The organism is Arcanobacterium haemolyticum DSM 20595 (genome assembly GCF_000092365.1).
GTDB classification, from domain to species: domain Bacteria; phylum Actinomycetota; class Actinomycetes; order Actinomycetales; family Actinomycetaceae; genus Arcanobacterium; species Arcanobacterium haemolyticum.
The window spans coordinates 1441786-1554840 of the sequence record NC_014218.1 but is presented as its reverse complement, the minus strand read 5'-3'; the positions used below and the strand labels follow the sequence as shown (position 1 = coordinate 1554840).

Here is a 113055-nt window from a genome sequence, read left to right as displayed (position 1 = left end):
GCAGACGATTATGTGACTAAGCCTTTCGAAAACTCGGTTCTTTTGGCACGCGTGAAAGTCCGCCTGCGCCGCCAAGAAAACGAATCCGAAATTTTGAAGGTTGCGGACTTAAGCATCGATCTCAAAGCACACGAAGTCAAACGCGGGCACGAAACCGTTCACCTCACTCCGCTCGAATTCGATCTGCTTACTGTACTGGCTCGTAAGCCATACCAAGTGTTTTCTCGCGAAGAACTCCTTGAACAAGTATGGGGATACCGCCATTCAGCAGATACTCGCCTGGTTAACGTGCACATTCAGCGCCTGCGCGCCAAAGTGGAACGTGATCCAGAAAACCCGGGCGTCGTGCTCACAGTCCGTGGCGTAGGCTACCGAGCAGGTGCCGTTAAGGAGTGAACCAGGAAGAGAGCCGCCCACGCAAACGGCGCAGCATATTCGATGTTATTGAACGTAAATTCGCTTCCTATCAGCAGCGATGGCGTTCCTCGCTCTCATTACGCACAATAACGTTCATCGCGCTCGCATCACTTGTGGGTATTGCGATCACCGGAACGGCCATCACATACCAAGTGAAGAACGCTGTATTCGATCGGACTGTATCCGTTGATATTGAGCGGTTCGCCACTGACACTCAACTAGCTCAAGAACGCTTCTCGGTTGCGATTGCGCCAACGACGGCGCAATCGCAACGCGTAGCGCTCGAACTCGTATCCTCTCTTTACGATCCTGCACGTGAATTGCTTGGCGGGGTGCTGCTGCGTTCCCCAAACCAAGAGTTTTCCGGCATACCTATTTTGGAACCAGAAACGGCCACGACAACGCGCGTGCGTTCGCTGATTACCCCGGAACTTCGGGAAATCGTGCGAAGTGACGCCGATTTGGGCTGGCAATCTGTATCAATCGCCAACGCACAAAACAAGGAAATCCCGGGCATTATCGTGGGCAAACAGATCCGTATTCCTGGATCTGGAGATTATGAACTGTATGCCGTGTTTTCGTTGGCTAACCAGCAAGATCTTCTGAACGCCACGATTCAGGCGCAATCGTTTGGCATGGTTGGACTGTTGGCGCTGCTTGTTATTGTGGCATGGATGATGGTGCGGTTTATTTTGCGGCCGATTCGGGCTGCCGCGGCGAACGCGCAAAAACTTACCGAAGGTGATTTCGATTCGCGTATGAAAGTCAATGGTGCAGACGAATTAGCCCAGTTGGGGGATTCGTTTAACACGATGGCATCGTCATTGGAAGAACAGTTTACGAGGATGCAACGAATGTCTGCGATTCAAACAGACTTCGTTTCGGCCGTTTCGCACGAACTTCGATCCCCTGTAACCACGATTCGTATGGCGGGCCAGCTTATCTACGACAAGCGTGACGAGCTTCCTCCAGCCCTCAAACGAAGCGCCGAATTACAACACACCCAGTTGCGTAATTTGGATGCGATGCTTTCTGATCTCCTAGAAATTTCTAGGTACGACGCCGGTGGCATGGCTCTTGCTGCCCAAGACGTCGATATTGCTGATATTGCACGTGACGTCATCGATATGGCAGAACCACTCGCACTCGATAACGGTGTGATCGTTCGGCTAGACAAGACTGGTGACACCACAGCACAAGTAGAGCCACGACGAATCGAACGCGTGATCCGCAATCTAGTTGTGAACGCGCTAGAACACGCTGGAGGTAAGCCAGTCCATGTATCTGTGGTAGGCGGGCGTGACGCCGTGGCAGTACGAGTACAAGACAACGGGGTGGGGCTCACTGAAGAACACGCAGCCCACGTGTTCGATCGATTCTGGCGTGCGGACTCATCTCGGGTCCGCAAATCTGGCGGAACTGGGTTGGGCCTGACTATCGCGAAAGAAGATGCTCTCATCCACGGAGGCACGCTTGAAGCAACCGGTGAACTCGGGATCGGTTCCACATTCTTGCTAACCGTGCCACGCAATCCAGGAGAAGACTTCTCACATCCACTCCCGCTCGATGTACCAGAACCATTCACATCGCCAACAGCACATGACGAACCAGACGCACGTGCTACGGAGGCTACAGAATGAAAAACAAAATCACTGTCCTCATAGCCATAATCCTCTTGGTATCCGGATGCGCTCGGATCCCAACCTCCGGCGTCCCATACGCAGTAGATCGACCCAAGCAAACAACTAGCGGAATCGTACTCGACCCCCAAGGGCCGGCCGAAGGCGCAGAACCAGAAGACATCGTGGTGGGCTTCATGCGAGCATCATCCGCCGGCTTCTCCGACGATTTCGTGGTAGCACGCCAATATCTCACTGCCGACGCCTCCACAGCCTGGAACCCTGCCACACAAGTGCGCATCTATCCAGACTCACAAAACCAGCAAGTCAGCCAAACTCGATCCGGTGCATACAGAGTCACCGTAGGAGCAGGCGGCATCCTCGACTCCACAGGACGATTCACCGCCGCCACAGCAGACGCCACCCTATCGAACGAATTTTCCCTTGTTCGTGAAAAATCAGGACAATGGCGCATCGCCGTCGTCCCTGACGGTGTGACAATGCCAGACTCACTGTTCCGAACGCTATTCGTGCGCGTCCCACTCTACTTCCCAACGCAAGACCAAAATGCGCTCGTGACGGACGTGCGTTGGTATCCACGCTCCCAAGTAGCGTCATCGGTTGCGCGCGGAATCGTAGACGGTCCACCTGCGTGGCTCGCCGAATCAGTAAACCCAGTCCTGCCAACGGGAACGCGCCTAACAAACCCCGTTACGGTAGAAGACGGAACCGCGCGCGTGGACCTGAGCAGTGAAGTAGCAGAACTGCCACAACGTGTCCGTAACCTCGTCTACGCACAATTCTCCAAAACACTCAGCGCCATCGCAGGAATCTCACGCGTAGAACTCACCGCAAACGGCGTACCACTTACAGCGCAAACTAACACAGACGTACCCGCATACCCTTACTCGGCCTCATCGCTCATGGTCCTCGTCGACGGGAAACCCGCGGTAGTCAAAGACGACGGAATCCACCCCGTGCCCGGAGCAGAAGCTCTTGTATCACTCGGACTCACCAACATCGCCATCCCATACGGCGAAACCACAACAGAATTCGTGGCACTCGGAAACAACAAACAAACCCTCTATCGTGTCTCCCAAGAAAATGGCGCAAGCCCCCTGGTTAACGGAACAGCCCTTGTACCTCCATCAACCGACCGCAAAGGCTTCGCCTGGGTATCAGAACGCGAACCGAACAAATCCTTCACTGTAGCCAACATAGCCTCCGGCACGGTAACCCGTGTAGACGCCCCATGGCTCGAAGGCGTAAAAGTACGGGCGCTCGCGGTATCCCGCGAAGGCGTACGGCTCGCGGTGATCGTGGAAAACGAAAACGGCGTACAGATCCTCATCGCGGGAATCGTGCGTGACAACGCCGGAATCCCACAATCGTTGAGCGATCCGATCCGAGTGGGGCAGCGGTTCGCCGACGCCCAAGACATCGCCTGGGTATCCGATTCGCGGCTTGTTGCAATCGGAAAAACTCAGTCCTCCACAGTCAATTCTTTATATTCCGTGCCGTTGGGGGAGAACATTTCACTTTTGTCCTCATCGTTGGAAGATATTGTGGACGTGACCGCTGGGCGCAACGACGAATCCATCTTGCTCCACACATCCAAGGATGAAATCTTCGCCTACGACGCCGGTGGATGGCGCCAAGTTATTCAACACGCATCCTCGCCTGCCTATCCAGGGTGATTGCCGTGTGGCCGGGCTTTTTGAGGCGATTGTGGGGCGATGTTGCCGATATCGTTTTCCCACGGTGGTGCTTGGGGTGCGGCGCAGTTGACGAAAGTTTGTGTAGCGCGTGTGCGGCGTTGTGGGAAGGCCCGTGGTGGCGGGCTGGTGGCGACGCGAGGTTTTTGGTGAGCGTGTGCGATGACGAATCTGACTCTGTGGCGTTTCCCGTGTGGGGCAAGGCTTGGTATTCGGGGCGCGTTGCACGTGCGATCGTGGGGTGGAAGAATACTCGAGATCGTCGGGCGGATCAGGCTTTTTCTGGTTTGTTTTCGCGGATTGTGGCGGATCTGGACGCGGTGCGGGCCTTTCCTGCGGCGCGATGGGATCGCGTGGTGGTTGTTCCGTTGGCGTCGTCTCGAGGCCGACGCCGGGATGGCCGGTTTGTTGCCGGGGTGGCGGCGTGCGCTGTGGCCGAGTTGTGGGGTGTGCCTTATGTTGATGGGCTGAAAGCTGTGAATGTTGCGCGTGGTTCGGGGAGCGCTGCGGATAGGGCGCGGAAGTTACGGGGGCAGCGATCTGTGGCGGATTTTTCGGGGCGTGACGTGGTGTTAGTTGATGATGTTTTGACAACTGGGGCTACGTTGGTTGGGGCGCAACGGGCGATTGAAGCGGCTGGTGGCCGGGTGTGTGGTGCGGTGGTTTTAGCGGTTACTGACCATCCTTGACTAGAGGATATGCTGACCGCTGAATGGGGTGAAAAAGATTCCCTTTTGTGATGTGAGGCACTATACTTGAGGTAACAGATTAAAGGAGTGAATCTCACTGAAGCTGTGATTACGCTCGGATGAAAGTAGGTGGTGAGTGTTTCCTGCTCGCGTCTGCGAGCGCAAGTCCCCTCAACGTGGCAACGCTGCCACTCTCACGACCCAAGGAGGTCATCGTGGAATTCGTAGTTAAAGGCCGTAACGCCGAAGTTAGTGACAACTTCCGTGAATTTGTTGAAGAGAAGCTAGCAAAAATTGAACAGTTTGCTCCTCGTGCTCAACGTGTTGAAGTTGAAGTAACACATGAACCAAACCCGGCTCAAGCAGAAATCTCTGAGCGTATTGAAATCACTGTTCGTGACAAGGGCCCGGTTGTTCGTGCTGAAGCGGCTGCATCTGATCGATATGGCGCGGTGGATTTGGCGGCGCAGAAGCTGTTTGAACGGCTACGCCGCAAGAGTGAGAAAATGAAGGACCGGAAGCATCACGCCGTTAAGGATGTACCTGCGGGTGAACTCAATGTTGATGAATTGATGGCGGAAGTAAAGTCTGCCAAGGTGGAAGAACCTGCTGAAGAACCCACACGGCCAACTGCTGTTGGCGAAGCGGTTGAAACGCAAGTAGGGGATTCCCCAGTTGTTGTGCGCCAAAAGCTGTATGAAGCTAAGCCTATGTCCGTTGAACAGGCAGTAGATGAAATGGAACTGGTTGGGCACCCATTCTTCCTCTTCATTGATGAAGAAACGTCGCAGCCATGTGCCGCATACCGCCGGCGTGGATGGACTTACGGTGTGATTCGCTTGGATGCGAAGACATCCGAAAACGGTCCTGGTGACGTGGAGTAATATAACTGGACTCGTAGAGGGTCGAATCCTGGAATTTCCAGGGTTCGGCCCTTCTTTCGTGCCTGTATGACTGGCCGCACTTGCATAGCCCTGCCGCACCTGCAAAAACATAGGGAATCCGGCACGCCCTGCAATATGCGGCGAAGGCGTGCCGTATCCTCAAACAAAATGCAGGAGTTTACATCTTATCGGAGGTAAAGGTGTAGACCTTGTCACCCTGTGCGGATCGACTTCGCTTCCTCGGATATTATGGTGAGTGGTTTCTTTCCCATCGTTAACGGGCTACTTGGTGTAGCTGGAAGAGGTAATTGTGACTCAACGTCCACTTCAGGTTGCGGTTATTGGTGCCGGCCCTGCTGGAATCTATGCATCTGATATTTTGTCCAAGTCAGATGTTGATGTACAGATCGATCTGTACGAAAAATTGCCAGCCCCATACGGCCTTGTGCGTTACGGTGTGGCACCGGATCATCCACGTATTAAAGCGATTATTACCGCCCTTTACAACGTGTTGCAGCGCGGCGATATTCGGCTGGTTGGCAACGTTGAAGTAGGCAAAGACATCACGTTTGACGAACTGCATGAACACTACGATGCGGTTCTCCTAGCAACTGGTGCAGATCGTGATCGTCCATTCGATATTCCGGGCTCCGATCTGCCAGAAGTCTACGGGGCATCTGAATTCGTGTACTGGTATGACGGGCACCCAGACGTACCGCGCACCTGGCCGTTGGAAGCCAAAGAAGTTGCCGTTCTTGGCGTTGGAAACGTGGCACTCGATGTGGCCCGCATCCTTGCAAAGCATCCTGAAGATTTGATGAGTACCGAAATTCCAGAAAACGTGGAAGCGGGCTTGCGCCAATCTCCTATTACAGACGTTCACGTGTTCGGCCGTCGCGGCCCCGCTCAAGTGAAGTTCACCCCGATGGAACTGCGCGAACTCGGCCATGTGCCAGACGTTGACATCGTGGTCTACCCAGACGATTTCGATTACGATGCTGGTTCGGAACAAGCCATGGATGAGTCGAAGATGACACGTCAAGTGGTCGATCAACTCACCAACTACGCTTTCCAAGATGCCGAAGATCTCACCGCATCCCGCCGTATCCACATCCATATGTTGCAGGCCCCAGTTGAAATTCTTGGCGATGAACATGTTGAAGGCATCCGCATGGAACGTATGGAACTCCAAGGAGATCAGTCTGTGAAAGGCACTGGAGAATTCATTGATTACCCAGTCCAGGCGGTCTATCGGGCAGTCGGCTACGCGTCGTCGCCAATTCCTGGCGCGCCGTTCGATGAACGCCGCTGCGTTGTGCCAAACGTGGGCGGCCGTGTGATGGACGGCGAAAACGTCGTTACTGGCATGTACGCAACTGGCTGGATCAAACGAGGCCCGGTTGGGTTGATCGGCTCTACGAAGTCTGACGCCCAAGAAACCATCAACAACCTGGTGGACGATTACAAAGCCGGAAAGCTCCATGCATCCACTGAAAATGTTGGCTGGGATGCGTCCCGTGTGCTCCTGGAAGAACGCGGCGTCCGCTACACCGATTGGGAGGGCTGGCACCACCTGGAGGACTTTGAAAAGTCACTTGGGCAGGCCGCAGGCCGTGAGCGCATCAAAGTTGTTGAGCGCGAAACCATGACAGCCGTATCCCGTGGCGAAGAGCACGACGGAAAGCTCTACTGATACTTAGCTGGCATCTAGCTTCTGCATGGGGCTGATGCTGGCGCGAGCGGGCTGGGCTTGGGGAAAATTCCCAAGCCCAGCCCGCGTACATATAGGTCCGTGTACACATAGGCCCGTGTGCGTATAAGTGGGTGTGCACATAATAAGCAGGCGTGTAGAGAGCATCTACACGCCTGCTATCGCGGCTAGAATTCAGCGGTAGTTCACGAATTGAAGCGCAACTTCAAACTTACCGTTCTTAAGAAGAGCAATAGTTTCTTGAAGATCATCGCGAGATTTGGATGAGACACGAACTTCGTCGCCCTGAATCTGAGCCTTCACGGACTTCGGGGCTTCGTCGCGAATCAACTTAGTAATCTTCTTTGCATTTGCCTGGTCGATACCCTTCTTGAGCGTGCCAACAAGGCGGTATTCCTTGCCGGACGCCTTCGGTTCGCCTTCACCTACGTCAACCTGCTTGAGGGAAAGGCCGCGGCGAATCAGCTTGGATTGCAAAACATCCCAGATTGCGAGCACGCGCTCTGGAGCATTTGCAACCATCGTGATCGATTCTCCGGAGAGCTCGATAGAAGCTCCAACATTTTTGAAATCGTAACGTTGCCCGATCTCTTTTGCCGTTTGATTTACAGCGTTATCTACCTCTTGGTAGTCGTAATCTGATACGACGTCGAATGACGAATCTGCCATGATTTCTCCTCCTCTAAGAGCACGCTACGTCAAAGTGTGACGCGCGTGGCATTGTTTTTCTATGGTTCTAGTTTGACACGGTATGGGGTGGAGCTGGTAATCTCTTTATCCGCACGGGGTTGTAAAAACACCGAGCACGGCAGGTTTGCAGAGCGGCCAAATGCATCTGACTGTAAATCAGACGGGTAACCTTCGGGGGTTCAAATCCCTCACCTGCCACCAGTTGATTACTTCGGTAGTCGGCTTCAAAAATTGAGGTGATGTGAATCATCAAAGTTTTTGGAAAAATAAGTTGGTTTTAAGTGGTCCTCTTGGTAAGCTTTCCAACGTTGCCCCGATAGCTCAGTCGGCAGAGCGTCTCCATGGTAAGGAGAAGGTCAAGGGTTCGATTCCCTTTCGGGGCTCCATTCATTTCAAAAGAAATGGATTTGAGGCGGGGTAGCTCAGTTGGTCAGAGCGCACGACTCATAATCGTGAGGTCGCGGGTTCAAACCCCGCCCCCGCTACAAGTGAAAGTGAAGCACCCGCTTCTAAACAAGCCGAACGTGAGGTAACAACAGTGGCTAGCAAGTCTGCAGACGTTCGCCCCAAGATCACCCTCGCTTGCGAGGTTTGCAAGGAGCGTAACTACATTACGAAGAAGAACCGTCGTAACTCGCCGGATCGCCTGGAACTGAAGAAGTACTGCCCAAGGTGCAACCAGTCCCAAGCACACCGCGAAACCCGATAAGGTTCACGCAAACTGAAAGCCCTTCCTAATGGAAGGGCTTTTGTTTTTTAACCGGCCTGCCACCCCATCCACCAGCGCCCGATTGGCGGCATACAGCACAGCAGTGCTCTATATGGGACTCCTGAGCTCTCTGCCGCTTTTTGGGACGGGGGCCGCCAAAAACGCGCAGCCCCAACCGGTGCCGCCAAACAACGCGCAGCCCCAGCCGGCGTAGAAAGATCCACATCTTCGCCCTTGAACGTTCTGGGTGAGTATAGTGTGTATGAGTTAAGAGAAAGAGGATCCCATGACGTGCTCTATCGGCGAAATGATCGGCCACGGGCCGGTTCCACCTGCAGTTCCTTCATCGCGCGCTTTGGACACCCCGGCGTCCCTCAGTGACATCACCACGTTTGGTATAGGTGGAACATTCGAACGCCTTGTCCAGGCCCATTCGGAAGCTGAGATCGTCGAAGCAGTCCGTGAAGCAGACGAAAACAACGTCCCAGTACTCATGATCGGCGGCGGCTCCAACATTTTGGCCTCCGATGATCACTTTGATGGCATCGTAATTAGGGATATGCGCCACGAAATCACTACCATAATGGATGATGGCTGCGGCGGTGGCCAAATGACGGTCACGGCTGGCACCCCATGGGATGACGTGGTGGTGTATTCGCTCGAACAAGAGTGGATCGGCCTAGAGGCCCTGTCGGGCATCCCAGGATCGGCCGGCGCTGCCCCGGTTCAAAACATTGGCGCCTACGGCCAGGAAGTGGCAGAAACGATCGCCTCTGTCCGTGTCTATGACCGCCAGCGCCGCGAGATCCACACGCTTTTCCTCGCAGATCTTGATTTCGGCTACCGCCACTCGCTCCTCAAATCCTCGATGGCTTCGGGCGCCTGGGGCTCCACACCACGCTGGATCGTGCTGTCGGTGAATTTCCACATGCGCCGGGCAACGCTTGGCACGCCGATTAAGTATGGTCAGTTGGCGTCAACGCTCGGTGTTTCGGTTGGGGATCGTGTGCCAGCGGTGGACGTGCGCCAGGCGGTGCTTGATTTGCGCCGCTCGAAGTCGATGGTGTTGGATAACGCGAACCGGAATACGTATTCGGCGGGGTCGTTCTTTACGAATCCGATTGTGACTGCCGAGCAGGCGAAGAATCTGCCGCCGGAGGCTCCTCAGTTTCCGGTAACGGATCATACGGCGATTAACCAGATTGGGGGAGATGCTCCTGTGGTTGAGGGTTTGGTGAAGTCGTCTGCGGCTTGGCTGATTTCGCATGCTGGTTTTGATAAGGGGCATGGTTTGCCTGGCGTTGCGTCGTTGTCTACGGATCATTCGTTGGCGTTGACGAACCGTGGGGGCGCGCGTGCGTCTGACGTGGTTGCGTTGGCCTGCGAGGTTCGTGATGGGGTTCGGAACGCCTTTGGGGTCACCTTGGTTCCGGAACCGGTGTTTGTGGGTGTGAGCCTCGATTAGGAGCGTCCGAGTAGCCGTTCTACCGCAGTGAGGACGTAGCGGTGGGTTTCGTTGCGGCCGAGTGGGTAGAAGTGCCCTGAGGCTGTGAGGCGTACGTTGTGTGCTCCGGGTAGGTATGATCCGTTGGGCACGTGCGGGTCCACGTGTGGGGTGAGTGAGTAGATTCGGGAGTTGAGCGCGGTTTCTGCGTCGCTTCCGATGTCTGTTCCGCCCGGCGCGAGCCTGCGTACCGCGGATTTTCGTGGGAAGTAGCGTGCGAGCGTGGAGCCTTGCCATGGGGTTGCGATCGTGACCATTCCGATTACGTTTCGTGGCCGGCATTCTGCGATTGTGGCGCGCCCTACGAGCCCGCCTTTCGAGTGTGCGAGGAGGATGACGGGACCATCGATTTTTTCTGCCGCGTCGGCGACGATTCGCGCCAGAACATCCGTGGTTTGCGTGAGCATCGCGAGTTCTTTTACCCGCACGATCGCGTACCCGGCGTTGCTGAGCGTGCGTACGACGGGTTCGAGTTGCGCAGTTCCTTCGTAGATTCCAGGGACGACGACGATCGTGGCCTGGCTTTCTGGTGACTGATGGTATCGATGCCGAACCAGTGACGACCGCACGAACCACGCGTAGTCGTTCAGGCGGTCGTGTAGGCTCATCGTTCGCACTCCTCCAGTAGGGTAACGACGTGGGTGCTCACGTTGCGATCGTCGTTGTAGAGGGTAGAGTGTGCGGCTCCAGGGATTGTGAAAATCTCGGCTTCGGGGACTCGCTGCGCTAAGAAATCAAGCCACACAGGCGGGACCAGATGGTCATGTTCGCCGCGTATGAACACAAATTTCGCGTCAGGAGATACCTCTGCTATGCGTTCTTCAATCGGATAATCCAATACGCGTGGCATAATCTGAGCCATCCACACGGCCGCGGCACGAACATAAGACCACAAGGCAACACGTACCAATGATGGCCGCTCCCATATGGACGATTGTGAGTAACGAGCAACCACCCAGCCAGGCGTACGTTCGTTGATGTTTACCGGAGGGCCGATCAAAGCTGCACGCCGGAAACGCGGTGGATACGACGCCATCATTTCCACAGCGATCTGCGCCCCCATTGAATGCCCAACCAAAATCGGATCCGAAATCCCGTTTAGATCGAGAACAGAACACAACACATCCGCGAAATCGCACAGAGTCATCGCACGCGGTGGCGCCGGAAGATCCCCAAACCCAGGAAGATCCACCATTAGCACTTCGCCATACTTACACAGTTCATCTGCCAACGGCAGAAGATAGGTAGCCGAAAGCCCGATTCCGTGGATCAGCACGAACGTGACTCGATCGTCACCAGGATCATCCGTATCGATTCGATTCAGCCCAGGAGCCGGAGCACCAATCCGGTGAACGCGCACAAACGAATCACCCACCTTCACCAGCGAACGCTGCGGTTCTGGAAACCCAGAATCATCCACCAAATAATTAAAACGATCCGGTTTAAGCCTCATGGTCATCAACATCTTCAGTAGCAAGCCAGGCATCGATCTCATCGTGCCATCTACTCTTGGATTCAGCAGACGCCAACGATGCGCTGATAGCAGAATGAGCAAGCAACGCCAACTCGTAATCGTCGCACCCCAAATCTCGCGCGATCTGATACTGGTCAGTCAAACGCGACAGGAACAACAACGGATCGTCGGCTCCAAGCGCAACTTGTGCACCGGCGTCGAGCAATGTACGCAACGGAACATCATGCTTATGGCCATACACGCCCAACGACACGTTTGACGCGGGGCACACCTCAAACGCAATCCCCGCGTCAACGATACGTGCCAGCAACTCAGGATCCTCAGCGGCACGCACCCCATGCCCCAAACGGGCCGGACGCAAATGAGCCACAACTTCACGCACATGATCCGGACCCAACAATTCGCCACCATGCGGAACTGCAGCCAACCCAGATCGCCGCGCAATATTAAACGCCCCAGACCACTCCGATGTAGTACCGCGCCGCTCATCGTTACTTAACCCAAAACCAACCACGCAACCTGGCCCATCGCCCGCATGCTTCGCAGCCAAACGAGCCAACGTACGCGCCTCAAGCGGATGGCGAATACGCGAAGCGGCCACAACAACGCCCACCTCAATACCAATATTACGCGAAACAGACGCAGCCTCATCCAACACGATCTCCAACGCAGGCGTGATACCCCCAACAAACGGAGCATACGACGTGGGATCAATCTGAATCTCCAAACGGCGCGAACCCTCACGCTTGTCGTCCTCCGCAGCCTCCCGCACAATCCGGCGCATTGCAGGTTCGCTACGCACCACCTTGCGGGCCGCATCATACGCACGTTGGAAACGGAACCAGCCACGCTGATCCGCAGGAACATGCAAAGAAACGTTATCAGTCAAATTCTCAGGCAAGCGAAGGCCCTGCTCACGGGCCATATCGGCAAGCGTAGAAACACGCATCGAACCTGTGAAATGAAGATGGAGATGGGCTTTGGGAAGGACGTTAAGGTCTCGCATAAACCAAGTCTGCCAGTGAAAAGGAGGCCTTTCAACGTGACTTGTGTGAAACTCGGCGGGGTTGGTGGGGATCCGGCTTGAAGTTCCGTCTGCCTTGCACATATAAATGGTTACGTGACCTTTCCCGTCTCCCAAACCGCCCTCCGGCGCGAGCGCGCCGATCACGAACGTACCATTTTGGCTCTGCTTACAGGCTCTGACGCCGCACACATGCTCTCTGTTGCCTTGGCACACCGGGGCGTTGTTCGATCCTGGAACGTGCATGCGATTCATCACCGGCCAGGCGCTGGGGTGTCTGTGGGGTACAGCGTAGTGTTGGATGCGGCGCGCGGGAGCGGCGGCGCCGTGGCGCGGCGCGAAACGTATGTGGTTGCGTCCTCTGGGCGGATCGACGAAGATCGGCTGGCTGAGGTGGACGGCCGCACCGTGACCTGGCGGGACGTGCGCGTGCACGTGTGGGAGCATCCTTTTGATCCGCAACTTCCTGCCTTGGAGCTGGCGTGCGATCCGGTTTTGTTGGGGGAGTGGCTCGGGTTTGATGTTGACGTGGAGCTGGTGGCGTATCGGCCAACCCGGCGGGCCGTTGTAAAGATTTTTGACGATAGCGGGGCTGTGCGGTTCGGCAAAGTCATGCTGCCCGAACATGTGGATGGCGTGGCTACCCGGTTGCGAATGTTGGAGCGGGCTGGGACGCCGGCGCCGCGGATCGAACGGCGGGACGATCGCGGGTGCGTGGTGACCAATGCGCTTGATGGGATACCGCTGAGTAAAGTGTATGCCAGTGTGGTGCCGGGGAATCTGGAGCAGGCGCGGGGCGTGCTTGATTCGTTGGCTGGCGTGCTGGATAGTTTGCCATTGGTGGCGATCGGGCTGCCTGCACGGCCTGCCTGGGTGGAGCGGTGTGAACATTATGCTGAAGCCGCCGCCAGTGTGTTGCCCGAAGAAGCCGACCGGGCGCGCGGATTGGCCGGGCGGATACGGGCCGCGTTGGAGCGCGCCGATCTGGGGCCGATCGTTCCTACACACGGCGATTTTTATGAGGCTAACGTGTTTGTTGACCCGGGAACCGGGCGCGTTTCTGGGGTGCTGGACGTGGATAGTTTAGGGCCAGGGCATCGGGTACATGACTGGGCCTGCTTGCTGGGGCACATGTCTGTGCTGCCAGGGCTGGCGCCGAAAACCTATGAACATGTTGATCTGCTGCTGGCCGATTGGACTGGGTGCGTGGCACGCTGGGTTGATCCGATGGCGCTGGGCGCGTCTGCCGCTGGCGTGGTGCTGTCATTGGTTGCCGGCGCCCGGCGCTCGCGGAAGAAGAACTGGCAGGCTGAGGCACTGTTTCGCTTAGAGGTAGCTGAGAAGTGGCTGAGGTGAAGGTAGCGGATAACTTTCTGCCCAGATCTACCTATATGATAAGTGTGAGAAACCGCATTTTTTAATGAATTTGCTGGTAGCATACTTTCATACGTTATTTCAGGTAAATATCGAAAGACGTATAGAAAACTTGGATTCCAAAGGAGGAATGTTTAAATAAGGATTCGCATGGTTTCCGCGATTGCTTTAACAACTATGTTAGGTCTAATGTCAGGGGGGTGCCCCTATGTTGTGTGTCAAGCTGCCAGGGCGGTGTCGGGGACGTCGTAGAGGGTGCCGTCTCGGAGCATGGCGTACAGGACTGTGAGTCTGCGGTGGGCGAGGGCGATGATGGCTTGGTTGTGTCGTTTGCCTTGGGCTCGTTTGCGGTCGTAGTAGGCGCGGCTGACCGGGTCGGTGCGGATCACGGCGAAAGCTGACAGGAACAGGGCGCGTTTGAGGCGTTTGTTGCCTGAGTGGCTGACTCGTTCAGACTTGATCGATGACCCGGACTGACGGGTGGTCGGTGCCAGGCCAGCGTAGGAGGCCAGGGCTGCTGAGCTGGTGAAGGTCTTCCCTGCAAGTTCAGCGATGATCACGGCAGCGGTCCTGAGACCGATGCCGGGCATGGATCTCAGGACCAGGTAAAGAGGGTGGGTGGCCACGATCTTCTCTACCTCTGAAGCGACGTTGGCGCGTTGAGCGTGCAGGCTCACCAGTTGGCGGGCCAGGTGCGGGATGACTAGGCCCGCGGCTTCGGTGCCGGTGACTATCACCGACTGCTTCGCTAGCGCGGTAAGAATATCCTCGGTCCATGCAGCGTGGCGGCGAGCTCCGTGCTTTTTGAGTTTCGCATCCATTCTGGCTCGCCCGGCTTTGCGTAGAGCCTGCGGGGTTGGCCAGGTAGCGAGCACTTCGAGGATCGCGTCATGTTCCAGGCGTGGTCCGAGAACTCTTTCCAGTTCAGGGTGGATTTGGGTGAACAGCCCGCGGATCCGGTTGGAGACTTGATTGACCTGCCGTGAGAGGTCAAGGTCGAAACCGGTGAGCATCGCCAGTCCTGCCTCGTCCTGGTCGGTCTTGGTGAGCTGGCGCAGGGTGTGGGGAAGGCTGCGGGCTGCGTCAGCGATAATGAACGCATCCTTTTCATCAGTCTTCGCCTCGCCCGGGTATAGGTCAGCGATCCGGCGCATGGTCAGCCCCGGCAGGTAGGCGACCTCGATGCCCATATGTTGGGCGACCGCGATGGCGAGAGCGCCGATTGTTGCCGGCTGATCCACGACCACCAGCACAGAGCCTTTCGCTGACAGATTCGTGTAGATATCAGTGAGTTTTTGTTCGTTGTTGGGCAGGGTCTTATTCCATAACACCTGCCCGGAATCGGTTAGTGCGCAGGCCCAGTGGTCGGTCTTGCCGACGTCCAGTCCTAGAAAAATGTCTGGTCGGTCAGTTCTCATGGCAGTTGTCCTCTCGGTTTGCACCATAAGTCGGCCGAGCCTAGACAGCACGCCTCACATCCACGTTACGACAGGCATCCATCCTTGGTGCCGAGCCCCTAATCAGCGATCACATGCTGGCAACCGACCCTGGTGGCAACACCCCCCGGATCATTGGATAGACAGGGGCAAGACACCATGCCAGGGCGGCTGGCCGACAATCCCAATCAACACCCGCCAATCAGGACCTGTCAACAAGGTAACGGGCAGTGGCGACTCCCCTAGTCCCGGATAGTGATGGTTCCACTGAAACTGTTATTGAAGGGGGACAAGCGCAACCAATATAAGTAACTACCGCATTGATTTCCAGAACCGAGATATTCATGGAAACATTATGAAAACGTGGGTAGGACCGACACAGTATAATTGCGCATGGCGCTGGAGTATGAAACGCGAAATCAATCAACCGTTTTATGTCTCGCGTGGCAAACAGTGCGCACGGCTATTCGTAGGAGGAGCGTTCCGTGGAGAACAATGTCATAACATCTTCTAAGATTCCGATGCGCCAGTCGCAACAATTTTATTTCGGCTTTATCTTGGCTTTGTTCAGTGTTCCGCTGTTTTTCACAGTAATTTTGCCGCTCAGTGCGATTATTGTTTCGCGCAAGGAGCGCCAGGCTAACCCAGAGTCGTTACCATCTGCTGGTGGGCTGTACCTTGGAATATTTACGTTGATCCCTGGACTGATTTTGGCTGGTGTGATTCTTTTCCGATTACTTAGTGCCCTGGTCTATCCAGGCTACTAGTAGCTATTCCATATACACGTTGCCGGGGGGAGAGCATGTGTTCTCCCCCGGCAACTTTTCTTCGTCGAGATGTGTATCTCGTTACGCAAATAGTTCTTGCAGTCTACAGGCACCGGCAACGAGGTCGTCGTCGGCAAGCGCATAGGAGAAGCGTAGGTAACCGGGCGCTCCGAAGGCTTCGCCGGGAACGACGGCTACTTCGGCTTCTTCTAAAATAAGTTCGGCAAGTTCAGCCGAAGTCTGTGCGACTTTGCCGCGGATTTCTTTACCGAGTAGCGCTTCGATGTTGGGGAAGACGTAGAATGCACCGGTAGGCTGGGGGACAACAAAGCCATCAATCTCGCGAAGCATGGCGACCAGCGTCTGCCGACGGCGATCAAAAGCTTCTTTCATTGGAGCGAGTATGCTTTGATCGCCGGTGAGTGCGGCGATGGCGGCACGCTGGGAGACGTTTGAGACGTTGGACGTAACATGGGATTGGAAGTTGGCTGCTTTCTTGATGACGTCGGAGGGGCCATACATCCAACCCACGCGCCATCCAGTCATGGCATAGGACTTGGCAACGCCGTTGACGACGATGGTCTGGTCGGCGAGCTCTGGCACAACCTTTAGTAGGTAGGACATCTCACCTTCATAGACAAGCTTTTCGTAAATTTCATCGGTCACGATCCAGATGCCGTTGGCTAGTGCCCATTCGCCGATTGCGCGGAGTTCTTCCGGTGTGTAGACGGAACCGGTTGGGTTCGATGGCGAGCAGAGCAGGAGCACCTTGGTGCGCTCGGTGAGTGCCGCGTCGAGTTGTTCGGTGGTCACCTTGTAGTCTTGGTCCGGTCCGGCAAAGACGTCGACGACGTGTCCGCCGCACAACCGGATCGCTTCCGGATAGGTGGTCCAGTATGGGGCAGGGAGGATTACCTCGTCGCCATCGGACACGAGCGAGGCAAAAGCCTGGTAGACGGCCTGTTTGCCACCATTGGTGACGATGATGTTTGCTGGATCGATCGTGACTCCCGCATCTTCCTGGACGCGCATGGCGATGGCCTCACGCAGTTCTGGGAGACCAGATGCTGGGGTGTACTTGTGGTTCTTAGGATCTTGAGCGGCTGCAACGGCGGCATCTACAACGTGTTGTGGGGTTGGGAAATTGGGCTCTCCAGCGCCGAAGCCGATAACTGGCTTGCCGGCAGCCTTCAATGCCTTTGCTTTGGCATCGACTGCGAGAGTTGCGGAGGGCTGGAGCGCCCCAAGACGTGCTGAAACGCGAGATCGCGGAGATGTATGTGTCATACGTCCTATGGTGGCACGGAAATGAGTTGATGTCACCTGCGATCTCACAGTGAAAACCGTAAAATGAGATGTCTATGTGTTGTGAATTACATGCAGAATATTGTGCGAATAGAAAATGGGCAGTAAAGTAAGGGGAGTTGTGGAACGTTCGCTAGCATTAGTGTCCTTGTTTAAGGCATAATGTTACAGAGGTTTCCAATATAGGGTAGTGGCGCAATTGGTAGCGCACCGGTCTCCAAAACCGGCGGTTGTGGGTTCGAGTCCCTCCTGCCCTGCTAGAAGGCGGCCCACAAGGGCCGTTTTCCACATTTACCGAGAGGATAAACACGTGAGCCAGGCTTCAGCGTCCAATCATGGTCATAAGCCAGCGGAGTCGCATTCACAAGGCTTCTTCGCGCGTATCATTCAGTTCTTCCGCGAGGTATTCGTGGAACTGAAGAAAGTCCAGCGTCCAACTCGCGCAGAGTTGTGGAAGCTGTTTCTAACAGTCGTATTTTTCGTTGCGGTTGTTATGGCGTTCGTGGCAGTGATCGATCTGATCTTCGCTCAGCTCGTTCTTCTTATCTTCAGTTAACGCCAGATTTTAGGTCGTCTGAAAGCAGGAAATATGTCTGAGGAAAAGCTCGAAAATACAATCGCTCAACCAGTTTTTTCCGACGCCGCTTCACAGCAGGCGCCGGATGTCGTCGTACCTGCTGAAGAAGAAAGCATGGTCGAAGAAGGCGTCATCCTTGAAGATGAGACCACTGAAGACGTTGCCGAAAATGAAGAAGCTGACGCCGACGAAGGCGAATCTACTGAGGAAGTTGCTGAAGAAGCTGAGGCTCTCGTGATTGAAGCTCCGGCTGCTGAAGAAGGCACTCCCACAGAAGAAATGGTTCGTGCAAAGCTCAAGGGCTTGCCGGGCCGTTGGTACGTTCTTCATACCTACGCAGGCTACGAAAAGCGCGTGAAGCACGATCTTGAAACACGTATGCACTCATTGGACATGGAAGATTACATCTTCCAGATCGAAGTTCCAATGGAGGAAGTATTCGAAGTGAAGAAGGGATCCCGTAAGCTCGTTTCACGTGTCCGTATTCCGGGTTATGCACTTATCCGTATGAAGATGACTGACGATTCATGGCGAGTCGTTCAGGACACGAACGGTGTGACTGGTTTCGTTGGAAACGGCCGCACCCCAGTAGCTTTAACCCCTGATGAGGTTGTGCAAATGCTCACTCCGATTGTGGAGAAGGAAGCTGCTGTTGCTGTAGAAACTGCTGGTAAGAAGGTGGGAAATGTTGGTGTGACCCTCGAAGTTGAATACTCCGTTGGGGAAATCGTGACGCTCACCACTGAGCCTTGGATGGGTATGCCAGCTACAATTTCTCAGGTTGATGCAGTTAACCAGAGGTTGACTGTTCTCATGACACTTGTCGGCCAGGAGACCCCGGTCGATTTGTCCTTCGGGCAAGTTAAGAAGATGGACTGATCGAAATTCCGATCAACGTTTCACTGCTCTATCTCCGCAGTTAAACGTGCCCTTTTTAATCCAACGAAGGCGCCCGTCGTCGTTGCCAGGCGGCGGTAACAAGAAAAGAAAAGAAGGATCAAAATGCCACCGAAGAAGAAGGTTGCCGGTCTGATCAAGCTCCAGATTCAAGCTGGAATGGCCACCCCGGCTCCGCCGATCGGCCCAGCACTGGGTCAGCACGGCGTTAACATCGTGGAATTCACCAAGGCATACAATGCTGCAACTGAATCCATGCGCGGAAACATCATCCCAGTTGAGATCACGGTTTACGAAGATCGTTCGTTCACCTTTATCACCAAGACCCCACCTGCTGCAGAACTCATCAAGAAGGCTGCTGGCATTAAGAAGGGTTCGGGTGTGCCGCACACCAACAAAGTCGCTCACCTCACTGCAGATCAGCTGCGCGAGATTGCAAAGACCAAGGAACCAGACCTGAACGCCAACGACATCGAGAACGCTGCTCGCATCATTGCAGGCACCGCTCGTTCGATGGGCGTAACCACCGACGAGATCTGAGGATCTCAACCGCTCATCCCGAGCAAATGATGCCATTCGTGGCATCGTGGTAGAGCCCCGAGCGGGCTCGCTCCCCACAACTGCTGACAAGGAGAAAAGCAGAAATGGCAAAGCGCTCAAAGAATTACCGTAAGGCTGCTGAGCTCATTCAGGCTGGCGAAATCTACACCCCAGCTGAAGCAATCGAGCTTGCACAGAAGACGTCCGTTACCAAGTTCCCATCCACCGTTGAGGTTATGTACCGCCTCGGTGTTGATCCGCGTAAGGCTGATCAGATGGTTCGTGGCACGGTTAACCTCCCACACGGCACTGGTAAGACGGCTCGCGTTATCGTCTTCGCCGTTGGTGACAAGGCTCAGGCAGCTATTGAAGCTGGCGCTGACGAAGTCGGCGGCGACGAGCTCATCGAAAAGGTCGCAGGTGGCTGGACCGACTTCGATGCAGCTGTTGCAACCCCAGATCTCATGGGCAAGGTTGGCCGTTTGGGCCGCGTCCTTGGCCCACGTGGTCTCATGCCAAACCCAAAGACTGGCACCGTGACCATGGATACCGCCAAGGCTGTTAATGACATCAAAGGTGGCCGTATCGAGTTCCGTGTGGACAAGCACGGCAACCTCGCTTTCATCGTTGGTAACACCTCCTTCACCAAGGAACAGCTCCTCGAGAACTTCACTGCTGCACACGAAGAGATCATGCGTCTCAAGCCAGCATCCTCGAAGGGTCGTTACCTCCTCAAGGCTACTGTTTCCACCACGATGGGCCCAGGCATCCGCGTTGATGCTACCAAGTCCACCAAGGAAGCCTGAGATCGGTAGATCTAGGAAAACGCATAACGTCATACGTTAAGCCGTAGGTGCGGAAGTTTGTTGCTTCCGCACCTACGGCTTTTGTGTGGAAAGGGTGCTGGCTGGCGCCAGGCTACTACTAGGCTGGCGCCTGATTGCCGGCAGGTTGTCGCCCACATGCGCTTGATTCACCCGGATGCCACGTGATTTGGTGCCCGATCGGCGGCATACAGCACAGGAGTGTCATACAGAGCACTCCTGTGCTATCTCCCGCGATTATGGCGCAGGGGACAGGACTTGTAGCGTTCTGTCTTCCCTCATTTTCACGGTACTATGTGTGTAGAAACTCAACTGAAAGGGATAAGAACGTGGGGAAATCGCTTGTCATTGGTATTGCTGGTGGTACAGGTAGTGGAAAAACTACGCTCACGCGTGCAATCGAATCACGCTTCGCGCCGAATGCCTCGGTTATCTTTCACGATTCCTACTACAAAGCACACCACGAACTGAGTTTCGATGAACGTTGCAAGCTCAACTACGATCACCCAGAATCATTCGATAATGACCTTCTTGTTGAACACATGCACAAGCTTATTGGTGGCGAATCAATCGAAGCTCCAGTCTACGATTATGCCAACCATAATCGTGCAGAACACACTCAGCATATCGAACCGGCTCCAGTGCTTTTACTGGAAGGTATCTTGCTTTTTGCTGAACCACGTTTGTGTGAACTGTGTGATGTGAAGATTTTCGTGGATACCGATGCCGATGTGCGTATCTTGCGCCGTATTAAACGTGACGTGGTAGAACGCGGCCGGTCACTTGAATCGGTAGAAGCACAGTACCTCGCCACAGTAAAACCGATGCACGAACTCTATGTAGAACCATCTAAACGCCGCGCTGATCTTATCGTGCCTGAAGGAGGCCATAATCTGGTGGCTCTCGATATGCTCGTTCATCGGATTGAAGGCGAACTCAAGCGTATGGTCTAGGGGGAGTTCTTTGTTGGGCGTGTCACTGAACGCGCCCAACTCTTGCGCACGTTGATGAATCAACGTAGTCTACTTAATGCCCAAGACCGCAGGTCGCCCGAAGTTATCGGGACGAAGTTCGCACGGCGAAGCCCGCGTAGGTACGAATAGACAGCAGTTTAATCTGCCCATGTCCTCATGCCTGCGCATGAGGATTTTTAGTATCTAAAGGGTTTCGCGATGTTGAGCATCCGACTGCGGCATTCAATCGGAAGGAGGTCCCATGGCACGGACCGACAAGTCTGCAGCGATCGCAGAGCTCAAGGAGCTATTCTCGGGTTCTTCGGCCGTTCTCGTAACCGAGTACCGTGGACTGACTGTTGCACAGATGAAGACTCTTCGTCGTGCGATGGGTCAGGAAGCGACTTACGTGGTTGCTAAGAACACCCTCGCTCGCATCGCGGCTAAGGAAGCTGGCATCGAAGGTCTCGATGATGCCCTTGCTGGCCCGACTGCACTGGCATTCGTCACCGGTGACATCGCTTCCGCAGCTAAGGCAGTAAAGAACTTCGCAAAGGATAACCCGGCCTTGATCATCAAGTCTGGTGTTCTCGAAGGTAACGTTCTTGCTGCTGAAGATGTTCAGAAGCTCGCCGATCTCGAATCCCGCGAGGTCCTGCTGGCCAAGGCCGCTGGAGCTCTCAAGGCTTCGCTGCACAAGGCTGCATACGTATTCACCGCACCAGCTACCAAGTTGGTACGCACTGTCGACGCACTACGTGCGAAGCAGGAAGAAGCTGCTGCCTGATAGTAGCGGCATAACTCATCAATTAAACTGCCTCAAACGTAGGCAAAGGAAGGTAGGCCAATCATGGCTAAGCTCACCGCTGAAGAGCTCATCGAAGCTTTCAAGGAGCTCACCCTTGTTGAGCTCAACGACTTCGTCAAGAAGTTCGAAGAGGAATTCGACGTCGAAGCAGCTGCCCCAGTTGCTGTTGCTGCGGCTGCTCCAGCTGCAGGCGCTGCTGAAGCTGAAGAAGAGAAGGACGAATTTGACGTCATTCTCGAATCTGCTGGCGACAAGAAGATCGGCGTTATCAAGGAGGTGCGCGCCCTTACCTCCCTCGGTCTGAAGGAAGCTAAGGACCTCGTTGATGGTGCACCAAAGCCAGTTCTCGAAGGCGTTAACAAGGAAACCGCTGAGAAGGCTAAGGAACAGCTCGAAGGTGCTGGCGCAACCGTCACCCTTAAGTGATTCATGCGGTTTGACGCCGCAATCACATCTAAAACTTGTTGGTTAATCACCAGCGGTTGAGACGATCCCCCAAACGTTTTCGTTTGGGGGATCTCTCTATTTTCTCTCCATACTTTCCTTAAACTAGAACAGAAAATAGGGGAGCATGGTACGTCGAACTTGCTAAAGCTGGCAAAGTATGGGAGAGTTTTCGCGTCGATGTTTTCGACGGATGCATGATGATGATCGAGGAACCTGCGTGTAGCACGACAGCCGCTCAGTGATTCGAGGATCTCAGAATGTTTATAGGAGTCGTGACCCCTTCCACACTGGCTAGGGGTAGACTTTCTTGCATCCTAAAGGTAGATTAGAAACTTGCGTGGCTTGCCTTTTGGCTACCATTTTTCCTTGAAAATAGCGCATTTTACCGATAAATCGGGCAAAATGAATGGTTGTTGATAGGCGAATCGCGCATATCCCTTACCAGAACCCAGGGAAGGATCACCTTTGGCTGCGCATAGCACCCCTACGCCCACAGTTGTGAATGGCAAACTAGTTTCTGACCGCGTATCGTTCGCAAAGATTCACGAACCGCTGTCAGTCCCAGACCTCCTCGGCCTACAGACCTCCAGCTACGGCTGGCTCATCGGCTCTGACGAATGGCGCGAAAGCGCTGCAGAAGGCGAAAAGTCTGGCCTTGAAGAAATTTTTGATGAAGTCTCCCCAATCGAGAACACTGCTGGCACGATGGGCCTTGTCCTGTCCCAGCCACACCTCGAAGAAGAAAAGGCTTCCATGGCAGAGTGCAAGGAGAAGGATCTTACCTACTCCGCAGCTCTCTACGTCACCGCAGAGTTCCAAAACTACGAAACCGGTGAAATTAAATCTCAAACCACCTTTATTGGCGACTTCCCGTTGATGACCCCTCAGGGCACCTTTATCATCAACGGTACAGAGCGCGTCGTCGTTTCCCAGCTGGTCCGTTCCCCAGGCGTTTACTTCGAACGCATGGCAGATAAGACCTCCGATAAATACATTTACTCCACCAAAGTCATCCCATCCCGTGGCGCATGGCTGGAGTTTGAAATCGACAAGCGCGATACCGTTGGCGTCCGCGTCGATCGTAAGCGTAAGCAGTCAGCAACTGTCTTCCTCAAGGCTCTGGGTATGTCAGAAGCCGAGATTCGTGAAGAATTCAAGGACTTCCCGATTCTCCTCGACACCTTGGATAAGGATACAGTCAAGACTCAGGAAGATGCGCTACAGGATCTCTACCGCAAGCTACGCCCAGGCGAACCACCAACAGCCGAAGCTGGCCGTGCGCTGATCAACAACTTCTACCACAACCCTAAGCGTTACGATATGGCGAAGGTTGGCCGGTACAAGATTAACAAGAAGCTCGGCACTGAGATCGAAATGGACAAGCGTCAGCTGCAGCTCCAGGATGTCACCGCAACGTTGCGCTACCTCTTGGCTTTGCACGCTAACGAAACCACGATTGCTACCGTTGAAGGCGGCAGGGAAGTCCCAGTCGAAACCGACGATATCGATCACTTCGGTAACCGTCGTATCCGCGCAGTCGGCGAACTTATCCAAAACCAGGTTCGTACTGGTTTGGCTCGCCTCGATCGTATGGTTCGCGAACGTATGACCACCCAGGAAGCGGAAGCGATCACGCCGTCGTCGTTGATCAATATCCGTCCAATCGTGGCAGCGATCAAGGAGTTCTTCGGAACCTCCCAGCTTTCGCAGTTCATGGATCAAAACAACCCGCTCGCAGGTCTAACCCACAAGCGCCGTCTGTCGGCACTTGGCCCAGGTGGTCTTTCCCGTGATCGTGCATCCATGGAAGTGCGAGACGTCCACCCATCCCACTACGGCCGTATGTGTCCAATCGAAACCCCAGAAGGCCCGAACATTGGTCTTATCGGTTCGTTGGCAACCTATGGTCGCGTGAATGCCTACGGCTTCATCGAAACGCCATACCGCAAGGTTGTGGACGGCCGCGTTACCGATCAGATCGATTACCTCGACGCCGCTGACGAAGATCGGTACAACGTTGCGCAGGCTTCGGCGTCGCTGGACGACAACGGCCACTTTGTTGACGACGAAGTCCTCGTCCGCCTCCCAGGCGGCGAACCGGCGCTTGTTCCAGCTGACGAAGTTGGCTACATGGACGTTTCGGCACGCCAGATGGTGTCCGTTGGTACGGCAGCTATTCCGTTCCTCGAACACGACGATGCTAACCGAGCACTCATGGGTGCGAACATGCAGCGCCAGGCTGTGCCACTGATCCGTCCAGTTGCTCCATACGTTGGAACTGGTATCGAATCGCGCGCAGCAGTTGACGCCGGCGAAGTCATTGTTGCCAAGGCTCCAGGTGTTGTTACGGAAGTTTCTGCTGACATCGTTCACGTGGAAGAAGACAACGGCACCCACCGCGTCTACAAGCTCCTCAAGTTCGAACGCTCCAACCCAGGAAACTGCACCAACCAGATTGTGCGCGTTTCTGAAGGCGACCGCGTCGAAAAAGGCTCCCTGATTGCAGACGGTCCTGCAACCGACGGCGGCGAACTCGCTCTCGGCCAGAACCTTCTTGTTGCGTTCATGGCATGGAACGGCTACAACTACGAAGATGCTATTATCCTTTCGCAGCGTTGCCAGTCCGAAGATCTTCTGACGTCGATCCACATCGAAGAACACGAAGTCGATGCCCGCGATACGAAGCTCGGCCCAGAAGAAATCACCCGTGACATTCCAAACGTTGGTGAAGATATGCTCGCTCACCTCGACGATCGCGGCATCATCCGCATCGGTGCTGAGGTTTCTGCAGGCGATATCCTCGTTGGTAAGATCACGCCAAAGGGCGAAACCGAACTGACCTCCGAAGAACGCCTCTTGCGCGCTATCTTCGGTGAAAAGGCCAAGGAAGTTCGCGATACCTCCCTGCGCGTTCCACACGGTGAATCCGGAATCGTTATCGGTGTTAAGGAATTCTCGTCCGAAAACCATGACGAACTGGCAGCCGACGTCCGCCAGACCGTTCGCGTTCACATCGCTCAGCGCCGCAAGATCACCATTGGTGACAAGATGGCAGGCCGCCACGGAAACAAGGGTGTTATCTCCCGTATTCTTCCACTCGAGGACATGCCATTCATGGCGGACGGTACTCCAGTTGACATCGTGCTCAACCCGCTCGGCGTGCCTTCCCGTATGAACTTGGGTCAGGTCTTCGAACTCCACCTCGGTTGGGTTGCCTCCCAGGGCTGGGACGCTACCACTGCTCGTGAAGCTGGTGAAGAATGGGCAGTCCGCCTTCCAGAGAACGCTGTTGTTGGTAAGGCCCAGGGCCGCGTTGCCACGCCGGTATTCGACGGCGTTGAGTCCAACGAACTGCGCGGTTTGCTTGAGAACACCACTGTGAACCGTGACGGCGATCGTCTGATCGGCGCGTCCGGTAAGGCTCAGTTGTTCGACGGCCGCACCGGCGATCCGTTCCCAGAACCAGTTTCCGTGGGCTACATGTACATGCTCAAGCTCCACCACTTGGTTGATGACAAGATCCACGCCCGGTCCACCGGCCCATACTCGATGGTTACTCAGCAGCCATTGGGTGGTAAGGCACAGTTCGGTGGCCAGCGCTTCGGCGAAATGGAAGTGTGGGCTCTCGAAGCCTACGGCGCATCCCACACGCTTCAGGAAATGTTGACTATCAAGTCCGATGATACAGTCGGCCGTGTCAAGGTTTACGAAGCGATCGTTAAGGGTGACAACGTCCCAGAGCCAGGCATTCCTGAGTCCTTCAAGGTTCTCGTTCAAGAAATGCGTTCGCTGTGCTTGAACGTCGAAGCTCTTGATGCTGCCGGCAACCCGATTAACTTGCAAGATTCCGACGACGACGCCTTCCGTGCTCCACAGAGCGCTGGCATCACCACTGGTTTGGAAGATCTCCAGACCGGTTCGGAACTCTAAATTGTCACGCGAGGTGAGCAGCTTTTCGCGCCTGCTGCTCACCTCGCGAAATGCCCAAAAATCGGCGTACTAAATTGAGGAAGTAGGAACCTTGCTCGACGTCAATCTTTTTGATCAGCTCCACATTTCGCTGGCCACGTCGGAAGATGTGCGCAAGTGGAGCCACGGCACCGTCACCAAGCCGGAAACCATTAACTACCGCACATTGAAGCCGGAAAAAGACGGTCTGTTTGGTGAACAGATCTTCGGCCCAACCCGTGACTGGGAATGTGCATGTGGTAAGTACAAGCGCCCACGCTACAAGGGCATCGTTTGTGAACGTTGTGGTGTTGAAGTCACCCGTTCCAAGGTGCGCCGCGAACGTATGGGGCACATTGAACTTGCTGCGCCTGTCACCCACATTTGGTATTTCAAGGGTGTTCCATCACGCCTTGGCTACCTGCTTGATATTGCTCCAAAGGATCTGGAAAAGGTCATCTACTTCGCCGCCTACATGGTGACCGATGTTGATGCAGAGCGCCGCCACAACGATCTCCCAGCCCTCACGGCTGAATACGAGATGGAGCGCGCCAACCTTCAGAAGGAATGCGATGCTGCTGTTGAGAAGCGTTTGAAGGCTGAAGAAGCCGCTCTTGCAGAAGCAGAGAAGAACGGTCAAGACGCTGCTGCCCGCGCTAAGATCAAGCGCAACGCAGAAAGCGAAGCACGCCGTGTTCGCCGTGAATATGAAGACGACATCGCCCGCCTCGAAGAGGTCTGGGATAAGTTCACCAAGCTCAAGGTTGGCGATCTTGAAGGTGACGAAGATGCATACCGTGAAATGGTTCTTCGCTGGGGCGATTACTTCCAGGCTTTCCGTGGTGCGGAAGCAATTCAGCGCCGCCTGAAGTCGTTCGATTTGGAAGCAGAGCACGAAGCTCTTGTTGAACAGATCGAAACCGGCACCGCCCAGCGTAAGACTCGCGCCCTCAAGCGCATCAAGGTTGTGAACGCATTCCTGCATTCTGGCACCGCGCCAGAAGCAATGGTGTTGGACGCGCTTCCAGTGATCCCACCGGATCTACGCCCAATGGTTCAGCTCGATGGTGGCCGTTTCGCTACCTCCGATTTGAACGATCTCTACCGCCGCGTTATCAACCGTAACAACCGCCTCCAGCGCATGATCGATCTCAACGCGCCTGAGATCATGGTGAACAACGAAAAGCGTATGCTTCAGGAAGCTGTTGACGCGCTGTTCGATAACGGCCGCCGTGGCCGCCCAGTTCAGGGCGCCGGCAACCGTCCGCTGAAGTCGATCTCTGACATGCTCAAGGGTAAGCAGGGTCGTTTCCGTCAGAACTTGCTCGGTAAGCGTGTTGACTACTCGGGTCGTTCCGTTATCGTCGTCGGCCCAACTCTGAAGCTGCACCAGTGTGGTCTTCCAAAGACCATGGCTCTGGAACTCTTCAAGCCATTCGTGCAGAAGCGTTTGGTGGATCTTGAACTCGCCAAGAACATCAAGGCTGCAAAGCGTCTGATCGAACGTCAGCGCGATGAGGTCTTCGACGTTCTCGAAGAGGTCATTCGTGAACATCCAGTTCTGCTCAACCGTGCACCAACCCTCCACCGCCTCGGTATTCAGGCGTTCGAACCACAGCTCATCGAAGGTAAGGCAATCCGCCTCCACCCACTCGTGTGTTCCGCGTTCAACGCTGACTTCGACGGCGATCAGATGGCAGTCCATCTGCCACTATCGGTTGAAGCACAGGCAGAAGCACGTATCCTCATGCTTTCGGCAAACAACATCCTCAAGCCATCGGACGGCCGCCCAGTGACTGTTCCGGCACAGGATATGATTATCGGTCTGTACCACTTGACCGTTGTTCGTGATGGTGGCGATGGCGAAGGCCGTTACTTCTCATCGGTTGCTGAAGCGCAGATGGCGTTCGATTTGGGCCAGTTGGATCTTAACTCCATGATTAACCTCCGCTTCCCAGCGAACGATATCGTCCCGCCACGTGAGTGGGAAGCTCCAGAAGGTTACGAGGAAGGCGATTCGATCATCCTCAAGACAACCCTGGGCCGTGCGATCTTCAACGAAGCCCTCCCAACCACCTTCCCGTTCATCAACAAGGTTGTGGGCAAGAAGGTTCTTGGCACGGTTATTAACGAACTTGCTGAGCGTTACCCGAAGGTCGACGTCGGCGCCTCGCTTGACGCCCTGAAGGAAACCGGTTTCTACTGGGGCGGACGTTCCGGTGTGACTATTGCGGTTTCGGACGTTATTCCGCCAGAAACCAAGAAGGATATCCTTGCGGCTGCTGAAAAGCGCGCTGCGAAGATCGAACAGGACTTCCAAGAAGGTAACATCCGTGACGAAGATCGCCGTAAGGATCTGGTTGCTCTCTGGACTGAAGTTACTGACGAAGTCGCAGAAGAAATGCGTAAGAACTTCGATGACTGGAACAACGTGAACATCATGGTTACCTCGGGTGCTCGTGGTAACTGGATGCAGATTCGCCAGGTTGCTGGTATGCGTGGTCTCGTGGCTGATCCAAAGGGTGAAATTATTCCTCGCCCGATCACGTCGAACTACCGTGAAGGCCTGTCCGCTCTGGAATACTTCACGGCAACCCACGGTGCTCGTAAGGGTCTTGCTGATACGGCGTTGCGTACGGCAGAATCTGGTTATTTGACGCGTCGTCTGGTTGACGTTGCACAGGACGTGATCGTTCGCGAACACGATTGTGGTACGTCGCGCGGCTTGTCCAAGTTCATTGTTGCAGTGGATAAGGAAGGCAATGAACTCCGTGAGGTGCTCGTTGATGGCGTTCCAACCACCGTAACAGAGAAGGAAGTTTCCGCAGCCCAGTGGGAGTCTGGTAAGGTTCTTCCGAACGAAGAATTGGATACCTCGGTTTACGCTCGTACTTTGGCGAAGGATGTTGCCGACGCCGATGGCAACATTCTTGTTGAAGCGGGCACCGATATGGGTGATGTTGCGCTTGAGAAGCTTCTTGCTGCTGGCATTAAACAGATTTCGGTTCGTTCCGTTCTTACCTGTAATTCCCGCGTTGGTACCTGTGCGATGTGTTATGGCCGTTCGTTGGCAACGGGCAAGCTCGTTGACATCGGCGAAGCGGTTGGTATCGTGTCAGCACAGTCCATTGGTGAACCGGGTACTCAGCTGACGATGCGTACGTTCCACACTGGTGGTGCGGCATCGGCAGAAGATATTACCCAGGGTCTGCCGCGTGTTCAGGAACTGTTCGAAGCACGTACGCCTAAGGGTGAGGCTCCGCTCGTTGAGGCAGCCGGTAAGCTGGAGATCGAAGATCTCGAACGTTCCCGCCGCCTGATCATCAAGCGTGATGACGGCGATGAGGATCTAGTTTACTTGGTGGGCAAGCGTGCCAAGCTTTTGGTTCCAGAAGGTTCGCACGTGACAGTCGGCCAGCAGCTGGTTGAAGGCCTGATCGATCCTAAGAAGGTTCTTCGTATCTCGGGCCGCCGTACCACGCAGTTGCACTTGGTTTCTGAAGTTCAGCACGTTTACCGTTCGCAGGGTGTTGAGATTCACGATAAGCATATTGAAGTTATCGTGCGTCAGATGCTCCGCCGGGTCACGGTTTTGGATTCGGGCGATACTCGCTTGTTGCCTGGTGAACTTGTGGATGTTTCGGTGTTTGAATCTGCAAACCGTGCAGTTTTGGCTGAAGGCGGCCGTCCAGCATCTGGCCGTCCAGAGCTGATGGGTATCACTAAGGCATCGTTGGCAACGGATTCGTGGCTGTCTGCGGCATCGTTCCAGGAGACAACCAAGGTTCTGACAGAAGCGGCGTTGAACTCTAAGTCCGATCCACTTGCGGGCCTGAAGGAAAATGTTATCCTCGGTAAGCTCATCCCAGCTGGTACCGGCCTTGAGTCGCTACGCCAGCTTCGTGTTGAGCCAACTGCGGAAGCACGTTCCGAATACGAACAGCTCAACTCGTTCATGGGCTCCGGTATGGAATCGTTTGATGATTTCTACGGGTACGGTTCGTTCGACGATTACGATACATCGGGTTTCGGGTTCGGATCTAACTTCTGATCTGATTCGACACTAGAACGATTGGAAAGCGGTGGCGCGAATGCCACCGCTTTCCCTTTCATTTATAAAGGGAGTAAAGAAATAATGGTTGAGCCTAATGGCCAAGCACACAATGTAGCTGCGCATGAATTGTTCTTTTCTACAACTGATTCGCGTGGCGTGATTGATTTATCGAATTCGGTGTTTATCCGCATGTCACGTTATGAGCGTGTTCAGTTGGCAGGTGCGCCGCATAATATTATTCGCCATCCTCATATGCCGGGTGGTGCCTTTAAGACGATGTGGGAGACTATTTCTGGCGGCGAACCGTTTGGTGCGTACGTGACGAATATGGCTGCGGATGGGTCTGAGTATCGGGTGTTTGCCACGGTTACGCCGTTGGATGGCGGTGGCTATTTGTCGGTGCGTTCGGCGCCGATGAACAATGATTTGGCGCAGGCTGCGAATCGAATTTATTCGCATGTTCGGCAGGTGGAAAATGCGGCAGCGTTGGAGGGGCAGAACCGCCGTGCATGTGCTCGGCTTGGCGCGCAGGCGTTGGTGAGTGATCTTGAGCTTGCGGGTTTTGCTTCATACGATGACTTCATGCATATGGCGCTCACGTCTGAAGTTTCTGCGTGGGAGGCTCATAATGGCGATTTTCCGGTGCGAGATTCTGGATCTCAGCTGGGGGAGTTGCTCTTAGAGGCGCATCAGATTCACACGTATTTTTCGCAGTGGATGAAGGATCAGGAACAGTTGCATCATCTGGTTGAGGAGATCGGTGGGGCAGTGGCGCATGTTCGGTCGACGATGGCGGATATGGCGCACGTGGGCCAGGAGTTTTCGGCACATTCGGTGAGTCGGCCAGATTTGACGATGCCGTTGTCCGTGTGGATTTCGATGCAGGATATCATCGGTGGTTACATGGATGGTCTGGTTGCTAAGTTGACTGAATTGAGGGCCAACATTAAGCACACGCAGGTGAATATTGCGTTGAGTCGGCTTCACTTATCAATGTATGGCCAGTTTGTGTGTGAATTGATTGATATGCAGAACGATCCAGATAGTGTGCGTTCGTTGCGTATGCTTGGGCGCGCGTTGCGTGAAGATTTCGCGCGGTTGGATACGCAAGTTGCCCGTACGTCGTCGTTAATCCAGAATGCGAAGAATTACGTGCGTAACGTGAGCGACGCGGTTGCGATTCCGCGGCAGCTTTTGGGTGTGTGGGAGACGACGACGGGGCAGGCGATGGATAGTGCCGTCGAAACGGAACTTGCAGCGGCTGTTGCTCACGCGAAATCGAAAACTGATACGGCGATTAGTGCGCTGGAAGCGTTCTATGACCACCTGGGTACGGAGAATCTTTCGGCACATAATCGTGAGAAATATGAAGCCCACCTTGCAAAGTTGTGTGATGTTGATAACGTGTGACTGTGGTGTGAAACGGGCTGATGGCTGTGGAAAAGGAGCCTGTGTGCCTAGTGCCACTAAGCAAAATGCGCTCATTCTTTGACTGATGTAGTGCGGATTCGTTAGTCTTATGAACGGTGCCCGTTCCATGCGTATACCGTTGCCAATTCGGAAAAACCGAACGCTTTCTCGTGAAAGCCTGTCTCCACACTGTCGGATTTTCGAATGTGAATACGCTTGGACGTTAGGAAAGAACGGTGTCTTTCCGACCGCAGGTTCGAAAAAGGCGAACAGGCGGGCAGTTCGACTATTGACATATCAACAGGAGAAATAGTGCCAACTATTCAGCAGCTGGTCCGTAAGGGCCGCTCCAGCAAGGCGAGTTCATCCAACACGCCGGCGCTGAAGGCTAGCCCGCAGCGTCGTGGCGTGTGCACCCGTGTGTACACCACAACCCCAAAGAAGCCAAACTCGGCTCTTCGTAAGGTTGCCCGTGTCCGTCTTTCTTCCGGTATCGAAGTTACCGCTTACATCCCAGGCGAAGGCCACAACCTCCAGGAGCACTCGATCGTGCTCGTTCGCGGTGGTCGTGTGAAGGATCTTCCTGGTGTGCGTTACCACATCGTCCGTGGTGCACTTGACACCCAAGGTGTTAAGAGCCGTAACCAGGGCCGTTCCAAGTACGGTGCTAAGAAGGAGAAGAAGTAATGCCACGTAAGGGTCCAGCGCGTAAGCGCCCGCTCATTGCTGATCCGGTTCACGGCTCCACAGTCGTTACCCAGCTCATTAACCGCGTGCTTCTTGATGGTAAGAAGTCCACAGCAGAACGCATCGTCTACGGTGCACTCACCGCTGTTGGCGAAAAGACTGGTCAGGAACCACTTTCCGTCCTCAAGCGCGCACTTGACAACATCCGTCCACAGCTCGAAGTGCGTTCCCGCCGCGTCGGCGGTGCAACCTACCAGGTTCCAGTTGAAGTGAAGCCTGGCCGTGCAAACACGCTCGCACTTCGCTGGCTCGTTGATTTCTCCCGCGGTCGCCGTGAGCACACCATGCTCGAACGCCTCCAGAACGAAATCATGGACGCCGCTAATGGCCTCGGCGCCGCTGTTAAGCGCCGTGAGGACATGCACAAGATGGCCGAAGCGAACCGTGCGTTTGCGCACTACCGCTGGTAAAAAGCCGTCGGGCACCCGCCCGGCATGATCAGGAAAGAGAGCCATGGCACACGAAGTGCTTACCGACCTCAAGAAGGTCCGTAACATCGGAATTATGGCGCACATTGACGCGGGTAAAACCACCGTTACTGAGCGCATCCTCTTCTACACCGGTATTAACTACAAGCTCGGTGAAACCCACGATGGCGCCTCCACCACTGACTGGATGGAGCAGGAAAAGGAACGCGGCATTACGATTACGTCTGCTGCTGTTACCTCGTTCTGGAAGGGTCATCAGATCAACATCATCGACACCCCAGGACACGTTGACTTCACCGTCGAAGTGGAGCGTTCGCTCCGCGTTCTCGACGGCGCTGTTGCAGTGTTCGACGGCAAGGAAGGTGTTGAACCACAGTCCGAAACCGTTTGGCGCCAGGCTGACAAGTACAATGTTCCACGTATCTGCTTCATCAACAAGATGGACAAGATGGGTGCGGACTTCTACTTCTCGGTTCAGACACTGAAGGACCGCCTCCACGCTGTCCCAGTGATCATGGAACTCCCAATCGGTGCTGAGTCCGAACTCGCTGGCGTTATCGATCTTCTCAACATGAAGGCACTGCGCTTCCCTGAGAAGGATGATAAGGGCAACGCAACCATGGGTAACTTGGTTGTTGAAGAAGAGATTCCAGCTGATCTCCTCGACAAGGCTGAAGAATACCGCGCTGCTCTCGTTGAGCAGGTTGCAGAAAACGACGACGAACTTCTTGACAAGTACCTCAGCGGCGAAGAACCAACCGTTGCAGAGCTCAAGAAGGTCATTCGCCGTATGACTATCGCCGGCGAAGGCTTCCCAGTTTACTGTGGTTCGGCATACAAGAACATTGGCATCCAGCCAGTTCTCGACGCCGTCGTTGACTTCCTTCCTTCCCCACTCGATGTAGGCGAAGTTAAGGGTGTTGATCCACGTGACGAAGAAGTTGAGCTCACGCGTCAGCCAGATGAGAAGGAACCATTCGCAGCTCTCGCATTCAAGATTGCTGTTCACCCGTTCTTTGGTCGTTTGACCTACGTTCGCGTGTACTCCGGCAAGATGGATGCTGGTTCGCAGGTTCTCAACGCAACCAAGGGTAAGAAGGAGCGTATTGGAAAGATCTTCCAGATGCACTCCAACAAGGAAAACCCAGTTGATACCGCTCACGCTGGCCACATCTACGCTGTTATCGGCCTGAAGGATACCACCACTGGTGATTCCTTGACCGATCTCAACCACCCAATCTCGCTCGAATCGATGACATTCCCGGATCCAGTTATCCACGTCGCAATCGAGCCAAAGTCGAAGGCTGACCAGGAAAAGCTCGGCATTGCTATTCAGAAGCTTGCTGAAGAAGATCCAACCTTCACCGTTCGTCTTGATGACGAGTCCGGCCAGACCGTCATTGGCGGTATGGGCGAACTCCACCTTGACATCATCGTTGACCGTATGCGTCGCGAATTCAAGGTTGAGGCAAACGTTGGTGCACCGATGGTTGCATACCGTGAAACCATCCGTTCCGTTGCGAAGTCTATCGACTACACCCACAAGAAGCAGACCGGTGGTTCCGGTCAGTTCGCAAAGGTTCTTGTTACCTTCGAACCTCTCGAGGAAAACGAAGAAGGCAAGACTTACGAGTTTGTTGACGCCGTGACCGGTGGCCGCGTGCCACGCGAGTACATTCCGTCAGTCGATGCTGGTATTCAGGCAGCCATGGAGAACGGCGTTCTTGCCGGTTACCCAATGGTGAACGTGAAGGCCACGCTCGAAGACGGCGCGTACCACGACGTCGATTCCTCCGAAATGGCGTTCAAGATCGCCGGCCAGATGGTATTCCGTGAAGGTGCAAAGCGCGCCAACCCGGTTATCCTCGAACCAGTGATGGACGTGGAGGTCCGTACTCCTGAAGAGTACATGGGAGATGTGATCGGCGATCTTAACTCTCGCCGTGGTCAGATCTCCTCGATGGAGGATGCGACCGGTGTAAAGATCGTTCGCGCTCTCGTTCCGCTTTCCGAAATGTTCGGATACGTTGGCGATCTGCGTTCTAAGACGCAGGGTCGTGCGGTGTACTCCATGCAGTTCGCGAAGTACCAGGAAGTCCCGAAGGCTGTTGCCGACGAGATCATCCAGAAGACCCGTGGCGAGTGAGCCAACAGGTCTGATTTACAATCAAACCAATCGACCAGTAGGATCTCTTTAGCCACGGTTTGGTGCTAGCGCACAAAACTTATAAGCTGAAGACCAAATAACATCGAGTCCCAGGAGGGCGAAAGTGGCCAAGGCCAAGTACGACAAGTCCAAGCCGCATATGAACATCGGCACCATCGGTCACGTCGATCACGGTAAGACGACGACGACCGCTGCTATTACCAAGGTTCTTGCGGATAAGTACCCAGAACTGAACGAGTTCACCCCGTTCGACCAGGTTGATAACGCTCCAGAAGAGCGCCAGCGTGGTATTACCATCAACGTTTCCCACGTTGAATACCAGACCGAAAAGCGTCACTACGCTCACGTTGACGCTCCAGGCCACGCCGATTACATCAAGAACATGATTACCGGCGCAGCTCAGATGGACGGCGCAATCCTCGTTGTTGCAGCTACCGACGGTCCAATGGCTCAGACCCGCGAGCACGTTCTTCTTGCTCGCCAGGTTGGCGTTCCACAGATCATCGTTGCTCTCAACAAGGCTGACATGGTTGACGACGAGGAAATCCTCGAACTCGTCGAAATGGAAGTTCGTGAGCTTCTCTCTTCCCAGGAGTACCCAGGTGACGACCTCCCAGTCGTCAAGATCTCGGCACTCAAGGCTCTCGAAGGCGATGCCGAATGGAGCAAGGCAATCGAAGATCTCATGGAAGCTGTCGATACCTACTTCGACGATCCAGTGCGTGACCTCGATAAGCCATTCCTCATGCCAATCGAAGACGTCTTCACCATCACCGGTCGTGGCACCGTTGTTACCGGCCGTGCAGAGCGCGGTATGCTCAACTTGAACGAAGAAGTTGAAATCCTCGGTATCCGTGCACCACAGAAGACAACCGTTACCGGTATCGAAATGTTCCACAAGTCGATGGATCACGCAGATGCAGGCGAAAACTGTGGTCTTCTCCTCCGTGGCACCAAGCGCGAAGATGTTGAACGTGGTCAGGTTGTTGCCAAGCCAGGCACCATCACCCCACACACCAACTTCGAAGCTCAGGTCTACGTGCTCGGTAAGGAAGAAGGTGGCCGTCACAACCCATTCTTCTCCAACTACCGTCCACAGTTCTACTTCCGTACCACGGATGTTACCGGCGTGATCACCCTTCCAGAGGGCACCGAAATGGTTATGCCAGGCGACAACACCGACATGACAGTTGAGCTCATCCAGCCAATCGCTATGGAAGAGGGCCTCGGCTTCGCTATCCGTGAGGGTGGCCGCACCGTTGGTTCAGGTCGAGTCACCAAGATCATCAAGTGATGCATCTTTTAGGTAACTAAGCCTATGGATGGGCCCTGCCGCTTCGGCAGGGCCCATCCTTTTAACATTCGACTACATTCGAAGTGGAGTAAGACACTAACCACGGTTCAGACTTGAAGGGTGTAGGCAATGTTTGCAATACTTATCAAGTTGTCTGGTTGTATCCAGACGTTAAGAACTTGGCCGAAGTGCAAAAGTATTTCGGTACATAAGGCCGGTTCACTGAAAAATCTCATAGGGCTTGACGTTGTTGATTGCTTAACCGCGACACGCCCGAATGCGGGTTTCAGTGTTCCGCGGTAGAAGAGAGGGAGACGACGCCATGGCGGGACAAAAGATCCGCATCCGTCTGAAGTCTTATGACCATGAGGTCATCGACAACGCAGCGAAAAAGCTCGTCGACGAAGTTACCCGTACAGGAGCGTCGGTCGTGGGCCCAGTGCCGTTGCCGACCGAGAAGAACGTTTTCACGGTCATTCGCTCGCCCCACAAGTACAAGGACAGTCGCGAACACTTCGAAATGCGTACGCATAAGCGACTGATCGACATTGTCGATCCGACTCTGAAGACCATTGACACGCTTCGCCGTCTGGATCTTCCAGCCGACGTTAGCGTCGAGATCAAGCTCTGAGGTAACGCATAAAATGACCAAGAACATCACTACTGCCACAGTGGCGCCTGTTAAGGCCCTGCTCGGCATCAAGCTCGGCATGACCCAGGTCTGGGATGAGAACGCAAAACTCGTTCCAGTGACTGTCGTTCGTGTTGGTAAGAACGTTGTTACTCAGGTTCGTACACCTGAAATCGATGGCTATTCAGCAGTCCAGATTGCATCTGGCGAACTGAAAGCTAAGAATGTGACGAAGCCACTCAAGGGTCACTTTGAGAAGGCTGGCGTTGAGCCACGTCGTCACGTTGCAGAAATCCGCACTGTTGACGCCGAAGATTACACTCTCGGCCAGGAACTCGGTGTTGAGACCTTCGAAGCAGGCCAGACTATCGATGTTATCGGTAAGTCAAAGGGCAAGGGCTTCGCTGGCGTAATGAAGCGTCACGGCTTCGCTGGCGTGTCCGCTTCCCACGGTGCTCACCGTAACCACCGCAAGCCAGGCTCGATCGGCGCATGTTCCACCCCATCCCGCGTTTTCCGCGGTATGCGTATGGCTGGACGTATGGGCAACGCCCGCGTCACCGTGCAAAACTTGACCATTCACGCCATCGACACCGAGAACAACCTTATTCTCGTGTCTGGCGCTATCCCAGGTAACAAGGGTGGCGTCGTCGTGATCCGTACTGCCGTGAAGGGAGCCTGATCTAAATGGCAGACCTCAAGGTTGACATCCTCGACACCACAGGCGCTAAGGCCGGTTCGGCAACTCTCCCAGCAGAGTCGTTCGATCTCGAGATCAACATTCCGCTGATCCACCAGGTTGTTGTTGCTCAGCTTGCTGCTGCACGTCAGGGCACACACAAGACCAAGACCCGTGGCGAAGTCCGCGGTGGTGGCGTCAAGCCATTCAAGCAGAAGGGTACCGGTCGCGCCCGCCAGGGTTCGATCCGCGCACCTCACTTCACCGGCGGTGGTACTGTCCACGGCCCGCGCCCACGCGATTACTCGCAGCGCACACCTAAGAAGATGATTGCTGCAGCATTGCGTCAGGCACTGTCTGATCGTGCTCGTAACGGCCGTATCCACGTCGTTACCGGTATCGTCGATTCCGCAACTCCGTCCACCAAGGCAGCCCTCAACCTCGTTTCGAAGGTTGCAGAGCAGCGCGGTGCACTTGTTGTACTCGAACGTAACGAAGAGACCGCAGTTCTCTCGCTCCGTAACCTGCAGGAAGCACACACCCTGTACGTTGACCAGCTCAACGCATACGATGTGCTCGTTGCTGACGATGTCATCTTCACCCAAGCAGCTCTTGACACCTTCGTTGGTGCACACAGCAAGGAGGAGACGAAGTGACTCAGTACGCAGCGTTCCATAACAAGGATCCGCGTGACGTCATTCTTGCCCCAGTAGCAACTGAAAAGTCTGCTCGCGGCGAGGATGAAGGCAAGTACACCTTCTTGGTGCAGCCATCCGCGAACAAGACGGAAATCAAGATCGCCATTGAGAAGATCTTTGGTGTCAAGGTTGAGTCCGTGAACACCCAGAATCGTGCAGGCAAGACCCGCCGTACCCGCAACGGCATCGGCCGTCGCAAGGCTACCAAGCGAGCCATTGTTACCCTCCGTGAGGGCACGATCGACATCTACGGCGAGATCGTCGGCTAACGCCGGCAGGATATTGAGGATAAGAACTCATGGGAATTCGTAAGTACAAGCCGACGACACCAGGTCGTCGCGGTGCGAGCGTCGCCGACTTCGCTGAGATCACCCGATCGACGCCGGAGAAGTCGCTCCTGCGCCCGCTTTCCAAGACTGGTGGCCGTAACAACAACGGTCGCATCACCACCCGTCACAAGGGCGGTGGCCACAAGCGCCAGTACCGCGTGATCGACTTCCGTCGTCACGACAAGGACGGCGTTCCAGCACGCGTTGCTCACATTGAGTACGACCCGAACCGTACCGCTCGTATCGCCCTTCTCCACTACGTGGATGGCGAAAAGCGCTACATCTTGGCTCCGGTCAACCTCAAGCAGGGCATGATGGTGGAAAACGGTCCATCCGCTGACATCAAGCCAGGCAACAACCTTCCACTCCGTAACATCCCGGTTGGTACCGTGATTCACGCTGTGGAACTGCGCCCAGGCGGCGGTGCGAAGATCGCACGTTCCGCTGGTGTTTCGGTGCAGCTCGTTGCTAAGGAAGGCAAGTACGCCCAGCTGCGTATGCCATCCGGCGAAATTCGTAACGTCGACGCGCGCTGCCGTGCGACTGTTGGCGAAGTTGGCAATGCTGAGCAGTCCAACATCAACTGGGGTAAGGCTGGCCGTATGCGCTGGAAGGGCGTCCGCCCAACCGTGCGTGGTGTCGTTATGAACCCGGTTGACCACCCACATGGTGGTGGTGAAGGCAAGACCTCTGGTGGCCGTCACCCAGTTTCACCATGGGGCCAGAAGGAAGGCCGCACCCGCCACCCCAACAAGCCCAGCGACAAGCTCATTGTGCGCCGTCGCAAGACTGGCAAGAAGCGCTGATCAGGAGGATTTGAGCAATGCCGCGTAGTTTGAAGAAGGGCCCGTTCGTCGATTCACACCTTATGAAGAAGGTTGACGAACAGAACGAAAAGGGTACCAAGAACGTTATCAAGACCTGGTCCCGTCGGTCGGTTATCACCCCCGATTTCCTAGGTCACACCTTTGCAGTCCACGACGGCCGCAAGCATGTTCCGGTGTTCGTCACCGAATCCATGGTCGGCCACAAGCTCGGCGAATTCGCTCCAACTCGTACTTTCCGGAGTCACGAGAAGGACGATCGCAAGGGCCGCCGCCGCTGAGGCAGCGCGAGAGAGTTAGGCAGGATTATGGAAGCCAAGGCACAGGCACGTTACGTACGTGTTACGCCGCAGAAGGCACGTCGCGTGATCAACGAGATCCGTGGAATGCGTGTCCTCGCAGCGGTCGACCTACTGAAGTTCGCACCACAGGCAATCGCAACAGACGTCAAGAAGATTCTTGAATCTGCTGTTGCTAATGCCCGCTACGCCGCCGAACAGGCGAACGAGCGTTTCGACGAAGCAGAACTCAAGGTTGTTGCTGCTTACGTTGATGAAGGCCCAACCATGAAGCGCATTCAACCACGCGCTCAGGGCCGTGCGAACCGCATTTTGAAGCGGACAAGCCACATCACCGTTATTGTCGGTGACGAGAAGAGGGGAGCCTGATTGTGGGACAGAAAGTAAACCCGACCGGTTTCCGTCTCGGTATCACCACCGAACATCGGTCAAAGTGGTTCGCTGATTCCTCCAAGGAAGGTCAGCGTTACCGCGATTACATTGAAGAAGACATCAAGATTCGCCGCAAGGTCGAAAACGATCTCGAACGCGCAGGTATTTCCCGCGTCAACATCGAGCGTCGTACCGAGCGCGTTGTGATCGACATCCACACTGCACGTCCAGGCATCGTCATTGGCCGTCGTGGTGCAGAAGCCGATCGTCTTCGCCAGGATCTTGAGAAGCTGACCGGTAAGGCCGTTCAGCTTAACATCCTCGAAGTTAAGAACCCAGAAGCTGACGCACAGCTTGTTGCTCAGGGTATTGCTGAGCAACTCGCAGCACGTGTTTCCTTCCGTCGCGCAATGCGCAAGGGCATTCAGTCCGCGCAGCGTGCAGGCGCTAAGGGTATCCGTGTTCAGTGCTCTGGCCGTCTTGGCGGCGCTGAAATGTCGCGTGCAGAATTCTACCGTGAAGGTCGAGTTCCACTGCACACGCTTCGCGCCAACATTGACTACGGTTTCTACGAGGCACGCACCACCTTCGGCCGTATCGGCGTGAAGGTATGGATCTACCGCGGTGACATCACCGACGCCGAATACTACCGTTCACTCGCTGAAGCTCCGCGTGGTCGCGGTGGCCGTGGCGGCGAACGTCGTGGTCGTCGTGGCGATCGTCCGAACCGTGGCGCACGTTCGAACCAGTCGGCAGAGCAAACCGCTACTCCGGCTGAAGCACCGGCAACCGAGCCGGCACAGACCCAGGAAACGGAGGCCTGAGTTACATGCTCATTCCCCGCCGCACAAAGTACCGCAAGCAGCATCGTCCGACCCGTTCGGGCATGTCTAAGGGCGGAAACCAGATTGCATTCGGTGAATTCGGTATCCAGGCTCTGGAGCCGGCATACATTACCAACCGTCAGATTGAAGCAGCACGTATTGCTATGACCCGTCACGTGAAGCGTGGTGGTAAGGTGTGGATTAACATCTTCCCAGATCGCCCGCTCACCAAGAAGGCTCTCGGCCTTCGTATGGGGTCTGGTAAGGGCCCAGTGGAAACCTGGGTTGCCAACGTGAAGCCTGGCCGTGTCATGTTCGAACTTGCTGGTGTGCCTGAGCAACTAGCTCGTGAAGCAATGCTGCGTGCTATGCACAAGCTCCCAATGAAGACCCGTTTTGTTACCCGTGAGGATGGTGAATGATGGCTAAGGGCATCACCACTGAAGAGCTAGACAAGCTAACTGACGTTGAGCTTGCCGAGCGTCTGAAGGAATCGAAGGAAGAACTGTTCAACCTTCGCTTCTCAGCCGTGACCCACCGTCTGGAAGATTCCGGTCGTCTCAAGGAAGTACGTCGTAATATTGCACGTATTTACACAATCGCCCGCGAGCGTGAGCTCGGAATTCGCACCGCTCCGACGGCTAAGAAGTGAGGTCCCACATGAGCGAGCAGGAAAAGTTGACTGAAACCACAGCGCGAAACTATCGCAAAGTTCGCCGTGGTTATGTAGTATCTGACAAGATGGACAAGACAGTTGTGGTCGAAGTCGAAGACCGCCGTAAGCACCCGCTTTACGGTAAGGTTATGACACGTACCAAGCGCGTCAAGGCCCACGATGAATCTAACGAGGTCCGGGTTGGCGATCTCGTCCGTATCATGGAAACCCGACCATTGTCTGCGACCAAGCACTTCCGCGTGGTCGAGATTATCGAGAAGGCAAAGTGATGTATCCCGGGCGGCAACGCCCGGGAAAGCAAACCATCCGTTCGGCAAGGCTCGTTTAACGAGAACCGGCACGACGACAGGAGAAATGTAAATGATCCAGCAGGAGTCGCGGCTTAAGATCGCCGACAACACCGGTGCTAAGGAAATCCTCTGCATCCGCGTGCTTGGCGGTTCTGGCAAGCGCTACGCCGGAATTGGCGACACGATTGTCGCCACCGTCAAGGATGCTATTCCTGGCGGTAATGTAAAGAAGGGCGACGTCGTTAAGGCGGTCGTCGTCCGTGCAAAGAAGAGCACTCGTCGCGCTGACGGCTCGTACATTCGTTTCGACGAAAACGCAGCTGTCATCCTGAAGAACGAGAACGAGCCACGTGGTACCCGTATCTTCGGCCCCGTTGCTCGTGAACTTCGCGATAAGAAGTTCATGCGTATCGTTTCATTGGCACCGGAGGTGATCTGACACATGGCGAAGATCAAGAAGGGTGACCTAGTTCAGGTAATCGCGGGACGTGACAAGGGCTTGCAGGGAACTGTTTTGACAGTTTTCCCAGCTGAAAACCGTGTCATCGTCGAAGGCGTTGCTCGCGTGAAGAAGCACACCAAGGTCGGTCGTACCGATCGTGGTGCAGCAACTGGCGGCATCGAAACCGTCGAAGCTCCAATTCACATCTCGAACGTGGCCCTCGTTGGCCCAGACAAGAAGCCAATTCGCGTTGGTTTCCGTGAGGTTGAAGTTGAGCGCGATGGCCGCAAGAAGATCATGCGCGAGCGTATTGGCCGTCGCGGTGGAAAGGAAATCGAACTGTGAGCGAGAAGATTACTCCGCGTTTGAAGACTAAGTACGCCGATGAAATTCGTTCCAAGATGAACGACGAGTTCAAGTACGTAAACGTCAACCAGATTCCAGGTCTGGAAAAGATCGTCGTCAACATGGGTGTCGGCGATGCAGCACGTGATTCTAAGGTTCTGGAAGGTGCTATCGCTGATATCACCGCTATCACCGGCCAGAAGCCACAGATCAACCGAGCACGCAAGTCCATCGCACAGTTTAAGCTGCGCGAAGGTCAGGCAATTGGCTGCCACGTTACTATGCGTGGCGATCGTATGTGGGAATTCCTTGATCGTCTGCTCGCAACTGCTCTGCCACGTATCCGCGATTTCCGCGGTTTGTCTGCAAAGCAGTTCGATGGACATGGTAACTACACCTTCGGTTTGACCGAACAGTCCATGTTCCACGAAATCGACCAGGACAAGATTGATCGTGTCCGCGGTATGGATATCACCGTGGTTACGACCGCCAAGACCGACGACGAGGGACGTGCATTGTTGCGTCACCTTGGATTCCCGTTCAAGGAGGACTGACGACAATGGCAAAGACCTCACTCAAGGTAAAGGCTGCTCGTAAGCCTAAGTTCGCCGTTCGCGCTTACACCCGTTGTCAGCGTTGCGGCCGTCCGCACTCGGTTTACCGCAAGTTCGGCCTGTGCCGTGTTTGCTTGCGCGAGATGGCCCACCGTGGCGAACTCCCCGGTGTAAAGAAGTCCAGCTGGTAAGAATCTACGTCGCAGGTCTTAACAGGAAACCGCGACGAGAAAGGGCAAAAGCCCGATGTCTATGACAGACCCAATTGCAGATATGCTCACGCGTCTGCGTAACGCCAACTCGGCGTTCCACGAGTCGGTTTCGATGCCGTACTCGAAGATGAAGGCAAACATCGCCAACATCCTTCAGCGTGAGGGTTACATCGCCGACTTCACAGTCGAAGATGCCCAGGTGGGCAAGACGCTCACCCTCAACTTGAAGTTCGGTCCAAACCGCGAGCGTGCGCTTGCTGGTCTTCGCCGTATTTCTAAGCCGGGTCTCCGCGTTTACGCGAAGTCCACCAATCTTCCTCAGGTTCTCGGCGGCCTTGGCGTGGCAATCTTGTCCACGTCGTCAGGTCTGCTCACTGACCGTGAGGCCAAGGACAAGGGCGTAGGTGGGGAAGTCCTCGCCTACATCTGGTAAGGAAGGAGTTAAACAATGTCTCGTATTGGTAAGCTCCCAATTGCCATCCCTGCAGGTGTTGAGGTCAAGCTTGACGGCGATGTTATCTCCGTTAAGGGCCCAAAGGGTGAACTCACTCACACCATCCCGGCTCCCATTACCGTTGAGATTGAAGACGGCACCATTACCGTTAAGCGTCCAAACGACGAGCGCGTCTCTCGTTCGCTTCACGGTTTGACCCGTACGCTGATCTCCAACAACATCACCGGTGTTACCACCGGCTACACCAAGTCTCTCGAAATCGTGGGTACTGGTTACCGTGTTGTTGCAAAGGGCTCGGACCTCGAGTTCTCTCTTGGTTACTCCCACACGATCTACGTTGAAGCTCCAGAAGGTATCACCTTCGCAGTCGAGGCTCCTACGAAGTTCTCGATCAGCGGCATCAACAAGCAGCAGGTCGGTGAGATGGCAGCTCGCATCCGTAAACTCCGTAAGCCTGAGCCATACAAGGGCAAGGGTATTCGCTATGCCGGCGAACATGTTCGTCGCAAGGCCGGAAAGGCTGGTAAGTGATGGCTGTTACTCCAAAGGGCAAGGGCAAGTTCGTTTCACGTACTCGCCGCCATATCCGTCTTCGCAAGCGTATTTCCGGTACCACCGAGCGTCCACGCCTGGTTGTTACCCGGTCAAATCGCCACATGGTTGCACAGGTTATCGACGACACCGTTGGCAAGACCCTCGTGTCTGCGTCAACTCTCGAAGTCGATCTGCGCGCCTCATCCGATTCCAAGGTTTCTAAGTCCCGCGTTGTTGGTGAACTCATCGGCAAGCGTGCGATCGACGCTGGTATTACCACAGTGGTCTTTGACCGTGGTGGAAACAAGTACCACGGTCGTGTTGCTGCTGTCGCAGAAGGCGCCCGCGAAGCTGGCTTGACCCTGTAAATTGGCGAAACGAGAGGAAATTCTTATGGCTGCACAGCAGCGAGGACGAGCCGCTGGCTCGGAGAACGACGGCGCGCGCAACGAGCGCAACAACCGTCGAGATGATCGCCGTGGCGATCGTCGTACCGATCGTCGCGCCGAGGACCGCAACGCATACGTAGAGCGCGTCGTGACGATCAACCGTGTTGCTAAGACCGTCAAGGGTGGACGTCGCATGTCCTTCACCGCACTTGTTGTGGTGGGCGATGGCAACGGCACCGTCGGTGTTGGTTACGGTAAGGCAAAGGAAGTACCGGCAGCTATTGCTAAGGGTACCGAGGAAGCAAAGAAGAACTTCTTCAAGGTTCCACGTATTGGCACTACGATTCCACACTTGGTCCAGGGTAAGGACGCCGCAGGCGTCGTCTTGCTCCGTCCAGCTTCGGCTGGTACCGGTGTTATCGCCGGTGGCCCAGTTCGTGCAATCATGGAGTGCGCTGGTATCCACGATGTTCTTTCTAAGTCCCTCGGTTCTTCCAACGCTATCAATATTGTTCGCGGTACGATCGCAGCACTGAAGCAGCTCGAACAGCCTGAAGCTGTTGCTGCTCGCCGTGGTCTTGCACTCGACGCAGTTGCTCCTCAGGCAATGCTCCGCAAGCGAGCAGAGCATGAAGCTAAGGAACGCGAAGATGCTGAACTCGAAGCACAGCGTGCTGAGAATGAAGCTGCCGCCGCAGGAGTTGGTGCATGATGAAACTCAAGATTACTCAGACGAAGGGTTTGGTAGGTACCAAGCAGAACCAGAAAGATACGGTTCGTTCGCTTGGCCTGCACAAGATCCACCAGTCGGTCGTTCGTGAAGATACCCCGGTTGTCCGCGGGATGATCCGCACGGTTGCCCACCTGGTTACTGTGGAGGAGGTTGCCTGATGGCTGACGTTCTGAAGGTTCACGATCTATGCCCAGCAGCTGGCGCCAAGAAGGCACGCACTCGCGTTGGCCGTGGTGAAGGCTCAAAGGGTAAGACTGCTGGCCGCGGTACCAAGGGTACCAAGGCACGCTACCAGGTTAAGGCTGGTTTCGAAGGTGGCCAGATGCCAATGCATATGCGCCTGCCGAAGCTCCGTGGTTTTAAGAACCCGGCTCGCATCGAATACCAAGTTGTTAACTTGAGCAAGCTCGAATCCCTCTTCCCAGAGGGTGGCACCGTTACCGTTGAAGAACTTGTTGTAAAGGGCGCTGTCCGCGCAAACAAGCTCGTCAAGGTTCTTGGTACCGGCGAAATCAGCGTTAAGGTCAACGTTACTGTTGACGCTTGGTCTGCTTCTGCAAAGGAGAAGATCGAAGCTGCTGGTGGTTCGCTCGAGCAGCGCTGATCATAGCGCGTAAAGCCTAAGGCGGGCTCTAAGTCACTTATGTGATTCAGAGCCCGCCTTTTACATGTAGAATGTCTCAAACGTAACTTGATTAACGTTACTATTTATGCCTGTGTAACGGGTATAGTTATCAAAGAAAGTGTGCATAGTTATGGCTAAGTACACGATGGCTTTCGAGCCTTGTTATGCCCAGACATCGGCGTTTGCCGATATACCGTGCCCGGCGATCCCGGAACCAACATCGGAGGAACTTCCTTGCTACACGCACTGATCTCAGCCTTCCGTACCCCAGACTTGCGAGCAAAGCTCCTCTTCACCGTTATGATTATGGTGATCTACCGTCTCGGTACGTTCATCCCTGCTCCATTTGTTTCATATGAGAATGTCACCAAGTGTCTCGATGAAGCGGGGAGTGACGGTCTGCTCACCCTGATCAACATGTTCTCGGGTGGTGCTATGCTCAAACTTGCAGTCTTTGCGCTCGGTATCATGCCGTACATTACGGCGTCCATCATCGTTCAGTTGATGAAGGTTGTTATCCCGCGTTTTGAAGAGCTCTCCAAGGAAGGCCAGACGGGCCAAGCAAAGCTCACGGAGTACACTCGTTACCTCACGATTTTCCTGGCTATCCTACAGTCTTCTGTTACCGTGTCTGTGGCTAACGGCGCACTGTTCCAGAAATGCTCCGTTGATCCGATCCCGAACGCATCGGCAGGCAAGTACATTATTGCTATTTTGGCGATGACTGCCGGTACAGGCCTGATCATGTGGATGGCGGAACTTATCACTGAACGCGGTGTGGGCAACGGTATGTCTCTCTTGATCTTCACGGGTATCGCAGCTAACTTCCCAGCAATGCTCGGCAGCGTCAGCCAGTCGAACCACGGCTGGCTGGGCGTCCTGATCGTCCTTGGCATGTTCCTTGCGATCATTGTTGTGGTTGTGTACGTGGAACAGTCCCAGCGTCGTATCCCAGTACAGTATGCAAAGCGTGTTGTTGGGCGTCGCACCTACGGCGGCACATCCACCTACATCCCGCTGAAGCTCAACATGGCAAACGTTATTCCAGTTATCTTCGCATCCTCGATTTTGTCGATGCCAACCATGATTGCTCAGTTCGCGCAGTCAAATGAAGGCTGGGCAGGCTGGATTCACACCTACTTTGCGCCACATTCATTCTCGTACCTGTGCGTGTACTTCTTCCTAATTTTGTTCTTCGCATTCTTCTACACGTCGATCACCTTCAATCCAGAAGAAGTTGCAGACAACATGAAACGCTACGGCGGCTTCGTCCCAGGTATTCGCGCAGGCCAGCCAACCGCAGATTACCTGCGTTACGTGATCAACCGAATCACGTGGGTTGGCGCCCTCTACTTGGCGATCATCGCGCTCATCCCGCAGATCGTCTTTACCCAAATGGGTTTGACTACGTTCAGCTTCGGCGGAACGTCGATCATCATTCTCGTTGGCGTTGGTCTTCAAACTGTTAAGGATATTGACGCCCAGCTCCAACAGCGACACTACGAAGGATTCCTACGATGAGTTTCCGTTTGATTCTTGCTGGTCCTCCAGGAGCAGGCAAGGGCACTCAAGCGACCACAGTTTCACAGCAACTTGGCATTCCAGCTATTTCCACTGGAGAAATCTTCCGTGCGGAAATCGCCAACAAGTCTGACATCGGCCTTGAAGCCCAGCGCTACATTAGCGAAGGTAACTTGGTTCCAGACTCCGTGACGAACGAAATCGTTCGGCGTCGTCTGGCACGCCCGGACGCTGTCAACGGCTTCTTGCTCGATGGCTACCCACGCACTCTCGAACAGATTGATGCGCTCGAAGCCATGTTGGCTGAAGACGGCTTGAGCATTGACGCCATGGTTGATATCGAAATTCCAGATGAGGAAGTTGAAGGCCGTCTCCTGAAGCGAGCTGAGATCGAAGGACGCGCCGATGACACCCCTGAAGTGATTGCCCACCGCGTCAAGGTCTACCACGATGCAACCGAACCGATCATCGGAGCTTTCCGCGATCGTAACAAGCTCATCACGATTGATGGTATGGGTACGATCGAAGAGGTTCGCGAACGAATCGTCACCGCAGTGAAAGAACGTCTAGGTCTTAACTGAACGTAAGTTAACTGCTAGCTACCACGTAGCTAGCAGTTAACTTTTTATCCACATATATAAGGATCAGAAATCATGGGACATTCAATCCAATATAAAACTGACGAACAGATCGTGAAGATGCGTGCTGCTGGTCTCGTCGTCGCTCAAATCCATGCAGCGCTACGTGATGCCGTGAAACCAGGCGTGACCACCGCGGATATGGATGCGGTTGCACAAGAAGTCCTGGCCAAAAATGGATCCCGATCAAATTTCTACGGCTATTACGATTATCCGGGGCACATTTGTACGTCGGTGAATAACGTGATCGTTCACGGCATTCCCGGCGATTACGTGTTGCAACCAGGCGATCTTGTGTCCTTCGATTGCGGCGCCATCGTTGATGGATGGCATGGGGATGCGTGCATCTCCGTCGTCGTTCCTGGGGGAGACGCGGCTATCACCGCGAAACGTCAAGAACTTTCCGATATTACACGCGAATCAATGTGGGTAGGTATCGCGGCGATGGCAACTGGAAAGCGCGTGGGGGATATTGGTGACGCGATCGATGACTACGTCGAATCACTCGACGGCGAACTCCATCCCGACATCGTCCTTGACTTCACCGGGCACGGAATTGGTGACTCAATGCACCAAGAACCGGAAGTCCTCAACTACTCAATCGACGGGCGAACCCCGAAACTCAAGCCAGGAATGGTCCTCTGTATCGAACCGATGCTGACCGCCGGCGCGCAAGATAACCACACTCTTGCAGACGAATGGACCGTAGTGACAGACGACGGATCCGACGCCTGCCACTGGGAACACATGGTGGCCCTGCACAAAGGCGGAATCTGGGTACTCACTGAACCGGATGGCGGCGAAAAAGAGCTCGCCCGATTCGGAATCAAGGTTGCGCCGCTGAGCTAAAACGAGCTGAGCACAACGTAAAAATAGCATTATTGAAAACGTCCCGAGAGCACGATCGGGACGTTTTTCCTAAAGTGCGTAATAAGGCTTTTGATAGACTTGCCTTGTGATCTGGCAGAGCCAAGTCGCTGGCATTGAGGCCAGCGCGCTTCACTCGCCTCAGTGCGAGGGATCACAAGTTAAGGAGTTGGTTTCGGACTTACGGAGTCCAGAATCGACTCCATTTTTTATGCCATCGATCTTTACCCATAAGCAGCGATATGTGCTTATGGGTAAAGATCGATTTTTTCTATCCAGTCTTCTGCTCGTGAAAGCGAACATGCTATGAAAAATTTCCGCACTGAGGTGCATGCTTCCGACTTGTCTCGGAGTCACCGTTTCTTTCTTCTGGTTCTGGTATCAATCGGAAGTTCGATCATCTATACACCGGCATATTTAAAAAACGTTTTTTATGATCCACTGATGCAAGCAACGGGAGCATCGAATGCTGAGATCGGTAAGATGCTGTCGGCGTACGCCATCACCGCGACGATTTGCTACCTTCCTTCTGGAATTATTGCAGATAAGATCCGTACACGGACTTTGGCGTGGGTAGGCTTTGTTAGTACAGCAGTGCTGACATTCGTGTATGCAATGTTGCCGTCCATCGGAATGCTTTATGTTGTGTTCGTTGGTATGGGTATTACAACGATTTTGATCTGGTGGGGAATCCGTTTCAAGCTGGTTCGCCTTATCTCAGAAGAAGATGAATACTCGCGCAATATCGGGGTTTCCTACGGGTTCTATGGGGCTGCAGGTCTGCTCGTAGGTTTAGTAAGCCTTGGCATTGTGACGTGGATGGCAAACAACATGATCATGGCTATCCGTACGATGCTTGTTTTCCTTGGCGTCCTCATTCTTCTTTTGGGCATTCTCTCTTACCTGTTCATTCCACGGTTCGAAGGGGAAATTGCGCCTTCTAGTTCTGGTTTCCAGATTTCGATGGTGACTGAGGCCTTCAAGAATCCTGTTGTGTGGTTGGCTTCGTTAACAATGTTCTTCGTGTACTTCTACTACACCGGCGTTAACTACACGACTCCTTATCTCAAAGACGTGATGGGCGCATCGCTTGGAGTAGTTACAGTGGTATCGATTTTGCGAACCTATGGTGTGACACTCTTGTCTGGGCCTGCCTTTGGGTTTATGGCAAAGGCAGTCGGTTCCCCGTCTCGTATTATTGCGCTTTCTTCTCTTACTGCTGCGGCTGGCTTGGTAGCGTTCACAGTTCTTCCGCAGACTGCAGGTATGGCAGTTGTTGCAGCGATCATCGTGGTTGCACTTGGCTTTATCGCGAATGGTGTGTTTGGTGTGGTTTCGTCTCAGCTAACTGAAGGTAAAGTTCCGCTGTCTATTTTCGGAACGGCAACTGGCCTTCTCTCTGTGATTGGTTTCTTGCCGGACACGTTCTCATCTGCGTGGTTTGGATCGATTATTGATGCGCAGGGGAATGATGCATATCCAGTTATTTTCTATATTTTGGCTGGAGCAGCAGTATTAGCAGCAGTTTTCTCTGCTCTGCTTTTGGCTTACGTTAAGCGTCTTCCTAAGGCCGAGATGAAGTAAGGCATACGGTCATGGCGAATAAGATTGATGTCTTGTCAAGGTTAAGCACGCAGCAGCGTGAAGCTTTGGAGAAGCAAAACGAACTCGCGGGGGATTTGTACACTCCGGGGCAGAGTATTGTTGACATGCGACGTGCGTATGAACGTGAACGTGCGTGGTGGAACGACGGCGGTCCTCACGTAGCGTCTGAAGACCTTTCGGTGCCGACACGGCACGGTAGTGTTTTGTGTCGATTTTTCAGAAGAACGTCACATGCGAATGCTCCAGTGATTTTCTATATTCACGGTGGCGGTTTTGCGCTCGGTAGCGTGAATACGCATAGCCGGATTGCGCGAGTATTGGCAAAGGAATCGGGAGCCACAGTCGTTTCTATTGACTACACGTTGTCACCAGAGGCCAAATATCCTCAAGCAATTGAAGAGTGCGTGGATGTTGTTGCGTATGTACGTGAGCATGGTGAGCAACTGGGCTGTAATGCTAGCGACGTGTCTTTCGCTGGTGATTCTGGTGGAGCCAATATGTCAATGGGCGTTTTCTTAGCGCTCCAAGAGGCTGGCCTTGCAGAATCGATCCGGTCAATGATCTTGATCTATGGCTGGTTTGGTTTGCGTGATTCGATGTCGATCAGGCGTCTAGGTGGCCCATGGGATGGGCTAACGGAGTCAGACTTCCAGATGTACAAGGACCTGTATTTTGAGAATCCTGCCGATGAAAAGGAACGGTTTGTTGACATCCTTGGGCAGGAATTGAAGAACTTGCCACCTGCGTACATTGTGGCTGCGCAATTCGATCCGTTGAAAGACGATTCGCGAACTTTGGCTTCTATTTATGACGATCTTGGCATCCGTTATGAGTTTGTTGAAGTTCCAGGTGTCATACACGGTTTTATTCACCATGGCCGAATTATTGATGATGTCGATCAGGTGTTGACATCGGCCGCTACGTTTTTCACGTCGTGTGGCGTGGAATTATGAGTTTATTTTAACGAAAGGACAGACACGATGGAGTTTTCTTTGAATGAAGATCAGCAGTTGATTGCTGATTCTTTTACGGAACTAATGCGCAGTGAGAACTGGGAAGCATATTTCCGTGAGTGCGATACGAACAAAGAATATCCACAGCGTTGGGTTGCGGCGTTGTGCGAGTTGGGATTTGATCGAATCCTTCTGCCTGAAGAATTTGACGGATTGGGCATGGACTGGGTTACTCTCACAGCAGTTTATGAAGCACTGGGGCGTGAAGGCGCACCTACCTATGTTCTTTATCAGCTTCCTGGAATCGGTGGTCTCATGCGTGAGTGTTCACCAGAACAACAAGAGAAATTCCTGGCATATCTTGGTACGGGTGAACAGATTTACAACTTCGCAATGACAGAGCCAAGCGCAGGTTCTTCTTGGGATGATATGCAAACCACCTACACGCGTCGCGATGGCAAGGTGTATTTGAACGGTCACAAGACCTTCCAAACATCATCCATGAAGGTTCCTTACATGATCGTGATGGCACGCAATAGCGAAGATATGTCTGTCTACACCGAATGGGTTGTTGATATGTCGAAGGCCGGCGTGACTCGTGAACCGTTGGCGAAGTTGGGCCTCCGGATGGATTCTCTTGCGGAACTCTATTTTGACAACGTAGAGCTGGAAGAATCCGATATTTTCGGAACTGAGGGCAACGCCTTTATGCGTGGTGTGAAGGATTTCGATCAGGAACGTTTCTTGGTTGCATTGACCAATTATGGTACGGCACTGTGTGCATTTGAAGATGCAGCAAAGTACGCTAACCAACGTATTCAGGGTGGTAAGCCTCTTGCGGCGCATCAATTGATTCAGCTCAAGTTTGCGGATATGAAGGTTGCAATTACCAATATGCGCAATATGCTTTACGAAATTGCGTGGAAGCAGGGACGTGGAGAACTTGGCCGTGGAGATTGCTCGATGGCTAAGTACTACTGTTCTCAGGCTTCGACCATGGTAATCGATCAATCGTTGCAGGTTCTTTCGGGCGTTGCGATTACGGGCGAACATCGTTTGCAGCGTTTCTATCGTGACATTCGTGTTGACCGTATTTCTGGTGGTACAGACGAAATGATGATTCTGACCGCTGGAAAGCAAACGTTGCGTCAGTATCGATAGGAGACAAGCATGACGACGAAGCCATCTTTTGGCGTATTGGACGACGTTAAAGTTGTCTACTCGGCTATGGAAATTGCTGCGCCTACCGCGGCTGCGATTATGGGCGAGTGGGGCGCTGACGTGACATGGATCGAAAACCACTGGAACGGTGATTCGATGCGGGACACCACCTGGGTGAAAGAAATGGAACGTAGAAATATGCGTTCTATTTCGATGAATCAGTTCTCTGATGAAGGAAAAGAAGTTCTCTTCCGCCTGATTAAGGATGCGGATATTTTCATTGAGTCTTCGAAAGGCCCAGTGTTTGCACGCAAGGGGATCACTGATGAAGAGTTGTGGAAAGTAAACCCGCGGCTCGTTATTGTCCATGTTTCTGGATTCGGCCAATCTGGTGATTCTACTCGTATCAATACTGCAGCTTATGACCTCACGGTTGCAGCCTACGCCGGTATGGTTGCTCAAAACGGTTCGGAAGAACAGCCAGTTGGAATGCATCCTTACACTGGAGATTACATCAACTCATTGATGATTATTTCTTCTGCGCTCGCGGCTTTGCATAAGGCGAAGATGACGGGGCAGGGAGAATCGATCGATCTAGCAATGCATGAGACGCTTCTTCGCGTGGGCACCTACTACATGATGGACTACTTGAACGCAGGAGTGAAGTATCCGCGTCCAGGAGGGCGTCACCAAAATCTGTGTGGCATCGGTGAGTATAAGTGTGCTGATGGATTTATTGCCCTTTGTATCTACGGTGTTCCTCAGAATAAGTATTTGCTCGAGTCTATTGGCTTGGGACACCTGTGGGGTACTGAAGAGATTCCAGAAGGCACATCTGCCTTGTGGAAATCGAATCCTCACGCTGACTTGATTGAGAGCAAGCTTGAAGAGTATTTGAGTACTCGTTCGAAGCTGGATGTTGAACGTGATTTCTCAGATCACAAGATGGCAGCTCAAACAATCAATGAATTTGAGGACGTTCTAGCAGATCCTCACATTGCTGCTCGTGACACGTTTATTACGTGGGAAAACATGGATGGCGAAGAAATTAAGGGACTGAATACGTTCCCGAAGTTTACGCGCCATCCGGGTGACTTCTGGCGTCCAATGCCACGGCTTGGTCAAGATACCCAGTATTTGCTTGAGCGAGCAGGCTTTACAGAAGAAGAAATTGACCGTTTCGTTGCTAACGGCACTGTGAAACGCGACGAGAACTGATAACTAGCGGTAGGTGAATGGAACAATGTGCGAACGTACTATTCGAGCAGTGTGGGAACAGCAGGTTTCTGCACGGCCGGATGCGGAGTGTATGACGTGGATCGACGTTGACAATCAGCGTAGCGTTTCGTTCACCTACCGTGAGTTCGATAAGCAAGTAAATCAAATTGCGAATGTCTTAGTCCAGGAATATCGGATTGCGAAAGGTGACCGAGTCGCCCTCGTGATGGGGAATAGTGTTCATTTTGTTCGGTGGCTACTTGCCGTATCAAAAATTGGTGCCGTTGTTGTTCCTATGGCCCTAACACTGACGCAAAGCGAATACACGTTTTTGTTGAGTAGCTCTGAACCAGAGCTAGTTGTGGTGTGTGAAGAGGCGCAGATAGATCTTCCCGATAGTTGTCAAGCAATAGCAATAAGCACCATTACTTCTCGTGCGATAACCATGCCGGACGAATTACACGAGCGGCGCGAAATCCGAGAAAGCGATTTGGCACAAATCATGTATACCTCAGGGACAACTCAATGTCCTAAAGGAGTGATGCTGACGCATGCCAATTTTGTATTCTCTGGTTTTTATGTGAATTGGCAATTGGCTATGCGCCCAGAGGATCGATACTTTACGTCGATGTTGGCTACACATGTCAATTTTCAGTTGTCCGCGATGATGCCATGCTTCACGATCGGAGCATCGCTCGTTTTCGCTTCACGCTATAGCGCTAGTCGTTTTTGGAAGCACGTCATCGAGCATCGTGCAACACTAGTTCAATCGATGGCGATGATAGCTCGAACGATGATGGCCCAACCGGTAGATCCCCACGAGCGAGATCATTCTGTGAGGTTTGTTCATTATTTCTTGCCCATGACAGGGAAAGAAAAAGAAGTATATGAAGAACGGTTCGGAATAGAACTCATTAATAACTATGGGTTAACAGAGACACTGGTAGGCGTTATTACAGACGTTCCTTATGGCGCGCATCGATGGCCATCAATTGGTATCGAAGGCCTCGGATATGAGGCACAGATTAGACGCGAGGATGGGACAGTTGCTTCTCCGAATGAAACGGGAGAAATTTTTATCCGTGGAATAGCGGGGCATACGCTCCTTGCTGGTTACTGGAATGACCCGGTGGCAACCGAAAAAGTTTTATCCGATGGCTGGTTTGCAACTGGAGATATTGGTTATCAAGACGATGATGGTTACTTTTACTTCCTTGACAGAGCAAATCAGGTCATTAAACGTTCTGGCGAAAATATTTCTGCTCTTGAAGTAGAGGCTGTTTTACGCGACAGCACACGCATTAGGGATGTTGCTGTTGTAGGAGTTGAGGATCCGATATACGACCAGGTGGTAAAGGCTGTGGTTGTGCCTGATGACGAGTCTTTAACCAGGCAAGAAGTGATTGATTTTGCTGCTTTGAATCTTGCCCATTTCAAGGTTCCGGAGATCGTGGAATTTAGACAAGAGATCCCCCGAGGATTGTACGGAAAAGTTTTAACACAACAACTTCGCGATGAAGCGAAATAACAAGTAAGGAGGCCCTCGTGGCAATCAATACAGATATGGTTGGACAGACATTTGGTCCGTTTGTTCGTGAGTACACGTTCCGTGATTTGGAACTGTTCGCACTTGGATGTGGAGCAGGCATCGATGGTAAGGACGGCCTAGAGTATTTGGACGAACGCGATGAGCGTAATCCTCAACTTAAAGTCCTTCCGATGTTTGGCGCAATGCTCATTGTTGATTCGGAAGTTACTCGGACGATTGATTATGGATACAACTACGCAGGATCGCTGCATTGGGGTTTTGATATTACTTTCCACCAGCCAATAACGAAGCTCAACGATCGTGTTGAAACGATGGTTAAGCTCGACGGTCTTTACGATCGAGGTGAAGGACGTGGTCTTCTAGCTAAGCATATTGGTGATACATACGATTCTGATGGCCAGCTTTTGTTCACGAACGAATCGTGGGATTGCTTGATTTACGACGGCGGTTGGGGCGGCCCGGCGGCTCCGAAAGACATCGTTGACATGCCTGAACGTGAACCAGATGTGGTTGTAGAAGAAAGAATCCCCGAAAATCAAGCATTGATTTACCGCCTCTCTGGTGATTATCATCCTCAACACATTAACTGGGAATATGCGGCAGAGAACGGAGAACCTCGTCCAATCTTGCACGCTATTTCCTATGCAGGTGTTGTTATGCGCCATGCAATCAACTCATACATGCCAGGTGAACCAGAACGTATCAAGCGTTTCAAGACTCGTATTACCTCTCCTGTTCACCCGGGCACGACTTTGCGAACAGAACTTTGGCAAGTAGCTCCAGGCGAACTTCGTTTCCGTCTGGTTGATGCGGACGCAGCAGAAACTGGTGCGAAACCACATCTTAACTGGGGAATTATCGAATTTGAGTAATCCGTTCGTTCTTGGTGAGGACAAACGTGCTTACCGAGAACGTTAAGGAAAGAATGAGAAAGAATGATGGCACAGAACTTAGATGATATGCCGGTGACTCCGTTTTTACGGAAAGTGATCGCTTTTTCAAGTGGTGGTCCCTTCTTAGAAGGCTACGTTCTCTCGATTGTCAGTGTTGCATTCCTACAGATGCAGCCAGAATTAAACATTGATAATCATTGGAGTGGACTTATTGGTGTGGCAGCACTTGTGGGGCTTACTTTTGGTGCACTTATTGGAGGCTGGGTTACAGATCAACTAGGCCGAAAGAAGATGTTCATCATTGATCTTGCAGTGATCATCATTCTTTCTCTTCTTTTCTTTGGAGCTACCAGTGCTCTACACGTTGCCATATTGCGTTTCTTGATAGGCGTAGCTATTGGTGCAGATTATCCGATAGCAACTGCAATTATCGCGGAGTTTGCCCCTCGAAAATATCGAGCTGTTTGTCTGGGAATTATTGCCGCGGTGTGGTATCTGGGGGCGAATGTTGCGTGGATCGTAGGTTATGCACTTGCGGATGTGACAGGATCATGGCGCTGGATGTTGGCAAGTTCAGTTATTCCTTGTTTGATAATCCTAGTTGGACGATGGTCTATTCCTGAATCTCCGCGCTGGCTATATGCACAAGGACGTACTGAAGAAGCACACAAGATCGTCGAATCAATATATGGATGCCGTTTAGTTATCGAAGAAGAAGTGACGCCTACGTCAACATATCGTTCTTTGCTACAAGGCACCTATATGCGTCGAGTGTTATTCGTGTCCACGATCTGGTTATGTCAGGTTATCCCAATGTTTGGAATTTACACCTACGGGCCTCAGCTGATGCAAGAAATGGGGCTAGGTGACGGATCGTCGGCTCTTATCGGTGAAGTTATTATTGGAACTCTCTTCATGCTGGGCACTATTCCGGCGATGATACTGTCCGAAAAATGGGGGCGCCGTCCACTCATTATATGGAGCTTCCTAGGAATGACTGTATCTACCGCAGCGTTAGGAATTATTCCAAATACAAGTGCTCTTATGGTTGTGATGTGCTTCGGATTCTATGCCTTATGTTCAGGAGGGCCGGGAAATCTTCAATGGCTATATCCAAATGAATTATTTCCAACTGATGTACGAGCAAGCGCGATGGGTTTGGCAACAGCTCTTTCCCGAATCGGAACAGTGGTGTCGATATATATACTTCCCGCAGCACTAGATAGCTATGGTCAAGGTCCAATCATGCTTGGAGCAGCTGTTATCTCTTTGATTGGTCTGGCAGTTTCCATAGCGTGGGCACCAGAAACGCGCGGATTGCCACTGTCTGTAACATCGTCGAAAAACTTTACAGGTAGATAAATCATGGTAACGATCGAACGGTACATAGTCGGAGCCTGGGAAGCGAATTGTTATCTTCTGACCTCGCAGGACGAAACTCTCGTTATTGATCCAGGTGCGCAACCGGGACTTTTATTGCCAATACTGAAAAACCATAACGTTAAAGCAATCGTTGCCACACATGGACACAGCGACCATATTGGAGCGATAAACGAGATACGTTCCGAGTATCTGTGCCCAGTATTTATTGGAAAAGACGATGCAGAAATGGCTAGAAATCCTATCTACTCAGGATTTGCTGATGAAGGATCGTCGTACAGAGTAACTGATTGCGAATTCGTGACTGAAGGAAGTCTTATCACGGTTGGTGAAGAAGTACTGAGCGTCATCGAAACTCCAGGGCATACGCCAGGATCTCTATGCCTCTTTAATCAGAAAAATGCCCTCCTCTTTACTGGAGATACGCTATTCCGGAATGGAATCGGATCTACTGCATTTGTACTGGGAGACACTCCGGCCCTGATCGCAAGTTTAGGGAGACTCGGTGAACTCCCTGGTAACACGACAGTGCTACCAGGGCACGGAGAATCGACAACGATTGGAGAAGAGAAAATCCACAATATCTATCTGAACGGAAGCACATGGCACGTTTAAAGCAAATGGATTTTCACATTCTGGATCTGTTCCTCGACCAATGTATCCAGATACGTTTCCGGTGCCGAAATAAAACACGATTTTTGGTCGGCAGCGATGAAAAACGTTCGCATCAAGATGGATCCTTCCAAAGCATCCATGATACGAGTGCAAGAAACGTGTGCAGGGAGTTCCCCGTTGTTTTTGAAATCCCACAAGCGAGCAGTCAAAGCGTGAATTGGTTCCCTGAAAATGGACTGGTAGAGCGTAAAGATCTCCGGTTCGTGAATTGTTGCTGCTTCGAAAAGCAAGCGGCGAAGCGCGGTCGAATTAGGGCCAAGGTATGCGTGAAGGCGGAACGACGCTTCGTTGTACAAAATTTCTTCCAACGTATCGCCTGTGGGCCCCGGGACGTCAATAACGTGACGAAAAGCGTCGCTCACGATAGCGGCTTTCGTGCTCCATCGGCTGTAAAGCGCCGATTTCCCAACTTCGGCTCGTTTAGCGATATGTGTCAACGTCAATGTGTGCCAACCGTACTCGCCGTAAGCGTCAAGAGTGGCTTGCAAAAGACGTCGATCAATATCGGGATTGCGAGGGCGACCAGTGGAATGGCCCGTTGGTTCAGTCATATCACTACCTTTCCGGCGTCTTCTAAGGCGTCGTGACCTATCCTAAACCATTTTTTACATACAAGATTCAACCATAATGAAAGAAGGAAAAATGAGTATCGTTGTTGCTTACAAGTACGCGGCAAATCCACAGGATGCCTCTGTGGCAAGTAATGGGGCAGTTGATTGGACACGCGCGAAAAGCTCAGTTGCTGAATACGATAGCGTTGCATTAACCCTAGCGCGAGAGATCGCAGACAAAGTTGGTACCGATGTTGTCGGCATCTCCGTAGGCAAGAGCGATGTTGCTAGTTCATTGGCAAAAAAGAATGCGCTGTCGAAAGGTCTTGATAGCGCACTCGTTGTAGCAGATGATGAAACAGCAACATGGTCTGCCACCGGCATCGCAAGCGCATTAGCAGAACTAGTTAAGCGAGTAGAAGGGGCCGATCTGGTTCTTACGGGCGATTCTTCAATTGATGAAGGTGCTCGTCTCATGTCGGGATTGATCGCCGGGTTCTTGAATTGGCCAGCATTCCAAAATGTTGTTTCTGTAGATAAAACACCCGAAGGCTACTCACTTGTCCAGCAGGATGGACAAGGACTTCGCACCATTTTGATTACGGGACCAGTTGTTGTGGCTGCAGCATCGGATGCAGTTGTTGCCAAAGTTCCGTCGATGAAAGACATTTTGGCGGCTGGAAAGAAGAACTTGGAGACAGTTGCTATTGCGGACATGGAGATTGTTCGTCCAGATATTCGAATTGCTTCGACGAACAAGCCTCAGATGCGGGCCCGTAAAAATATCACGTTCGCGGGCGAATCGGCAGTCACTGAGCTTGTGGCAGCACTCAAGAATGACGGCGTTCTCTGAACACGGCTTACGATTGGAAAAGGAAGAGAATTAACATGACAAACGCATGGATTATCACAACAGATTCACGTATCGACGGTATCTTGACACTCATGGCCGATCAGTTCGACGATGTTACGGCGATCGTCCTTGGCTCTGCAGACATTTCAGGTGTTCATTCCGCAATGCGTATTGAACATGATGCGAACATTCCTGCAGAAACTTATGCTGGCGCTGTTGCTGATATCATCGCAAACAATCCTGGTGTTGTGATTGCTCGCCAAGGTGCAGCAGAACGCGTCATTGCAACAGCAGTTGCTGCACGATTGCAGGCGCCTATCGTGACAGACGTTCGGGAACTAGGTGCCAACCACGCCGTCGTATCCCGTTTCGGGGGTATTTCCATGGAAAACCTCGAATTTACTGGGCCAATCGTGGCGATGGTAGACGGAGGCGGAACACCTGAGGGCGCCGCAGTAGACACTTCAAAAGTAGAGGCACATGGCTATTCGGCCACAGTCACTGCCAAAGACACGAATGATGGAGAACAAACCGACATTAGCTCTGCGAAGAAACTCGTGGCAGTTGGCCGTGGATTTGCAGAAGAAAAGGATGTGGATCTGGCTCGCTCCCTTGCCGCCGCTATGGGTGCAGAAATTGCCTGCTCGCGGCCACTTGCAGAAGGAAACGGCTGGTTATCGCGTGAAACCTATGTTGGCATTTCTGGACAGCGTGTGGCCCCGGATGTATACGTAGCAGTAGGTATTTCTGGCCAGATTCAGCACACTGCTGGCATGGATGAATCGAAGATTGTTGTTGCTATTAATAAAGACGACAAGGCAGCAATCTTCGATATCGCAGATTATGGCATTGTTGGAGATCTCTACGATGTACTGCCAGCCTTGACGAAGGCGTTGGAATCGTGAGTGAAATAGAGTACGACTTCGACGTTATCGTTGTAGGCGGAGGTATAGCAGGTAGCGTATGCGCGTATCTCCTAGCGCAAGAAGGACGTGAAGTCCTGTTGATCGAACGCGGTGTAGAAGCAGGGACGAAAAACTTGTCCGGCGGTATTTTCTATTGCCGCGTTATGGAAGAAATTTTCCCTGATTTTGCAAACACTGCTCCTGTGGAACGAAGGATTACTCGCAACTGTTTGAGCTTCTTGAATAAAGAATCCGCTGTCAATATCGATTACTGGGACAATCGCTTGGCCGAACCAGTGAATGCAGTTAGTGTCCTTCGTGCGAAGTTTGATCCATGGCTGGCTGAACAATGTGAAAACGTTGGAGTTACAGTCATGCCAGGTATCAAAGTTGATGAATTGCTACAAGATTCTGGCAAAGTTATTGGAGTGCGTGCCGGTGAAGACGAGTTGCGTGCGCGCGTCGTCGTTGCCGCAGACGGGGTTAATTCGTTCCTGGCTCAGTATGCAAATCTTCGACAAAAAGATCCTGCTTCGTGTTTTGGGGTAGGAGTTAAATCGGTAATTCATATTGGAGAAAAGGCGGTTAAGGAGAGATTTAATCTTTCTGGAGACGACGGAGCTGCCTACGCCATCGTTGGTGACTGCACACAAGGCGTCGCTGGTGGTGGGTTCATGTACACCAATAAAGATTCGGTATCTATCGGCGTCGTAATGATGCTCGATGATATGAAGAAACATGACCTAGCATCGTCTGATATACACGATCATTTCCTTAACCATCCATTTATTGCACCGTTCCTAGAAGATGGTGAGCTCCTCGAATACGGCTGTCACCTTGTAGCTGAAGGTGGTAAGAAAATGCAACATGATCTCGTACATGATGGGCTTGTTCTGATCGGTGATGCGGCAGGTTTCACTCTCAATACGGGCTTTACTGTACGCGGCATGGATCTTGCGGCTGGATCAGCACGCTGTGCGGCTCGTGCGATTAGCGAAGCCTTAGAAAAGGGTGACTATTCGCAAGCTGCTCTCCAAAAATATGTGGACTATACGAATGAAAGTTTTGTTGGTAAGGATATGGAAACGTTTAAACGTGCTCCAGAGTTCCTTGAACACAACAAAGAGATGTATGGCCGCATGGGAGAGATGATTGCCAACGTATTCTTTGGCATCTACAACCTCGATCTCTCTCCACGCAAGAGCCTTATGAAAACTGCATGGGGAGCTTTCAAACAGTCAGGTATGAAAGTGACTCGCCTAGCGCGAATCGGAATTGAAGCAGTGAGGGCACTCTAATGGCACGTTATATACCAGGAACAGTAACAGAGCGCCTTGCCGGCAATGTGTATGAAGTTGACGAGGGCAATTCACATATTGAAGTGAACCAGAAGATGGCGCAAGCTACTAACGGAGGCCGTCTTTTAGCGCGAATTTGCCCAGCTCATGTTTATACAGAAGAACCTGATGGGACCGTCTCTGTTGAATACGCCGCTTGTTTAGAATGCGGAACATGCCTAGCAATTGCTCCAGAAGGGCTATTGAGATGGCATTACCCGAATTCTTCTATGGGGGTTATGTTCCGAGAAGGATAAGTTTTAACGTGGGGCAGAGGATCTGTCCCACGTTTTAACATGAGCGTGGCCCCGTCGTCGTCAATCCAGAAATCAGTGACCAGATACACGTCACGTAACCTATCATTTCGCTACGTAAATCACGTAGTATAGAGCGTTGGTGCCGTGTATCTAAACAGATACGTCCACCAAACTAGGTTCGCAACCGCGGGCTTAGAAACCACCGAAGTTAGCGGGAGTAATGGCGAAAAAAGAAGGCGTCATTGAAATTGAAGGTGTTGTCGTTGAAGCACTGCCAAATGCAATGTTTCGCGTCGAACTAGATAACGGGCACGTAGTGCTCGGGCACATCTCAGGGAAGATGCGTCAGCACTACATCAAGATCCTTCCAGAGGACCGCGTCGTCGTTGAGCTTACGCCCTACGATCTGACGCGTGGTCGTATCGTATACCGCCACAAGTAATCCCGTTAACAACACGTAGCTTAATCGTTGCGTCAACCAACCAAGAAAGCTAGAGACTATGAAGGTCAAGCCAAGCGTTAAGCGCATTTGCGATAACTGCAAGGTTATTCGCCGGCACGGTCGCGTCATGGTTATCTGTGACAACCCGCGCCACAAGCAGCGTCAGGGCTGAAACCCAACGCACTGAACAGGCATTGCCAGCGCATCGCGCAATCTTCCGGTCCGGAGGCCGGAACCCAATAGGGGAGGCAATGCTCCACACCTTCGGAATGAACAATAGGAGCCACAACACATGGCACGTCTATCTGGTGTGGATCTCCCTCGCGAAAAGCGAGTTGAGATCGCACTTACTTACATTTTCGGCATTGGTCTAACCCGCGCCCAGGAGTCCCTCGCCGCTACCGGCGTTAACCCGGACACCCGCGTCAAGGATTTGACTGAAGATGATCTCGTCAAGCTGAAGAACCACATCGACGAAAACTACAAGGTCGAAGGTGATCTCCGCCGTGAGATCCAAGCTGACATTCGTCGCAAGATTGAAATTGGTTGCTACCAGGGTCTCCGTCACCGTCGCGGTCTCCCGGTTCACGGCCAGCGTACCAAGACGAACGCACGTACCCGTAAGGGGCCAAAGCGTACCGTTGCAGGTAAGAAGAAGGCCAAGTAAGCAGTTCACGCATTAGCGTGAATCGATGATATTATCAGGAGATTTTATAACAATGCCACCAAAGACTCAGCGCCGTTCGCGCCGTACTGTGCGCAAGAACGTAGTAAACGGCCAGGCACACATCAAGTCCACGTTCAACAACACCATCGTGTCTATCACCGATCCTAACGGTGAAGTCATTGCTCAGACCTCGTCTGGCATGGTTGGTTTCAAGGGTTCACGTAAGTCCACTCCATACGCTGCTCAGCTTGCCGCAGAAAACGCTGCTCGCCGTGCAATGGAAGCTGGCATGAAGAAGGTTGACGTTTTCGTTAAGGGCCCAGGTTCTGGCCGCGAAACCGCTATCCGTTCCCTCACCGCATCCGGCCTCGAAGTGACCTCGATTTCCGACGTCACCCCACAGGCACACAACGGTTGCCGTCCACCCAAGCGCCGTCGCGTTTGATCCGCGAGGGGTGTTAACCCCTTTCCTCCGTGGCTTTCTGTTCCACCATCGGAACAGGCGTCACACTTTTTTGCCGGGGAATCTCCGGCTGGAGGGTGTCATATAGTGGGCGCCCTGGTGAAAGGAAAATACAGTGATCATTGAACAGCGTCCTACGCTAACCGAAGAGAAGATTTCGGATACCCGTTCGCGGTTCACGCTTAACCCGCTCGAGCCTGGCTTCGGCTACACGCTCGGCAACTCGCTTCGTCGTACGCTGCTCTCGTCCATCCCAGGCGCAGCAGTTACCTCCATCCATATCGATGGCGTTCTCCACGAGTTCTCCACCATCGAAGGTGTGAAGGAAGACGTCGCACAGATCATTCTTAACCTGAAGGATCTGGTTGTGACCTCTGAAAACGATGAACCTGTACAGATGTACCTCCGCAAGGCTGGTCCAGGTCAGGTCACCGCTGAGGATATTACTCCGCCAGCTGGCGTAGAAATCCACAACCCAGAGTTGCTCATCGCCACCTTGAACGAAAAGGGCAAGCTTGAAATCGATCTGACCGTGGAACGCGGCCGTGGCTACGTTTCCGCTCAGCAGAACAATTCGCCAGACTACGAAATCGGCCGTATCCCGGTTGATTCGATCTACTCCCCGGTAGTAAAGGTTTCGTACAAGGTTGAAGCTACCCGTGTTGGACAGCGCACTGATTTCGACAAGCTCATTGTTGACGTCGAAACCAAGCCGTCCATGGCTCCTCGTGATGCGTTCGCATCTGCAGGTAAGACCCTCGTTGAACTCTTCGGTTTGACCACCGAACTCAACCAGGAAGTTGAAGGCCTGGAGCTCAAGGAAGCCCCAGTTGTCGAACAGCAATCGTCTGATCTGCAGCGCCCAATTACCATTCTTAACCTCCCAGCTCGCTCGCAGAACTGCTTGCAGCGTGAAGGCATCCACACGATCGGTGAACTCGTTTTGCGTTCTGAAGCCGATCTGCTCGACATCCGTAACTTCGGTGCGAAGTCGATTGAAGATGTGAAGGATGAGCTTGCAAAGCTTGACCTGCGCCTCAAGGATTCCCCAGCTGGATTTATGTCTGGTTTCGGCGAAGAATCGTACGGAATGCACTTCAGTGACGAAACGCAGGCCTGAGGGTCAGCGGAACAAGAAAATTTTTAGGAGAAATCATGCCACGTCCCGCTAAGGGTCCACGTTTGGGCGGCAGCCCAGCTAATGAGCGTCTCATCCTTGCTAACCTCTGCAAGTCGCTCATTCACAACGAATCGATCGTGACAACCGAGGCTAAGGCCAAGCGCGTTCGTCCACACATCGAAAAGCTCATCACGAAGGCTAAGAAGGGCGACACCCACAACCGTCGTCTCGCACTCAAGGTGCTCGGCTCCCGTGAAACTGCATACATCCTGTTCGAAGAGCTCGCTCCAAAGTTTGCGAACCGCGAAGGCGGCTACACCCGCATCGTGAAGCTTCCAAACCGTAAGGGTGACAACGCTCCTATGGCCGAGATTTCGCTCGTTCTTGAGCCAGTCTCCCCAAAGCAGGCTGTGGTGAAGGAAGCTGAAAAGGTTGCAGAAAAGGCTGCTGACGAAGCTCCGGTTGAAGAAACCGTTGAAGAAGTTGCAGTTGAGGAAGCTGAAGTAGTAGAAGAAGCTACCGAAGAAAAGTGACCTTAACACGCTCTGATCGATCCGGCAGTTGTTGGGTTAGATAGGGCGGGGTTTGTTGAAAGGCCGTACCAGGTGTTCTGGTACGGCCTTTCGCTCTGCGCTACGGGAATTTTTGATGACGTTGGGCGATGACGTTGGGCTTTGAGGCGTGATGTTTGCTTTTGGGCGGGGTGGTCTGTTCTACAGTGTAATGACGTATTTTGAAGTCCAAGGCTGATTTTATTGTGGTTACGGTTTGGCGATGCTGATTATTTCGAGAATAGTGGCGATATTTGCCACTATTCTCGAAATAATCAGAGTTGCCCACGGAGTCGCCCACGGAGTCGCCCATGGAGCGCCCTCGGCCCCCGCATAGTGCTCTCGGAGTGCTGTCGGCCCCCCACGGAGCCCCTAAACCGGCCTACCGAAGGGAAACATACGGCGGACGCCGCTCTGCATCCGCGCGCGGCCCTAAAAACAGCCTTACTTCACGTGCTCCCAGGCGGCAGCTCCGCCGCGCGCCCCCGCTTCGTAGTCAAGGAATTTGACGCCGGCATCGGCCAGTCGCGCCCGCACAGGCGCAGTGAGCTTAAAGGCGTTCCCTCCGCCAACGTAGAGCTGATCCCAGCGGTACATGGGCCACAGGGAGTCGATTACACGCAAAATATTTTCGGACCACAGGGCAGGATCTGCCCCGGAAACGTTGATTGCACCCACGGTGTCGTCGAACGTACCACCCAGTGGGCTCGGAGCGTGTGACACTTCGATGTGTTCAGTCAGCGTCCCGTCCACGGCGAAGGCCACGCCCAGTCCGGTCCCGAATGTGAGCACGAGTTCGCTTCCGTTCCCGGTAATAACGCCGGCCGCAGTCACGATCGCATCGTTGACAACGAGTGCGGGCAGCCGCGTCGTCGTCTCCACTAGTCCTTTAACGTCAGCCCCGGTCCATGCCGAAACGAGCTCCGGATCCACGGTTCCGCCTGGCCCGGTTGTGCGGATGTAGTGCGGTGTGTGGATTACACGCCCGTTGCGGATGATCCCTGGCATGCCGATTGTGATGCGCTGGAATGGGATCGAGTGGGCGTTGGTGTGGGTGTTGACGGTGGCGATGAGGGCGTCGGGCGTGAATGGGTATCCGACGAAGTCCACGATGTGTGTGCCGAGTTGTGTGCCGTCTGGGTCTAATACGGCTGATTTGACGCGCGATCCGCCAAAGTCGAGGCTGAGTGTGTTCAGTTTCGAGTTTGGATCGGGTGCGTGTTTGTGGGATCCTGCAGTCATGACTTCGACGCTAGCGCAAAATCTCCGCGTCCGCCTAGATTTAGGGTACGACGGTAATCACTTTCACGGTTGGGCGGCTCAGCCTGGCCTTCGTACGGTTCAGGATGAGTTGGAAAAGGCTTTATCGGTGGTTTTCCGTGAGCCGGTTGTTTTGACTGTTGCAGGGCGTACTGATGCTGGGGTTCATGCGCGGCATCAGGTGGCTCATTGTGATGTGTCACGGGCTGCGTGGGATGCGCTTCCGGGGCGTTCGTCGCGTACACCAGGGGAGTCGTTGGTGTTGCGTTTGAATTCGTTGTTGGCGCGTTCGGCGGGCGGCGTGGTTGCAGGTGCGCCACGTGGGTATTCGGATGTGGTGGTTCATTCTGCGCTGGAGGTTCCGGCTGATTTTGATGCTCGGTTTTCTGCGTTGTGGCGTGCATACACGTATCGGATTGCTGATTCGGTGGCGGAGTGGGATCCGCAGCGTCACGATGTGTTGTGGCTGAGTGACCGGTTGGATCTGGATGCGATGAATCGTGCGTCAGTTGCGTTGTTGGGTGAGCATGATTTTTTGTCGTACTGTAAGCCGCGTGAGGGTGCGTCTACAATTCGGACGTTGCTGGATTTGGGTTTTGAGCGTGTGGAGGGCATTGTGGTTGGGCGTGCGAAGGCGGATGCGTTTTGTCATTCTCAGGTGCGTACGTTGATGGGTACGTTGATTGAGGTGGGGCGCGGTGCCCGCGAGGAGCGGTGGCCGTTGCTTCGTTTGGAGGAGTGTTCGCGGGATGGTCAGGTTGTGGTGGCGCCGCCGCATCCGTTGACCCTTGAAGAGATTGGGTATCCTGGCGCGGCTGAGTTTGGGGCGCAGGCTCGGTTGGCGCGTCGTTATCGGGGGTGACGACGACGGGGCGTGGCATTCGCTTATCGGGCATGCGAGATGAATCGCACCACAGGGTGGGTGTTTCCTTTGACCGGGGGCGTTTCTCGCAGTAGAGTTGCTTAATGCTGTGCATGTTGTATGACGATGCAATCCCACTCATCGGATAACAGTGCCAGCAACGTTAACTTGACCATTGGATAGATCGGTTGTTTTTAGGCAGAAAGCCATTGCCAGAACAGTTGATGAAGCTATCCGCGATTAAAGAAACGAAGGCTACGCAAGTGCGCACGTATTCACCGAAGCCCGGAGACGTTGAGAAGAAGTGGTATGTCATTGACGCCACCGACGTCGTCCTTGGCCGTCTGGCATCTCAAGTTGCCATCCTGCTCCGTGGGAAGCACAAGCCCAACTTTGCTCCACATGCTGATACAGGCGATTTCGTCGTGATCATCAACGCTGAGAAGGTCGCTCTGACCGGCTCGAAGCGTGAGCAGAAGATTGCTTACCGTCACTCAGGTCAGCCAGGTGGCTTGACCGCTACGTCCTACACTGAACTCTTGGAGCTTAACCCAGAGAAGGCTGTCATGAAGGCTGTTGCCGGCATGCTTCCAAAGAACACATTGGGACGTCAGCAACTTTCCAAGTTGAAGGTTTACCGTGGGGCTGAACACCCACACGCTGCTCAGCAGCCGGTAGCCCTTGAGCTTACGCAGGTTGCACAGTAACCCCTGTCCGGAAAAGATTTAAGGAGAACCGTGGCTGAGACCACCGAAACCGTAGAGCTTGAGGAAACCCCGAGCTCATACACCTCTGAGACCGAGGCTCCCAAGACCGGCCAGGGCGCATCCCTGACCGCACCAGGCGCTGGCCTGGGTCGTCGTAAGGAAGCAGTTGCTCGTGTCCGTCTCGTCCCAGGTACCGGCACGTGGAAGATCAACGGCCGTACCCTTGAGGACTACTTCCCAAACAAGTTGCACCAGCAGCTCGTTAACTCCCCATTCGTTTTGCTTGACATCGAAGGTCGTTTCGATGTTGTTGCGCGCATCAACGGTGGCGGCACCTCCGGCCAGGCCGGCGCCCTTCGCCTTGGTGTTTCCCGTGCACTGAACGAAATTGACCGTGACGCTAACCGTCCGGCATTGAAGAAGGCAGGCTTCCTCGCCCGCGACGCTCGTGCAGTCGAGCGCAAGAAGGCTGGTTTGAAGAAGGCTCGTAAGGCTTCGCAGTTCTCCAAGCGCTGATTTTCAGCCCTACGGAAAATGTACAGTGTGGCCCTGGCGCGTATGCGCTGGGGTCACACTCTTTTTGTGTCTGTGAACGTGATATACGTCTAGCGCATCTTGGTTCTTTAGCGCGTCAAAATGCACTGTGAGTGTATGGAATGTACTAGGCTGACAACAGTTAGAAGTGCAGTTGGAGGAGAAATCATGGCACGTCTTTTTGGTACTGATGGTGTTCGCGGTTTAGCGAATCGGGAAATTACTGCTCCGTTTGCGTTGCAGCTGGGTGAAGCCGCGGCGCGAGTGTTGGCTCGTAATGTGTCGGGTCATCGTCCGAAGGCAATCGTTGGGCGTGATACGCGTCAGTCGTCGGGTATGTTGAGCCATGCGGTTGCCGCGGGCTTGTCATCGGCTGGTGTGGACGTGGAGCACGTGCGCGAGATTCCTACTCCGGGTATTGCGTATCTGACCGCTGCTCGTGACTACGATCTGGGCGTGATGATTTCCGCATCGCACAATGCGATGCCAGATAACGGTATTAAGTTCATTTCGGGTAATGGTTTCAAGCTTGATGACGCGATTGAAGATGAAATCGAAGCAGTGCTCGGCCAGGAATGGGATCGACCGATTGGCGCTGGCGTGGGCTACATGCGTGAGAACGCGATCGTGTCCGATCAGGTGTACATTGATCATTTGATTCGCTGTGGTGCTGACCTTTCTGGCCTGCGCATCATCTTAGATTGTGCGAACGGTGCTGCATCGAATGTTGCTCCGGCTGCGTTACAGGAATTGGGTGCGGACGTGTCTGTGATTAACGCGTCCCCAGATGGCAAGAACATCAATCGCAATGCTGGCTCTACCCATCCAGAACAGCTCCAGGCGATGGTTGTGGCTTCTGAGGCTGATTTCGGTTTCGCATTCGATGGTGATGCGGATCGTTGCTTGGCTGTGAATGCGAAGGGCCAGATCGTTGATGGCGATCATATTATGGGCTTGTTGGCTGTCTCGTTGAAGGCTCAGGGCAAGCTTACTGGCAATACGCTTGTTGCTACCGTGATGTCGAACCTTGGTCTAACCTTGGCAATGCGTGAGGCTGATATCAATTTGGTTGCCACGAAGGTTGGCGATCGTTACGTGCTTGAAGAGATGCTGGCCAACGGCTACGTGTTGGGTGGCGAACAGTCTGGCCACGTGATCAACTTGCATCATGCGACTACAGGCGATGGTACTTTGACCGCTATTTTGGTGGCGTCGGAGATGGCACGCCGTGGTGGCACGCTGGAAGATGCTGTTTCGTTCATTACGCGCCTTCCTCAAACGTTGATCAACGTTCCTAACGTGGATAAGACTCGCACGGATGAGATCTCTGAGCAGGTCGAGCAGGCAGAACGCGAACTTGGCGAAACAGGCCGCGTGTTGCTTCGCGCATCGGGCACCGAACCGCTGGTTCGCGTGATGGTGGAAGCGGCAACTCAGGAACAGGCTGATGCTGTGGCTCAACGTTTGGCTGATGTGGTGGCAGATAAGCTGGCTCTCTAGTTTCAGGAGGTCCAACAGGTAGTACTGACGTAAAAATCACCCACAGCCGGTGATAGGCCCATATATGGCCCTATCACCGGAAATAGGTGAATTTTGCGTCAAGATGATCTGTGCCAGGCCTACAACTTCCGGATCTGTACCTGATCGATGGCGTGCGATGGGCCTTTGGTGAGGATAACGGTGGCCCGGTTTTTGGTTGGCGCAATGTTGTGCCGCAGGTTGGGCAGGTTGATGGCGCCCCAGATTTGGCGGGCGGTCTCACGGGCTTGGGAATCGGTGAGGTCGGAATAGTTTTTGAAGTATGAGGCTTCGTTGGTGAAGGCGGTGGTTCGCAGAGTGAGGAATCGATCGATGTACCAGCGTTCCAACGCTTCTTCGGGGGCGTCTACGTAAATAGTGAAGTCGAAGAAGTCGGATACTGCGGAGAATTCGTGGGCGGCAATCCCAGGCGCGGGCTGTAGCACGTTCAACCCTTCCACGATCAGGATGTCCGGCTGATCTACGGTGATCACGCGATCCGGCACGATGTCATAGGTGATGTGATCGTACACGGGCGCAGTCACATTGCGTTTCCCGGATTTAACGGCGGCCAGAAATTCGAGAATAGCCCGCCGATCGTATGATTCAGGAAAACCCTTGCGTGCCAGTAGCCGCTGTTCGTTCAAAACAGCGTTGGGGAACAAGAACCCGTCGGTTGTCACGAGGTCTACGCGCGGGGTTTCGGGGGAGCGGCTGAGAAGTTCGCGCAACAGCCGCGCAACGGTAGATTTCCCTGCGGAAACAGACCCAGCGATCCCCACGATCCACGGCACGCGCACGTCGCTAAATCCCAGGAAGTTCTTTGATTCGCTGAAGAGCCGCCCGGTGTTGCGTGCATACATGTGCATAAGTGCGGTGAGCGGCCGGTAGATGGCGTCCACTTCGCTGATGGTGATGGGATCGCCCATGGCGGCCAATTTTGCTACGTCGTGTTGCGTGAGCGGGAAATCGGTGTTGCCAGCGAGCGTGGCCCATTTGTTGCGTGTGAATGTGACGAATGCCGAAAGATCTGAGCTTTGCATGTTTCGATTGTGGCAATAAATACCTGATTACGCCAGTTTCGCGTGGTGAGAAGTTGGACAATGCCGCGCAACAACACCTAACAAAACCCATCTCCTACCTGGTTGTCTGACAGGTTGAGTGACGTAGATCGGCGCCTGCGTTGTAGTGTGTATCAACATGTGTGGAATTGTTGGATATATTGGCGCGAATGCGTCGTTTGTTTCGCAGGAAGCGGTTCTGGCTGGGCTGGAGCGCTTGGAGTATCGTGGCTATGATTCGGCGGGTATCGCGATCCCGTCGGCTGACGGCGTGTTGGTGCGTAAGCGCGCAGGCCGTGTGGCTGATTTGCGTGAGCAGTTGGCGGCGGATCCGCTGCCGGAGTGCCGGGCTGCTATTGGGCATACGCGGTGGGCAACGCATGGTGTGCCGTCGGATCGTAATTCGCATCCGCACGTGTCGGCTGATGGCCAGGTTGCGATTGTTCATAATGGAATTATTGAGAATGCGCCGCAGTTGCGTGCGGAGCTTGAGGCCGCGGGGGTTGAGTTTTCGTCTGATACTGATTCTGAGACGATTGCTCATGTGTTGAGTTTTGCGTTGCGTGAGACGGCTGATTTAACGGTGGCTATGCGCCGCGTGGTGGCTCGCCTTGAGGGGTCGTTTGCTGTGGTGGCTACGAGCGCCGCACATCCGGATCGTTTGGTGGGCGCCCGCCGTAATTCGCCGTTGGTTGTTGGCTTGGGCGAGGATGAGAATTTCTTTGGTTCTGACGTGGTTGCGTTTGTGGGCCATACTCGTGAGGCGATGGCTGTTGGGCAGGATCAGATTGTCACGTTGACTGCGTCGAGCGTTGAGGTCACCGATTTTTCGGGTGAACCTGCGCAGGCGGATCGTTTCGAGGTTGATTGGGACGTGGATACCGCGTTGCATGATGGTTATGCAACGTTCATGGATAAGGAAATTCATGAACAGCCAACTGCGGTTGCTGAGACGTTGCGTGGGCGCACAACTCCTGATGGTCATTTGCATTTGGATGAGTTGCGTATTGAAGAGTACGAATTGCGTGCGATTGACAAGATTATTGTGGTGGCGTGTGGTACGGCCGCGTATGCGGGGCATGTTGCGAAGTATGCGATTGAGCACTGGTGCCGGATTCCTGTTGAGGTTGAGTTGGCGCACGAGTTCCGTTACCGGGATCCGATCGTGACTGCGAAAACGCTGGTTGTGGCGATTTCGCAGTCTGGTGAGACGATGGATACGTTGAAGGCAGTGCGGCACGCATCCGAGCAGGGTGCGCGCGTGCTTGCGATCGTGAACACGTACGGTTCGACTATCGCACGTGAGTCCGACGCCGTTCTTTACACTCACGCCGGCCCCGAAATTGCCGTTGCATCCACGAAGGCGTTTACGTCTCAGATTACGGCTGCGTACTTGCTTGGTTTGTATTTGGCTCAGTTGCGCGGGAACAAGTTCACGGATGAGGTTGCGGGGTATTTGGAGCAGTTGGCTCAGATGCCGGAGCGTATGGAGTTCGTGCTGCGTCAAGAAGAAACGATCCGCGAGTTGGCTCGCACGATGTCCGACGTCGATTCCGTCCTTTTCTTGGGCCGTCACGTTGGTTTCCCGATTGCGTTGGAAGGTGCGCTCAAGTTGAAGGAGCTGGCGTATATTCACGCTGAGGGCTTCGCGGCTGGCGAGTTGAAGCACGGCCCGATCGCGCTGGTGGAAGAGGATCTTCCGGTGTTTGTGATTGCGCCGACTCCACGTCGGCCGTTGTTGCATTCGAAAGTTATTTCGAATTTGCATGAGGTGATGGCGCGTGGCGCACGCACGATCGTGATTGCGGAAGAAGGGGATAGTGCGGTTGACGATCATGCGATGGCCGTGATTCGCGTTCCGCAGTCCACGCCAACGTTGTTGATGCCGTTGGTGACGATCATTCCGTTGCAGATTTTCGCGTCTGAGCTTGCTACCGTGAAGGGGTATGACGTGGATAAGCCACGTAACCTCGCAAAGTCAGTGACGGTTGAGTAGAGTTTTCTTCTATGAAGGCGCGCTCGGTTACAGATGATGAGATTCGTCAGTGGTGGCCGATCCCTGGATCGGCGGACCACAAGTACACTCGGGGAGTTCTGGGTGTAGTGACGGGCTCGCATCGGTATCCGGGCGCGGCCATTTTAGGGGTGGGTGCCGCGCTCGCGTGCGGGCCTGGCATGGTGCGGTATTGTGGGGATAGCCCGCTGGTGGTGCCGCGTTTCCCGGAGGTTGTTCCAGTTCACGGCCGGGTTCAGGCGTGGCTGGTTGGATCGGGGATGGATGAGTCTGCCGATTTTTCGGTGGTTTCTGAGGCGATTGATTCGGGTTTACCTGTGGTTATCGACGCCGGTGCGCTCCCGTTGGTGTCGAATCGCACCTTGCACCCGAATGCGATTTTGACTCCGCATCCGGGGGAGTTGGCAGAGATGCTACGCGTTCGCGGGCATGACGTGACCCGCGTTGATGTGGAGCACAATCCTCACGAACTGGCCGCCATTGTTGCACGTGAAACGGGCGCGGTTGTGATGCTCACGGCCGCGGCCGACGTCGTCGTCGAACCAAACGGAACGACGTACGAACAAACAGGCGCGGCAGGCTGGCGCGCAACCGCTGGTGCAGGTGACGTGCTGGCGGGAATCGCTGGCGGTCTGCTGGCACTGTGGAATGCGCGCAGCGATCATACTGTGAGCGCCGGGTGGATCGCTGCCGCGGCGGCACACCTTCACGGGCGTGCCGCAAATCTCGCCTCCCGAAGTGATGCTGGAGTTGGATACCCCATCAAGGCGAGTAACATTAGTGATGCGCTAGGTGAAACGATCTGGCGTATTCTCAATCCACACAAGGTAAGAATTCATGACTAGTCAGGCTCCTGCACGCGCCCTCATCTCCCGGCGCGCATTTACGCAAAACATTGAGGTGGTGCGCAAACATACCGATGCCACCCTTATGGCCATCGTGAAAGCCAACGGGTATGGCCACGGTGTTGAACTCATCGCACAATGGGCGTGGGAAGCAGGAATCGACTGGCTGGGGCTAGCGCAACTGAACGAAGCCTTGACGTTGCGCCAGAGCCACACGCACGGTCACGTGCTGGCGTGGATCTTCGCCCCCGGAGCAGATTTCCAGCGTGCAATTGAACAAAACATTGATCTTTCTGTTGGTGCCACCTGGGCTATCGATGAAATCGAAGCGGCTGCCCGCGCATGCCGGCGCCCCGCTCGCATCCACGTCAAAGTAGATACAGGCATGACTCGCGGAGGATTCGATCTGGATCAACTTCCGTCGGTATTTGCCCGTGTAAAGAAACTGGCCGCGGAAGGAATAATCCAGATTGTTGGGCTGTGGTCCCACCTGGCCTGTGCCGATGATCCACACTCAGATGCGGCAACCGCGCTCCAAGTTGACCGCTTTGAGCAAGCCCGGAGCCTCGCTAAAGAAGCTGAAGTAGAGATTCCGTTCTGCCACCTAGCCGCGTCGTCGGGAATTCTATGGCACCCCGAAACCCACTACGATATGGTGCGTCCAGGAATCGTCCTCTACGGTCTCAGCCCAAACCCCGCATACGCAACTGGGCCGGAACTCGGGCTGGAACCACTCATGACTCTCGAAGCAAACGTGATCCTCACGCGCGAAGTGCCAGAAGGCGTGGGAATCTCCTACGGGCACACCCATATTACGGACGAACCAACCAGACTCGCGGTTGTACCCGTAGGTTACGCGGATGGAATATCGCGCAGGGCCTCAAACGCACTCTCCGTTACCCTCAACGGGGATCAAGCCCCCATATGCGGCGTGGTCTGTATGGATCAATTTGTGGTAAACGCGCCCCACGCACACGCAGGCGATACCGCGGTCCTGTTTGGCCCAGAACATAAAGGCTACCTGACAGCCGATAACTGGGCCGAAAAGACGGATACAATTAACTACGAAATTTTCTGTAACCTCGGCCCCCGAATTCCACGAATCCCCGTAGAATAACCGGCCCATCCATCACACAAAGGAACAGGCAATGATCCTCTCTCTGAACGCACCCACAGTCGCAGATATTCAGCGCATCGGCTCCGTGATTGCAGACAATGCCAAACCCGGCGATCTTGTGATGCTCACCGGGCCACTCGGTGCCGGAAAAACAACCATGACTCAAGGAATCGCACGTGGGCTCGGCGTCAAAGGCGCCGTCTCCTCCCCAACGTTCGTGATCGCACAAATTCACCGCGGAGAACGCCTGGATCTAGTGCACGTGGATGCCTACCGGCTCAACTCCATCGAAGAACTCGATGCGCTCGATCTGGATGCCTCGCTGGAAGAATCCCTTACCGTTGTGGAATGGGGTGCCGGCAAGGTGGAAGTGCTCTCCGAAGATCGCCTCGAACTCATGATCGAACGGCCAGAAGGCTCCGATGCGGGGCTGGAACCCGAAGATTTGTATGAAGACGCTCCGCGCGTGATCAAGGTTCACGCCTACGGGCCGCGTGGGGCAGAATTCCAGCAGGTGCTTGCTGAGGCAGTTCCAGGGGCGACGTGGGAAAGCGACGCCGAATGATGGCATCTGCGCGGCGGATCGTTGCTGTGCTGATCGGGCTCTGTTGCGCGATTGGCGTGCTTGCGTTTCCGGTGGTAGCCAATGCTACCACCGGGGGCACTGAGGACGTGCAGGAGTGGTTCGCCAAAGAAGGCGTTGATCTGGTGCGGGCGCAGGCAGGGGACGTTTTTGATAGTGACGTTGTCGATGATCCTTCGATGCTTACCCTTGGCGTTCCACACCGGGTAGCGATCGTGGTGAGTGATAAAAGATCCTCTGGGAAACCGGACGCGGCTTTTCCTGATTCGGATAAATGGATTGCGCCGATTTTTAAAGAAACCTCTGCTGTTGGAATTGTGACAACCGATGGCGGTTCTGCCACTCGGCGGGCTCACGCGAAGATTGTGGCTGATGTGCGGCTAGCTACTGAAGCTTCAGCGGCACGAAGTGATACGCAGAAGCTCATTTATGATTCTGAACTTGATGCGTGGTTTGTGTTTCGCGATGGACTGATCGAACCGGGCGATAGAGCCGGATCTAACTTCGTGCTAGGGGCAATCCCGTTTTCCACGTTTATGACCCAACGAGATGGCGTGATAGCCGCTGAAAAATCCGGAAAAAGCGTTCCAGCAACGCCATTGCGGCCGGCCGTAGCACAAAAAACGACTACGACAGGTCAGGTTGTGGTTATCGTGGCAGCGTTGGCGGCCCTGTCCGTCTTTTCTGTGGCGTGGCTGCGATGGGATCAAAACCGGACTGCGGTACAGCATGCGGATCCTGTAACGCACACTCGAGGCCAGAATCGCTGGGACCCGTTTGCTCGTGCCCGCCTCCTTATTCATCCCCAACAATCTGATACTGCCAGTGAAACCTCAACAAAGGAATAAGAACATGACTACTTATCTCACAATTGATACCAGCGCTAGCGTTGCTGTTGGTGTGGCGGATTGGACCCTGGGCGAAGTCCGCCAGCTTTCGTGGGCAACTTCGCCCGAGAAGCGGCACCATGCGGAATTGTTGGCTCCGATGGTGCGTGATGCTTTGGCGGAAGCAGGGGTGGAGGCGCCGGATGCGGTGATTGTTGGCACTGGCCCGGGCGCGTTCACTGGTTTGCGTGCGGGGCTTGTGACTGCGCGCGTGTTGGCTCGTGCATGGGATGTGCCGCTGTATGGCGTTTCTTCGCTTGACGTGATGGCGCTGGCTGCAGTTGATGCTGGTGCGGAGGAGATCGTGGCGATGATCGACGCCCGCCGTAAGGAAGCTTTTGTTCAGCGGTTCCGTGCGCTGGGTGGCGATGACGTGATGGCTCGCGATGCGGCCGATATTTGGAAGCCGGCGGATTTGGCGGCGGCGTGCGAAGATGCGCCGGCTGTGGTGGCGGTTTCTGAAACTGATCTATATCCAGAAGTTGGGGCTGAACGTTGCACGGTCGCGTTTGATCCGTGCGTGATGGTTCGGTTAGTCCAGTCGCGTTTGGCGCGTGTTGACGCTGGTGAAGATGTGGATTTGGGTACGGAGCCGCAGTATTTGCGCCGGCCGGATGTGCATGGGGGAGCGCACGCGCAACCTCATGCTGAAGGCAACCCATACGCTGCTAGCTGATGAAATCTCTGGATTCGTGTGTTCCGGCCACGATTGCGGGATATTCGGTTCGAATTCCTCCCGTATCGTGGGCCGGGCGCATCGCCGATTTCGATCGCGGTGCGTTTGGGCGTGATGCGTGGCCGGAATCGTTGTGGCGCGATGAGTTGGGCGGTGCGGAGCGCACGTATCTTCTTCTTGAGGATGAGCCGGATCCGTTGCGTTCTTTAGGAGAGATCGTTGCGGTTGGCGGGGTTTCGTATTACGACGACGCCGAGATCCTCACTATCGCTGTGTCCCCGCATTTTCGGCGGCGTGGGATCGGGCATCAGCTTCTTGCTGCTCTCTTAAATATTGCGGAATTTTATGGGGCGAACCGGGCTTTTCTTGAGGTGCGTGCGGCGCACAAGGGCGTACAGAAAATGTATGCGGATGCTGGTTTTCGGCAGATTGCGGTGCGTAAACGGTATTACAGTGACGACGACGCCGTGGTGATGCTACGCGAATCTTAATTTCGCGCTCAAATACTCACATAAATGGCACGGCGCATTTTTAGAACCTGTCATAAGGCTACATGCCTTGATATAACGCCGAAAACCAAAACACCCCGGCAAGGCCCTGTCGTAAACCTGGGGGAGAGATGGGACTTTTTGCTACTAAAGGCCCGGTTTTTGTCCGATCAATTTGCTATCTTCAAACCGTGGCTAAATCAACATCTGTAGAAATTCGCGGTCGCAAGACTACCGTGGCACTCAAAGTGCTCATGGCTGTGACCGGCTTGTTTATTGTTTTCTTCCTACTCTTCCACGCATTTGGAAACTTCAAGATGTTCCTTGGTGCAGAAGAGTACAACCATTATGCAGACTGGCTGAAGCACGGTCTGCTCTACCCGATCCTTCCTAAGCTGTGGGCACTGTGGATCTTCCGATTCACGCTCCTGTTTTGCATCTTTGGGCACATGTATGCGGCTATTAAGTTGTGGGCACGTGGCAACAAGGCTCGTGGCCGTGAAAAGTACAAGGTTAATAGCGGCTCCAAGGTTGGTTTGAAGTACTCGTACACGGCTGCAACGATGCGTTACGGCGGAATTATTATTGCGCTGTTCGTCGTGTTCCACATTCTTCAGTACACCGTTTTGGCACTTCAGCTTGGTGGCCCATACTCCGTTCACGATCCGTACCACAACATGATTTACGGCTTCTCGATCTGGTGGGTTTGGCTGATTTATTTTGTTGCCCTCTGTTCGATAGCTCTTCACGTTGCTCATGGCGTGTGGTCTGCACTGGCAACATTGGGCTTGAACACTCGCCGTCGTCAGGCTGCTTTCAAGGCAATCGCTGGCCTTATCGGCTTGGCAGTGTTGGTGGGCTTCATGACGCCACCAACCGCCATCCTGCTCGGATTCATTGTTGCTTAGGGGATTAGATCATGACTGAAACTTTGATCGAAGGCTTGTACCGCACAGGCGAACCAATCGCGGACACCAAGGCGCCAGCCGGGCCAATTTCGCAAAAGTGGGAAGAACGCAAGTTCTCTGCTCGCCTTGTGAACCCAGCTAACCGCCGTAAGCTTAACGTTATTGTTGTTGGAACCGGTTTGGCAGGTGGCGCTGGTGCTGCTTCGCTCGGTGAAATGGGCTACAACGTTAAGGCGTTCTTCTACCAGGATTCGGCTCGCCGTGCGCATTCGATTGCTGCACAGGGTGGTATCAACGCTGCGAAGAACTACAAGAACGATAATGATTCAACTTACCGTTTGTTCTATGACACGATTAAGGGTGGCGATTACCGCGCACGCGAATCGAACGTCTACCGTTTGGCTGAAGTTTCCGCCAACATTATTGATCAGTGTGTTGCTCAGGGCGTTCCATTCGCTCGTGAATACGGCGGCTTGCTCGATAACCGTTCTTTCGGTGGCGTTCAGGTTTCTCGTACATTCTATGCTCGTGGTCAAACAGGTCAGCAGCTCTTGATCGGTGCTTACCAGGCTCTTATGCGCCAGGTGAAGGCTGGAACGGTTAAGTCCTATCCACGTCACGAAATGGTTGAACTCATCGTGGTGGATGGCCGCGCACGCGGCATCATTGCTCGTGACATGGCTACTGGTAAAGTTGAAACCCACTTGGCTGATGCGGTTGTACTTGGTACTGGTGGTTACGGTAACGTCTTCTTCCTGTCCACGAACGCAATGGGGTGTAACGCAACGGCAATTTGGCGTGCACATCGCAAGGGTGCCTACTTCGGTAACCCGTGCTACACCCAGATTCACCCAACGTGTATCCCACAGCATGGTTCTTCCCAGTCCAAGCTCACTCTTATGTCCGAATCGCTTCGTAACGATGGCCGTATTTGGGTTCCTAAGAAGGCTGAAGATTGCAAGAAGGATCCACGCGATATCGCTGAAGCAGATCGCGATTACTACCTCGAACGCATCTACCCAGCATTCGGTAACTTGGTGCCACGCGATATCGCGTCCCGCCAGGCAAAGAACATGTGTGATGATGGCCGTGGCGTAGGCCCAGAAATCGACGGCGTGGCACGCGGTGTCTACCTTGATTTCTCCGATGCTATTAACCGCATGGGCAAGGATGTTGTGTCTGCTAAGTACGGCAACTTGTTTGATATGTACAAGCAGATCACGGGCGATGATCCATACGAAGTTCCAATGCGTATCTACCCAGCAGTCCACTACACCATGGGCGGCTTGTGGGTTGATTACGATCTCCAGTCTTCGATCCCAGGTCTGTTTGTTACCGGTGAAGCTAACTTCTCCGATCACGGAGCAAACCGTTTGGGCGCTTCGGCACTCATGCAGGGTCTTGCTGATGGTTACTTCGTTCTTCCAAACACCATCAACGATTACCTCGCAGATGGTCCATTCGAAAAGATCACCGAAGATCACCCAGCAGTTGTGGAAGCACGCCAGTCTGTTGAAAAGCAGATCGAATTCTTCGTCAACAATAAGGGCACCCGTTCCGTGGATTCGTTCCACAAGGAACTCGGCCACATCATGTGGGAGTACTGCGGTATGGAACGTACCGAAGAAGGCCTCAAGAAGGCTATCGGTATGATTCGCGAACTGCGCAAGGAATTCTGGCAGAACGTTCGCGTTCCAGGCGATCCTGATGAACTCAACCAGTCCTTGGAGAAGGCCGGTCGTGTTGCTGACTTCTTCGAACTCGGTGAGCTCATGTGTATCGATGCTCTCCACCGCCGCGAATCCTGTGGTGGTCACTTCCGCGCTGAATCTCAAACGGAAGAAGGCGAAGCACTTCGTGATGACGTGAACTTCGCTTACGTGGCCGCTTGGGAGTGGGGCGGAGAAGACGGGGCACCGGTTCTCCACAAGGAAGATCTGAAGTACGAATTCGTCGAGATGAAGCAGCGGAGCTACAAGTGAAAATCAATCTTGAATTTTGGCGGCAAGATGGCCGTGGCGATAAGGGTCATTTCGATACTCACACAATCGCCGACGTCGATGAGACAGCATCCTTCTTGGAGATGCTCGATCAGTTGAACGAAGAACTCTTTGCCAAGGGCGAAGAACCAGTCGCATTCGATTCTGACTGCCGTGAAGGTATCTGTGGTCAGTGTGGCATCGTCATCAACGGCGATCCACATGGTCCACTCGTGACCACCACCTGCCAGCTTCACATGCGTTCGTTCAAGGATGGGGATACGATCACCATCGAACCATGGCGTTCCACCGCATTCCCAGTCCTGAAGGATCTGGTTGTGGATCGTTCCGCTCTGGATCGTATCGTCCAGGCTGGTGGCTACATTTCCATCAATACGGGTGCGGCACCAGACGCTCACGCAGTGCCAGTTCCAAAAGATCACGCAGATCGCGCATTCGAAGCAGCAGCTTGCATCGGCTGTGGCGCATGTGTGGCAGCCTGCCCGAACGGTTCCGCAATGCTCTTCACCTCCGCAAAGGTCATGCACCTCGGCTTGCTTCCACAAGGCCAGCCAGAGCGCTTGGATCGTGTTGTGAACATGCTCAACCAGCATGATTCCGAAGGCTTCGGTGGCTGCACCAACGTTGGCGCTTGTGCAGCAGCCTGCCCTAAGGAAGTTCCACTTGAGCTGATCTCCATGCTCAACCGTGACTTGATGAAGTCCATGGCACACGGTCGGTAAAGACTCCTAGCCACAGGAAAGGGCCACGGCGGAAACGCCGTGGCCCTTTCGCGTTGCCATCGCATACATGTCCCGAACATTACACAGTTGGTACGGCACAACGCCAGAGAAGTCAATTAGACTAGAAACCGTGAATGAACTGATTTTGGGTGTAGAAACATCGTGTGATGAAACGGGTATTGCGCTTGTGCGTGATGGGGAACTACTGGCAGACGTCACCGCAACGTCAATGGATGAATACGCGCGTTATGGCGGCATTATCCCTGAGATTGCTTCGCGGGCACACTTAGAACAGTTCGTGCCTACGTTGAATGCGGCATTGGACAAGGCCGGCGTCACGTTGCATGACGTGGATGCGATCGCCGCTACCGCAGGCCCAGGTTTGGTTGGCCCACTCACTGTGGGCGTATCGGCCGCTAAATCGTTGGCCTTGGCGTTGAACAAGCCGTTCTACGGCGTCAACCACATTATTGGCCATATCGCTGTGGATCAGCTAGTTCACGGAGCATTCCCTGAACGTTTCATTGGCCTGGTGGTGTCCGGCGGCCATTCGCATCTGTTAGATATTCGAAACATCGCAACAGACGTTGTGGAACTCGGCGGCACGTTAGATGACGCAGCGGGTGAAGCCTTCGATAAGGTCGGCCGTTTGCTCGGGTTGCCTTACCCGGGCGGCCCACACATCGATCGGCTATCCAAAGAAGGCGATCGCAACGCGATCCGCTTCCCACGTGGCCTCAGCCGCGTAAAAGATAAGGATGTTCACGCATACGATTACTCCTTCTCTGGCCTCAAAACTGCTGTAGCACGCCACATTGAAGGACTCCAAGCTCGCGGCGAAGAACTTCCAAAAGCAGATATCGCTGCTGGTTTCTCCGAAGCAGTCACCGATGTCCTGTCCCGTAAAGCATTCGAAGCCTGCAAGCGCAACGATTGCGATACGTTGGTGATCGGCGGCGGCTTCTCTGCTAACTCCCGCCTTCGCGAACTCGCAGAAGAACGCGCAGCTGAATACGGCGTAACAGTTCGTATCCCACCAATCCGGTACTGCACCGATAACGGCGCAATGATCGCCGCCTTAGGCTGGGAGATGGTCCGCAACGGCGTTGAACCATCACCACTCAACATCACAGTAGATACCGGTCTGGCACGCGAAACCACGATCATCCGCTGATTTTAACCTGCGGTATCGGCGTGCCGATACCGGCCCAACCGCGATGTTCTATACAAAGTTCATCTGGGGACCTTGTGGCGCACCGTTAACGGTGCGCCACAAGCATCTGGTGCTTGCCATTCACCGGAGTCGCAATAAGTACAGCGCTCTTCTTATGCTTCGGGTTCAGCTTCAACTTCTTCCGCCACAGTGCCGGATCAAGATCAGTTCCCCGCTTCTTAATCTCCACAATCCCAACGCCTTGCGACGCAAGATATGCGCGAACCTTCTTCAGATCAAGAGGTAACACGGCATCAATCGCGAACAATGCCAATAGTGCCGAATCAATCGGTTCATCGCCCGTCAAATACGCGATATTACGAGATACCGGAGCCAAATCATGCTCCGCACACAACCGCGCAATACCGCCCGAACGAATAACCGCCGCATTCGGTTCATACAGATAAGCACCAAGATCGCGTGGCTCAACCTGTTCAGATGGGGTGCAAGGCGGCTGCGTCGTCGTCACAAAAACTTTCGCAACCCCACCTGCAATAACCAACGCGCTACGCCCCGGCACCGGCGCCGCCTTCCCGCGCCACACAACCGCCTCTACAAGTTCGCCATCCACGCTCGTCCACTGAACGTGCGAATCATCAGGAAGATGCGAATAATCAATCCCCGGCGCAACCTTAATCCCCGCCGCAGAAAACTCCTCAGCCAACTCAAGCGCCAGAGAAAACGGCGGAGACCACTCCTCAGGATCCACAATCCGCTTCCCTCCAGAACGCCGCGCAGGATCCAACCACAACGCATCCGCACCCAAATCAGACAAAGTGAGGTTACGGGCATCCTCATGAATCACCCGTGCCTCAGGAAACGGCGCCAAATTATGCGACGCAGCCACAGCCGCATCCTCATCCTGTTCAATCGAACTAACCCGCAGGCCAAGCCCCGAAAAACCCATCGAATCCGCACCGATCCCACACCCCACGTCAACCACGTGCGCAACCCCCGCATTCCGGAACCGGGCACCATGATGAGCCGCAACATTCAACCGCGTAGCCTGCTCAACCCCATCGTGAGTAAACAACATAGCCTGCGCGAAATCACCAAACTTCGCCGCTGCCTTCGCACGCAACCGAGCCTGCGTCAACGCCGCCGCAACCAGCTCAGGAGCAAACCCCTCCGCACGTAACCTAGCCGTCAACGAAAACGTCTCATCCGCACTATACGGAGGAAGCGACTCAAGTAACCGGCGGCCATCAGGCGTACAAAGAAGTTGGATCATATTCATGCCCACCATTTTCTCACGGCCCGCCAATTCGCGCTGAGCGATATCTAGCACTCCTTTTGACCGAGTGCCAGATGGGGCTCTACTCTTGATACTGAACGTGGAGAAATCTACGCATGCTAAGTTTTGACCCCCGCGACGGCTGAACTTAGCCACAAACTACAACTTTCGAGCAAAAGAAGGAGGAGCCGGATGTCCGTCTCCATCAAGCCGCTTGACGATCGCATCGTCATCAAGCAGGTTGAAGCTGAAGAAACCACCGCTTCCGGTTTGGTTTTGGTTGATTCTGCCAAGGAAAAGCCACAAGAGGGTGAAGTTGTTGCAGTAGGCCCAGGTCGCGTTGACGACAACGGCAACCGCATCCCAATGGATGTTCAGGTTGGGGATCTTGTTATTTACTCCAAGTACGGCGGCACCGAAGTCAAGTATGGTGCAGATGAGTACCTGATTCTTTCGCAGCGCGATGTGCTGGCAGTAGTCACGCACTGAAGCTGAAGATGAAAAATGGGGCGCCTGGGTGGCGCCCCATTTTTGTTGGGAGGGTGGCGTAATTTCCAGAATCCGCCGTTGTAACCGGCGAAGTTGACGCAAAAATCACCCACAGCCGGTGATAGGCCCCTATATGGCCCTATCACCGGAAATAAGTGAGTTTTGCGTAAGAACGCGATGTTATTGGTTGTGTGGGGTGCGGGGGATAAGTGACACAAAAATGGAGGGGATTGGCTCCCCATTTGACGTTGTATAAGGCTGGCTAGGCGCTACGGCTGTGGCGCTTGGCGGAAATGAGGCGGTTGCGTTCTTCTTCAGATAGGCCACCCCATACGCCGTAAGGTTCATGATTGACGAGTGCGTATTCCCGGCACTCATCGATCACTGGGCAGGTTTGGCAGATGCGCTTTGCGCGTTCGATGCGGCGGCGGCGTGGGCCTCCGCGTTCTCCTTCTGGGTGGAAGAAGAATTCGGGATCCATGTTGTTGCAGCTACCGAGTGCTTGCCAGTCCCAGAAGTCTACGAGAGCTCCGGATACATCCTTTATGCGGGCGACCACTAATGTCACGTCCTGTTCATTCTTGCAATTTTCAACTTTCTCTACGTTACCAACGTAAACCTTGATAAAACAAGAGGCTTAGTGAGATTTTAGGTTGTCTGTGGTGTGGTGTTGCTTGCATTGACAAAAAGTGCTAAGGGTGTATCTTGGCGACTTTGAGATAGATTGTGTCGCAATGTAGTACGGGATTTTCGCTTCCCTTGCGAACCGCGTAAACTTAGAGAATGGTTGAGAATCCTTTTGCTCTGGTTGGTTTAACGTACGACGACGTTCTCCTACTTCCCGAAGAAACGGACGTTGTTCCGTCTGAGGTAGATACAACGTCTTATTTGACTCGTAAAATTACTCTTCGCGTTCCGCTGATTTCGGCTGCGATGGATACCGTAACTGAGTCTCGAATGGCTATTGCGATGGCTCGTTTGGGTGGTATTGGTATTTTGCATCGTAATTCTTCGATTGAAGATCAGGCAGCTCAGGTCGCTGAAGTGAAGGCTGCTCCCGTGATGGTTGACTGGGAGGATGGCGATTCGTCGAAGGCTACTGTTGATGAATCTGGTCGCCTTCGTGTTGGTGCTGCCATCGGCTACTGGGGGGATGCGTGGGAACGTGCCCAGGCTTTGGCTGCTGCCGGCGTTGATGTTCTTGTTGTTGATACGGCGAATGGTGCGGCCAAGTTGGCGTTGGAGCAGATCAGCCGGATTAAGGCAGATCCCCAGTTTGAAAACGTTCAGATTATTGGTGGCAATATTGCTACAACTGAAGGTGCTCAGGCGCTCATTGATGCTGGCGTGGATGCTGTGAAGGTTGGTGTTGGCCCAGGTTCGATTTGTACTACGCGCGTTGTTGCCGGTGTGGGTGTTCCGCAGCTTACTGCGATCCATTTGGCTGCCCAGGCGTGTGGCCCTGCTGGTGTTCCGCTTATTGCAGATGGCGGTTTGCAGTATTCGGGTGATATTGGCAAGGCAATCGTGGCCGGTGCGTCTACCGTGATGTTCGGCTCGCTCTTCGCGGGTACGGATGAATCTCCAGGCGAAGTGGTTCAGGTTGAAGGCCGCCGCTTCAAGGCGTATCGCGGTATGGGGTCGTTGGGTGCTATGAGCTCCCGTGGCCGCGTCTCTTATTCTAAGGATCGTTATTTCCAGGCTGATGTTAAGTCTGATGAAAAGATCGTTCCAGAAGGTATTGAAGGTTCAGTGGCCGCCAAGGGGCCGGTGGAATCGGTTGTATACCAACTTGTGGGTGGCCTGCATCAAACGATGTTCTACATTGGTGCGCATAACATGGAAGAAATGAAACGTGGCCGCTTTGTTCGCATTACGGCTGCTGGCCTGCGTGAATCGCATCCGCATGATGTGCAAAACATTGCCGCAGCGCCGAATTACACGGCTAGCTGACGTGCTGTTGTAAGAGTCGGGGCTCTAGAAAACTAGAGCCCCGACTACAGCCTTAGTTGTTTTCTTGGTCCTTTTCTTGCTCGCATTTGTTGTGTAAGTCTTTTAGCCAGGCTAGAGCATTGAAGTATAAGTCTTCAGTTTTTGTATCCACCCATTCTGTGACTGTAGGGTTGAAATTAGTGATTTTAAGGTCAGACCCATGGGATCGAATATAGCGATTGAAATCTATCGTGTCGTTGGGAAATTTTCCGTGGGAAATCGTGGGGCCCGCCAACCAAGACTTCAGTGCCTCACTTACGTTATAGGCACTTATAGGCAAGTTGAAGGGAACTTGGATGGTTTTATCGAAAAAGGCGCGAGCTTTATCTTCACTAAAATCTGCTCCGTATTTTTCCTTCACTCCTTGTGCAACAATGTCGAAGTCGATTGCAATATAGATACGTTTGATTTTATTTTTCTTCAAGAGGTCTGAAACAAGTTCTTGGAGTCCCGCATGAAATTCAGATATAGCATCGACTAGCTCATATGGATGACTAGAGCCAGTGGCTTTTTATTGGCTTCTCGATATTTCTGTAAGTCCTGGGATAAACCTAAAATTTCGCTGAACCCAAAGTAATTGGCTCCATGGGCAGCGATGATTTCGCTAAATAGGGACAACGTGAGTTGTTCATTGAGATCAAACTGGGAGTATTTCCATGTATTAAAGAAAATGAAGAGGGGCTCTTTTTCAATGTTAGGCGCTACATCTTCGCTCCAGATGCGATTCATATTTTAAATGAGTCAACTTCAGCTGGTTCGCCATTGAACGTAATGAGGTTATTATCGTGATTATTAATAATACCCCTTTTTGAGTAAAACATGTATATTTTACGTTATGGAAGGCGGCTGTTGATGAAAATTAGAGTACTTGTCAATATTTCTAGATGTGATTAAGCCGGGAGTGGAGCGCTCTTCTCATTCACACCTCTAGGGACTATAGTCACTGGTGTTGTTATGTATCACTTCGATTATGAAGGGCAGAAATATATTATGTCGTTGATTAACACCAAGGCTGCGCAGTGGGCTGGAACCGCTTACCACAACGGTTCTTTCGTTGATGTTTCTAGCGAAGATCACAAGGGCAAGTGGGCTATCCTCTTCTTCTACCCGGCAGATTTCACGTTCGTGTGCCCAACCGAACTTGAAGATATGGCTGAGAACTACGCAGAGTTCCAGGAAATGGGAGTTGAAGTTTACTCCTTCTCCACCGATAAGCACTTCTCTCACAAGGCTTGGCACGAAACATCTGAGCGCATTGGCAAGATCAAGTTCCCAATGGTGGGCGATCCAACCTGTGAAATCGCAGAAGCTTTTGAAACCCTCCGCCCAGGCGAAGGCGCTGCAGATCGTTCCACCATCGTGATCGATCCAGATGGCGTTATCCAGTACGTTGAAACCACCTCTGAAGGTGTTGGCCGTAACGCATCCGAGCTTCTCCGCAAGGTTAAGGCTGCTCAGTACATTTACAACCATCCAGGCGAAGTTTGCCCAGCTAAGTGGGAAGAAGGCGAAGAAACTCTTGCTCCTTCCTTCGATCTCGCAGGAAAGCTCTGATGTTTCTCGATTCCAACACGATCGCTCAGCTTAAAGGACTGGTAACAAACGTTAAGATGCCGATCCGTTTCGAAGCGTCGCTAGACGATACGAAACGCTCCGAGCAGATGCGTGAAATGCTCACACAGGTTGCGGAACTCTCCCCAATGATTGAGTTTGCTGAAGTAGCAAATGAACGCACGCCGTCGTTCGCTATTTCGCGCGTGGATTCGGATGTTTCTGTTCGAATCGCGGGTCTCCCAATGGGCGAAGAATTCTCCAGCTTCGTGCTGGCGCTTGTTCAAGTTGGTGGCCACCCTGTCCGTGAGGATGAGGATCTCATCGAATCGATCAAGAACCTGAGCGAACCACACGAATTCGTCACCTACATGTCTCTGACCTGCCAGAACTGCCCAACGGTTGTTCAGGCGTTGAACGCGATGTCAGTGATTAACCCGCTGATCAAGCACACGGCAGTTGAAGGTGGCGCCTTCCAGGACGAAGTCAACGCTCGTGGTATCAAGGCTGTGCCAGCGGTTTACATGGATGGTGAACTGTTTGGCCAGGGTCGTATGAGTTTGGCTGAAATCGTGGCGAAGCTCGATTCGAACTCTGGTTCGAAGCGAGCTGAAAAGCTCAATGCGGCCGAACCGTTCGATATGTTGATTGTTGGCGGTGGCCCGGCTGGTGCGTCGGCTGCGGTTTATGCGGCGCGTAAGGGCTTACGTGTTGGTGTGGCTACGCACAATGTTGGCGGTCAGGTGCTGGATACGGCGTCGATTGAAAACCTCACGGTTCTCGAAAAGATCGGCGGTACTGAGCTGGGTGGCGAACTTGCGCAGTCGATGGCGAACTACAGCGTTGAGGTGATGAGCGGTCTTATCGCTACGAAGCTCAACGACAAGGCTGAAGATGGCCTGTTCACCGTTGAGTTTGACGGCGATGTTCGCCTGAAGGCTAAGTCAGTCGTGTTGTCTACTGGCGCTCGCTATCGCACCACTGGTGTTCCAGGCGAAGCCGAGTATCGCAACAATGGCGTGAGCTTCTGCCCGCACTGTGATGGTCCGTTGTTTAAGGGCAAGCCGGTTGGCGTGATTGGTGGCGGTAATTCCGCGATCGAAGCAGCGATTGATCTTGCGGGTATTTGTTCGCATGTGACTGTTGTTGAATTGATGCCGGGGCTGAAGGCTGATGAGGTTCTCTTGGAGAAGCTTTCATCGTTGCCTAACGTGACGGTTCATACGTCTGCCGCGTTGGAGTCGGTTGAAGGTGATGGTTCGGAAATGACCAGTTTGACTTTCAAGGATTCCGACGGCGAACTCCAGCGTGTCGAAGCCAACGGCATGTTCGTTCAGATCGGTTTGATTCCGAATGCTGAGTGGTTGAATGGCACGCTTGAGATGAACCGTGGCGCGGTTGTTGTGGATCAGCGTAACGCTACGTCCATGCCAGGCGTGTTCGCTGCTGGTGACGTGACGGATATTCCGTACAAGCAGGTGTTGATTTCGCTGGGCGCGGGCGCGAATGCTTCGTTGAGCGCGTTCGATTACTTGATTCGTCAGTGATCGCCTATGTGGGCTCCTAAGTGAAGCATCACGGTTAAGGGAGCCTGAATGAACCTTGAGGTGGTGGGGTTTGCGCACGAAGCGCAAACCCCACCACCCGTTTAACGAGGTAAGTACATCGGCTAGCCCCGTAGTCATTAGCGGCTAGCCCCGTACCCATGAGCAATCAACCCGCCTGCTTAAGCGGCTAACAATTCCCCGGTTATTTAGCCACCGGCCAGGGGAGTGGCCCGTCGATGTGCTGGCCGTTGCGGCTGGCCATGTATTGCTGGAATTCGGTGTAGGTTTGCTGCTGAACTTCCATCAGGTGTTCCAGTGTATCTTCGGCGAGCTTGGGGAAGCGCCGGAGCATGGATCCGAGCACGCGCAGGGTGGCAAGTACATCGGCTTCTGCGTTGTGGAAAGAATCGTCTTCAGCCACGCCGTAGTGTTCGGCCAGGTTTTCGAGCCGCCGCTTGCCGCGCCGGTACCGATCAACGGACCGATCCAGCATATACGGATCGATCACGGGCCCAACTGGCCCGCCCAACCGTTCGGCCAATGTTGGCAGCCCGTGCCGTTCTAGTTCGCATTCCATTAACGTCAGATCATACGACGCATTAAAGGCAACAACAGGATGCCCAGCGGCCATGTGCTGTACAAGAAGATCGGCCACTTCGCCCAATACTTTTTCCACGGGTTCACCTTCGCGCCTGGCCTGTTCGGTAGAAATCCCGTGCACGTTCGATGCCTGCAATGGAATGTCTACTCCAGGATCGGCCAGCCAGTAGTGGCGGGTGACGCCATCTTCTTCTACAACCACAACAGACGCGGTAACAAGCCGTTCGCGGGTGGGATCCACTCCGGTTGTTTCGGTGTCAAAGCCAACTATTGGCTGGGAAGTCCACATATTTATTCTCCGTTCGCACGTTCTTTTCCGTCTGCGTCCCATCTTACGTACTACCTCCCACATAGTTCTCTGGCACCTTGGAACTGGTAGGCTTGGGAGCGTGGCAGAGATTGAGATTGGCCGCGGTAAGCGCGCGCGTGTAGGTTATTCGTTTGATGATATTTCTATTGTTCCGTCGCGTCGTACGCGTGATGCGAATGATGTGTCGGTTTCGTGGCAGTTGGATGCCAATTTGCTTGATATTCCGGTGTTGAGTGCTCCGATGGATTCGGTTACGTCGCCTCAGACTGCTATTGCGTTGGGTAAGCTGGGCGGCGTTGGTGTGCTTGACTTGGAGGGGTTGTGGACTCGGTATGAGGATCCGCAACCTCATTTTGATGCGATTGCGAACGCGGAGCCGGGTTATGTTACGAAGTTGATGCAGCGTATATATAAGGAGCCTGTGAAGCCTGAGTTGATTGCGGCGCGTTTGGCGGAGATTCGTAGCGCTGGCGTTGTGGTTGCGGGTGCGTTGTCTCCGCAGCGTACGCAGGAGCATTGGCGTACGGTTGTGGATGCAGGCGTGGATTTGTTTATTATTCGTGGCACGGTGGTTTCTGCCGAGCACGTGTCGTCTAATCGCGAACCGTTGAATTTGAAGCGGTTTATTTACGAATTGGACGTTCCGGTGATTGTGGGTGGCGTTGCGTCGTACACGGCTGCGTTGCACTTGATGCGTACTGGTGCGGCTGGTGTTTTGGCTGGTTTTGGTGGTGGCGCAACAAGTGCGAACGTGCGTACTGCTGGGGCTACGGTTCCGATGGCGACGACGGTGGCCGACGTCGCTGCCGCCCGCCGCGAATATATGGATGAAACTGGCGGCCGGTATGTTCATGTGATTGCTGATGGCCAGGTGTCTCACTCTGGTGATTTGGTGAAGGCGATTGCGTGTGGTGCTGATGGTGTGATGCTGGGTACTGCTCTTGCTCGTGCCGATGAGGCTCCGGGGCAGGGCTTCCACTGGGGCGGTGAAGCGTATCATGCTCGTTTGCCACGTGGTGAACGCGTCCATGTTGGTACTGCGGGCCCGCTGGAAAAGGTGCTGTTTGGTCCTGCTACGGATGCTACGGGAACCACAAACTTGATTGGGGCGTTGCGTCATTCGATGGCAACTACTGGATATTCTGATGTGAAGGAATTCCAGCGTGTAGAAATCACGGCTCGCGCCTAAAAACCTTACGGTGGACGAATGCCCTAGATGTGCGTTCGTTCACCGCAGTAATATTGGAAATGTCGCGCCAACACGGGCGCTAAACAAGGAGGTTGACATGACCGAATACCGCATCGAACACGACACCATGGGTGAAGTGCGAGTGCCGGTTGATGCTCTTTACCGTGCACAGACTCAGCGTGCAGTTGAGAACTTCCCAATTTCAGGGAAGACTCTGACTCCTGCACACGTGCACGCATTGGCTGAAATTAAGCGCGCTGCTGCGCTCGCGAATCTTGAACTGGGAACGTTGGATGCTGAACGCTCCGCTGCTATCGTTGCTGCTGCTGATGAAGTGATTGCAGGCAAGCATGATGATCAGTACCCAATTGATGTGTTCCAGACCGGTTCGGGTACGTCGTCGAACATGAATACAAACGAAGTCTTGTCTACGATCGCAACCAAGGCTTCGGGCATCGAAGTTCATCCAAACGATCACGTGAACTGCTCGCAGTCGTCGAATGACGTGTTCCCGTCGTCGATCCATATTGCTGCTGTTCACGCAATCAACACGCGTCTTCTTCCAAAGCTTGATGTTCTTGCAACGTCGCTGGAAGCAAAGGCTGTGGAATTCAAGCACATCGTCAAGTCGGGCCGTACTCACTTGATGGACGCAACTCCTATTACTCTTGGCCAGGAATTCTCCGGCTACGCAGCTCAGGTGCGTTTGGGAATCGATCGTGTGAAGGCTGCTCTTCCACGCCTCGCCGAACTTCCATTGGGCGGTACCGCTGTTGGAACGGGTATTAACACTCCTGCTGGTTTCTCTGCTCGTGTGATCGAACTGATTGCTGAACACACCGGCCAGCCATTCGTTGAAGCAACCAACCACTTTGAAGCACAGGCTGCTCAGGATTCGTTGGTGGAAACTTCTGGCGCACTGCGTACCGTTGCCGTGTCTTTCGTGAAGATTGCTAACGATCTTCGCTGGATGAGCTCCGGTCCGCGTACCGGCCTTGGTGAAATTCACCTGCCAGATCTGCAGCCAGGCTCGTCTATCATGCCGGGCAAGGTGAACCCAGTTGTTCCAGAAGCTACCGTTCAGGTTGCGGCTCAGGTTATCGGTAACGATGCTGCTATCGCGTTTGCTGGCGCTCAGGGCAACTTCGATCTTTTGGTGATGCTCCCAGTGATGGCTCAGAACCTGCTTGAGTCTATTGAGATCTTGGGTAATGTTGCTGAAACCCTGGCCAAGCGTACCGTTGATGGCATCGTGGCTAACGAAGATCGTTGCTTGCAGTTGGCTGAATCGTCGCCTTCGATCGTGACTCCACTGAACCGTCACATCGGCTACGAACATGCTGCAAAGATTGCTAAACACTCCGTGAAGCACAACATGACCATCAAGGAGGCTGTGCTTGATCTGGGTTTTGTTGAGCGTGGAGAGATTGATGAAGAGACTTTGAATAAGGCTCTTGACGTCACTACTATGGTTGGCGATTTCTGATCCTAGATTGTGATTCTAGGGGTTAGGCGGCCCGGTATCCGTGAGTGGATGCCGGGCCGCTTTTTCTCGGGCTTCAGGGTGCTCGTGTATTTTTATTATTTTTGTCCGTTTTCTGGCGCGTGTCATTATCTGACATTGTCGTAAGATCGCCATTTATCCTAGTTTTTTCGGGTTTATCTCTATCACATTAGATACGTTCGCGTATGAATATTTATGTATATTATCCACTTAAATACATGTATGCATGAATGATGTTTTACGTAAAGATTTCGTCATTTTGTAAATTCTGTAGCTTGAGGCACGATCTTTGTGTAGTTGAAAATTGTTGTAATTGTTGGCATTTCAATGTTTATTAGGAGAGCCTATATGTTCTCAGGATTCTCCCATGAAACGCCTAGGTAACGTGGAGGATTGTAGAAATATAAAATGGCGTGTAACTTGGAAAAGTTGTGGTTTTTGTGTGTGATTCTGGTCAAGGCGTCAAACGTTGAAGAAACAGTGAAAACATTTGCAAACTGTATTTCATGAACTTTAAGAAGAATATGACTCAGTCCGCAATCGTCGCTATCCTTGCCGGAAGTACACTAGGAACCGGCACAGCTTTTGGAACTGAAGCCACGACTTTGGCTCACACTTCTAAGCAGTGCCTTGACGCTCAGGCAATGGCCGAAAATGCCGCAAAGAATGTTCGTGATCTGGAAAAGAAGATCGCTGATCTTATGCAAAGCACTCACGGTGAGCGTGCTGCCCGTGAAGCTGCCCAGAAGGCTATCGCAGAGCTTCAGAAAGAATCTGCACGCCTTGCTGGTGAAATTGAAAAGGCTATGCAAGAAGTTGCAAAGAGTGAAGCTCACGTAAACGGCAAGTCTGCAGTTGTTGCTAAAGCCCAGAAGACTTTGAATGATGCCAAGCATGCTCTCACACAGGCCGAAACTGAGCTTGCAAATGCAAAGGCTGAACTGGAGAAGTTGAAGAAGGAAGCTGCTGATGCGAAGGATGCTGCTGGCAAGCTCCAGGCCGAGCATGATGCTAAAGATGCTGAAAATAAGAAGCTCACTGCTGAAGAGAATAGGCGTGTTGAGAAGCTCGACGGGGCGAAGAAGAAGACTCAGCAAGATTTTGAAGGTGCAAAGGATGCGCTTAATGCTTCTATTGCAAAACTAGATCTTCAGAATAAAGGAATAGAAACGATTAAAGCGAATCTGGAAGATGCTCAGAAACGTTTCGATGAGTTAGACGCTCGTTTCAAAGAAACAGAAAAAACGTATTATCAAAAAGAACATGTTTTAAAAAGCAAAGCTGAAAAACTTCTAGGTACACAATATGAGCTAGGACATGCACTAGATAGAGCTAGCGCTAATAAAGGGAAGAAAGAAAAAGCTGAGAGGGAATTAGAATATGTAGCTGGAAATGCACGAGGGCGGGCCCAGGCTCTTAAGCATAGAGAACAGGAATTGGCAGAATTTAAAGCAGAGCATGCGCGCGTCGTGAAAGAAGCAGCAGATCTACGTTCGCAAATCGAACGTATTGTTGCAAAAGCTGCAAAAGAAAATAATGTATCTCCGGAAAATGCGGCAACTCTGGCAGAAATTGAACATAAAATCCTAAAATTAACTGGAGATGGCCAAGTTCAGCGTCTTGAAGTAAATATCGCTAAGTATAGCGCTCTTGTTGAAAAGATGCGTGATGAACTTGGACATGTCCAAGCAGAAGCTAATAGATTAACAAGTGAGATCAAAGAGTATGAGAGTGAATCGCGAAATATTGCCAGACTAAAGTCAGAGATTACAACACTCCGGCAGGAGATCGATGAGCTTCGACGGGGAATAGAAGAACTGGGCTCTCTCGCAGATAAAACTGATCGTGAACGGAACCTAGCTATGGAGGAAATCTCCAAACTCAATTCTGAATTGAAACTTGCAACTGAGTCTGAAAAAACTTTGTCGAATATTAAAGATAATCTAAAAGAAGATTATGAATCGGCAAAGAAACATTTTGAGAACGTTGTTAATCTGCTTGCAAATGCTGATGAAGACGCGCGAAAGAAGCAAGTGGAACGTCAGAACGAAGTAGATACTCTGCACTCCGAGATGGGCGAAGCACAGCAGATTGCTGGCGAAGTTGCAAAGCGTCTCAAAAAACAGGAAGCTAAGGTTGCAAAACTCGAGGCTGCTGATCTGAAGAAGAAGCGTACTGATGCTGAGACCAAGCTGAATGGTGCTAAGAAAGCTCTTGAAGCCGCGCAAGAAGAGCTAAAGAAGGCTACCTCTGAGCGCGATGAACTTCTGAAGAAGAAGTCTCAGATTGAAGATTCGGTGAAGGGTAAGCAGAAAGATCTGGCTACTATTGCTCACTCTGAAAAGGAATTGGATGCTCTCAATGTCGAAATTAGCAAGGCTCATACTGAAGCTGATGCTCTTGCTGAGGCTGAGAAGGAAGCTTGTGCTCCTATGAAGCCTGAAGCTCCAGAAATGAAGCCTGAAGCTAAGGCTGGAGAGCTCGCTAAGACTGGCATTGAAGGTGGCGTTCTCTTTGCAGGTCTTGCAATGGTTGGTGCTGGTGCGACTCTCGCAGTGGCATCCCGTCGCCGGCGCCAAGAACAAAACTAACAATGCCAAGAAATAAAATAGGTATGGTAGTGTCCTACAGCTGAACAGTCTAAACCTATCCTGCCTATTAAACTCCAAGGGCCTGGTTCCGAAACGATTTCGGAACCAGGCCCTTGCACGTAGTGGGGCGCCCTTTCAAAACCAGCACGAACAAGAACACGTTTGCCCCTGCCGCTCACCCCAACCACATTCGCCTTGGCTAAAGAAGAAATAGAAATGCTCCATGAAAGAAGGCCTCAACTACCAAGTCCAACTTTCAAGGAGCATTTCAGAATAAAACAGGCTACAGCCGCAAATCTAACAGCCCACCGTCAGTTATTCACGCGGTACACATTCGTTTCGCGAAGCTCAAAGCCAGAGCGCTGATACAAACGGTTAGCGGCTTCGCGCGATGGGCGAGAGGTAAGATCAACAGTCTTAGCTCCACGCTTCTTCGCCAAATCGATAGCCGCAGCAACCAACGATGCGCCCACACCCTTACCACGGGCAGCCTCATCCACAACCACGTCCTCTACCCATGCACGCCAGCCGGTAGGGATCTCGAACGTAACCAAGGTGAGCATACCCAGGATCGGGGCAACGCCTGAATCATCAGCATCCTCATCGCGGAACACCAGCAGATCAACACATTCTTGAGCCAAGAAGCCTTCGATCTGTTCAGCATTCATCGGGGTAGCAGAACGCGAAAGCTGCCCGATCAGGCGGCCAAAAGCCGCCTCCAGATCAGGAGTAACGTCAGAAACGAGTTCAACACCCATCTCAGATCACGTCCATTGCCTGCTGAGCGATGGAAAGTTCTTCGTTTGTTGGAACAACAAGAACAACAACTGAAGAATCTGGGGTGGAAATGATGCGTGGCTCCTTGGAACGTGCCGAGTTCTTTTCGGCGTCGTACTTCACGCCAAACGCAGCCAAACGGTCAAGAACAGCTGCTCGGGTTTCAGAGGAATTTTCGCCAATGCCAGCGGTGAAGGTCAACGCATCCAGGCCGCCCATGACAGCGGTGTAGCTACCAACGTACTTGAGCAGACGGTGAGTGTAGACGTCGAGAGCCTCGATCGCGTTTTGATCGCCAGCTTCAGCCATGGCTTCAACTGCGCGCATATCGTTGGAACCGGTAAGGCCCTTCATGCCAGACTTCTTGTTGAAGAGGGTATCGAGTTCGTCGATGCTCATGTTTGCCTGGCGAGCCAAGTGGAACACGGCGGCTGGATCGATATCGCCGGTGCGGGTGCCCATCACGAGACCTTCAAGAGGGGTCAAGCCCATCGAGGTATCCACAGCCGCGCCGTTAACAACAGCAGAAACGGATGCGCCGTTGCCCAAGTGGAGAACGATCTGCTTGAGATCGTCGCGCTCCAAGAGTTCCGAAACCTTGCCGGAAACGAACTGGTGGGAGGTGCCGTGGGCGCCGTAGCGGCGGATCTGATACTTTTCAGCGATTTCGCGATCTAACGCATAGGTGGCTGCTTCTGCAGGCAAGTGCTGGAAGAAAGCGGTATCGAAAACGGCAACGTTTGGAACGTCGAACAGTTCGCGTGCCACGTTGATGCCCTTGAGGTGGGCTGGGTTGTGGAGCGGGCCGAGCGGGATGAGTTCTTCGATGAGCTCAACAACGTGATCGTCGATGATAACAGCCTTATCGAAGTGCTTACCGCCCTGAACAACACGATGGCCGATGGCTTTGATACCAGCGTCTTCCAGCTTCGGGCCGACTTCGTTGAACAGGCGGATAACTTCACGCAAGCCAACGCTGTGATCGGCAACTGGTTCGTTAATGTCGGTGGTGGTGCCGTTGTACTTGTGCTCGATGTGGCCTTCGGTTTCACCGATGCGTTCAACAAGGCCGGATGCGATGGATTCACCGGTTTCTGGGTTCACGAGTTGGTATTTGATCGACGAAGAGCCGGAATTGATAACGAGAACAGTCATTTTTACTACGTTTTCTTTCTTGATAGATAAAAGGGACGACGTTGGCGAACGTTACAGAATGCTGTTCTGTAACGTTCGCCAAATCGGTCAGTTCTGTGCCTGGATTGCGGTGATCGCAACGGTGTTCACGATGTCTTCCACCAACGCACCGCGGGAAAGATCATTCACAGGCTTGTTCAGGCCCTGAAGCACAGGACCAACAGCCACGGCGCCAGCGGAACGCTGAACAGCCTTGTAACCGATGTTGCCTGCGTTCAAGGATGGGAACACGAACACGTTAGCCTTGCCAGCAACTGGGGAATCCGGAAGCTTAGTCTTGGCAACGTAGGAATCCACAGCGGCATCGTACTGAATTGGGCCTTCGAGCGCGAGCTCCGGTGCCATCTCACGTGCGATCTGGGTTGCTTCCACAACTGCGTCCACATCCGGGCCCTTGCCGGAGGTGCCGGTGGAGTAGGAAAGCATGGCCACGCGTGGTTCTACGCCGAATGCGCGTGCAGTCTCCGCAGATGACACAGCGATTCCCGCGAGTTCCTGCGGGGTTGGGTTGGTATTCACTGCACAATCGCCGTACACGTAGACGCGATCTTCCATGAGCATGAGGAAGCAGGAAGAGACGAGCGCTGCACCCGGCTTGGTCTTGATGATCTGGAACGATGGGACGATGGTGTGTGCCGTGGTATGGATTGCGCCAGAAACCATGCCATCAGCGTCATCCATGTGAACCATCATGGTACCGAAGTAGGAGAGATCCTTGACCTTTTCACGTGCCATGTCCACAGTCACGCCCTTCTTTTCGCGCAAACGAGCGAATTCTATGGCGTACTTTTCGTTCAGTTCTGGATCATCTACGGAGACGATTCGAGCCTTTGATACGTCCACGCCCAATTCTGTAGCGTGTGCGTGGATTTCTTCCGCGTCACCGATCAAGATGATATCCGCGACTTCGCGTGCCAAGAGTTCCGCGGCGGCGCGCAGGATTCGTGGATCGGTTGCTTCTGGGAGGACGATGCGCTTGCGGTCGCTTCGCGCACGGGAAATGAGCCAGGATTGGAAAGAGAGTGGGGTAACGACGTCGGAGCCCTTCTCCATCGCTGCAACCAGGCGTTCCTTGCCAGCTTCGTCGAGTTCGACTGCCCGGCCATCGCCGAAAACGATTGCGTCACCGATCTGCGTTTCGGTCACGGTTCCCATGTCAGCGTTCGTCACAACAACACCAGAAATCGGGGCGTGTTGGCCTGTGAATTCGTTAGCGGAGAGAGAAATAACTGTGTCGAGTTGAGCTGGGGTACGCAACGAACCTGATACTGCGAACAAGACAGTGGTGGAAAGGTTGGCTGCTGCTCGCCCGGTACGGGACAGGGCGCCTGGGTTGAGCGGATCTCCATCGAGTAGGCCGAGGATGAGAACAGCATCGAACTCTTCAGCGTAATCCGTGTAGCGCTTGACCATATCAGCCATAGCGGCTTCTTCGTTTGCCACGTATGCCTGGCGGGTTGCACCCCATGCGAGATCGAGATCCTCGCTACGGCCAACCAATTCGAGGGCTTCCTTGAATGGAAGATCCTGATCAACTGGGCCGTTAGTGAACGCACGGAACACGCCTACGGACGTATAACGTTCCTTTAGGCTGGTTACGAAAGTGCGAACGAGTGCTTGTGTGCCAACATTGCCTTCAGCTGCTGTGAAGTACAGACTGTGAGTCACGTCGGGTCCTTTCAACGTCTTTGGTGTAACGTCTTTATTTTGGCACGATTTTGGGACTTTCGGGTAAAGGAGAACATAGTTGCGTACCCCTCGTTCTGTTCGACGCGCGCGCCATCGGGCAGCAGTGAGCCCAGCTTTGCGGGGCGGAATCAACGCTACGCCGGTCACCTTAGAGCCCGGTTCGTGGCGAACTATCGGCGAATGGATTGTGACACGCTTCGGTGACCTTGGACTGGCCTTGCTCGATGCGGGCGATGTTTTTGCCGACGGGGGACGTGAGATATCTCGCGCAGAACCTTACGTTCCGGGGATGCGGGTATGGATTTTTCGCCCCGTTCCGGATGAGCCAGAGTCACCGATCGAGTTAAATGTGATTGCTGACGAAGAGCGGTTCATTGTGGTGGATAAACCTCACGGTATGGCAACAATTCCGCGCGGTTCCCATGTGGCGCAGACGGTTACGGTGGCGGCGCGCCGGCAATTTAACGACGAGGATCTGGTATGTGCTCACCGGTTGGATGCCGAAACAGCTGGGCTGGTGTTGCTCACTCGCGAACCGCAGTGGCGTAAACCGTACCAGACCTTGTTTGAGCGCCGGGGTGTGGGGAAGAAGTATTGTGCGGTCACCCGCGATATTCCCGGGTTCGATACCTGGGAAACGGTGGAATTGCGCCTCGAGCGTGGGTATCGGCCGCTGGCTACCGACGTCGTCGACGGTGAACCGAACTCGGTGACGCATATGCGAATCGTGGCGCGCGCCGACGGGCTGGCCCAGTGGGAGTTGATACCGCACACCGGGAAAACCCATCAGTTGCGGGTGACACTCGAACACGTGGGCGCGCCAATCCTCGGCGATCCGCTCTACCCGCGCTTGTTCACTAAAGAAGAGGAAGCCGCGCGGGCGTATCCGCTCCAGCTCCACGCCCGCGAATTAAGCTTTGTTGATCCAATCGATGGGGTAGAGCGCGTGTTTACTAGTTCGGCGCGGTTGGCGAAGGCGATTGTTTAATGAATCGTGAATCACATTGACTTATTATTGATTCACGCAGTAGAGTGAATCATGGATTAAGGAGAGTGATTCACGATGTTGCCAGCAGATATTGGTACGCGAATCCGTGAAATCCGTGAAGAGCAAGGGATGAGCGCGCGTGCCCTTGCAGAAAAAGCTGATGGCGTGTTTTCGCAGGCGACGCTTTCGCGTATTGAAAGTGGTAAGCGTGAGCCGAAGCTAGATGAACTATTGGTGTTGAGTTGGCTGCTGAGTACTCCGCTCGATGAGTTTACCGACGATGTACGGCTAAAGGATCGGGTTAACTGGGCTGCTCGCTCGGAAGCTGAAGTTGATACGCAATCTGTACGCAATGATTTGTTGACGTTTTTGCGGTTGCGTATCATGCTCGATTCGGTTTCTTAGGTAGGGCGGGACAACAATGCGAGAGAAGTCTGCGTCCCAGCAAGGCGAAGAGTTAGCACACGATTTCCGGACTCGTCTTCATTTAGATGTTGATCCGCTCGGTGGTGTTTCTGCTTTTATGGCTATCGCTGGATTCGATGTAGTTGTTCGAGATATGTCTGATGGTCTAGCAGCGCTTACCGTGAAAGACCCGTTGACTCAAAAACTCGTTATCGGTGTTGCTACTTCTCGTTGGCCATATCGCCAAATATTTTCTATCGCGCACGAAATTGGTCATATTGAAGCTGGAGATATTTCTGCTCAGGCACATGAATATCGGTGTGCGAAGCGCAGTCCAGAGGAAATTCGGGCAGATTCTTTTGCGCGGAATCTTTTGTGTCCGATTGGGGCAGTGAAAGCTACTGCGCAGTCCTTTTCTGGCAATAGCGTCGATTTGCTTGCAAAGCTTGTTCAACGCTATCGAGTTTCGCCCAGTGTGGCTGCGATCCAGATGAAGAATGCTGGTTTGATCGATGAGGCAGAGTTTGCGGATCTGAAGCGTTTTTCAGCGCGCGATCTTGCCTATCAATACGGGTGGATTGCCCAGTACGATGCGGACGTTGCTCAGTCGAGACAACCGTTGACTTCGCAACAGCTCATTATGGATACGGTTCAGGCATACCAGGCAGGAAAGATTTCGATTGAAGCGGTCGCGCTCGTTCGAGGATTGGGCGTTGAGCAAGCGCAAGAAGAGATGGACGAACTTTCTGCCACGGAAAGCCAAAGCTCTTCCCAAACTGATGATCCAATGGTGCAACTATCAGAATTTTTTGATTAATATGGCGACTCCGGCAGTTTTTATCATCGTTGACACCAGCGTTCTTTTGTCTTTTATCTGCTCAAATAATGAGAAATTCCTGCTGATTTTTACGCAAGAGTCGCCTTTGTATGTGCCGGAAACAATCGACAATGAGATGGCGCGAAAGCTCAAAGAGTCTCGATTTAAGCATGGACGAAAAACGTGGGAAACACTGAAAAGTTCTCAACGTGTTGAAGTTCTTGAAGATAATTTAGTTACCTTATTGCCGATCATACGTGGTTGGGCTGGACCAAGATTTGGTCTGCAGCATGGGCTGGCGAAAAATTTGGGTGAATATGTTGGCATTGCTCACTGCATCATTCGTCAAGACAACAATCGTAAGAATAAATCCACGGAAAAGGTCGCGATCATACTTGATGACGGTGATGGTGCCGAACTTGCACGTAAGCGTCAAATTATGAGCTTTTCTTCCGAGCAGGTTTTGTTGCGCGCGGTTCAGTTAGGGCGTTTGCCCTCCCGAGGAGCAGCAAAGAAAGTGTGGGAGCAACTACGGAAATATGACGAGCATATCCCGTTCGAAGATACGAAACTTTCAGATCGGACACTTTACCAAAGGGATAGCTAGCACGCAGATACGTGGTAGCGTTTTATTCTTCGTGAGATGTTTTGTGGTCCGTGGTACGGATCGAATATTTCACTCCGAGACCAATTGTTAAGAGCAAGATTCCGATAATGGGATTGGTAAAAGCCTGAAACTGGGTGCCGAGGTATTGCATTATCGAACCGATCAGCATTCCGGATTTATCTGCCTCTACGCCCCACGCAACGAGGTAGGGTCCCAGTATTGAAAATAAAAGATAAGCGATCAGGAAGGCGAGACCAGCTCGGACGAGATACTGGCCGAACCGTTGAAGATCAAAAAGATTTTTCATAAAAGACTCTTTCTGGTAGTTGGCACATATTATTGAGTTCTTTTGTGGCAGTTCCAAGCTTTGCGAGTAAAACCGGGTTATTGAAACTATCCAAAGTCATAGAGTTAGGTTTCCAAATCTGAAATATTTGCTCGAAATTGTCTTTTGCCTCATAAGTTAATATATCCGGAACCGGTATTCCTTTTGGTTAGCTTTGATAAATTTATTCTATCGTAATTGTGATCTATGTCAAGCGTAATTAGACTATTTGTGAAGTGGAAAGGTATGTGTTTTGTGAAGCGTAAAGGTAGATATTTTTGAAAGTAGCGTGGAATGTTCTGTGTGCTTAGTGATGTTGCCAGTGGAGGCGTTTTCTTATTCGCTGTCGAACTCGGCAATGATGTCGGCAAGTTCGTCTATGGCAGGCCTATTGATTGGATCTCTTCGAGGGTGATGAATTCCCCGATTGCTTCTTTCGTTTTTCACGATGTCGAGTACTACTGTGAGGAGTCGGCTAGGCGGGTTTAGCAGTTGAAGTGCTCCCCAAATGTAATTTAAGATTTCATTCGGGTTTATCACCAAGAGAGATATCACAAGCTCGATATTCGGGAGAAGATAGCATCGATGGCGGTTAATTCGCTAGGCTATAGGGTATGAATACAACTGATCTTCGCCCAGTGATCGTCGTCGACAACGGCGCGCAATATGCTCAACTCATCGCTCGACGTGTGCGAGAAGCCGGATACTTCTCCCAGCTTGTGCCACACTCCATGTCTACTGCAGACCTGCTTGCCAAGCAGCCAGCAGCAATCGTGCTGTCTGGTGGTCCATCGAGTGTTTACGAGCCAGGCTCACCGAGCCTTGATCCAGCAATTTTGGACGCTGGCGTTCCAGTGTTCGGCATCTGCTACGGCTTCCAGCAGATGGCACAAGCATTGGGCGGAAAAGTTGATAAAACCGGCTTGCGCGAATACGGCGCTACTCAGGCCGACGTCGTCGATAGTGGCGTTATTCTTGGCGAGAACGCCACCGAAAACGTGTGGATGAGCCACGGAGACTCAGTTACCCAAGCCCCAGAAGGCTTCGTTGTGACTGCGACGACGCCGGGTGCGCCAGTCGCCGCCTTTGAAAACCGCGAGGCGAAGATGTTTGGTGTGCAGTGGCATCCAGAAGTTAAGCATTCTGAGCACGGCCAGGACATGCTCGTGCGCTTCTTGCGCGACGGCGCTGGTCTCGAACCAAACTGGGATTCCGGCTCGATTATTGAAGATCAGATCGAAAAGATTCGTGCCCAGGTTGGCGATAAGCATGCGATTTGTGCGCTCTCTGGCGGCGTGGATTCTTCGGTTGCGGCTGCTCTCGTACACCGCGCAATCGGCGACCAGCTCACCTGTGTTTTCGTCGATCACGGCTTGCTGCGCAAGGGCGAAGCCGAGCAGGTTATTGAAGATTACGCTGAAGCTCGCGGCATGAAGATCGTGGCTGTGGACGAATCTGAGCGGTTCTTGACTGCGCTCGCGGGTGTGCGCGATCCAGAAGAAAAGCGCAAGATTATCGGCCGGGAGTTCATTCGGTCATTTGAAGCTGCGCAGATCAAGCTGATGGAAGAAGCACCAGAAGGTGTGGAGTTTGCGTTCTTGGTTCAGGGCACCTTGTATCCAGACGTTGTGGAGTCTGGCGGGGGAGACGGCACTGCGAACATCAAGTCGCACCACAACGTGGGCGGTTTGCCAGACGACATTGAGTTTTCGTTGGTGGAGCCGTTGCGTGACTTATTCAAGGACGAAGTCCGGGCAATCGGCTTGGAGCTAGGCTTGTCTGAAAAACTGGTGTGGCGTCAGCCGTTCCCAGGGCCAGGCCTTGGTATCCGTATCGTTGGCGACGTGACGTTTGATCGCTTGGAGACCTTGCGGGCAGCGGATGCGATTGTGCGTGAAGAGCTCAGCGCAGCCGGTATGGATCGTGAGATCTGGCAGTGTCCAGTTGTGTTGTTAGCTGATGTTCGCTCCGTTGGCGTGCAGGGTGACGGCCGTACCTACGGTCACCCGATCGTGCTGCGCCCAGTTTCCTCCGAAGATGCAATGACGGCGGACTGGACTCGCGTGCCATACGACGTGCTGGCTAAGATCTCCAACCGCATCACCAACGAGGTAGCTGACGTGAACCGCGTGATGCTCGACTGCACCTCGAAGCCACCGGCCACGATTGAGTGGGAATAACAGAAGCAAATATGTTACTGCTACAAAAATGTTGAAAACAGTGAGTCTAAGCGATTTTGATGGTAGTGAATTTCTCTAAATGATACTATTTTGATACTAAAAAGCTGAAATAGTAGGTTCAAAAGGGAGTTGTTGAATTTAGGTGAATTGTTTAAAGCCTTCCATCGTTTTGGAGGGAGGCTTTTGTGGAAAGTAGATAATGGTATATTTGAAGTTGTAGAGGAGGTGTAAATATGGGATTTTGGATCTTTATGTTCATTATTACATTATTAATACCTGCTGCGTTATTATTAACTTGGTATTTATGCCCAAAGTTCAAAACGATTCATAATGCAAGTGGGTATAGAACGAAACGGTCTATGAAAAATCAAGATACATGGGATTTTGCACAAAAATATTGTGCAAGAATGTCGCTATATATGTTTTTTCCTTCGTTGATATTGGCAATTGCAATTATGCCTACAGTGATTAGTAAGTCAATTGATAGGATAGGGTGGATAGGACTTGGTATTACAATAATTCAAATGATAAGTTTTGTTGTAATTATGATATCTACTGAAAAAGCTTTAAAGAATACCTTTGATGAAAGTGGAAACAGAATGTAAAACAACTTCCTATTTATAGGGAGGGATAAATCCCGGTTTCGTTTAAATCTTCGAACAATATAAAAGACAAAGCACATGACTTTAAGAGTAAAATCTTTCAGCTATGTGCTTTTTTCTGTACTTATTTTATATCCGGTGGAATTGGAGTGCCTTAGGTTTTTAGGTCCAGGTGACTTGAGGGTTGTCCATTGATGCCTCACCTGTGGGGTGGGGAGAATGGAGACATGGTGAAAAAGTTCAGTAAGCACACTCCTGAACAGATTGCGCGTAAGCTGGATAAGGCTCGTGAACTGAAGGATTCAGGGTCGACGACAGCTCAGATTTTGACCGAGTTAGGCATTAGCGAAGCGACGCTGCATAGGTGGCAGACAACGTATGGGTCAATGACCAAGAGTGAAGCTAAAGAGCTCCAGCGACTGCGTGAGGAAAACACCCGCCTGAAGCGTCTGCTTGGCCAGGCAGAGCTGGAAAAGGCTGCGTTGAAGGAGTTAGCGGAGGGAAACTTCTAGGCCCGGCTCGTCGTCATGATGCTATCTGGCATCTGAGTGAGCTGGGCTACTCACAACGGTTGGCCTGCAAGGTGGTGGGGCTTGCCCGGTCCGCATACCGGCGGGCTAGAGCAGGTAATCGACAGCCTGATAAGTATGCAGGCCTGCGTGCGTGGATGCACGAGTTCGCCAAGGATCACCGCAGGTGGGGGATATCGACGGGCGTGGATCATGGCGTTAGGTGAGGGGTTTACCGTGTGTCGTGAGACGTTTCGGCGCCTGTGGCGTGAAGAAGGACTGCGCGTGTTGCCGCGTAAGAAGCGCAAGCGTCTGGTTGCGGCTACTCAACGTGATGTTCCTGCCGGGCAACACCCGCGCGATGTGTGGGCTTTGGATTTCCAGTTTGATTCAACCTGGCATGGCAAGACGATCAAGATCTGCAATATTATCGATGAATACACTCGCGAGCACGTGGCCTTCGCGGTCGACAAGAACATCGACACGGGCGCCGTGATCGAGCTGCTCGACCTGGCTTGTCTGGAGCACGGCGGGCGCCCGCGGGTGATCCGGATGGATAACGGCCCCGAGTTCATCGCTCATGCGCTCAAGGAATGGGCTGGGGAGGATGAAACGATTCAAGCGTTTATCCCGCGGCCAGCCCTGGCATAACGGGTTCGTTGAGTCTTTCCACAACCGAATGAGAGACGAACTCTTAGAAGACAACAGCATCGAGAATCTCGAACACGCACGGATACTCGTGGCCCAGTGGTCGCAGCGCTATAATGACTTCCATCCGCATTCCTCCCTGAGCTACCTCAGTCCACGGAAGTATGCGGAACAATGGAGACAAGAAAACACGGTCAACGCTTAAGCCAACTGGACCGAATTCTCAGGCCAACCCGAGGCAGCATTATAAATTTATAATTTATAGGAGGGATCGTGGATTTTAAAGACGTTATTTCTTTAGCAGCAGTAATTACAACAACAGTAGTAGCAGTGGTTTCTATATTTTTGAATCATCGTTCAGATTTGAAACGTCAACTGTTTTTAGAAAAACTCAGAATATATAACGAACTTATGGTAATCGTTTCTCAGGCCACAAGTCAATGTGCAGATAAGGAAGAACTGCGTTTGCGGTTAATAGCTGTCAAACAAGAAATTATATTATTTTCTACTGAGCCAATCATTAGGGAGCTGGCAGATATTGGAGATATTAATTTCACCAATAATGGACAAACAGAAGTTCAAGCAGAAGAGAAACTTGATAGATATTTATCTTTACTAAACTTAATGAGACAAGACTTACTGAAACAAAGTGATAAAATTTCGGATACAACTCTAAAAAGGTTAATTTACTACTAAAATAATCAGTATAACATGTATTCGGCGTGGGTTGGCCTGAGAATTCGGTCCAGTTGGCTTAAGCGTTGACCGTGTTTTCTTGTCTCCATTGTTCCGCATACTTCCGTGGACTGAGGTAGCTCAGGGAGGAATGCGGATGGAAGTCATTATAGCGCTGCGACCACTGGGCCACGAGTATCCGTGCGTGTTCGAGATTCTCGATGCTGTTGTCTTCTAAGAGTTCGTCTCTCATTCGGTTGTGGAAAGACTCAACGAACCCGTTATGCCAGGGCTGGCCGCGGGATAAACGCTTGAATCGTTTCATCCTCCCCAGCCCATTCCTTGAGCGCATGAGCGATGAACTCGGGGCCGTTATCCATCCGGATCACCCGCGGGCGCCCGCCGTGCTCCAGACAAGCCAGGTCGAGCAGCTCGATCACGGCGCCCGTGTCGATGTTCTTGTCGACCGCGAAGGCCACGTGCTCGCGAGTGTATTCATCGATAATATTGCAGATCTTGATCGTCTTGCCATGCCAGGTTGAATCAAACTGGAAATCCAAAGCCCACACATCGCGCGGGTGTTGCCCGGCAGGAACATCACGTTGAGTAGCCGCAACCAGACGCTTGCGCTTCTTACGCGGCAACACGCGCAGTCCTTCTTCACGCCACAGGCGCCGAAACGTCTCACGACACACGGTAAACCCCTCACCTAACGCCATGATCCACGCCCGTCGATATCCCCACCTGCGGTGATCCTTGGCGAACTCGTGCATCCACGCACGCAGGCCTGCATACTTATCAGGCTGTCGATTACCTGCTCTAGCCCGCCGGTATGCGGACCGGGCAAGCCCCACCACCTTGCAGGCCAACCGTTGTGAGTAGCCCAGCTCACTCAGATGCCAGATAGCATCATGACGACGAGCCGGGCCTAGAAGTTTCCCTCCGCTAACTCCTTCAACGCAGCCTTTTCCAGCTCTGCCTGGCCAAGCAGACGCTTCAGGCGGGTGTTTTCCTCACGCAGTCGCTGGAGCTCTTTAGCTTCACTCTTGGTCATTGACCCATACGTTGTCTGCCACCTATGCAGCGTCGCTTCGCTAATGCCTAACTCGGTCAAAATCTGAGCTGTCGTCGACCCTGAATCCTTCAGTTCACGAGCCTTATCCAGCTTACGCGCAATCTGTTCAGGAGTGTGCTTACTGAACTTTTTCACCATGTCTCCATTCTCCCCACCCCACAGGTGAGGCATCAATGGACAACCCTCAAGTCACCTGGACCTAAAAACCTAAGGCACTCAAACATGAATCAGCCGCGGTCGACGTTGGCGGGTGGGGTAATGGAATAGTTGATTGAGAAGGTTTCGTCGCACATGCCGAAAATAAGGTATGACTTTTTCCAGCCGGTGCCTTGATAAGTTTTCAAGAGGGAGATGCCGTAGAAAATATGGCGGGCTTGCACCATGAGTGTCACCATGAGGGCGGCGAACGGGTGGAATGCGGAAACGAGTGCGCCGGCGAATATTACTAATGCCATAAGGGTGGGGTAGTACCAAGCGAAGCCGAGGGATACCATATAGGCGCCGTAGGTGATGCCGAGGAACCAGAAGCCGGTGAAGATCGGAATCGTGGTGGGGAAGGCGGCGCGGAATGCTGTGGGTATGGGGGATGGGATCGCAAATGGCACAGACATGGTTGTTAGTATGTCATGACATAGCAAAAATATTGAAACTCGAAATTATTCTTCTCATGTAATGAAATATGTGTAGCGGAAAGAAAAGATGAAAAGTTTTCGTAACATTTTTCAGCTAAAATGTTAGACATCATACAAATCAATTGCCTAGAATGTGTCAAGGGACAACGATGTTTCCATTTTTGCACTAGGAGAGAAAATGAGGAAGTTTACCTCTCGGCTCGTTGCGGGTATCGCAACAATGGGCCTCTTGATAGCGCCAGCACTTCCGGCAAGTGCGTCAAGCGAAGTTATTAATAAGCGAACATTGGTTAACCATGCCAAAACAGTGGGAGATGCTGGAACTGCTTATCTTGCTGTTGATAATGGTCCAGAAGATGACGTAGTGAGAGTCGGAGAAACGATTTCTTTCGAAAGTCGTTTCCAATCTGGTCTTTCGGAAATTGTATATGTTAAAGCAACCTCCGAAGCTCTAGGTGATACTCAAGCGGATAAATGCAGCTGGCGCGGTGTTCCTTACAATAGTGGAGCTCAATTGCGGCAAATCCCTGCGAAAGATGGATATTGGTGCGTGCAAAAACCTTCATATAAGGTAAAAGAAGCCGATCTTGAGCATCCTACGAAGACTTTTGATATAACCTATAATGTTTATAAGGATGCTAATGCTAGTGGTAAACCTTTCTCGACTTTGACAGTCAAGAAGACGGTAAAGATTCAGAAAGCTATTGAGAATCCTGGGGAAAAAGATGGGCCTAAGGATGTGTTACTTGCAAAAGCCAACGATTTTGACTTCCCAGTGCATCGCATTCCAGCTTTAGCGAAGGCGCCGAATGGAAATCTTCTAGCAGCATGGGATGGTCGTCCAGCTGTTTATTCTAACAATGATTCGCCAAATCCAAATACCATTCTTTTACGTATCTCAAAGGATAACGGTGAAACATGGGAGCCTGTCCAAAAAATTGCTTCAGGGCAGCTTCGGGACAAGGCATCTGGCAAAAAGCAGATTGGGTATTCGGATCCGTCATTCGTAGTAGACAATGTTTCTGGAAAGGTCTTTGCATTTTTTGTGAAGAGCTATGATCAAGGAATCGCAGGTTCTCGTAGCGGAGTTGATCCTGAAGATCCTAATGTTATTCATGCAGTTTATGTAGTTTCAGAGAATAATGGAGAATCTTGGTCTGCTCCTAAGGATGTGACAGGAATCCTAGCTGAAGGCTATAAGCAACATGCACGTTTTGCTACTTCGGGTGCAGGTATCCAGCTCAAGTATGGTGATCATCCGGGACGTTTAATCCAGCAATATCTAGTTGTCAATAACGGACAAGACGGTAACTGGGGCAGTGGAGAGCATCAAGCAGTTTCGCTTTATTCCGATGACAATGGAAAAACTTGGCATTCAGGTAAACCCGTTGGCACAACAATGGATGAGAACAAGGTTGTTGAATTGTCGGACGGTAAGGTTCTTTTGAGCTCTCGTCAGTTCCATCACCGAGGCGGACGGCATTATGCTATTTCTTCAGATGGCGGAATTAATTACCAGATGGATTATACAAATGATAATCGCTTAGCAGATCCACAAAACAATGCGTCAATTATTCGTGCGTTCCCAGAAGCCAAGAAGGGAAGTGCTTTAGCTAAGGTACTTCTTTCGTCACACGCAAATAGTCGAAAACACTATGACCGGGTAAACGGAACCATCAGTTACAGCCTTGATGACGGCGCAACGTGGACAAACGGTAGTGTATTTAAACCTGGAAAGATGCAGTATTCCGTCATGACCGCTCTTGGCAATGATGCGTACGGAATTCTATATGAAGGTAACGACTCCACTATCGTCTACAAGAAGGTTGACCTGAACTGGATCTCTCCAGAATTGGCCAAGTATGCCGAAGATCACAAGGCAGATCTAGGAAACGCTGATTCTGAAGCTGCTGAGAAGATCAAGAAACTTGAAGACGAAATCGCAGATCTTAAGGCAAAGCTAGAAGCTGCTAACCAAGCCAAGGATGAGGCGGAAAAGGCTGCAAAGAAAGCTGAGGAAGAAAAGCGTGACGCTGACCGGGAGAAGGTTAAGGCTGAAACTGCAAAGCGTGAAGTAGAAGCTAAGCTCAAGAAGGCTGAAGGTGACAAAGCCGATCTCGAGAAGCGCGTAGCAGAGCTCGAAGGAGATATCGCCAAGGCTGAAGAAGCTAAGAAGGCAGCTGACAAGGCTGTTGAGGAAGCAAACGCCGCCAAGAAGAAAGCAGAAGAGGAAGCTGCTGAACTCAAGGCAAAGAATGCTGAACTCGAAAAGAAGCTGAAGGAAGCTGGTAAGGCTGAAATTCCGCTGGTTCCATTAACACCAGCGGAGCCAACACCGGCTCCTGAACCTCAGCCAGCCCCAGCCATTTCCATGGTATCTGACAAGGTTGCTGTTGGCAGCCAAGTAGTCTTCACCGGAACCGGTTTTACGCCAGACGCTAAGGTTAAAGTCGCAGTTCACTCCACGGCTGTAGAGCTCGGCGAATACGTAGCTGACAAGGATGGCAAGATCACGGTTACGTGGACCGTCCCAGCCGGATTCGAACTCGGCGCTCACAAGGTTATCTTCACTGCAGGTGACAAGACCGTTGAGAAGTCCTTCACCGTGGTTGCTCCAGAGAAACCAGTTCCAACGAAGCCAGCTGCTCCTGGCTTGGCTAAAACCGGTGTCACCCTTGGCCTCGTGGCTGGCCTCGCAACACTGTCCATCATGGCAGGCGTTGTGGCTGTTCGACGTCGTCACGAAGTCTGAAAAATAGTGAGACGCTAACTAACGTTCTCCTCACACAATAAAACCGGGAAGCCGGGAACAGTTGATACTGTTCCCGGCTTCTTTCCCCACTTATCTGAAGAAAAATAAAGTAAATCAACACACAATCGTCAACGCTAGGCGTGGTAACAAGAATGTGTGGGAGGTGTCCTTTAGGGTAGAAGTGTTATGAGTACTAATGATGCTTTTGTTTCAGCAATGGACCGGTTGAAGATGAAGATCGCGGCAGCTCAGGGGAGTGCCACGATCTCGTCTTCTATACCTGAATCGCCACAAGCCCAGGTAGGTGGAGAGTTCGCTCATAATGCGCGAATCCGTGAACTCACAGAGGGGCTCAATCCGCAACAACACCAAGCGGTTGTGCATACTGGCGGCCACCTCTTGGTGGTTGCAGGTGCTGGATCGGGGAAAACCCGCGTGCTCACCACACGAATCGCCTACCTGATTGCTGCTGGTAAGGCACGGCCAGGCGAAATCCTAGCGATTACGTTCACGAACAAGGCTGCGAAAGAAATGCGTGAACGCTTGGAAGGGCTGTTGGGTGATGTGGCCCGGCGGATGTGGATTTCCACCTTCCATTCAGCGTGCGTGCGAATCTTGCGAACCGAGCATAAAGCGTTGGGGATGCGATCTTCGTTTACGATTTACGATGCTGCAGATTCGGCCCGGCTAATGAAAATCGTGGCTCAAGAAGAACAGATCGATATCAAGGCGTTTTCGCCTAAGATGCTTAGCCGCAAAGTTTCCGATCTGAAGAACAGCATGGTTACGGTTGCTCAGGCAAAAGGACATGCGATTGATCGGGATGACCAAGTGATCGCTCAAGCGTATG

The 113055-nt window shown here is 53.0% G+C and carries 122 protein-coding genes and 4 tRNA genes (2 of these 126 cut by a window edge); 104 read left to right on the top strand and 22 right to left on the bottom strand.

Annotated features, from left to right (window positions below):
• The 6 genes from mtrA to ARCH_RS07105 all read left to right on the top strand — a co-directional run.
• A protein-coding gene (mtrA, locus tag ARCH_RS07130; RefSeq protein WP_013170611.1) for an MtrAB system response regulator MtrA crosses the window boundary here: on the top strand, positions 1-396 show its 3' portion. 279 nt of this gene lie to the left of the window's left edge; only the last 396 of its 675 coding nucleotides appear in the window; its start codon lies beyond the left edge, outside the window; it ends in the stop codon at positions 394-396.
• Positions 393-2057: an MtrAB system histidine kinase MtrB gene (gene mtrB / locus ARCH_RS07125; RefSeq protein ID WP_013170610.1), complete on the top strand. Its 1665-nt coding sequence runs from the start codon at positions 393-395 to the stop codon at positions 2055-2057. The genes mtrA and mtrB overlap by 4 nt, the downstream gene beginning before the upstream one ends.
• Positions 2054-3733: an LpqB family beta-propeller domain-containing protein gene (locus ARCH_RS07120; RefSeq protein WP_013170609.1), complete on the top strand. Its 1680-nt coding sequence runs from the start codon at positions 2054-2056 to the stop codon at positions 3731-3733. Before mtrB ends, ARCH_RS07120 begins: the two co-directional genes overlap by 4 nt.
• Positions 3734-3738: 5 nt before the next feature.
• A complete protein-coding gene (locus ARCH_RS07115; RefSeq protein WP_013170608.1) occupies positions 3739-4440 on the top strand; it encodes a ComF family protein in 702 nt (233 codons plus the stop codon).
• Positions 4441-4655: 215 nt separating this feature from the next.
• Positions 4656-5324, top strand: coding sequence for a ribosome hibernation-promoting factor, HPF/YfiA family (hpf, locus tag ARCH_RS07110; protein ID WP_013170607.1), 669 nt, complete (start codon positions 4656-4658; stop codon positions 5322-5324).
• A 310-nt stretch (positions 5325-5634) separates the two neighbouring features.
• Positions 5635-7017, top strand: a complete 1383-nt coding sequence (locus ARCH_RS07105; protein WP_013170606.1) for an FAD-dependent oxidoreductase — start codon at positions 5635-5637, stop codon at positions 7015-7017.
• A 192-nt stretch (positions 7018-7209) separates the two neighbouring features.
• Here ARCH_RS07105 and ARCH_RS07100 read toward each other — a convergent pair whose 3' ends face one another.
• Positions 7210-7704: a YajQ family cyclic di-GMP-binding protein gene (locus tag ARCH_RS07100; protein ID WP_013170605.1), complete on the bottom strand. Its 495-nt coding sequence runs from the start codon at positions 7702-7704 to the stop codon at positions 7210-7212.
• Positions 7705-7842: 138 nt separating this feature from the next.
• Here ARCH_RS07100 and ARCH_RS07095 point away from each other — a divergent pair.
• The 5 genes from ARCH_RS07095 (at position 7843) to ARCH_RS07080 (ending at position 9899) form a co-directional block, all read left to right on the top strand.
• Positions 7843-7926: transfer RNA gene (locus ARCH_RS07095), tRNA-Tyr, on the top strand.
• 109 nt (positions 7927-8035) lie between these two features.
• Positions 8036-8111, top strand: a tRNA-Thr gene (locus ARCH_RS07090).
• Between the two features lie 25 nt (positions 8112-8136).
• Positions 8137-8210: transfer RNA gene (locus tag ARCH_RS07085), tRNA-Met, on the top strand.
• A 53-nt stretch (positions 8211-8263) separates the two neighbouring features.
• Positions 8264-8434 (top strand): 50S ribosomal protein L33, encoded by a 171-nt coding sequence (gene rpmG, locus ARCH_RS10520; protein WP_013170604.1) that lies wholly within the window; start codon positions 8264-8266, stop codon positions 8432-8434.
• A gap of 286 nt (positions 8435-8720) precedes the next feature.
• Positions 8721-9899 carry a UDP-N-acetylmuramate dehydrogenase gene (locus ARCH_RS07080; protein ID WP_013170603.1) on the top strand — a complete coding sequence of 393 codons (1179 nt, stop codon included), beginning with the start codon at positions 8721-8723 and terminating at the stop codon, positions 9897-9899.
• Here the strand turns inward: ARCH_RS07080 and ARCH_RS07075 are convergent.
• The 3 genes from ARCH_RS07075 to ARCH_RS07065 are packed head-to-tail and all read right to left on the bottom strand — an operon-like array spanning position 9896 to position 12418.
• Complete coding sequence (locus ARCH_RS07075; protein ID WP_013170602.1) at positions 9896-10546, bottom strand: alpha/beta fold hydrolase; 651 nt, start codon at positions 10544-10546, stop codon at positions 9896-9898. The genes ARCH_RS07080 and ARCH_RS07075 overlap by 4 nt on opposite strands.
• Complete coding sequence (locus tag ARCH_RS09410; RefSeq protein WP_013170601.1) at positions 10543-11433, bottom strand: alpha/beta fold hydrolase; 891 nt, start codon at positions 11431-11433, stop codon at positions 10543-10545. The genes ARCH_RS07075 and ARCH_RS09410 overlap by 4 nt, the downstream gene beginning before the upstream one ends.
• Positions 11381-12418: an adenosine deaminase gene (locus ARCH_RS07065; protein WP_013170600.1), complete on the bottom strand. Its 1038-nt coding sequence runs from the start codon at positions 12416-12418 to the stop codon at positions 11381-11383. Before ARCH_RS07065 ends, ARCH_RS09410 begins: the two co-directional genes overlap by 53 nt.
• A gap of 114 nt (positions 12419-12532) precedes the next feature.
• Between ARCH_RS07065 and ARCH_RS07060 the strand changes: the two genes are divergently transcribed.
• Positions 12533-13792: a phosphotransferase family protein gene (locus ARCH_RS07060; RefSeq protein ID WP_013170599.1), complete on the top strand. Its 1260-nt coding sequence runs from the start codon at positions 12533-12535 to the stop codon at positions 13790-13792.
• 236 nt (positions 13793-14028) lie between these two features.
• Here the strand turns inward: ARCH_RS07060 and ARCH_RS07055 are convergent, their stop codons facing one another.
• A complete protein-coding gene (locus tag ARCH_RS07055; protein WP_013169363.1) occupies positions 14029-15228 on the bottom strand; it encodes an IS110 family RNA-guided transposase in 1200 nt (399 codons plus the stop codon).
• A gap of 503 nt (positions 15229-15731) precedes the next feature.
• Between ARCH_RS07055 and ARCH_RS07050 the strand changes: the two genes are divergently transcribed.
• Positions 15732-16013, top strand: coding sequence for a hypothetical protein (locus ARCH_RS07050; protein ID WP_013170598.1), 282 nt, complete (start codon positions 15732-15734; stop codon positions 16011-16013).
• Positions 16014-16094: 81 nt separating this feature from the next.
• On the opposite strand, the gene ARCH_RS07045 is transcribed toward ARCH_RS07050, so the two are convergent.
• Complete coding sequence (locus ARCH_RS07045; protein WP_013170597.1) at positions 16095-17300, bottom strand: pyridoxal phosphate-dependent aminotransferase; 1206 nt, start codon at positions 17298-17300, stop codon at positions 16095-16097.
• Between the two features lie 202 nt (positions 17301-17502).
• On the opposite strand from ARCH_RS07045, the gene ARCH_RS07040 reads away from it, so the two are divergent.
• The 47 genes from ARCH_RS07040 (at position 17503) to ARCH_RS06815 (ending at position 58722) form a co-directional block, all read left to right on the top strand.
• A tRNA-Trp gene (locus tag ARCH_RS07040) sits at positions 17503-17575 on the top strand.
• A gap of 53 nt (positions 17576-17628) precedes the next feature.
• Complete coding sequence (secE, locus tag ARCH_RS07035) at positions 17629-17874, top strand: preprotein translocase subunit SecE (protein ID WP_013170596.1); 246 nt, start codon at positions 17629-17631, stop codon at positions 17872-17874.
• 33 nt (positions 17875-17907) lie between these two features.
• Positions 17908-18774, top strand: a complete 867-nt coding sequence (gene nusG, locus ARCH_RS07030; protein WP_013170595.1) for a transcription termination/antitermination protein NusG — start codon at positions 17908-17910, stop codon at positions 18772-18774.
• Positions 18775-18897: 123 nt separating this feature from the next.
• Positions 18898-19332: a 50S ribosomal protein L11 gene (rplK, locus tag ARCH_RS07025; RefSeq protein ID WP_013170594.1), complete on the top strand. Its 435-nt coding sequence runs from the start codon at positions 18898-18900 to the stop codon at positions 19330-19332.
• Positions 19333-19436: 104 nt separating this feature from the next.
• Entirely contained in the window at positions 19437-20138 is a 702-nt protein-coding gene (gene rplA / locus ARCH_RS07020) for a 50S ribosomal protein L1 (protein ID WP_013170593.1), read from the top strand.
• Positions 20139-20485: 347 nt separating this feature from the next.
• Positions 20486-21109: a uridine kinase gene (udk, locus tag ARCH_RS07015; RefSeq protein ID WP_013170592.1), complete on the top strand. Its 624-nt coding sequence runs from the start codon at positions 20486-20488 to the stop codon at positions 21107-21109.
• 262 nt (positions 21110-21371) lie between these two features.
• The gene (gene rplJ / locus ARCH_RS07010; RefSeq protein WP_013170591.1) at positions 21372-21896 is read left to right on the top strand and encodes a 50S ribosomal protein L10; all 525 of its coding nucleotides are present in this window, start codon (positions 21372-21374) and stop codon (positions 21894-21896) included.
• 63 nt (positions 21897-21959) lie between these two features.
• Positions 21960-22343: a 50S ribosomal protein L7/L12 gene (gene rplL, locus ARCH_RS07005; protein ID WP_013170590.1), complete on the top strand. Its 384-nt coding sequence runs from the start codon at positions 21960-21962 to the stop codon at positions 22341-22343.
• A 486-nt stretch (positions 22344-22829) separates the two neighbouring features.
• Complete coding sequence (rpoB, locus tag ARCH_RS07000; protein ID WP_013170589.1) at positions 22830-26294, top strand: DNA-directed RNA polymerase subunit beta; 3465 nt, start codon at positions 22830-22832, stop codon at positions 26292-26294.
• A gap of 91 nt (positions 26295-26385) precedes the next feature.
• Positions 26386-30363: a DNA-directed RNA polymerase subunit beta' gene (gene rpoC / locus ARCH_RS06995; RefSeq protein ID WP_013170588.1), complete on the top strand. Its 3978-nt coding sequence runs from the start codon at positions 26386-26388 to the stop codon at positions 30361-30363.
• Positions 30364-30447: 84 nt separating this feature from the next.
• Positions 30448-31776 (top strand): PAS domain-containing protein, encoded by a 1329-nt coding sequence (locus ARCH_RS06990; RefSeq protein WP_013170587.1) that lies wholly within the window; start codon positions 30448-30450, stop codon positions 31774-31776.
• A 312-nt stretch (positions 31777-32088) separates the two neighbouring features.
• A complete protein-coding gene (gene rpsL / locus ARCH_RS06985; RefSeq protein ID WP_013170586.1) occupies positions 32089-32463 on the top strand; it encodes a 30S ribosomal protein S12 in 375 nt (124 codons plus the stop codon).
• Entirely contained in the window at positions 32463-32933 is a 471-nt protein-coding gene (rpsG, locus tag ARCH_RS06980) for a 30S ribosomal protein S7 (protein ID WP_013170585.1), read from the top strand. The genes rpsL and rpsG overlap by 1 nt, the downstream gene beginning before the upstream one ends.
• A 43-nt stretch (positions 32934-32976) precedes the next feature.
• A complete protein-coding gene (gene fusA / locus ARCH_RS06975; RefSeq protein ID WP_013170584.1) occupies positions 32977-35097 on the top strand; it encodes an elongation factor G in 2121 nt (706 codons plus the stop codon).
• A gap of 124 nt (positions 35098-35221) precedes the next feature.
• On the top strand, positions 35222-36412 hold the full coding sequence (gene tuf, locus ARCH_RS06970; RefSeq protein WP_013170583.1) for an elongation factor Tu: 1191 nt from the start codon (positions 35222-35224) through the stop codon (positions 36410-36412).
• Positions 36413-36734: 322 nt separating this feature from the next.
• On the top strand, positions 36735-37043 hold the full coding sequence (gene rpsJ / locus ARCH_RS06965; RefSeq protein ID WP_013170582.1) for a 30S ribosomal protein S10: 309 nt from the start codon (positions 36735-36737) through the stop codon (positions 37041-37043).
• 13 nt (positions 37044-37056) lie between these two features.
• On the top strand, positions 37057-37725 hold the full coding sequence (gene rplC, locus ARCH_RS06960) for a 50S ribosomal protein L3 (RefSeq protein ID WP_013170581.1): 669 nt from the start codon (positions 37057-37059) through the stop codon (positions 37723-37725).
• Between the two features lie 5 nt (positions 37726-37730).
• Entirely contained in the window at positions 37731-38378 is a 648-nt protein-coding gene (rplD, locus tag ARCH_RS06955; protein ID WP_013170580.1) for a 50S ribosomal protein L4, read from the top strand.
• Positions 38375-38689, top strand: coding sequence for a 50S ribosomal protein L23 (gene rplW / locus ARCH_RS06950; protein WP_013170579.1), 315 nt, complete (start codon positions 38375-38377; stop codon positions 38687-38689). The genes rplD and rplW overlap by 4 nt, the downstream gene beginning before the upstream one ends.
• 29 nt (positions 38690-38718) lie before the next feature.
• A complete protein-coding gene (gene rplB, locus ARCH_RS06945) occupies positions 38719-39555 on the top strand; it encodes a 50S ribosomal protein L2 (RefSeq protein ID WP_013170578.1) in 837 nt (278 codons plus the stop codon).
• 17 nt (positions 39556-39572) lie between these two features.
• Positions 39573-39854, top strand: coding sequence for a 30S ribosomal protein S19 (rpsS, locus tag ARCH_RS06940; RefSeq protein WP_013170577.1), 282 nt, complete (start codon positions 39573-39575; stop codon positions 39852-39854).
• Between the two features lie 27 nt (positions 39855-39881).
• Positions 39882-40241: a 50S ribosomal protein L22 gene (gene rplV / locus ARCH_RS06935; RefSeq protein ID WP_013170576.1), complete on the top strand. Its 360-nt coding sequence runs from the start codon at positions 39882-39884 to the stop codon at positions 40239-40241.
• Positions 40242-40243: 2 nt separating this feature from the next.
• A complete protein-coding gene (rpsC, locus tag ARCH_RS06930) occupies positions 40244-41068 on the top strand; it encodes a 30S ribosomal protein S3 (protein ID WP_013170575.1) in 825 nt (274 codons plus the stop codon).
• Between the two features lie 5 nt (positions 41069-41073).
• A complete protein-coding gene (gene rplP, locus ARCH_RS06925) occupies positions 41074-41490 on the top strand; it encodes a 50S ribosomal protein L16 (protein WP_013170574.1) in 417 nt (138 codons plus the stop codon).
• A complete protein-coding gene (rpmC, locus tag ARCH_RS06920) occupies positions 41487-41720 on the top strand; it encodes a 50S ribosomal protein L29 (RefSeq protein ID WP_013170573.1) in 234 nt (77 codons plus the stop codon). Before rplP ends, rpmC begins: the two co-directional genes overlap by 4 nt.
• Before the next feature lie 8 nt (positions 41721-41728).
• Entirely contained in the window at positions 41729-42013 is a 285-nt protein-coding gene (gene rpsQ, locus ARCH_RS06915; RefSeq protein WP_013170572.1) for a 30S ribosomal protein S17, read from the top strand.
• Positions 42014-42104: 91 nt separating this feature from the next.
• Positions 42105-42473 carry a 50S ribosomal protein L14 gene (gene rplN / locus ARCH_RS06910; RefSeq protein WP_013170571.1) on the top strand — a complete coding sequence of 123 codons (369 nt, stop codon included), beginning with the start codon at positions 42105-42107 and terminating at the stop codon, positions 42471-42473.
• Positions 42474-42476: 3 nt separating this feature from the next.
• On the top strand, positions 42477-42821 hold the full coding sequence (gene rplX, locus ARCH_RS06905) for a 50S ribosomal protein L24 (RefSeq protein ID WP_013170570.1): 345 nt from the start codon (positions 42477-42479) through the stop codon (positions 42819-42821).
• 8 nt (positions 42822-42829) lie between these two features.
• Positions 42830-43375, top strand: a complete 546-nt coding sequence (rplE, locus tag ARCH_RS06900) for a 50S ribosomal protein L5 (RefSeq protein WP_041640984.1) — start codon at positions 42830-42832, stop codon at positions 43373-43375.
• 5 nt (positions 43376-43380) lie between these two features.
• Positions 43381-43566, top strand: coding sequence for a type Z 30S ribosomal protein S14 (locus ARCH_RS09725; protein WP_013170568.1), 186 nt, complete (start codon positions 43381-43383; stop codon positions 43564-43566).
• A 55-nt stretch (positions 43567-43621) separates the two neighbouring features.
• Positions 43622-44020 carry a 30S ribosomal protein S8 gene (gene rpsH / locus ARCH_RS06895; RefSeq protein WP_013170567.1) on the top strand — a complete coding sequence of 133 codons (399 nt, stop codon included), beginning with the start codon at positions 43622-43624 and terminating at the stop codon, positions 44018-44020.
• Positions 44021-44035: 15 nt separating this feature from the next.
• Positions 44036-44572 (top strand): 50S ribosomal protein L6, encoded by a 537-nt coding sequence (gene rplF, locus ARCH_RS06890; protein ID WP_013170566.1) that lies wholly within the window; start codon positions 44036-44038, stop codon positions 44570-44572.
• Complete coding sequence (gene rplR, locus ARCH_RS06885) at positions 44572-44943, top strand: 50S ribosomal protein L18 (protein ID WP_013170565.1); 372 nt, start codon at positions 44572-44574, stop codon at positions 44941-44943. Before rplF ends, rplR begins: the two co-directional genes overlap by 1 nt.
• Before the next feature lie 25 nt (positions 44944-44968).
• Positions 44969-45676 carry a 30S ribosomal protein S5 gene (rpsE, locus tag ARCH_RS06880; RefSeq protein WP_013170564.1) on the top strand — a complete coding sequence of 236 codons (708 nt, stop codon included), beginning with the start codon at positions 44969-44971 and terminating at the stop codon, positions 45674-45676.
• Positions 45673-45855: a 50S ribosomal protein L30 gene (gene rpmD, locus ARCH_RS06875; RefSeq protein ID WP_013170563.1), complete on the top strand. Its 183-nt coding sequence runs from the start codon at positions 45673-45675 to the stop codon at positions 45853-45855. The genes rpsE and rpmD overlap by 4 nt, the downstream gene beginning before the upstream one ends.
• Entirely contained in the window at positions 45855-46301 is a 447-nt protein-coding gene (rplO, locus tag ARCH_RS06870) for a 50S ribosomal protein L15 (RefSeq protein ID WP_013170562.1), read from the top strand. The genes rpmD and rplO overlap by 1 nt, the downstream gene beginning before the upstream one ends.
• Before the next feature lie 255 nt (positions 46302-46556).
• Positions 46557-47843 carry a preprotein translocase subunit SecY gene (secY, locus tag ARCH_RS06865; RefSeq protein WP_013170561.1) on the top strand — a complete coding sequence of 429 codons (1287 nt, stop codon included), beginning with the start codon at positions 46557-46559 and terminating at the stop codon, positions 47841-47843.
• Positions 47840-48424, top strand: a complete 585-nt coding sequence (locus ARCH_RS06860; protein ID WP_013170560.1) for an adenylate kinase — start codon at positions 47840-47842, stop codon at positions 48422-48424. The genes secY and ARCH_RS06860 overlap by 4 nt, the downstream gene beginning before the upstream one ends.
• Positions 48425-48496: 72 nt before the next feature.
• Positions 48497-49330 carry a type I methionyl aminopeptidase gene (map, locus tag ARCH_RS06855; protein ID WP_013170559.1) on the top strand — a complete coding sequence of 278 codons (834 nt, stop codon included), beginning with the start codon at positions 48497-48499 and terminating at the stop codon, positions 49328-49330.
• A gap of 324 nt (positions 49331-49654) precedes the next feature.
• Positions 49655-50932 carry an MFS transporter gene (locus ARCH_RS06850; RefSeq protein ID WP_013170558.1) on the top strand — a complete coding sequence of 426 codons (1278 nt, stop codon included), beginning with the start codon at positions 49655-49657 and terminating at the stop codon, positions 50930-50932.
• Between the two features lie 11 nt (positions 50933-50943).
• Positions 50944-51906, top strand: a complete 963-nt coding sequence (aes, locus tag ARCH_RS06845) for an acetyl esterase (RefSeq protein ID WP_013170557.1) — start codon at positions 50944-50946, stop codon at positions 51904-51906.
• A 27-nt stretch (positions 51907-51933) separates the two neighbouring features.
• Positions 51934-53067 carry a crotonobetainyl-CoA dehydrogenase gene (gene caiA / locus ARCH_RS06840; RefSeq protein WP_013170556.1) on the top strand — a complete coding sequence of 378 codons (1134 nt, stop codon included), beginning with the start codon at positions 51934-51936 and terminating at the stop codon, positions 53065-53067.
• Between the two features lie 9 nt (positions 53068-53076).
• A complete protein-coding gene (caiB, locus tag ARCH_RS06835) occupies positions 53077-54285 on the top strand; it encodes an L-carnitine CoA-transferase (RefSeq protein ID WP_013170555.1) in 1209 nt (402 codons plus the stop codon).
• Positions 54286-54310: 25 nt separating this feature from the next.
• Entirely contained in the window at positions 54311-55813 is a 1503-nt protein-coding gene (locus tag ARCH_RS06830) for an AMP-binding protein (protein ID WP_013170554.1), read from the top strand.
• A gap of 17 nt (positions 55814-55830) precedes the next feature.
• Positions 55831-56706: a MaoC/PaaZ C-terminal domain-containing protein gene (locus ARCH_RS06825; protein WP_013170553.1), complete on the top strand. Its 876-nt coding sequence runs from the start codon at positions 55831-55833 to the stop codon at positions 56704-56706.
• A 63-nt stretch (positions 56707-56769) separates the two neighbouring features.
• Entirely contained in the window at positions 56770-58089 is a 1320-nt protein-coding gene (locus tag ARCH_RS06820; RefSeq protein ID WP_231957997.1) for an MFS transporter, read from the top strand.
• 3 nt (positions 58090-58092) lie between these two features.
• On the top strand, positions 58093-58722 hold the full coding sequence (locus tag ARCH_RS06815; RefSeq protein WP_013170551.1) for an MBL fold metallo-hydrolase: 630 nt from the start codon (positions 58093-58095) through the stop codon (positions 58720-58722).
• On the opposite strand, the gene ARCH_RS06810 is transcribed toward ARCH_RS06815, so the two are convergent.
• On the bottom strand, positions 58719-59333 hold the full coding sequence (locus tag ARCH_RS06810) for a TetR/AcrR family transcriptional regulator (protein ID WP_013170550.1): 615 nt from the start codon (positions 59331-59333) through the stop codon (positions 58719-58721). The two genes, ARCH_RS06815 and ARCH_RS06810, sit on opposite strands and share 4 nt — an antisense overlap.
• Before the next feature lie 91 nt (positions 59334-59424).
• Here ARCH_RS06810 and ARCH_RS06805 point away from each other — a divergent pair, with 91 nt between their 5' ends.
• The 10 genes from ARCH_RS06805 to rplQ all read left to right on the top strand — a co-directional run bounded on the left by ARCH_RS06805 (position 59425) and on the right by rplQ (position 65910).
• Positions 59425-60186 (top strand): electron transfer flavoprotein subunit beta/FixA family protein, encoded by a 762-nt coding sequence (locus ARCH_RS06805; protein ID WP_013170549.1) that lies wholly within the window; start codon positions 59425-59427, stop codon positions 60184-60186.
• A gap of 35 nt (positions 60187-60221) precedes the next feature.
• Positions 60222-61091 carry an electron transfer flavoprotein subunit alpha/FixB family protein gene (locus tag ARCH_RS06800; RefSeq protein WP_013170548.1) on the top strand — a complete coding sequence of 290 codons (870 nt, stop codon included), beginning with the start codon at positions 60222-60224 and terminating at the stop codon, positions 61089-61091.
• Positions 61088-62389, top strand: coding sequence for an FAD-dependent oxidoreductase (locus ARCH_RS06795; protein ID WP_013170547.1), 1302 nt, complete (start codon positions 61088-61090; stop codon positions 62387-62389). Before ARCH_RS06800 ends, ARCH_RS06795 begins: the two co-directional genes overlap by 4 nt.
• A complete protein-coding gene (locus tag ARCH_RS09720) occupies positions 62389-62685 on the top strand; it encodes a ferredoxin family protein (protein ID WP_013170546.1) in 297 nt (98 codons plus the stop codon). Before ARCH_RS06795 ends, ARCH_RS09720 begins: the two co-directional genes overlap by 1 nt.
• 220 nt (positions 62686-62905) lie before the next feature.
• Positions 62906-63127, top strand: a complete 222-nt coding sequence (gene infA / locus ARCH_RS06790) for a translation initiation factor IF-1 (RefSeq protein ID WP_013170545.1) — start codon at positions 62906-62908, stop codon at positions 63125-63127.
• A 58-nt stretch (positions 63128-63185) separates the two neighbouring features.
• A complete protein-coding gene (gene rpmJ / locus ARCH_RS09715) occupies positions 63186-63299 on the top strand; it encodes a 50S ribosomal protein L36 (protein WP_013170544.1) in 114 nt (37 codons plus the stop codon).
• A 120-nt stretch (positions 63300-63419) separates the two neighbouring features.
• The gene (rpsM, locus tag ARCH_RS06780) at positions 63420-63794 is read left to right on the top strand and encodes a 30S ribosomal protein S13 (RefSeq protein WP_013170543.1); all 375 of its coding nucleotides are present in this window, start codon (positions 63420-63422) and stop codon (positions 63792-63794) included.
• A 52-nt stretch (positions 63795-63846) separates the two neighbouring features.
• A complete protein-coding gene (gene rpsK / locus ARCH_RS06775; protein WP_013170542.1) occupies positions 63847-64239 on the top strand; it encodes a 30S ribosomal protein S11 in 393 nt (130 codons plus the stop codon).
• A 133-nt stretch (positions 64240-64372) separates the two neighbouring features.
• Positions 64373-65377 (top strand): DNA-directed RNA polymerase subunit alpha, encoded by a 1005-nt coding sequence (locus ARCH_RS06770; RefSeq protein ID WP_013170541.1) that lies wholly within the window; start codon positions 64373-64375, stop codon positions 65375-65377.
• A 35-nt stretch (positions 65378-65412) separates the two neighbouring features.
• A complete protein-coding gene (rplQ, locus tag ARCH_RS06765; RefSeq protein ID WP_013170540.1) occupies positions 65413-65910 on the top strand; it encodes a 50S ribosomal protein L17 in 498 nt (165 codons plus the stop codon).
• 462 nt (positions 65911-66372) lie between these two features.
• Here rplQ and ARCH_RS06760 read toward each other — a convergent pair whose 3' ends face one another.
• On the bottom strand, positions 66373-67170 hold the full coding sequence (locus tag ARCH_RS06760) for an ROK family protein (RefSeq protein WP_013170538.1): 798 nt from the start codon (positions 67168-67170) through the stop codon (positions 66373-66375).
• Here ARCH_RS06760 and ARCH_RS06755 point away from each other — a divergent pair.
• The 4 genes from ARCH_RS06755 to glmM all read left to right on the top strand — a co-directional run bounded on the left by ARCH_RS06755 (position 67169) and on the right by glmM (position 70791).
• A complete protein-coding gene (locus ARCH_RS06755; RefSeq protein ID WP_013170537.1) occupies positions 67169-68050 on the top strand; it encodes a tRNA pseudouridine synthase A in 882 nt (293 codons plus the stop codon). The genes ARCH_RS06760 and ARCH_RS06755 overlap by 2 nt on opposite strands.
• Before the next feature lie 263 nt (positions 68051-68313).
• Positions 68314-68757, top strand: a complete 444-nt coding sequence (gene rplM / locus ARCH_RS06750) for a 50S ribosomal protein L13 (RefSeq protein WP_041640978.1) — start codon at positions 68314-68316, stop codon at positions 68755-68757.
• A gap of 30 nt (positions 68758-68787) precedes the next feature.
• On the top strand, positions 68788-69273 hold the full coding sequence (rpsI, locus tag ARCH_RS06745) for a 30S ribosomal protein S9 (protein ID WP_013170535.1): 486 nt from the start codon (positions 68788-68790) through the stop codon (positions 69271-69273).
• 186 nt (positions 69274-69459) lie between these two features.
• A complete protein-coding gene (gene glmM, locus ARCH_RS06740) occupies positions 69460-70791 on the top strand; it encodes a phosphoglucosamine mutase (protein ID WP_013170534.1) in 1332 nt (443 codons plus the stop codon).
• Positions 70792-70910: 119 nt separating this feature from the next.
• Here the strand turns inward: glmM and coaA are convergent, their stop codons facing one another.
• Positions 70911-71852 (bottom strand): type I pantothenate kinase, encoded by a 942-nt coding sequence (coaA, locus tag ARCH_RS06735; RefSeq protein ID WP_013170533.1) that lies wholly within the window; start codon positions 71850-71852, stop codon positions 70911-70913.
• Between the two features lie 157 nt (positions 71853-72009).
• Here coaA and glmS point away from each other — a divergent pair, with 157 nt between their 5' ends.
• From glmS to tsaD, 11 genes are all read left to right on the top strand, one after another.
• Positions 72010-73866, top strand: coding sequence for a glutamine--fructose-6-phosphate transaminase (isomerizing) (gene glmS, locus ARCH_RS06730; protein WP_013170532.1), 1857 nt, complete (start codon positions 72010-72012; stop codon positions 73864-73866).
• Between the two features lie 11 nt (positions 73867-73877).
• Positions 73878-74729: an ADP-dependent NAD(P)H-hydrate dehydratase gene (locus tag ARCH_RS06725; protein ID WP_013170531.1), complete on the top strand. Its 852-nt coding sequence runs from the start codon at positions 73878-73880 to the stop codon at positions 74727-74729.
• Complete coding sequence (gene alr / locus ARCH_RS06720; protein WP_013170530.1) at positions 74722-75846, top strand: alanine racemase; 1125 nt, start codon at positions 74722-74724, stop codon at positions 75844-75846. The genes ARCH_RS06725 and alr overlap by 8 nt, the downstream gene beginning before the upstream one ends.
• A 31-nt stretch (positions 75847-75877) precedes the next feature.
• Positions 75878-76411 carry a tRNA (adenosine(37)-N6)-threonylcarbamoyltransferase complex ATPase subunit type 1 TsaE gene (gene tsaE / locus ARCH_RS06715; protein ID WP_013170529.1) on the top strand — a complete coding sequence of 178 codons (534 nt, stop codon included), beginning with the start codon at positions 75878-75880 and terminating at the stop codon, positions 76409-76411.
• Positions 76408-77277 (top strand): hypothetical protein, encoded by an 870-nt coding sequence (locus ARCH_RS06710; protein ID WP_013170528.1) that lies wholly within the window; start codon positions 76408-76410, stop codon positions 77275-77277. The genes tsaE and ARCH_RS06710 overlap by 4 nt, the downstream gene beginning before the upstream one ends.
• A 4-nt stretch (positions 77278-77281) precedes the next feature.
• On the top strand, positions 77282-77992 hold the full coding sequence (gene tsaB, locus ARCH_RS06705) for a tRNA (adenosine(37)-N6)-threonylcarbamoyltransferase complex dimerization subunit type 1 TsaB (protein ID WP_013170527.1): 711 nt from the start codon (positions 77282-77284) through the stop codon (positions 77990-77992).
• Complete coding sequence (locus tag ARCH_RS06700) at positions 77992-78483, top strand: GNAT family N-acetyltransferase (protein WP_013170526.1); 492 nt, start codon at positions 77992-77994, stop codon at positions 78481-78483. The genes tsaB and ARCH_RS06700 overlap by 1 nt, the downstream gene beginning before the upstream one ends.
• Before the next feature lie 188 nt (positions 78484-78671).
• Positions 78672-79388 (top strand): succinate dehydrogenase cytochrome b subunit, encoded by a 717-nt coding sequence (locus tag ARCH_RS06695; protein WP_170121734.1) that lies wholly within the window; start codon positions 78672-78674, stop codon positions 79386-79388.
• An 11-nt stretch (positions 79389-79399) separates the two neighbouring features.
• Positions 79400-81370, top strand: coding sequence for a fumarate reductase/succinate dehydrogenase flavoprotein subunit (locus ARCH_RS06690; protein WP_013170524.1), 1971 nt, complete (start codon positions 79400-79402; stop codon positions 81368-81370).
• Complete coding sequence (locus tag ARCH_RS06685; protein WP_013170523.1) at positions 81367-82110, top strand: succinate dehydrogenase/fumarate reductase iron-sulfur subunit; 744 nt, start codon at positions 81367-81369, stop codon at positions 82108-82110. The genes ARCH_RS06690 and ARCH_RS06685 overlap by 4 nt, the downstream gene beginning before the upstream one ends.
• A 139-nt stretch (positions 82111-82249) precedes the next feature.
• Positions 82250-83284 (top strand): tRNA (adenosine(37)-N6)-threonylcarbamoyltransferase complex transferase subunit TsaD, encoded by a 1035-nt coding sequence (gene tsaD, locus ARCH_RS06680; RefSeq protein WP_389401092.1) that lies wholly within the window; start codon positions 82250-82252, stop codon positions 83282-83284.
• An 85-nt stretch (positions 83285-83369) separates the two neighbouring features.
• Here the strand turns inward: tsaD and ARCH_RS06675 are convergent, their stop codons facing one another.
• Positions 83370-84611, bottom strand: a complete 1242-nt coding sequence (locus tag ARCH_RS06675; RefSeq protein WP_013170521.1) for a class I SAM-dependent methyltransferase — start codon at positions 84609-84611, stop codon at positions 83370-83372.
• A gap of 138 nt (positions 84612-84749) precedes the next feature.
• On the opposite strand from ARCH_RS06675, the gene groES reads away from it, so the two are divergent.
• Positions 84750-85046 (top strand): co-chaperone GroES, encoded by a 297-nt coding sequence (groES, locus tag ARCH_RS06670; protein ID WP_013170520.1) that lies wholly within the window; start codon positions 84750-84752, stop codon positions 85044-85046.
• Between the two features lie 262 nt (positions 85047-85308).
• On the opposite strand, the gene ARCH_RS06665 is transcribed toward groES, so the two are convergent.
• Positions 85309-85593, bottom strand: a complete 285-nt coding sequence (locus tag ARCH_RS06665; protein WP_041640968.1) for a WhiB family transcriptional regulator — start codon at positions 85591-85593, stop codon at positions 85309-85311.
• 236 nt (positions 85594-85829) lie between these two features.
• Between ARCH_RS06665 and guaB the strand changes: the two genes are divergently transcribed.
• Positions 85830-86999 (top strand): IMP dehydrogenase, encoded by a 1170-nt coding sequence (guaB, locus tag ARCH_RS06660; RefSeq protein WP_013170518.1) that lies wholly within the window; start codon positions 85830-85832, stop codon positions 86997-86999.
• 52 nt (positions 87000-87051) lie between these two features.
• Here guaB and ARCH_RS06655 read toward each other — a convergent pair whose 3' ends face one another.
• Complete coding sequence (locus ARCH_RS06655; protein WP_111724884.1) at positions 87052-87507, bottom strand: P-loop NTPase fold protein; 456 nt, start codon at positions 87505-87507, stop codon at positions 87052-87054.
• An 8-nt stretch (positions 87508-87515) separates the two neighbouring features.
• Positions 87516-87767 (bottom strand): hypothetical protein, encoded by a 252-nt coding sequence (locus ARCH_RS10130; RefSeq protein WP_041640405.1) that lies wholly within the window; start codon positions 87765-87767, stop codon positions 87516-87518.
• Positions 87768-88028: 261 nt separating this feature from the next.
• On the opposite strand from ARCH_RS10130, the gene ahpC reads away from it, so the two are divergent.
• The gene (gene ahpC / locus ARCH_RS06645; protein WP_013170517.1) at positions 88029-88592 is read left to right on the top strand and encodes an alkyl hydroperoxide reductase subunit C; all 564 of its coding nucleotides are present in this window, start codon (positions 88029-88031) and stop codon (positions 88590-88592) included.
• Positions 88592-90136, top strand: coding sequence for an alkyl hydroperoxide reductase subunit F (gene ahpF / locus ARCH_RS06640; RefSeq protein WP_013170516.1), 1545 nt, complete (start codon positions 88592-88594; stop codon positions 90134-90136). Before ahpC ends, ahpF begins: the two co-directional genes overlap by 1 nt.
• A gap of 202 nt (positions 90137-90338) precedes the next feature.
• On the opposite strand, the gene ARCH_RS06635 is transcribed toward ahpF, so the two are convergent.
• Positions 90339-91025 (bottom strand): exonuclease domain-containing protein, encoded by a 687-nt coding sequence (locus ARCH_RS06635; RefSeq protein WP_013170515.1) that lies wholly within the window; start codon positions 91023-91025, stop codon positions 90339-90341.
• Between the two features lie 100 nt (positions 91026-91125).
• On the opposite strand from ARCH_RS06635, the gene ARCH_RS06630 reads away from it, so the two are divergent.
• From ARCH_RS06630 to ARCH_RS06620, 3 genes are all read left to right on the top strand, one after another.
• Positions 91126-92235 (top strand): GuaB3 family IMP dehydrogenase-related protein, encoded by a 1110-nt coding sequence (locus ARCH_RS06630; RefSeq protein WP_013170514.1) that lies wholly within the window; start codon positions 91126-91128, stop codon positions 92233-92235.
• 97 nt (positions 92236-92332) lie between these two features.
• Complete coding sequence (locus ARCH_RS06625; RefSeq protein WP_013170513.1) at positions 92333-93721, top strand: class II fumarate hydratase; 1389 nt, start codon at positions 92333-92335, stop codon at positions 93719-93721.
• A 524-nt stretch (positions 93722-94245) separates the two neighbouring features.
• The gene (locus tag ARCH_RS06620; protein WP_013170512.1) at positions 94246-96330 is read left to right on the top strand and encodes a hypothetical protein; all 2085 of its coding nucleotides are present in this window, start codon (positions 94246-94248) and stop codon (positions 96328-96330) included.
• 311 nt (positions 96331-96641) lie between these two features.
• Here the strand turns inward: ARCH_RS06620 and ARCH_RS06615 are convergent, their stop codons facing one another.
• The 3 genes from ARCH_RS06615 to pta all read right to left on the bottom strand — a co-directional run bounded on the left by ARCH_RS06615 (position 96642) and on the right by pta (position 99969).
• Positions 96642-97088, bottom strand: a complete 447-nt coding sequence (locus ARCH_RS06615) for a GNAT family N-acetyltransferase (protein ID WP_013170511.1) — start codon at positions 97086-97088, stop codon at positions 96642-96644.
• Position 97089: 1 nt separating this feature from the next.
• Positions 97090-98262, bottom strand: a complete 1173-nt coding sequence (locus tag ARCH_RS06610; RefSeq protein WP_013170510.1) for an acetate/propionate family kinase — start codon at positions 98260-98262, stop codon at positions 97090-97092.
• Positions 98263-98349: 87 nt separating this feature from the next.
• On the bottom strand, positions 98350-99969 hold the full coding sequence (pta, locus tag ARCH_RS06605) for a phosphate acetyltransferase (protein ID WP_013170509.1): 1620 nt from the start codon (positions 99967-99969) through the stop codon (positions 98350-98352).
• 79 nt (positions 99970-100048) lie between these two features.
• Between pta and ARCH_RS06600 the strand changes: the two genes are divergently transcribed.
• The 4 genes from ARCH_RS06600 to ARCH_RS06585 all read left to right on the top strand — a co-directional run bounded on the left by ARCH_RS06600 (position 100049) and on the right by ARCH_RS06585 (position 102807).
• Complete coding sequence (locus tag ARCH_RS06600; protein ID WP_013170508.1) at positions 100049-100978, top strand: pseudouridine synthase; 930 nt, start codon at positions 100049-100051, stop codon at positions 100976-100978.
• A gap of 75 nt (positions 100979-101053) precedes the next feature.
• Positions 101054-101383 (top strand): helix-turn-helix domain-containing protein, encoded by a 330-nt coding sequence (locus ARCH_RS06595; RefSeq protein WP_013170507.1) that lies wholly within the window; start codon positions 101054-101056, stop codon positions 101381-101383.
• 16 nt (positions 101384-101399) lie between these two features.
• Positions 101400-102200: an ImmA/IrrE family metallo-endopeptidase gene (locus ARCH_RS06590; RefSeq protein ID WP_013170506.1), complete on the top strand. Its 801-nt coding sequence runs from the start codon at positions 101400-101402 to the stop codon at positions 102198-102200.
• Positions 102097-102807 carry a PIN domain-containing protein gene (locus tag ARCH_RS06585; RefSeq protein WP_148214500.1) on the top strand — a complete coding sequence of 237 codons (711 nt, stop codon included), beginning with the start codon at positions 102097-102099 and terminating at the stop codon, positions 102805-102807. Before ARCH_RS06590 ends, ARCH_RS06585 begins: the two co-directional genes overlap by 104 nt.
• A 22-nt stretch (positions 102808-102829) precedes the next feature.
• On the opposite strand, the gene ARCH_RS06580 is transcribed toward ARCH_RS06585, so the two are convergent.
• Positions 102830-103114, bottom strand: coding sequence for a hypothetical protein (locus tag ARCH_RS06580; RefSeq protein ID WP_013170504.1), 285 nt, complete (start codon positions 103112-103114; stop codon positions 102830-102832).
• A 632-nt stretch (positions 103115-103746) separates the two neighbouring features.
• On the opposite strand from ARCH_RS06580, the gene guaA reads away from it, so the two are divergent.
• The 6 genes from guaA (at position 103747) to ARCH_RS06550 (ending at position 107767) form a co-directional block, all read left to right on the top strand.
• Positions 103747-105312, top strand: a complete 1566-nt coding sequence (gene guaA, locus ARCH_RS06570) for a glutamine-hydrolyzing GMP synthase (protein WP_013170501.1) — start codon at positions 103747-103749, stop codon at positions 105310-105312.
• Positions 105313-105545: 233 nt separating this feature from the next.
• Positions 105546-105917 (top strand): SdpI family protein, encoded by a 372-nt coding sequence (locus ARCH_RS06565; RefSeq protein WP_013170500.1) that lies wholly within the window; start codon positions 105546-105548, stop codon positions 105915-105917.
• 224 nt (positions 105918-106141) lie between these two features.
• Positions 106142-106426 (top strand): transposase, encoded by a 285-nt coding sequence (locus tag ARCH_RS06560; RefSeq protein ID WP_170121735.1) that lies wholly within the window; start codon positions 106142-106144, stop codon positions 106424-106426.
• A 234-nt stretch (positions 106427-106660) separates the two neighbouring features.
• Complete coding sequence (locus tag ARCH_RS09980; RefSeq protein WP_187286505.1) at positions 106661-107074, top strand: DDE-type integrase/transposase/recombinase; 414 nt, start codon at positions 106661-106663, stop codon at positions 107072-107074.
• Complete coding sequence (locus ARCH_RS10515) at positions 107004-107276, top strand: integrase core domain-containing protein (protein ID WP_111724886.1); 273 nt, start codon at positions 107004-107006, stop codon at positions 107274-107276. Before ARCH_RS09980 ends, ARCH_RS10515 begins: the two co-directional genes overlap by 71 nt.
• Positions 107277-107344: 68 nt before the next feature.
• Positions 107345-107767, top strand: coding sequence for a hypothetical protein (locus ARCH_RS06550; protein WP_013170499.1), 423 nt, complete (start codon positions 107345-107347; stop codon positions 107765-107767).
• A 58-nt stretch (positions 107768-107825) separates the two neighbouring features.
• Here ARCH_RS06550 and ARCH_RS10510 read toward each other — a convergent pair whose 3' ends face one another.
• The 4 genes from ARCH_RS10510 to ARCH_RS06535 form a co-directional block, all read right to left on the bottom strand.
• Positions 107826-107999, bottom strand: a complete 174-nt coding sequence (locus tag ARCH_RS10510) for an integrase core domain-containing protein (protein ID WP_389400702.1) — start codon at positions 107997-107999, stop codon at positions 107826-107828.
• Between the two features lie 28 nt (positions 108000-108027).
• Complete coding sequence (locus ARCH_RS09965) at positions 108028-108615, bottom strand: DDE-type integrase/transposase/recombinase (protein ID WP_170121736.1); 588 nt, start codon at positions 108613-108615, stop codon at positions 108028-108030.
• Positions 108616-108674: 59 nt separating this feature from the next.
• Entirely contained in the window at positions 108675-108959 is a 285-nt protein-coding gene (locus ARCH_RS06540; protein WP_170121735.1) for a transposase, read from the bottom strand.
• 89 nt (positions 108960-109048) lie between these two features.
• On the bottom strand, positions 109049-109432 hold the full coding sequence (locus ARCH_RS06535) for an AzlC family ABC transporter permease (RefSeq protein WP_013170497.1): 384 nt from the start codon (positions 109430-109432) through the stop codon (positions 109049-109051).
• A gap of 199 nt (positions 109433-109631) precedes the next feature.
• On the opposite strand from ARCH_RS06535, the gene ARCH_RS09405 reads away from it, so the two are divergent.
• A complete protein-coding gene (locus tag ARCH_RS09405) occupies positions 109632-112205 on the top strand; it encodes an exo-alpha-sialidase (RefSeq protein ID WP_013170496.1) in 2574 nt (857 codons plus the stop codon).
• A 186-nt stretch (positions 112206-112391) separates the two neighbouring features.
• On the top strand, positions 112392-113055 hold the beginning of the coding sequence (locus ARCH_RS06525) for a UvrD-helicase domain-containing protein (protein WP_013170495.1). Its footprint extends 1847 nt past the window's final position; the window shows 664 of its 2511 coding nt (coding positions 1-664); its start codon is at positions 112392-112394; the stop codon falls past the right edge of the window.

Excerpts from the sequence above, each read along its gene's own strand:
- ARCH_RS07120 (WP_013170609.1), top strand. The coding sequence starts at position 2,054 with ATGAAAAACAAAATCACTGTCCTCATAGCCATAATCCTCTTGGTATCC.
- ARCH_RS07100 (WP_013170605.1), bottom strand. The coding sequence starts at position 7,704 with ATGGCAGATTCGTCATTCGACGTCGTATCAGATTACGACTACCAAGAG.
- ARCH_RS07080 (WP_013170603.1), top strand. The coding sequence starts at position 8,721 with ATGACGTGCTCTATCGGCGAAATGATCGGCCACGGGCCGGTTCCACCT.
- ARCH_RS07075 (WP_013170602.1), bottom strand. The coding sequence starts at position 10,546 with ATGAGCCTACACGACCGCCTGAACGACTACGCGTGGTTCGTGCGGTCG.
- ARCH_RS09410 (WP_013170601.1), bottom strand. The coding sequence starts at position 11,433 with ATGAGATCGATGCCTGGCTTGCTACTGAAGATGTTGATGACCATGAGG.
- ARCH_RS07065 (WP_013170600.1), bottom strand. The coding sequence starts at position 12,418 with ATGCGAGACCTTAACGTCCTTCCCAAAGCCCATCTCCATCTTCATTTC.
- ARCH_RS07055 (WP_013169363.1), bottom strand. The coding sequence starts at position 15,228 with ATGAGAACTGACCGACCAGACATTTTTCTAGGACTGGACGTCGGCAAG.
- ARCH_RS07045 (WP_013170597.1), bottom strand. The coding sequence starts at position 17,300 with ATGACACATACATCTCCGCGATCTCGCGTTTCAGCACGTCTTGGGGCG.
- nusG (WP_013170595.1), top strand. The coding sequence starts at position 17,908 with ATGTCTGAGGAAAAGCTCGAAAATACAATCGCTCAACCAGTTTTTTCC.
- rplK (WP_013170594.1), top strand. The coding sequence starts at position 18,898 with ATGCCACCGAAGAAGAAGGTTGCCGGTCTGATCAAGCTCCAGATTCAA.
- rplA (WP_013170593.1), top strand. The coding sequence starts at position 19,437 with ATGGCAAAGCGCTCAAAGAATTACCGTAAGGCTGCTGAGCTCATTCAG.
- rplJ (WP_013170591.1), top strand. The coding sequence starts at position 21,372 with ATGGCACGGACCGACAAGTCTGCAGCGATCGCAGAGCTCAAGGAGCTA.
- rplL (WP_013170590.1), top strand. The coding sequence starts at position 21,960 with ATGGCTAAGCTCACCGCTGAAGAGCTCATCGAAGCTTTCAAGGAGCTC.
- ARCH_RS06990 (WP_013170587.1), top strand. The coding sequence starts at position 30,448 with ATGGTTGAGCCTAATGGCCAAGCACACAATGTAGCTGCGCATGAATTG.
- rpsG (WP_013170585.1), top strand. The coding sequence starts at position 32,463 with ATGCCACGTAAGGGTCCAGCGCGTAAGCGCCCGCTCATTGCTGATCCG.
- fusA (WP_013170584.1), top strand. The coding sequence starts at position 32,977 with ATGGCACACGAAGTGCTTACCGACCTCAAGAAGGTCCGTAACATCGGA.
- rpsJ (WP_013170582.1), top strand. The coding sequence starts at position 36,735 with ATGGCGGGACAAAAGATCCGCATCCGTCTGAAGTCTTATGACCATGAG.
- rplC (WP_013170581.1), top strand. The coding sequence starts at position 37,057 with ATGACCAAGAACATCACTACTGCCACAGTGGCGCCTGTTAAGGCCCTG.
- rplD (WP_013170580.1), top strand. The coding sequence starts at position 37,731 with ATGGCAGACCTCAAGGTTGACATCCTCGACACCACAGGCGCTAAGGCC.
- rplB (WP_013170578.1), top strand. The coding sequence starts at position 38,719 with ATGGGAATTCGTAAGTACAAGCCGACGACACCAGGTCGTCGCGGTGCG.
- rpsS (WP_013170577.1), top strand. The coding sequence starts at position 39,573 with ATGCCGCGTAGTTTGAAGAAGGGCCCGTTCGTCGATTCACACCTTATG.
- rplV (WP_013170576.1), top strand. The coding sequence starts at position 39,882 with ATGGAAGCCAAGGCACAGGCACGTTACGTACGTGTTACGCCGCAGAAG.
- rplP (WP_013170574.1), top strand. The coding sequence starts at position 41,074 with ATGCTCATTCCCCGCCGCACAAAGTACCGCAAGCAGCATCGTCCGACC.
- rpmC (WP_013170573.1), top strand. The coding sequence starts at position 41,487 with ATGATGGCTAAGGGCATCACCACTGAAGAGCTAGACAAGCTAACTGAC.
- rpsQ (WP_013170572.1), top strand. The coding sequence starts at position 41,729 with ATGAGCGAGCAGGAAAAGTTGACTGAAACCACAGCGCGAAACTATCGC.
- rplN (WP_013170571.1), top strand. The coding sequence starts at position 42,105 with ATGATCCAGCAGGAGTCGCGGCTTAAGATCGCCGACAACACCGGTGCT.
- rplX (WP_013170570.1), top strand. The coding sequence starts at position 42,477 with ATGGCGAAGATCAAGAAGGGTGACCTAGTTCAGGTAATCGCGGGACGT.
- ARCH_RS09725 (WP_013170568.1), top strand. The coding sequence starts at position 43,381 with ATGGCAAAGACCTCACTCAAGGTAAAGGCTGCTCGTAAGCCTAAGTTC.
- rpsH (WP_013170567.1), top strand. The coding sequence starts at position 43,622 with ATGTCTATGACAGACCCAATTGCAGATATGCTCACGCGTCTGCGTAAC.
- rplF (WP_013170566.1), top strand. The coding sequence starts at position 44,036 with ATGTCTCGTATTGGTAAGCTCCCAATTGCCATCCCTGCAGGTGTTGAG.
- rplR (WP_013170565.1), top strand. The coding sequence starts at position 44,572 with ATGGCTGTTACTCCAAAGGGCAAGGGCAAGTTCGTTTCACGTACTCGC.
- rpsE (WP_013170564.1), top strand. The coding sequence starts at position 44,969 with ATGGCTGCACAGCAGCGAGGACGAGCCGCTGGCTCGGAGAACGACGGC.
- rpmD (WP_013170563.1), top strand. The coding sequence starts at position 45,673 with ATGATGAAACTCAAGATTACTCAGACGAAGGGTTTGGTAGGTACCAAG.
- rplO (WP_013170562.1), top strand. The coding sequence starts at position 45,855 with ATGGCTGACGTTCTGAAGGTTCACGATCTATGCCCAGCAGCTGGCGCC.
- ARCH_RS06860 (WP_013170560.1), top strand. The coding sequence starts at position 47,840 with ATGAGTTTCCGTTTGATTCTTGCTGGTCCTCCAGGAGCAGGCAAGGGC.
- map (WP_013170559.1), top strand. The coding sequence starts at position 48,497 with ATGGGACATTCAATCCAATATAAAACTGACGAACAGATCGTGAAGATG.
- ARCH_RS06850 (WP_013170558.1), top strand. The coding sequence starts at position 49,655 with ATGAAAAATTTCCGCACTGAGGTGCATGCTTCCGACTTGTCTCGGAGT.
- aes (WP_013170557.1), top strand. The coding sequence starts at position 50,944 with ATGGCGAATAAGATTGATGTCTTGTCAAGGTTAAGCACGCAGCAGCGT.
- caiA (WP_013170556.1), top strand. The coding sequence starts at position 51,934 with ATGGAGTTTTCTTTGAATGAAGATCAGCAGTTGATTGCTGATTCTTTT.
- caiB (WP_013170555.1), top strand. The coding sequence starts at position 53,077 with ATGACGACGAAGCCATCTTTTGGCGTATTGGACGACGTTAAAGTTGTC.
- ARCH_RS06830 (WP_013170554.1), top strand. The coding sequence starts at position 54,311 with ATGTGCGAACGTACTATTCGAGCAGTGTGGGAACAGCAGGTTTCTGCA.
- ARCH_RS06820 (WP_231957997.1), top strand. The coding sequence starts at position 56,770 with ATGATGGCACAGAACTTAGATGATATGCCGGTGACTCCGTTTTTACGG.
- ARCH_RS06815 (WP_013170551.1), top strand. The coding sequence starts at position 58,093 with ATGGTAACGATCGAACGGTACATAGTCGGAGCCTGGGAAGCGAATTGT.
- ARCH_RS06810 (WP_013170550.1), bottom strand. The coding sequence starts at position 59,333 with ATGACTGAACCAACGGGCCATTCCACTGGTCGCCCTCGCAATCCCGAT.
- ARCH_RS06805 (WP_013170549.1), top strand. The coding sequence starts at position 59,425 with ATGAGTATCGTTGTTGCTTACAAGTACGCGGCAAATCCACAGGATGCC.
- ARCH_RS06800 (WP_013170548.1), top strand. The coding sequence starts at position 60,222 with ATGACAAACGCATGGATTATCACAACAGATTCACGTATCGACGGTATC.
- ARCH_RS09720 (WP_013170546.1), top strand. The coding sequence starts at position 62,389 with ATGGCACGTTATATACCAGGAACAGTAACAGAGCGCCTTGCCGGCAAT.
- infA (WP_013170545.1), top strand. The coding sequence starts at position 62,906 with ATGGCGAAAAAAGAAGGCGTCATTGAAATTGAAGGTGTTGTCGTTGAA.
- rpmJ (WP_013170544.1), top strand. The coding sequence starts at position 63,186 with ATGAAGGTCAAGCCAAGCGTTAAGCGCATTTGCGATAACTGCAAGGTT.
- rpsM (WP_013170543.1), top strand. The coding sequence starts at position 63,420 with ATGGCACGTCTATCTGGTGTGGATCTCCCTCGCGAAAAGCGAGTTGAG.
- rpsK (WP_013170542.1), top strand. The coding sequence starts at position 63,847 with ATGCCACCAAAGACTCAGCGCCGTTCGCGCCGTACTGTGCGCAAGAAC.
- rplQ (WP_013170540.1), top strand. The coding sequence starts at position 65,413 with ATGCCACGTCCCGCTAAGGGTCCACGTTTGGGCGGCAGCCCAGCTAAT.
- ARCH_RS06755 (WP_013170537.1), top strand. The coding sequence starts at position 67,169 with ATGACTTCGACGCTAGCGCAAAATCTCCGCGTCCGCCTAGATTTAGGG.
- ARCH_RS06760 (WP_013170538.1), bottom strand. The coding sequence starts at position 67,170 with ATGACTGCAGGATCCCACAAACACGCACCCGATCCAAACTCGAAACTG.
- glmM (WP_013170534.1), top strand. The coding sequence starts at position 69,460 with ATGGCACGTCTTTTTGGTACTGATGGTGTTCGCGGTTTAGCGAATCGG.
- coaA (WP_013170533.1), bottom strand. The coding sequence starts at position 71,852 with ATGCAAAGCTCAGATCTTTCGGCATTCGTCACATTCACACGCAACAAA.
- glmS (WP_013170532.1), top strand. The coding sequence starts at position 72,010 with ATGTGTGGAATTGTTGGATATATTGGCGCGAATGCGTCGTTTGTTTCG.
- ARCH_RS06725 (WP_013170531.1), top strand. The coding sequence starts at position 73,878 with ATGAAGGCGCGCTCGGTTACAGATGATGAGATTCGTCAGTGGTGGCCG.
- alr (WP_013170530.1), top strand. The coding sequence starts at position 74,722 with ATGACTAGTCAGGCTCCTGCACGCGCCCTCATCTCCCGGCGCGCATTT.
- tsaE (WP_013170529.1), top strand. The coding sequence starts at position 75,878 with ATGATCCTCTCTCTGAACGCACCCACAGTCGCAGATATTCAGCGCATC.
- ARCH_RS06710 (WP_013170528.1), top strand. The coding sequence starts at position 76,408 with ATGATGGCATCTGCGCGGCGGATCGTTGCTGTGCTGATCGGGCTCTGT.
- tsaB (WP_013170527.1), top strand. The coding sequence starts at position 77,282 with ATGACTACTTATCTCACAATTGATACCAGCGCTAGCGTTGCTGTTGGT.
- ARCH_RS06700 (WP_013170526.1), top strand. The coding sequence starts at position 77,992 with ATGAAATCTCTGGATTCGTGTGTTCCGGCCACGATTGCGGGATATTCG.
- ARCH_RS06690 (WP_013170524.1), top strand. The coding sequence starts at position 79,400 with ATGACTGAAACTTTGATCGAAGGCTTGTACCGCACAGGCGAACCAATC.
- groES (WP_013170520.1), top strand. The coding sequence starts at position 84,750 with ATGTCCGTCTCCATCAAGCCGCTTGACGATCGCATCGTCATCAAGCAG.
- guaB (WP_013170518.1), top strand. The coding sequence starts at position 85,830 with ATGGTTGAGAATCCTTTTGCTCTGGTTGGTTTAACGTACGACGACGTT.
- ARCH_RS10130 (WP_041640405.1), bottom strand. The coding sequence starts at position 87,767 with ATGAATCGCATCTGGAGCGAAGATGTAGCGCCTAACATTGAAAAAGAG.
- ahpC (WP_013170517.1), top strand. The coding sequence starts at position 88,029 with ATGTCGTTGATTAACACCAAGGCTGCGCAGTGGGCTGGAACCGCTTAC.
- ahpF (WP_013170516.1), top strand. The coding sequence starts at position 88,592 with ATGTTTCTCGATTCCAACACGATCGCTCAGCTTAAAGGACTGGTAACA.
- ARCH_RS06635 (WP_013170515.1), bottom strand. The coding sequence starts at position 91,025 with ATGTGGACTTCCCAGCCAATAGTTGGCTTTGACACCGAAACAACCGGA.
- ARCH_RS06625 (WP_013170513.1), top strand. The coding sequence starts at position 92,333 with ATGACCGAATACCGCATCGAACACGACACCATGGGTGAAGTGCGAGTG.
- ARCH_RS06620 (WP_013170512.1), top strand. The coding sequence starts at position 94,246 with ATGAACTTTAAGAAGAATATGACTCAGTCCGCAATCGTCGCTATCCTT.
- ARCH_RS06615 (WP_013170511.1), bottom strand. The coding sequence starts at position 97,088 with ATGGGTGTTGAACTCGTTTCTGACGTTACTCCTGATCTGGAGGCGGCT.
- ARCH_RS06610 (WP_013170510.1), bottom strand. The coding sequence starts at position 98,262 with ATGACTGTTCTCGTTATCAATTCCGGCTCTTCGTCGATCAAATACCAA.
- ARCH_RS06595 (WP_013170507.1), top strand. The coding sequence starts at position 101,054 with ATGTTGCCAGCAGATATTGGTACGCGAATCCGTGAAATCCGTGAAGAG.
- ARCH_RS06590 (WP_013170506.1), top strand. The coding sequence starts at position 101,400 with ATGCGAGAGAAGTCTGCGTCCCAGCAAGGCGAAGAGTTAGCACACGAT.
- ARCH_RS06580 (WP_013170504.1), bottom strand. The coding sequence starts at position 103,114 with ATGAAAAATCTTTTTGATCTTCAACGGTTCGGCCAGTATCTCGTCCGA.
- guaA (WP_013170501.1), top strand. The coding sequence starts at position 103,747 with ATGAATACAACTGATCTTCGCCCAGTGATCGTCGTCGACAACGGCGCG.
- ARCH_RS06565 (WP_013170500.1), top strand. The coding sequence starts at position 105,546 with ATGGGATTTTGGATCTTTATGTTCATTATTACATTATTAATACCTGCT.
- ARCH_RS06560 (WP_170121735.1), top strand. The coding sequence starts at position 106,142 with ATGGTGAAAAAGTTCAGTAAGCACACTCCTGAACAGATTGCGCGTAAG.
- ARCH_RS10515 (WP_111724886.1), top strand. The coding sequence starts at position 107,004 with ATGCGCTCAAGGAATGGGCTGGGGAGGATGAAACGATTCAAGCGTTTA.
- ARCH_RS10510 (WP_389400702.1), bottom strand. The coding sequence starts at position 107,999 with ATGAGAGACGAACTCTTAGAAGACAACAGCATCGAGAATCTCGAACAC.
- ARCH_RS06540 (WP_170121735.1), bottom strand. The coding sequence starts at position 108,959 with ATGGTGAAAAAGTTCAGTAAGCACACTCCTGAACAGATTGCGCGTAAG.
- ARCH_RS06535 (WP_013170497.1), bottom strand. The coding sequence starts at position 109,432 with ATGTCTGTGCCATTTGCGATCCCATCCCCCATACCCACAGCATTCCGC.
- ARCH_RS09405 (WP_013170496.1), top strand. The coding sequence starts at position 109,632 with ATGAGGAAGTTTACCTCTCGGCTCGTTGCGGGTATCGCAACAATGGGC.